The sequence below is a fragment of the Treponema sp. OMZ 805 genome, assembly GCF_050937395.1.
GTDB lineage: Bacteria > Spirochaetota > Spirochaetia > Treponematales > Treponemataceae > Treponema.
The window spans coordinates 1-81,231 of record NZ_JACCLP010000014.1 but is presented as its reverse complement, the minus strand read 5'-3'; the positions used below and the strand labels follow the sequence as shown (position 1 = coordinate 81,231).

62 protein-coding genes and 1 tRNA gene are annotated in these 81,231 nt (G+C 46.8%); 28 read left to right on the top strand and 35 right to left on the bottom strand.

The window, feature by feature from the left end:
• Window positions 1–431 precede the first annotated feature (431 nt).
• On the top strand, window positions 432–2,012 hold the full coding sequence (locus tag HGH47_RS10600) for an ATP-binding protein (RefSeq protein ID WP_230974286.1): 1,581 nt from the start codon (window positions 432–434) through the stop codon (window positions 2,010–2,012).
• On the opposite strand, the gene HGH47_RS10595 is transcribed toward HGH47_RS10600, so the two are convergent.
• From HGH47_RS10595 to HGH47_RS10580, 4 genes are all read right to left on the bottom strand, one after another.
• Window positions 1,911–3,917 carry a hypothetical protein gene (locus HGH47_RS10595; RefSeq protein WP_212564634.1) on the bottom strand — a complete coding sequence of 669 codons (2,007 nt, stop codon included), beginning with the start codon at window positions 3,915–3,917 and terminating at the stop codon, window positions 1,911–1,913. The two genes, HGH47_RS10600 and HGH47_RS10595, sit on opposite strands and share 102 nt — an antisense overlap.
• Window positions 3,918–4,055: 138 nt before the next feature.
• Window positions 4,056–4,499, bottom strand: a complete 444-nt coding sequence (locus tag HGH47_RS10590) for a hypothetical protein (RefSeq protein ID WP_212564635.1) — start codon at window positions 4,497–4,499, stop codon at window positions 4,056–4,058.
• Window positions 4,496–6,193, bottom strand: coding sequence for a WD40 repeat domain-containing protein (locus HGH47_RS10585; RefSeq protein WP_212564636.1), 1,698 nt, complete (start codon window positions 6,191–6,193; stop codon window positions 4,496–4,498). The genes HGH47_RS10590 and HGH47_RS10585 overlap by 4 nt, the downstream gene beginning before the upstream one ends.
• Window positions 6,194–6,888: 695 nt before the next feature.
• Complete coding sequence (locus HGH47_RS10580; protein ID WP_212564637.1) at window positions 6,889–8,973, bottom strand: methyl-accepting chemotaxis protein; 2,085 nt, start codon at window positions 8,971–8,973, stop codon at window positions 6,889–6,891.
• Window positions 8,974–9,708: 735 nt separating this feature from the next.
• Here HGH47_RS10580 and ssnA point away from each other — a divergent pair.
• The gene (gene ssnA / locus HGH47_RS10575) at window positions 9,709–11,034 is read left to right on the top strand and encodes a putative aminohydrolase SsnA (RefSeq protein WP_212564638.1); all 1,326 of its coding nucleotides are present in this window, start codon (window positions 9,709–9,711) and stop codon (window positions 11,032–11,034) included.
• A gap of 288 nt (window positions 11,035–11,322) precedes the next feature.
• Entirely contained in the window at window positions 11,323–14,352 is a 3,030-nt protein-coding gene (gene ygfK, locus HGH47_RS10570; protein ID WP_212564639.1) for a putative selenate reductase subunit YgfK, read from the top strand.
• 108 nt (window positions 14,353–14,460) lie between these two features.
• Here the strand turns inward: ygfK and HGH47_RS10565 are convergent, their stop codons facing one another.
• A complete protein-coding gene (locus HGH47_RS10565) occupies window positions 14,461–15,012 on the bottom strand; it encodes a hypothetical protein (protein WP_212566557.1) in 552 nt (183 codons plus the stop codon).
• 180 nt (window positions 15,013–15,192) lie between these two features.
• Here HGH47_RS10565 and HGH47_RS10560 point away from each other — a divergent pair, with 180 nt between their 5' ends.
• From HGH47_RS10560 to HGH47_RS10545, 4 genes are read left to right on the top strand one after another with little or no spacing between them, the layout of a single operon-like run.
• Window positions 15,193–17,898: a heavy metal translocating P-type ATPase gene (locus HGH47_RS10560; RefSeq protein ID WP_432912269.1), complete on the top strand. Its 2,706-nt coding sequence runs from the start codon at window positions 15,193–15,195 to the stop codon at window positions 17,896–17,898.
• A gap of 57 nt (window positions 17,899–17,955) precedes the next feature.
• Entirely contained in the window at window positions 17,956–18,666 is a 711-nt protein-coding gene (locus tag HGH47_RS10555) for an LptA/OstA family protein (RefSeq protein ID WP_212564641.1), read from the top strand.
• Window positions 18,663–19,427, top strand: coding sequence for an LPS export ABC transporter ATP-binding protein (gene lptB, locus HGH47_RS10550; protein ID WP_212564642.1), 765 nt, complete (start codon window positions 18,663–18,665; stop codon window positions 19,425–19,427). Before HGH47_RS10555 ends, lptB begins: the two co-directional genes overlap by 4 nt.
• 9 nt (window positions 19,428–19,436) lie before the next feature.
• Entirely contained in the window at window positions 19,437–19,850 is a 414-nt protein-coding gene (locus HGH47_RS10545) for a YbaN family protein (protein ID WP_253675273.1), read from the top strand.
• On the opposite strand, the gene HGH47_RS10540 is transcribed toward HGH47_RS10545, so the two are convergent.
• A complete protein-coding gene (locus HGH47_RS10540; protein ID WP_212564643.1) occupies window positions 19,834–20,385 on the bottom strand; it encodes a hypothetical protein in 552 nt (183 codons plus the stop codon). The two genes, HGH47_RS10545 and HGH47_RS10540, sit on opposite strands and share 17 nt — an antisense overlap.
• Before the next feature lie 84 nt (window positions 20,386–20,469).
• Window positions 20,470–21,246, bottom strand: coding sequence for an exodeoxyribonuclease III (locus HGH47_RS10535; RefSeq protein ID WP_212566558.1), 777 nt, complete (start codon window positions 21,244–21,246; stop codon window positions 20,470–20,472).
• 132 nt (window positions 21,247–21,378) lie between these two features.
• On the opposite strand from HGH47_RS10535, the gene HGH47_RS10530 reads away from it, so the two are divergent.
• A complete protein-coding gene (locus tag HGH47_RS10530) occupies window positions 21,379–22,368 on the top strand; it encodes a hypothetical protein (protein WP_212564644.1) in 990 nt (329 codons plus the stop codon).
• A gap of 92 nt (window positions 22,369–22,460) precedes the next feature.
• Here the strand turns inward: HGH47_RS10530 and HGH47_RS10525 are convergent, their stop codons facing one another.
• The 7 genes from HGH47_RS10525 to HGH47_RS10495 all read right to left on the bottom strand — a co-directional run bounded on the left by HGH47_RS10525 (window position 22,461) and on the right by HGH47_RS10495 (window position 32,329).
• On the bottom strand, window positions 22,461–22,958 hold the full coding sequence (locus HGH47_RS10525) for a DNA-deoxyinosine glycosylase (RefSeq protein ID WP_230974289.1): 498 nt from the start codon (window positions 22,956–22,958) through the stop codon (window positions 22,461–22,463).
• Window positions 22,959–23,062: 104 nt separating this feature from the next.
• The gene (locus HGH47_RS10520) at window positions 23,063–25,312 is read right to left on the bottom strand and encodes a vWA domain-containing protein (RefSeq protein WP_212564645.1); all 2,250 of its coding nucleotides are present in this window, start codon (window positions 25,310–25,312) and stop codon (window positions 23,063–23,065) included.
• 167 nt (window positions 25,313–25,479) lie between these two features.
• Entirely contained in the window at window positions 25,480–28,158 is a 2,679-nt protein-coding gene (gene greA / locus HGH47_RS10515) for a transcription elongation factor GreA (protein ID WP_212564646.1), read from the bottom strand.
• A gap of 18 nt (window positions 28,159–28,176) precedes the next feature.
• Complete coding sequence (locus HGH47_RS10510) at window positions 28,177–29,118, bottom strand: tetratricopeptide repeat protein (protein ID WP_212564647.1); 942 nt, start codon at window positions 29,116–29,118, stop codon at window positions 28,177–28,179.
• A gap of 88 nt (window positions 29,119–29,206) precedes the next feature.
• Window positions 29,207–30,151: a tRNA (adenosine(37)-N6)-dimethylallyltransferase MiaA gene (miaA, locus tag HGH47_RS10505; protein WP_432912260.1), complete on the bottom strand. Its 945-nt coding sequence runs from the start codon at window positions 30,149–30,151 to the stop codon at window positions 29,207–29,209.
• Window positions 30,144–31,082 carry a nucleoside triphosphate pyrophosphohydrolase gene (mazG, locus tag HGH47_RS10500; RefSeq protein ID WP_432912257.1) on the bottom strand — a complete coding sequence of 313 codons (939 nt, stop codon included), beginning with the start codon at window positions 31,080–31,082 and terminating at the stop codon, window positions 30,144–30,146. Before mazG ends, miaA begins: the two co-directional genes overlap by 8 nt.
• Entirely contained in the window at window positions 31,079–32,329 is a 1,251-nt protein-coding gene (locus HGH47_RS10495; protein ID WP_432912254.1) for a class I SAM-dependent methyltransferase, read from the bottom strand. The genes mazG and HGH47_RS10495 overlap by 4 nt, the downstream gene beginning before the upstream one ends.
• A gap of 418 nt (window positions 32,330–32,747) precedes the next feature.
• Between HGH47_RS10495 and folP the strand changes: the two genes are divergently transcribed.
• From folP to HGH47_RS10450, 9 genes are all read left to right on the top strand, one after another.
• Window positions 32,748–33,602, top strand: a complete 855-nt coding sequence (folP, locus tag HGH47_RS10490) for a dihydropteroate synthase (protein WP_432912251.1) — start codon at window positions 32,748–32,750, stop codon at window positions 33,600–33,602.
• Window positions 33,589–34,401 (top strand): diadenylate cyclase CdaA, encoded by an 813-nt coding sequence (cdaA, locus tag HGH47_RS10485; protein WP_212564651.1) that lies wholly within the window; start codon window positions 33,589–33,591, stop codon window positions 34,399–34,401. Before folP ends, cdaA begins: the two co-directional genes overlap by 14 nt.
• Window positions 34,398–35,378 (top strand): CdaR family protein, encoded by a 981-nt coding sequence (locus HGH47_RS10480; RefSeq protein WP_432912247.1) that lies wholly within the window; start codon window positions 34,398–34,400, stop codon window positions 35,376–35,378. The genes cdaA and HGH47_RS10480 overlap by 4 nt, the downstream gene beginning before the upstream one ends.
• On the top strand, window positions 35,375–35,746 hold the full coding sequence (gene acpS / locus HGH47_RS10475; RefSeq protein WP_212564653.1) for a holo-ACP synthase: 372 nt from the start codon (window positions 35,375–35,377) through the stop codon (window positions 35,744–35,746). The genes HGH47_RS10480 and acpS overlap by 4 nt, the downstream gene beginning before the upstream one ends.
• Window positions 35,747–35,808: 62 nt before the next feature.
• Entirely contained in the window at window positions 35,809–36,690 is an 882-nt protein-coding gene (locus HGH47_RS10470; protein ID WP_212564654.1) for a DUF2225 domain-containing protein, read from the top strand.
• Window positions 36,677–37,501 carry a tRNA pseudouridine(38-40) synthase TruA gene (truA, locus tag HGH47_RS10465; RefSeq protein WP_432912243.1) on the top strand — a complete coding sequence of 275 codons (825 nt, stop codon included), beginning with the start codon at window positions 36,677–36,679 and terminating at the stop codon, window positions 37,499–37,501. Before HGH47_RS10470 ends, truA begins: the two co-directional genes overlap by 14 nt.
• A gap of 143 nt (window positions 37,502–37,644) precedes the next feature.
• Window positions 37,645–38,916 carry a CobW family GTP-binding protein gene (locus HGH47_RS10460; protein ID WP_212564656.1) on the top strand — a complete coding sequence of 424 codons (1,272 nt, stop codon included), beginning with the start codon at window positions 37,645–37,647 and terminating at the stop codon, window positions 38,914–38,916.
• Window positions 38,917–38,956: 40 nt separating this feature from the next.
• Complete coding sequence (locus HGH47_RS10455; RefSeq protein ID WP_212564657.1) at window positions 38,957–40,336, top strand: MATE family efflux transporter; 1,380 nt, start codon at window positions 38,957–38,959, stop codon at window positions 40,334–40,336.
• Window positions 40,337–40,450: 114 nt separating this feature from the next.
• The gene (locus tag HGH47_RS10450) at window positions 40,451–44,272 is read left to right on the top strand and encodes a DEAD/DEAH box helicase (RefSeq protein ID WP_212564658.1); all 3,822 of its coding nucleotides are present in this window, start codon (window positions 40,451–40,453) and stop codon (window positions 44,270–44,272) included.
• Between the two features lie 22 nt (window positions 44,273–44,294).
• Here HGH47_RS10450 and HGH47_RS10445 read toward each other — a convergent pair whose 3' ends face one another.
• The 7 genes from HGH47_RS10445 to HGH47_RS10415 all read right to left on the bottom strand — a co-directional run bounded on the left by HGH47_RS10445 (window position 44,295) and on the right by HGH47_RS10415 (window position 51,753).
• Window positions 44,295–44,774, bottom strand: coding sequence for a GNAT family N-acetyltransferase (locus tag HGH47_RS10445; protein WP_212564659.1), 480 nt, complete (start codon window positions 44,772–44,774; stop codon window positions 44,295–44,297).
• Window positions 44,775–44,790: 16 nt separating this feature from the next.
• Window positions 44,791–46,356 carry a glycoside hydrolase family 3 protein gene (locus HGH47_RS10440; protein WP_212564660.1) on the bottom strand — a complete coding sequence of 522 codons (1,566 nt, stop codon included), beginning with the start codon at window positions 46,354–46,356 and terminating at the stop codon, window positions 44,791–44,793.
• Window positions 46,357–46,368: 12 nt separating this feature from the next.
• A complete protein-coding gene (locus HGH47_RS10435) occupies window positions 46,369–47,526 on the bottom strand; it encodes an exo-beta-N-acetylmuramidase NamZ family protein (RefSeq protein ID WP_212564661.1) in 1,158 nt (385 codons plus the stop codon).
• A 33-nt stretch (window positions 47,527–47,559) separates the two neighbouring features.
• A complete protein-coding gene (locus HGH47_RS10430) occupies window positions 47,560–47,973 on the bottom strand; it encodes a tetratricopeptide repeat protein (protein WP_212564662.1) in 414 nt (137 codons plus the stop codon).
• 72 nt (window positions 47,974–48,045) lie between these two features.
• Window positions 48,046–49,356 (bottom strand): OmpA family protein, encoded by a 1,311-nt coding sequence (locus HGH47_RS10425; RefSeq protein WP_212564663.1) that lies wholly within the window; start codon window positions 49,354–49,356, stop codon window positions 48,046–48,048.
• 13 nt (window positions 49,357–49,369) lie between these two features.
• Window positions 49,370–50,683, bottom strand: coding sequence for a LysM peptidoglycan-binding domain-containing protein (locus HGH47_RS10420; protein WP_212564664.1), 1,314 nt, complete (start codon window positions 50,681–50,683; stop codon window positions 49,370–49,372).
• A gap of 2 nt (window positions 50,684–50,685) precedes the next feature.
• Window positions 50,686–51,753, bottom strand: coding sequence for a tetratricopeptide repeat protein (locus HGH47_RS10415; protein WP_432912233.1), 1,068 nt, complete (start codon window positions 51,751–51,753; stop codon window positions 50,686–50,688).
• A gap of 77 nt (window positions 51,754–51,830) precedes the next feature.
• On the opposite strand from HGH47_RS10415, the gene HGH47_RS10410 reads away from it, so the two are divergent.
• Entirely contained in the window at window positions 51,831–52,106 is a 276-nt protein-coding gene (locus HGH47_RS10410; RefSeq protein WP_212564665.1) for a Txe/YoeB family addiction module toxin, read from the top strand.
• Window positions 52,107–52,438: 332 nt separating this feature from the next.
• Here the strand turns inward: HGH47_RS10410 and yihA are convergent, their stop codons facing one another.
• The 4 genes from yihA to HGH47_RS10390 form a co-directional block, all read right to left on the bottom strand.
• Window positions 52,439–53,053 (bottom strand): ribosome biogenesis GTP-binding protein YihA/YsxC, encoded by a 615-nt coding sequence (gene yihA / locus HGH47_RS10405; RefSeq protein ID WP_432912230.1) that lies wholly within the window; start codon window positions 53,051–53,053, stop codon window positions 52,439–52,441.
• Window positions 53,054–53,080: 27 nt separating this feature from the next.
• Complete coding sequence (locus HGH47_RS10400; protein WP_414162738.1) at window positions 53,081–54,655, bottom strand: glucose-6-phosphate isomerase; 1,575 nt, start codon at window positions 54,653–54,655, stop codon at window positions 53,081–53,083.
• Between the two features lie 123 nt (window positions 54,656–54,778).
• The gene (locus tag HGH47_RS10395; protein ID WP_432912227.1) at window positions 54,779–55,882 is read right to left on the bottom strand and encodes an MraY family glycosyltransferase; all 1,104 of its coding nucleotides are present in this window, start codon (window positions 55,880–55,882) and stop codon (window positions 54,779–54,781) included.
• A 228-nt stretch (window positions 55,883–56,110) separates the two neighbouring features.
• On the bottom strand, window positions 56,111–56,863 hold the full coding sequence (locus HGH47_RS10390; RefSeq protein WP_212564666.1) for a HEAT repeat domain-containing protein: 753 nt from the start codon (window positions 56,861–56,863) through the stop codon (window positions 56,111–56,113).
• A gap of 189 nt (window positions 56,864–57,052) precedes the next feature.
• Here HGH47_RS10390 and HGH47_RS10385 point away from each other — a divergent pair, with 189 nt between their 5' ends.
• Window positions 57,053–58,105: a pseudouridine synthase gene (locus HGH47_RS10385; protein ID WP_212564667.1), complete on the top strand. Its 1,053-nt coding sequence runs from the start codon at window positions 57,053–57,055 to the stop codon at window positions 58,103–58,105.
• On the opposite strand, the gene HGH47_RS10380 is transcribed toward HGH47_RS10385, so the two are convergent.
• The 6 genes from HGH47_RS10380 to HGH47_RS10355 form a co-directional block, all read right to left on the bottom strand.
• Entirely contained in the window at window positions 58,023–59,600 is a 1,578-nt protein-coding gene (locus HGH47_RS10380) for a bifunctional folylpolyglutamate synthase/dihydrofolate synthase (RefSeq protein WP_432912222.1), read from the bottom strand. The genes HGH47_RS10385 and HGH47_RS10380 overlap by 83 nt on opposite strands.
• Entirely contained in the window at window positions 59,597–61,270 is a 1,674-nt protein-coding gene (locus tag HGH47_RS10375; protein WP_212564668.1) for a diphosphate--fructose-6-phosphate 1-phosphotransferase, read from the bottom strand. The genes HGH47_RS10380 and HGH47_RS10375 overlap by 4 nt, the downstream gene beginning before the upstream one ends.
• Window positions 61,271–61,286: 16 nt before the next feature.
• Window positions 61,287–61,805 carry an O-acetyl-ADP-ribose deacetylase gene (locus tag HGH47_RS10370; RefSeq protein ID WP_212564669.1) on the bottom strand — a complete coding sequence of 173 codons (519 nt, stop codon included), beginning with the start codon at window positions 61,803–61,805 and terminating at the stop codon, window positions 61,287–61,289.
• Window positions 61,806–61,944: 139 nt separating this feature from the next.
• Entirely contained in the window at window positions 61,945–62,712 is a 768-nt protein-coding gene (locus HGH47_RS10365) for a FecR family protein (RefSeq protein WP_212564670.1), read from the bottom strand.
• 25 nt (window positions 62,713–62,737) lie between these two features.
• On the bottom strand, window positions 62,738–63,937 hold the full coding sequence (locus HGH47_RS10360) for a hypothetical protein (RefSeq protein WP_212564671.1): 1,200 nt from the start codon (window positions 63,935–63,937) through the stop codon (window positions 62,738–62,740).
• On the bottom strand, window positions 63,937–64,392 hold the full coding sequence (locus HGH47_RS10355; RefSeq protein ID WP_212564672.1) for a hypothetical protein: 456 nt from the start codon (window positions 64,390–64,392) through the stop codon (window positions 63,937–63,939). Before HGH47_RS10355 ends, HGH47_RS10360 begins: the two co-directional genes overlap by 1 nt.
• A gap of 95 nt (window positions 64,393–64,487) precedes the next feature.
• On the opposite strand from HGH47_RS10355, the gene HGH47_RS10350 reads away from it, so the two are divergent.
• Window positions 64,488–67,196: a CHASE2 domain-containing protein gene (locus HGH47_RS10350; protein WP_212564673.1), complete on the top strand. Its 2,709-nt coding sequence runs from the start codon at window positions 64,488–64,490 to the stop codon at window positions 67,194–67,196.
• A gap of 62 nt (window positions 67,197–67,258) precedes the next feature.
• Here HGH47_RS10350 and HGH47_RS10345 read toward each other — a convergent pair whose 3' ends face one another.
• The 3 genes from HGH47_RS10345 to HGH47_RS10335 form a co-directional block, all read right to left on the bottom strand.
• Window positions 67,259–68,956 carry an amino acid ABC transporter ATP-binding/permease protein gene (locus tag HGH47_RS10345; protein ID WP_212564674.1) on the bottom strand — a complete coding sequence of 566 codons (1,698 nt, stop codon included), beginning with the start codon at window positions 68,954–68,956 and terminating at the stop codon, window positions 67,259–67,261.
• Window positions 68,957–70,711, bottom strand: coding sequence for an ABC transporter ATP-binding protein/permease (locus HGH47_RS10340; RefSeq protein ID WP_432912215.1), 1,755 nt, complete (start codon window positions 70,709–70,711; stop codon window positions 68,957–68,959).
• Between the two features lie 207 nt (window positions 70,712–70,918).
• The gene (locus HGH47_RS10335; RefSeq protein ID WP_212564676.1) at window positions 70,919–72,034 is read right to left on the bottom strand and encodes an ABC transporter ATP-binding protein; all 1,116 of its coding nucleotides are present in this window, start codon (window positions 72,032–72,034) and stop codon (window positions 70,919–70,921) included.
• A 150-nt stretch (window positions 72,035–72,184) separates the two neighbouring features.
• Between HGH47_RS10335 and HGH47_RS10330 the strand changes: the two genes are divergently transcribed.
• The 7 genes from HGH47_RS10330 to HGH47_RS10300 all read left to right on the top strand — a co-directional run bounded on the left by HGH47_RS10330 (window position 72,185) and on the right by HGH47_RS10300 (window position 78,384).
• The gene (locus HGH47_RS10330; RefSeq protein ID WP_212566562.1) at window positions 72,185–72,640 is read left to right on the top strand and encodes a hypothetical protein; all 456 of its coding nucleotides are present in this window, start codon (window positions 72,185–72,187) and stop codon (window positions 72,638–72,640) included.
• A 3-nt stretch (window positions 72,641–72,643) separates the two neighbouring features.
• On the top strand, window positions 72,644–73,591 hold the full coding sequence (locus HGH47_RS10325; RefSeq protein ID WP_253675245.1) for a DMT family transporter: 948 nt from the start codon (window positions 72,644–72,646) through the stop codon (window positions 73,589–73,591).
• Window positions 73,592–73,595: 4 nt separating this feature from the next.
• The gene (locus HGH47_RS10320) at window positions 73,596–74,390 is read left to right on the top strand and encodes a hypothetical protein (RefSeq protein ID WP_212564677.1); all 795 of its coding nucleotides are present in this window, start codon (window positions 73,596–73,598) and stop codon (window positions 74,388–74,390) included.
• A gap of 2 nt (window positions 74,391–74,392) precedes the next feature.
• On the top strand, window positions 74,393–74,929 hold the full coding sequence (locus tag HGH47_RS10315) for a GNAT family N-acetyltransferase (protein ID WP_212564678.1): 537 nt from the start codon (window positions 74,393–74,395) through the stop codon (window positions 74,927–74,929).
• A gap of 119 nt (window positions 74,930–75,048) precedes the next feature.
• Window positions 75,049–75,735 carry a LolA family protein gene (locus HGH47_RS10310; protein ID WP_212564679.1) on the top strand — a complete coding sequence of 229 codons (687 nt, stop codon included), beginning with the start codon at window positions 75,049–75,051 and terminating at the stop codon, window positions 75,733–75,735.
• Window positions 75,736–75,752: 17 nt separating this feature from the next.
• On the top strand, window positions 75,753–76,871 hold the full coding sequence (locus tag HGH47_RS10305) for a helix-turn-helix domain-containing protein (RefSeq protein WP_212564680.1): 1,119 nt from the start codon (window positions 75,753–75,755) through the stop codon (window positions 76,869–76,871).
• Window positions 76,864–78,384, top strand: coding sequence for a MiaB/RimO family radical SAM methylthiotransferase (locus HGH47_RS10300; protein WP_212564681.1), 1,521 nt, complete (start codon window positions 76,864–76,866; stop codon window positions 78,382–78,384). The genes HGH47_RS10305 and HGH47_RS10300 overlap by 8 nt, the downstream gene beginning before the upstream one ends.
• Before the next feature lie 127 nt (window positions 78,385–78,511).
• On the opposite strand, the gene HGH47_RS10295 is transcribed toward HGH47_RS10300, so the two are convergent.
• Window positions 78,512–78,584, bottom strand: a tRNA-Pro gene (locus tag HGH47_RS10295).
• Between the two features lie 284 nt (window positions 78,585–78,868).
• Here HGH47_RS10295 and HGH47_RS10290 point away from each other — a divergent pair.
• Window positions 78,869–81,043, top strand: a complete 2,175-nt coding sequence (locus HGH47_RS10290; RefSeq protein WP_253675240.1) for a hypothetical protein — start codon at window positions 78,869–78,871, stop codon at window positions 81,041–81,043.
• Window positions 81,044–81,231 lie beyond the last annotated feature (188 nt).

The following is an 81,231-nucleotide window of genomic DNA, read 5'->3' as shown; positions in this document are numbered from 1 at the left end:
CACGTTTGCATTGCAAACGTGTAGGTAAACAATGTACAAGGACGTATATTGTTTACCGTGCCTGCGGGTGTTTTTTGTGCGCTCCTAGCATCTACGCCGCCTCTTTTCAAAAGGCTTACGGTAGACTGTTGCCCTGACAAAAGTATCTGCAGTTTGGAAAGAGATTTTTTATACAGTGGTAACTCGGTTCTACAGCTCGACATAGGGATTATTATAGAAGCAAAAACGGGAAAATGCAAGGGATTTACCTTCAGCTAGACCATCTGCAACGTCTTCGTATATACCGCACTTATTCGGTTTAATAATGCAATAAAAATACATTTATTCGGTCGAAAAACGCATATGTGTACCATATATTCAGTCGAAAAACGCAGATATCTATTGAATATTCGGTCGAAAAACGCTATCTTTGACTGAGAGGCGCCGTATTTATGGAACGTACGATATTACATCAACTAATCAACTGGAAGAATAAGAAAAACCGTAAACCCCTGCTGATGACCGGTGTCCGGCAGTGCGGTAAAACGTACCTTATCCGTGAATTCGGTAAAAGGGCATTTGAAGAAACGGCATACTTTAATTTTGATGGAAATATGGGCTTACAGTCAATCTTTGATTTCGATTTTAATGTTGAAAGAATCATCGATGAGCTTGGAACCGCCGTGTACGGACATAAAATTCTCCCCGAAAAAACACTGATCATCTTCGATGAGATTCAAGATTGTCCGCGGGCAATACAGACGCTTAAATACTTTTACGAGGAAAAGCCGGAGCTGCACATTATAGCAGCGGGTTCGCTGCTGGGAGTCGCGCTGCGTAAAGAAGGGATATCGTTTCCGGTAGGTAAGGTCGACCGGCTTGAAATGTATCCGATGAGTTTTGAAGAATTTGTCATTGCAGACGGCGGGTCGAAATATATAGACGGTATCGGAAAATATGAGCTTGACTGTGAGCTGCCTGCACTTTATACGGTTCCGATGGAAAAATATCTGAAAAACTACTACATCGTCGGCGGAATGCCGGAAGCCGTGCAAACGTGGATTGACACGCATGATTACCGTCAAGTAGAAGAAATACAAGAACAAATTTTAAAAGGCTATGCGGAAGATTTCGGCAAGCATACGACCGCAGAAACGGCAACAAAAATACGGCTTATTTGGGAGGCGATTCCTTCGCAAATAGCGCGGGATAACAACAAGTTCATTTTTTCCCGCGTAAAAAAAAGCGCGCGCTCAAAAGACCTTGAAGACGCACTTGAATGGTTGGTAAACGCAGGCATTGCCTATAAACTGAATATGACGCCAACGCCGGAACTCCCCTTATCGGGAATGGCGGATAACACCTATTTTAAGGTATATATGGCCGATGTCGGATTACTCCGTAAAAAATCGAACATCCATTTTAAAACCATTCTTGAAGGAGATTCCGCTTATATACATTTCAAAGGTGCACTGACCGAAAACTACTGCCTTACTCAGCTAAAGTGTCTGGGCATAGAAAGTTATTTTTGGCGGACAAAGGCTGATGCGGAACTTGATTTCTTAACCGATTATGCAGGCGCCGTCGTCCCTATTGAAGTAAAGTCTGCGGATAATACCAAAGCAAAAAGCCTCCAGCTGTTTTGTTCCCGATACGAACCTAAGACAGCGATTAAAACGTCTCTTAAAAATGTGGGTAGTAATGTGATTGGCTCTACCCGTGTGTGGAGCCTTCCGCTGTATACCTTATTCCGTATCAAGGACTATCTAACGCATGAATCGCCGCCGGTACAGCCGCTGGAAACTCTGCAGAAATGTAATCAATATACTCCAACACGGCAGCATCGGGATATTAACCCCTCCGCACGAATAAAAAAGGGGAACCGCCGCATTCGGCAGTTCCCCGTGTACCCTTATCGGAAAAGGGTTAGATTAGTGCAAATTGATATAGAATGTTTTTCCAACAATTTGATGAGCCTTATTTGTCGCTTTTACCTGCAAGGTAATTTTTTGCGGAATATGCTCCTGCGTTGAAAAGATACAGAATTTACCGGTAGGATCGCTGCTAAGGTCTTGCTTATTAATATATAAGCCGTTTCCAAGGTACAGCGTGCACTGCATATTGCTATACTCTTCCGTTGCAGGAATGGCAGGCGTTTTAAACGAAATTTTAACCCATGTGTAATCACTTCCTGTTTTTTTAGGAATATCGACATTAAAACTTGCATCAGGAATTACAGGGGTCAACGGATTCAAAGAGGGACCTCCGTGCTCAAAAATAATATTGCCTGCATCCATCTCTGTCAATGTTTCGAGATCCACGGTGCCGTTAAACGAGTGTCCGTATGATGCTGTAGCAATTATATTCTCGTATCCGTTATACGTTGTAAGCGGTGTCGGATTATATGGCGGAGCACTTGGAATTTTGCCCCATCCGGTGAATGCTACCGCTCCTCTTGTAAGATAATTACCTGTTGCGGTAGGAGGAAGAGGAGAAGGAGTCGAATCAATCGTCATTAACGATACCGCAGCTCCCGTATAGGAATGATACTCTGAATATGTACCCTGTATAGGTTTATTGGTCGGCTGACCGTTAAGAATAAGTTCCCCTCCGTTCAGATTATAGGTAATGCGATATCTGCTGATATGCGGACCCATCGTTCCGTCAAATAAAACACAATTCGGAGGAGTTGTACCGCCACTTGTTTCTCTTGTTACCCATGTCGGAGTTGCAGGGGCTTCTCCCAGATAGTTGTGCGCGCGTATTTCCACATCATATACTTTGCCGAGTTCAAGTTTGAGCGTACATTCTTCGCTCCCATATATGAGGTTTCCGGAATGGTATATATCTGATGTTACAAACTCTTCTAAGTTAGCAGGCGGCGTTGTATATGTTGACTTAAAGCCGTAAATAACGGGGGTACCTGCTGTAAGAGGATCGCCGCTATAGGGAGTAAGCCGCAGCTCATAGTTCGTTTCGTATTTACCTTTATCCCATGTAAGTTTTGTGTAAAAATACCGACCCTCCGTATCTTCGCTGTTATTTACAAGATATGCCCGTAAATTGCTTGGAGGTTCCGGTTTTTTGTTGAGAGGATCGATTTCTCCAACATTTTCCACAAGATCATGTCCCGGATTTACAATAAGCACATCCCCCCATGAACCGATAATGGTATAATTGCCGGGTGTGCCCTTATAGAAAACCATACGATAGTCATAAACGCCGGCATTCAGCGTTACCGCAGGGCTTTTCTCATACGAGAAATCAAAGGTAACCGGAGTACCGCTATGGGTAATGCTCGATTCTGTTTTTACAGTATCAACAGTAGTGGGGGTTGACGCTCCTACCGGGGTATATTCAGTAATCAATTTTCCCGAATATGCATTGTAAATTCCCATCTCATAATAGGTACAAAGAGAATCAGGATCTTTTACCGTCCCGCTTATTTTTACTGTTCCCGGTGTTGTAAGACCTTTGGTCGACATCTTAAAAGTTGCTGTTCCGTTAGTTGTTGTCAAATCTATTGTGCAGTGTCCTACTAATACTTTTATGTTATCGGTGGCAGGGCCTTTATACGTAGTCAGAGTTAAATCCCATACGTATGCGCCAAGCGGCTTGGTAAAGGTGTAGGGACCGCTACCGGTAAGTGTAATGGTTTCGGATAAAGAATCTCCTGCATTTGATGTTCCGGTAAGAATAAACGTAAGCCCCGATGTGCCAAGAGTGTAGGGATTATGCGGATAAATACTGCGGGAAGCAGGATTTTGTGCTTGCTGAATCATTTTAGCATAATTCGGCGGTATATCCGTAACGGAAAAAGTTACAGTGCTTTCAGCGTTGCCGTCTCCCGACATCCGTCCGACTAAATTATGCGAACATCCAACAATGAACAATGTTAAAACTGCCAGTACAGCTACATATCTGTTTTTCAATCTCATACAAACCTCCTTATCAAGATTGAAAATAGGACATCTCAGCACAATGCTATTTTGCGAGATGTTCTTTCCTTATATAGGAATCTCTAAAAACCTCAGCTTTTAGAGGTTTTCCTTAGATTTACATAATCAGACTGCCTTTCAGTCTGCTGCATACAAAACTAAAACGGCGGTATCGGAATAGACCTTTCCTTTATACATTACCGTCAGTGTTACATCATATATACGGCTTTGACCGTCTGTTTTGAGCACTGCTGCATGCAATTTAGTGTCCGGAATATACACATTCAGACGTATGCCCGACTGTGTTATATGTGACGTTTGCTTGCCGACATCGGTAATACTCCATGTATAGCTTTCGCAGCCGAGGGGTGCAGTCAGTACGAGCGTATGCTCAATATCAACTTTATAGAGTTCTTGCAGCATCAGGCGGGCATTACCGGCGTCAAGAATATCTTGCGTAACGGCAGGTGTTTTTTCAAAATGTTTGTTGTAATCGTTGAGCACATCCTGAGGTGTTTTACAAGACAGAACAAAGAGAACAATACCGAGTACTGCTGCAAGAGAAATAGACCGTTGCATCATAGATCGGCTCCTTTGGTCTTAGAACCGCTTTTAAAATCGATTCTGCCGCCTATACTGATTTCCGGAAACAACTTCCAAAGTGAATCATAATTTAACGCCACAGCAAACGTAAAAAATTTTACACTGATACCGGTTGTCAATCTTCCCCCGTATGAAAAAAACGGTTTGGAAGCGGTAACTTTCGGGCGGGCAAGTGCACTTAACCGTGCCATAAGCGCAATTTCTTCAAACAAAACGGCATAGCCGCGGCGGTCTAACACTACTTCTATTCCGACAGGAATATATAACTCCCCCATCCATAAAAACGGAGACGCAATCCTTTTACCGTTAAAATCTTCATACTGAACGGGGAAAGGCCGTTTAGGAAGCGCCATCTGAGCACGTAGCCCTACGCCGACATACACCGGTGCGGTAAAGTGCGTATTTCGATATGCAACATCAGCCCCAAAAAGGAACCGAAAATTTGTCTTTTCCGGTTGTAAAAAGCCCATAAATGTAGAAATAGTAAGGAAATGACTTTTCTCATTTTTAAGCGAAGGTTTAAACGGTTTGTTCGTTTCCGGCTCTTCTTCTGCTGCAGGCTGTGACTTCTGTGCAGGCTTTTCTTGAACCGCTTGACCGTCTTGGTTTTGCGGTACTTCCGGCGCCTTAGGATCACCGGAAGCGGCGCTATGCGACTCACTTCCCTGTGTTTTATCCCCCGATTTTTGTTGTTCTTCAAGTTTCAGTTTGTATACCGCACCGCTTGCACAGCCTACAAATGCCGCGTTTTCGGTATGGCAAAAATCGAAGGCGGTGATATCGGATGTTTCCGTTTCAGGCAGCCGCATAAGTCCGACAGACTTTTGCAACCGAATACTATAGATAACGATTTCATTTTTATCATTTAAAACAGCAACGGTATCGGACTCGGATAACGGGAGAAGGGCTCGGATTGTTTTACCGGTATTGATGCTCGTAACCTTTTGTCCCTGTAAGTCGGAAATTCTTAAAGATGTGCTATCTTCCGGACTGATAACGGATAAACTGTCAGCCGTAAAATAAACCGGTATCTCCGATTTTGTATATATATTATCGATACGCGCTGCTTGCTTGTAATTGGAACAATTCCATATATAGGCTGTTCCGTCTTTATCAATAGAAGCAAGGTATTTTTCATCATTGCTGAATTCGAGTCCGTATATTTCCGATTGATGCCCTTCTACCGTCCTCGTAATCATATCTTGTATAAAACGTAATTTAAAATGAATTTGAATTGAAAAGTCCGTAAACGCAGCTGCACTGTAATTCGTATTTTTGCTGAAAGCATTGCAGCTGATCGTTTTTCCATCCCCGTAGTCGGTTAGCATATATTCTTCGGTTTTGCCGTATACTTTCTTATCGCCGGAGGATGGGCGGTACAGCATAAATTTTCCTGCATGGGTCATGGCGATTAAAAGCTCACCGTTTTGTTCTTGGTAAAAAAGATTCCGGTTAATATCTGCATCGTGCATGCTGGATATCAGCGTATAGCCGGATGTGTTATATGTTGAAATCGAAGCGGCATCAGATACAGCTAAACTAGTGTCATCGGTATTTACAGAAAGTGAAGTAACAGGCTGCTGCAGCGTAACGATCTGCGCCGGTAATGCCGTGTAGCAGAAAAAAAGACAGCAGAAAAATACAAAGTGGAAACGTAAAGCGGCGCATTTCATAGACAACATCGGCAATGAAAACGTGCCGCGCGGAATAACAAAAACTTTATATAATATAATTTACGCTGTGAGCTGTGAGCTGTGAGCTGTGAGCTGTGAGCTGTGAGCTGTGAGCTGTGAGCTGTGAGCTGTGAGCTGTGAGCTGTGAGCTGTGAGCTGTGAGCTGTGAGCTGTGAGCTGTGAGCTGTGAGCTGTGAGCTGTGAAATTTTGCTGTTGGTTATAGGCGTGTCAAGCCCCTTTTGCAAATATGCAGCATATCTGCGTTGTCGCATCGCCAAAACTATACATCCTTGTATAGTTTTGACTGTGAGTTTCGCATACAGACGAAACTCACTACTGGTTAATACAAGCGGCGTCCATGCCGCTACTGCAAACAGTCCTCGACGTATCAGAACCGCCACGGACGGCGGTGGTTCTATGCAGTAGCACGTTTGCATTGCAAACGTGTAGGTAAACAATGTACAAGGACGTATATTGTTTACCGTGCCTGCGGGTGTTTTTTGTGCGCTCCTAGCATCTATACCGTCTATTTGCAAAAGGCTTACGGAGAGTATATTTTGTGCTTTGGTGAGAGGCGGTTTTGACTGTGGATATGCGGTGTGTCGGCTCGGCATATTTATAATTATAGGGCTAAAAATGAGATAATGCAAGAGAAAAAATAATGGGTAATGCCCCTGATATCCCCTACTTGGTTTTAAACTTTGAATTTGGAAACTTCTTCCGCCAACATCTCAATACTTTTCTTATTTTTCTGGCTGATTTCATCCACTTCATGAACGGCATTATTGATTTGTTCGGTACCGGAAGCCATCTCGTTCATACTATTTGTGATAATATGCGTTAAGTTGTCGAGTTTGTGCATTTCTCGCGTAACGCTTTCTCCGCCTTTGAGCATTTCTTCGGAACCGGCCTGTACTTCCATTGTAACCATATTGATATTTTTGATAGCAGTCAGCACTTCTTTGCTGCCCTTTTCCTGTTCGCGCATTGCTTCGGTAAGCCGATTACTCATGTCCTTTACCTGATCCGCCAAATTGAAAATAGCATTAAACTTGCCCTCAACCGTTTTAGAAGAATCCGAAAGCGTTTCAATTTCACCGCTTAACATTTTAAGCGTTGCCGTTATCGTTTTTCCCTGAACGGAAGATTCTTCAGCAAGTTTTCTGATTTCATCGGCAACGACGGCAAAGCCTTTCCCCGCCTCTCCTGCATGGGCTGCCTCAATAGCCGCATTCATTGCAAGTAAATTTGTTTGTGAGGCAATATGTTGAATAACGCTGGACGCTTCCATTAACGAACCTGATTCTTCGGCAAGTTTTTGCGTTACGCCGTTCGATGTTACAATGGTTTCTTTACCGGCGTTCGTAGCTGTTACAAGGTCTTTGATGGAATCGGAAGTTTTATTTAATATCTGTGTGATAGAAGCAATATTTGCGACCATCTGTTCTATCGAAGCGGTAGATTGAGCAACGCTTCCTGCTTGCGCTTCAATACTACCATTGAGCTGTTTGATTGTTTTAACGATTTCTTCAACGGTTGTAGCGGTTTCGGTAACACTTACACTTTGTGTTAACGATTGCTGTTTAACGCCGACGATATTTGCATTGATTTCATGAATTGCACTTGCCGTTTGGGTTACGTTACCGGCAAGCTCGCTACCGACCTGTCTCATACTATCCGTATTCGCTTTTACCGTACTGATGGAAGTTCTTATCTTTTCTATCGTCCGGTTAAAATACGACGACATAGCGCTAAATTCTTTCGAGGTATGGACAGACAAACTGACGGTTAAATCACCTTCACCTTCCGCTATATTTTCCAGAGCCTTATTTATCTGTCTAAACATAGAAGCAACATACGAAAGCGAAATAAAAACAGCGATTGCACATATCAAAAAGACAACCGTACCGAACAAAAATGCTTTAAGCCGCATGGTATATATATCAGCGAAAATACTTTGTTCCGATACGGCGATACAGAATATCCAACCTGTCAGAGAATCATAGTGCGGAATAGAAAGATAATACTCCTTGCCTACGTTAATTCTGAGGAGCTTATCGGTATCGTTTTGCATATCGCCAAGAAAGGCCTTATACCTTTTATCGGTGATACTATCGACTGTGTCATTAAACGAATAGTCGGGATGTACGACAAAATGCCCCGTTTGATCAACAATGAATACGGTACTTTTTCCGCCGCTATCATGCTCCATCAGCAGCGATTGCAGTTTATCAATCTTAATATTCGTCGCAAGAACACCGACCGTAACACCTTTTCGAACAAGCGGCGTACTCATCGTGATCATCGGAATATTCCGCACACTGTCCATATAAACATCAGTAAATGAGGTTTTGTTATTTCGTATCGCAACCGTATACCATGGCCGTTTTTTGGGAATAAAATCCGCGGGCGGCTGCCAGTCGGATGAGTCGATATATACACCGTTTTCAAGCCCTGCGTATATATCGAATAAAATTTCATGAAAATTTTTGTCGATATTAGAGGCTACGTCATACATCGCCTGAGGATCGTCGAGATGCCGCTCAACTTCACGGGCGGTTGTTTCCAATATCCTTGCCCGCTCCGTTACGAACGTATTAAGAAGCGATAAGTAGTAATTTTTCTCCGCAATAAGCGTTTCCTGTGCATTTACGGTGATTATCCGTTTTGCTTGGACAAACCATACCAACGACAGCAAAAACACAATGATTGCAAAGGGAATGGTCAACATAATTAATAATTGTGCTCTTATGGAAAGAGACGAATAACTGTTTTTCATATTAGATATTATTATCTCTATAGGGGAGATAATTGTCAAGAGCAATATTTCCGCGGCACTTATCCTGAACCTATTTGCCTATAAACTAAAAAACAAACATAATTAATCATAAAAAAATTTAGACTCTCCAAAATATTTTTAGTTTTTCCTTGCGTTTTATCCAATTCTATGGGATACTAAAGTATAGTGCAAATATCTTTGTGTTGCGTATCCATGGCAACCGTAGCGGAACTATTTCAAGCGGTTGCCTTCCTTAAACTGCGCGAAATTTAAAAAAAAGAAGATTTCGCGCAGTTTATTCTGGAAGAAGGGTAAACGCATTAGATAGCTAATATCAAAATTCGCAGAATAACTGAGGCAGTGAGACCATTTGAACCATCTTCAACTGTTGTACATCCGTGTACCTCTCAACCGATGTACGTCCATGTACATCGGTTGAGGACAAGTTTTGGAACAAAACTTGTTTCTGACTTATCCCCCGCCCATCCTTGGGCGAATTGACAGCGAGTTTTGTGCGTGCACAAAACATCGCTGTACTGACAGGAAGTCAGTGGTTCCAAACAGTATCGAGTTTTTCATCAGGAAAACTCGAAGCTAAAAAATGTACAAGGATGTACATTTTTTAGCGATGCTATCCTTGGCAGTTCTGGTTGGACGAACTCACTTATTCTGCGGGGATGAAAAAACATAAATCTGATGCGTTTACCCGAACATAAAAAGTGGAGGGATCATTCTATGTTATTAGTTGGAAACGGTATGCTTATCACCCGCGATCCGAACAAGCCTTTTATCGAAAACGGCTGTGTTTGCATTGAGGGAAGTTCAATCAAAGAAGTCGGCGCCGATGCCGAATTGCGGGCAAAGTACCCCGCAGCGGAATATATCGATGCAAAAAAGCGGTGCATCATACCTGCCTTTATTAACACGCATCATCACATCTATAGCGCTTTTGCCCGCGGCGTTGCGTTAAAAAATTACAATCCGAAGAATTTCTTGGATATTTTGGAAGGGCTGTGGTGGCATCTTGATAATAACCTTCTTTTAGAGGATACGAAATACAGCGCGTATACAACGCTGATTGACTGTATTAAAAACGGCGTAACGACGGTTTTTGACCATCACGCAAGCTACGGCGAAACCACGGGGAGCCTTTTTACCCTCGCGGATGTCGCCGAAGAACTCGGTTTACGGGTGAACCTTTGTTATGAAGTTTCAGACCGGAACGGCGAGGCTGAGATGAAAAAAGCGGTTGCCGAAAATGCCGACTTTATCCGCGCCTGTCAAAAAAAGAAAAATCCCAAGCAAGCAGCGATGATGGGACTCCATGCCGCATTCACGCTGTCCGATAAAACACTCGAATACTGCGCTTCTCAGCTTCCGGCGGGAGCAGGGTACCACATCCATGTTGCGGAAGGTATGTCCGATGTATTCGATTCGGTACAAAAACACGGAAAGCGGATTGTGCAGCGCCTCTACGATTTTGATATCCTCGGTAAACATACCTTTGCCGTACACTGTATCCACATCAATCCCTTGGAAATGGATTTACTGAAAGAAACCGATACGATGGTTATACATAACCCCGAATCGAATATGGGTAATGCAGTCGGCTGTCCGCCGGTGTTGGAAATCTTTAAACGCGGCATTTTGATCGGACTCGGTACGGACGGATATACGAGCGATATGCTCGAATCGTACAAGGTTGCAAATATTCTGCACAAGCACAACACCTGCGATGCCACCGCCGCATGGACGGAAATCCCCGAAATGCTGTTTACCAATAATGTAAAGATTGCCGCGCGGTACTTTGATGGCGAACTCGGCGTCTTGAAAGCGGGAGCGAATGCGGACGTAATCGTTACCGACTATAACCCGCTGACACCTCTCCATGCCGGTAACGCGAACGGCCACATTCTGTTCGGTATGAACGGCCGCAGCGTGGTAACCACTATCGCGGCAGGCAAGGTGCTGATGAAGGATCGCGTTGTTACCGTCGCCGACGAAGAAGCCGTCTTTGCCAAAGCGCGGGAAGTCAGCGCTGCCCTGTGGAAGAGGTTGTAAACCTATGATAATTTTTAATTATGAATTATCAATTCATAATTAAAAATGCCGGTATTCACAAGAGTATGCATCTGCCGGATACCTGGGCATATCTAAAAACTCGGTTAGATTTTTAGATATGCCCGGCGAGTTTTAATTTAAGTCCTTATAGTACAGTAACTTAAATTAAAACATCGCAAATAAGCTTAAGGAAAACCTCTAAAAACTGAAGTTTTTAGAGGTAAACGGAGCAGTTATACGGACTGCAATTGTATCGAATTTATGATGATACAAGGGAGAAAATAGGGTATGAGTGATAGAATGAACCCGATACCATTCAAGAATTTGATGGAATGGATTAAAACGGAGTATCAAACCGAGGGGACGATTTTCGGTGTTAAAAAACTGTACCGCGCCGATTCCAAACGCTATCTGGAGCTATTCGGGCAGCGGTTTGAAAATCCGCTCGGGCCGGCTGCGGGGCCACACACACAGTTGGCGCAAAATATCGTTGCTGCGTATGCTGCGGGCTGCCGGTTCTTCGAGCTAAAGACTGTGCAAAAGTTAGACGGAGAAGACCTGCCGGTTGCGAAGCCGTGTATCAATGCGGCGGACGAATGTTACAATGTCGAATGGTCAACCGAGCTGCGCGTACCGCAGGCTTTTGACGAATACGTAAAGGCCTGGTTTGCGCTTAAAGTGATTTCGCAGGAATACGGTCTCGGCAGCCCCGACGGTTTTATCTTTAACATGAGCGTCGGCTACGATCTTGAAGGGATTAAGACCCCGAAAGTTGACGCCTTTATCGAAGGAATGCGAAACGCCTCGAATACGCCGGTGTGGAAGGAATGTACCGACTACCTTTTAAGCCATACCGATTTGTTCCCATCCGTGTCGGAAGCATTTCTCCGCAGCTTGCCGACGCAGGTGTGTACCTCGATTACGCTTTCCACCTTGCACGGCTGTCCGCCTGCCGAAATCGAACGCATCGCGATGTACCTCATCACGGAAAAACATCTCCATACCTATATCAAGTGTAACCCCACGCTGCTCGGCTACGAGTTTGCCCGCGACCGTATGAACAAGATGGGCTATGAGTACGTTCAGTTTGACGATCATCACTTTAAAGATGACTTACAGTTCAGCGATGCGGTACCCATGCTTGAGCGTTTGCTGCAGGAGTCTGATAAGCGCGGACTGATGTTCGGGGTTAAGATTACCAATACCTTCCCCGTAGACATTGCCCGCGGGGAGCTGCCCGGACAGGAAATGTATATGTCGGGGCGGTCGCTGTTCCCGCTGTCCATCGCCGTTGCGCTGAAGCTCTCGGAAGTCTTTAACGGAAAACTCCGTATTTCCTATTCGGGCGGTGCGGATTATTTTAATATTGCCGATATTTATGAAACGGGGATTTGCCCCATTACGATTGCAACAACGATTTTGAAACCGGGCGGATATGCGCGTTGTCAGCAGCTGGTCGGCGAGTTGACAGCAAAGCCGTTTAACAAGGATTTCTCCATCGATGTTGAAAAACTGCGCCGCCTTTCAAATGCCGTCGTTGAAAACCCACGCAATCGCAAATCGGTTAAGCCCGAAGCGTTCCTCAAGATTCCTGCAAAGGTGCCGCTTGCCGACTGCTTTGCCGCTCCCTGTATTTCCGGCTGTCCTATCAATCAGGATATCCCTGCCTATATCAGACTGACCGGCGAGCAAAAATACGAAGAAGCGCTCCGTGTTATCACTGATAAAAACCCTCTGCCGTTCATCACCGGTACGATCTGTAATCACCGCTGTATGACCGGCTGTACGCGCAATTTCTATGAAGATCATGTGCATATCCGTGCCGTTAAACTCGAAGCGGCGCGCCATGCCATCGAAACTTTGAAACAAAACATAAAGGCGCAAAAACCGGCGCAGAAAAACGGAGCAAAGGTTGCCGTTATCGGAGCCGGTCCTGCCGGTCTTGCAGCCGCCTATTTCTTAACCCGCGACGGAGCGGACGTTACCGTGTTTGAAAAGAAAGCGCGCGCCGGCGGTATCGTTCAGTACGTCATCCCTGAGTTCAGAATCCCTGCCGCGTCGATCGGGCAGGATGTTGAACTGGCCTCCTCCTTCGGCGCTTCCTTCATATATAACAGCGAACAGCGTTCCGTTGAAGGGCTGAAAAAACAGGGTTTTACCCATGTTGTGTTTGCTATCGGCGCGTGGAAGCAGAGTGCGCTACTGTTAGAAAAAGGCGCGGCGGCAAATGTTATCGAATTCCTTGAGCAGGCGAAGCAAGCGCCCGAAACGCTCAAGCTGGGGAAAAACGTCGTGATCCTCGGTGCGGGAAACACCGCGATGGATGCAGCCCGCGTTGCAAAGCGCACGAAGGGTGTTGAACATTCCTTTATCGTATACCGCAGAACCAAGCAGTTTATGCCTGCCGATGCGGAAGAATTGGAACTCGCCTTGGAAGACGGGGTTGAATTTAAAGAACTGCTTGCGCCTGTTTCATATGAAAACGGAATTTTGCGCTGCGAAAAGATGAAGCTCGGTGAACGGGGCGCAGACGGTCGGCAAAAACCGGTACCGTCGGGCGAGTTTGTAGACATCCCCGCCGACACCGTAATCGCATCTATCGGTGAAAAAATCGACACCGATCTCTTTGCGGAATCCGGCATTGCGCTGGACGGAAAAGGAAGAGCGCAATACAATCCCGCTACGTTTGAAACGAATGTGAAAAATGTATATGTCATCGGGGATTGCGCCGCAGGGCCTGCCACGGTTGTACAAGCTATTGCCAATGCAACCAAAGCGGCAAAGGCGATTATCGACTCGGTAAAGGCGCAGGCGTGGACGGCTCAGTTTACATCGCTGAACTACAACCCCGTTACCGCATCGGCGTATTCAAAGCGGGCAATTTTAATGCCGATGAACCTTGCCGCCTCCGACGGCGTTGCAAAAGAAAGTGTCCGCTGTTTGGAATGCTCGACTGTTTGCGAATCTTGCGTCGATGTGTGCCCGAACCGTGCGAACCTTGCGCTCACGGTACCCGGTATGCGTATGAAGCAGATTATTCACGTGGACGGTATGTGTAACGAGTGCGGCAACTGCGCGACATTCTGCCCCTACGAGAGCGCCCCGTACAAAGATAAATTCACGCTGTTCCACTCGGAAAAAGATTTCCTTGACAGCACAAATGAAGGCTTCCTCTATCTTGATGATGCGCACAGCCGATGCAGAGTGCGGCTCTCCGGAGAAGTCCGCGACATCACGCTTGCAACGGAAACCGCTCTTCCCAAAGAACTCTTGCAGATTATCAATGCGGTAAAGACGCAGTACGCGTATTTACTGTAGAGTATTTTAAAAAACTGATTGGTTTTTAGAAATACCTCATCAGCACAGCTGATAACGAGGTGAAAAAAATTAAAAGGCAACCGTATCGAAAGATGCGGTTGCCTTTGTTTACGGTTCCGTTATATTCCCCTGTGCATCAAGGTAATATACAGGGATCGCAACAACCTGCTCGCGATCGTTCCGCCATTTTGATTGCAATCCTTTCTGAAGGGGGCTATAATAAAAGGCCTTGCTACTTGCCTCACAGTGAGATGTCCAAAAATCTTTGCTGGTAAATTGAGCTATTTTTTCAGCCTCATCTCGTGAGGGGAGCCAACCACCCCGCTCAATACAGTATATAACTGCAGAATTTTTTGCAGTATGCAGTTTAGAATCGTTCGATTCAAATTCGCGTTTTAAGAAAATGCTGTTTTCTTTTCCGTCTCCCATATTTGAGCCTATGTTCTTTGTGCTTATATGACGTGAGCTGTTCAAATCCCACGGCATCGGCTCGGAAGGGGTTCCCATTGCAAGAAATCGCCACGATCCTCTACCTGTATTTTCCCACACGATCGTTTTGTTGCCCACTCTATCACCTACGGAAAGAGATCTTTCAGGAACCGGTTCTGACGGTACGATCATTCCGTCAAACAAAAAACAGCCGTGCAACGTAAACAACATGACAAGAGCTGTCACTACCGGTGTTGCATAACGGAATACTAATAAACTCTTTAGCTTCAGTTTTTTCATACATAGATCTCCTTTTAGTTGTTTCCTGATTGAAAAAAGTGTACCACGAGGGTAAGAACAAGGTCAAGAATAAGCATTGCCTTTACCACCGTATTCTACTATACTAGCGGTATGCAAACGCACTATTTTACCGTTACCGGTATGAGCTGTGCCGCCTGCTCCGCAAATGTGGAAAAAGCTGTCGGCCGTCTTGTCGGCGTAGAGACGGCGCAGGTAAATCTTCTAACAAAGCGGATGGCTGTCAAGTATAATCCCGATACCGTTAATCCGCATACCATTATACAAACCATAGAAAAAATCGGCTACGGAGCCTTCCCGCTTGCCGAAGACAATACGGCGCGTCCGTCTGCTCCACAGGCTGATTCGGAAATCGCCGATGCCGAAAAAAAACAATTTGTCTTTTCGCTTTTCTTTCTGATTCCGTTGATGTATGTGTCGATGGGGCGGATGCTCAGGTTGCCGCTTCCGTCTTTTTTTGCAGGAACTGAAAATGCCCTCATCTTTGTCTTTACACAATTTCTGCTCACGCTGCCGGTTCTGGTATTAAATCGCCGCTTTTTTACCAACGGGCTTACAAGTCTATTCCACCGTGCACCTAATATGAACAGCCTTATCGCTGTCGGTTCCGGCGCTGCGGTTATCTACGGAGTTTTTGCGCTATACCGGATCGGATACGGCTTAGGGCATGGGCAATTAGATGTTGTGCAGCTCTATATGAAGGATCTCTATTTTGAATCCTCGGCGATGATTTTAACGCTGATTTCTTTGGGAAAATTTTTAGAGGCACGGGCAAAAAAGAAAACTTCAGAAGCGCTGGAAAAATTGATTCAGCTTCGACCCCGAACAGCGCAAGTATTACGGAATGGGATCGAAATTGAAATTCCGGTAGAAAATATTGCGGTTGGCGACGCAATCGTTATCCGCCCGGGACAAACGCTGCCCGTTGACGGCACTATAATAGACGGAAGTACATCGCTTGACGAATCGGCTGTTACCGGGGAAAGTATGCCGGTTGAAAAAACGGTTGGGGATTCGGTGATTAGCGCCTCGCATAATATATCGGGCAGCTTTATCTTCCGTGCCGATAAAGTAGGAAATGATACAACTTTGGCGAGGATTATTGCGCTCGTCGAAGAAGCCGCCTCGTCAAAGGCGCCGGTTGCAAAGCTTGCTGATGTGATCAGCGGTTACTTTGTACCGATTGTTATGCTGATTTCACTTACAGCCTTTATCGGCTGGCTTATCGCAGGCGCTTCTTTTGAGTTCGCTCTTTCGACCGCTATTTCCGTGCTGGTTATTTCCTGTCCCTGTGCACTCGGACTTGCAACGCCGACTGCGATTATGGCGGGTACCGGTAAGGGCGCGCAGCTCGGTATTCTCATCCGTTCAGCGGAAGGGCTGGAGCTTGCTCATCGCGTTACTGCTGTTCTGCTCGATAAGACGGGAACCATTACGGAAGGAAAGCCGACATTGCAGCACATTGAAGTGTTTTCCGACCAGTACACCGACAATGATATTTTGTGGATTGCCTATAGTCTTGAACATTTATCCGAACATCCGCTTGCTCATGCAATTATCAAAGCTGCAGAAGAAAAAAAACTGTCGCCGTTTAAAGTGAGCGGTTTTGTGGCAGTGCATGGAAAAGGAATTTACGGCACTGCTATAGTCGATGAACTTAACGGAATCTCATCGATCAGAAATGTAAGAATCGGCGCCGGAAATATGAAGCTCTGCAGCGAATTAGGCATTCCGGTATCGGAAGCGATTCAGGCGAGGCTTACGGAAGCTGCCGAAAAAGGCGCTTCTCCGTTGCTGGTTACAATAGGGAATGAATGTGTCGGACTCATCGCCGTCGCCGATCCGGTGAAGCAAGGCAGTATTCGAGCCATTCACGATTTCCACGAAATGGGCATCCATACCGTTATGCTCACAGGGGATAATCAACGGACGGCAGAGGCTATTCAAAAGATTGTCGGTATCGGAGATGTCGTAGCGGAACTGTTGCCGCAGGACAAAAAAGCAAAAGTCGAATATTATCGCTCGAAAGGGTTTTCACCGGCTTTTATCGGCGACGGTATTAACGACGCGCCTGCACTGACTGCTGCGGATGTCGGTATCGCAATCGGCGGCGGCACGGATATCGCTATCGAAAGCGCGGATATCGTTCTGATGAATAACAGCCTCGAAACGGCGGTTACTGCAATTCAGCTCAGCAAGGCTGTTATGCGTACCATTAAGCAAAACCTGTTCTGGGCGCTCTTTTACAATTCGCTGTGTATTCCGCTTGCGGCAGGTCTCTTTTATACTCTGTTCGGACTCAAGCTGAGTCCCATGTTCGCCGCCGCCGCAATGAGCTTCAGTTCGGTGACGGTAGTTACCAATGCATTACGGTTGAACAGATTCCGTCCGAAATACATTGCGCAGGATGTCGGCAATATGCAATACTGCTGTGTTGCTTCTGTCGGTGAAAAGCTTGATGATGCAAAGCCTACTGTGTGCAGTGTACGAACCGATAGCTTCATCTGCTCTGTAGCCGAACCGGAAGCTAAAACGGAATCTGAATTGCCGATGAAACAGGAAAATATAACTCATAAGGAGAATACCAATATGAAAAATATTACGTTAACCATTGAAGGGATGTCGTGCGGGCATTGCTCTGCTCGGGTTGAAAAAGCATTGAACGCTATCGAAGGGGTATCGGCAAAAGTCGATTTGGAAACAAAGACTGCCTCTGTTACCTATCCCGATACCGTAACAATCGATGCGCTCAAAGCTGCCGTAACCGATGCAGGCTATTCGGTAACCGGCTCACATTAAAAAAGTATAGCCGAATTATTGATAAGTACGGTGTATATCATTCCTCATCGCTTCGCTATGCATAGATTCCGACCGTTGCTGTGCGCTTTTGTCTATTTCTTCTTGATTGTTTCATTTTTGTCGGCAGCGCCGGTGAAAATTACCTTCTCTGCCGATAAAATGCAGGGATCCGGCGAAAAAGGGAAAAACGCAACCTCGCTGACCGGTAATGCAAAAGTCAGCGTAGATTCCCTCAATATTTACGGTGAGCGTATTGAGCTCTACGGTAAAGATTACCGGTATATCAAAGCGAGCGGGAGTGTAACGGGCGAAGATGCCGAAAAAGGCTTTACGTTTTCAGCCGCATCACTCTCTTATGATCGGGAAACGGAAGTTGCTGAGTTTATGGGGCAAGCAAAGGTCGAGGATACCAAAAATAAGGTTGAAACAGCCGCCGAACGTATCGAATATAATCAAAAAACCGAAATTATCCTTTTACAAATGGCTGTAAAATTAAAGAGTAAGGATATTGCCTGTGATTCGCTTTTTGCCGTTTATAACAGGAACACCTCTATGCTTGAATTAACAGGAAAGCCTACGGTTAAAAAGGGCAAAGATGAATTTAAGGCTGCTCGGATTTCAGTCAATCTTGATACTGAGGATATTAAGCTTGAGGGCAAGGTGAGCGGTTCGGTTACCGAAGAAAAAGAAGAAAAAAAAGAAACAAAAAAAACGGAAACTCCTCCAGAGGGAGATATTGCTGCAAAGGAAGAAACAAAAACGCCATGAGTGACTTTCAGTATTCTGTGAATTCCGGCATTTCTAAAAGTATCTTGCGCGCGGAAGGTTTGAACAAATCATTTCGTAAAAAACGAGCTGTTCGTGATGTTAGTTTTTCTATGGCGCAGGGAGAAGTTGTCGGATTGCTCGGTCCGAATGGCGCGGGAAAAACGACGAGTTTTTATATGATTGTCGGTTTTTATACGCCGAATTCCGGCGGTATTTACCTTGATGACCGGTGCATTACCGATCTTCCGATGTATAAGCGCGCCCGTATCGGTATATCGTATTTGCCGCAGGAAGCTTCGGTATTCCGTAAACTTTCCGTCGAGCAAAATATCGATGCTATTTTGGAAACACGAAAAGATTTAAGCCGTGCGGAACGGAAGCAAAAACTTGATTCGTTATTAGAAGAATTCGGAATCACTGCCAATCGGAAACAACCTGCCTACACCTTGTCGGGAGGAGAGCGGCGACGTACCGAAATTGCACGGGCGCTAGCTATCGAGCCGAAGTTTTTATTGCTCGACGAACCCTTTGCCGGTATTGATCCGATTGCCGTACACGACATTAAGCTGATTATCAGACTGCTTGCCCGTCAAAATATCGGAGTGCTTATTACCGATCACAATGTCCGCGATACCTTGGAAATTACCGATCGCGCTTATATTATCAATAAGGGCGAAATTGTCGAACAAGGATCGCGTGATATCATTTTGGAATCCGAGATTGCACGAAAGGTCTATCTCGGTGAAGAATTTAGGATGTAGGGAGATACTATGAAATATATTTGGATTATAGCCGGTTTCCTTTTTTTAGGACTCGGTGTACTTGGTGTGGCTTTGCCTATTTTGCCGACGACCCCCTTTGTAATTGTGTCGGTCTTTTGTTTTGCAAAAGGTTCAGAGCGTCTGCATCAATGGCTGCTTTCTACTAAGCTCTATCGAAATCATGTTCAAAGATTTAATGAAACCCGCTCGATGACGCTCAAAAGCAAAATAGTTATTTTAAGCTTCGCTTCTTCAATGCTGATTGCAGGGTTTTATTTTTCAAATAATATCTATGCTCGTATTATCATCATATTGCTGATATGCATAAAATATTATGTATTTATTTTTAAAATAAAAACCGCTTCCGACCCGACGAAAAAAAAGGCACCGGAAGGAGTAGCGGCTATTAGTTCTGAGCAGTAGAAGAATCGGATGTATTCTCCTCATTTTGTGAGATTTTGTCTTCTTTATTGCCATTATCGGAATTATCGAACGCTTGGCCCCTTACGGAAGAGAGTTGCATGGAGAGCTTTTTCCCCATACCGTCTACCGCCAAGGTAAGGTCACAGTATTCGTGACTGAGTGTTCCCGTCAAGAATGCCTGAGGTTTTGACATCGCAACCTTATAAATTCCGGTAAGACCGTCAATAATGTATGCGCCGTCTGCATTTTGTATTATTTCCTCATGAGGAATAATAAATTGAAAAAATGAAGAGAACGGCATTTTTCCCAGTTTGAACTTATCGGATCGTATTTCAATGTCCCCTGACGGAAGGGCGGTTACAATCAGCATTACTCGGTTTTCAGCTGTTTCTTTGTCTATGGTGCTATAGATTGTTTTTTCTGCACCGTTGGAAAGAGCCTTAACATTGACTATTTGGCGATATAACACAGTGCTTTCACCACCGAATAGAAGAGTAGCGGCACTCAGATAAAAAAAAGTTAATAAAATTTTCATGTGTTGTATCATAATAATGACACAAAAAATGTCAAGGTATGGTTACAGTGGTTTATACGGAAAGCTTTCCCCAAAACGAGCGATTTATTCTTTATACACCAACTTAATAGGGCAATGGTCGGAACCGAGTACATCCGCTTTAATTGATGATTCGCAGATGTTCGGTAAAAAGGCGTTGTCTACACAGTGATAGTCTATTCTCCATCCGATATTTTTCTCGCGGGCGTGGAAACGATAGCTCCACCACGTATATTGGTGAGGTTCCGCGCAAAAATGTCGGAAGGTATCGGTATATCCCGCCTGCGTAAAGGTATCCATCCATGCCCGCTCTTCGGGCAGATAACCGGGGTTTTGCTCGTTTGCCTTTGGGTTGGCAAGATCTATAGGGGTATGAGCGATATTGTAGTCTCCGCACAGTACAATATGCCGCCCTTCCTTTTTCAGTGCATTACAAAACTCAAGCATTGCGGCGCAGAAGTCGAGCTTATAGCCGAGCCGCGCTCCTCCTTCTTGAGAATTGGGAAAATAGGCGGAAATAACCGATACCGTTTCGAAATCGGCTACAAGCACTCGTCCTTCATCGTCAAAAGCAGAAATGTTCATCGTACGGATATTGAGCGGTTCTTTTTTGCAGAATACGGCAGTTCCCGAATAGCCCGGTTTTTTGGCTGCCTGCCAGTATGTTTTATAAACTCCCTCTTTCCAAACAGGGTTGATCAGTTCCGAAGTCAGCTGCTCTTTACGAGCTTTTGTTTCCTGTAAACACAGTATGTCAGGATTTTCGGTATAAAGCCATTCCAAAAAACCTTTTTTTTGTGCGGCGCGAATGCCATTTACGTTCCATGAAATAATTGAAGTCATAATCGGTATATGCCATAAAATCGTAAAATATGCAATGCGGTACGTCAATTCGACATAAAGAGAATGGATTAAACTGCCGATATAAGCGTAAGAGGGCATCGTAGATATGCAATGCCGTTAAGGAAGAGGAATATGTCAGCAAAGAAAATAGTCTCAATAGTAGTCGCCGCCGTTTTATTCGGAGTATGGTGTTTTGCCGCCGAAACGGACACTGAAAGCAAATCTTTTGATGCGGATGTTGCAATCCGATTTTACGATCGTCGCGTATATTATCCCGGAAACGATGGAACGGAACCTATTTTTGTAAAGGTTTCCATTACCAATAAAGGGAGCAAACCGTTGCGGTTTAAACTGGCAAATGATCGTATGTTTAGCATTGATTTTTCGGTATTAAATACCAAAAACAAAAGCCTTGCCCATACTGAGCCGTGGATTCGGAAACGGAATACCAATCAGCAGATTTATTTCCGAGAAATTACGATAGAGACCGGGGAAACGTATGCCTTTGTTGAGAATGTAAAAGATTATATTACGATTGAAAGTCCGGGCGCATATATGCTCTCTGCCGATTTTTATCCCGAATTAAAACGTTTAAGCGATACCTCCGAAGCTCATGTATCTTCCAATAGGCTCGGACTTGAAATAAAGCCTTCTCCTTCGGCTGCTGCCCTTGGAGCAGTTCCGATCGCCTCTGTTTCACGGGAAGTGCTTCAGCCTCAGCCGATCTCCCCCGACAAGGTTATCAGCTATATGCTGACTGCCCGCCAAAAATCGCAGTGGGATCAATTCTTCCTATATCTTGATATTGAACGCATGATTGCCCGCGATCCGATACGGAGCCGCAGATATAAAGCGGAAGCAGAAGCTGGACGTATCAGTATGATCGACACTTATAAGCACGATCTTATGCAGTCGCGTACCGATAAAGACATCGCAATGATTCCGGTAGAGTTTACTGTTGAGCGGACAACTTACAGCACGACTGAAGCGGAGGTTACGGTTATCGAATGGTTCGATTACACCAGCTTTCGCGAAAAGAAGCGCTTTACCTATAACCTTGCCTCCCGCGATGACATTTGGACGGTGTACGATTACAGCGTAGACAACCTTGGAACCGAGTAAGCAGAATAATATAGGCTGGTAATTTTGCGAATGTGTTATCTCTGTTGATAGGGCATTCGTGCCGTGGCGGTGCAGAAGTGTTAAAAAACGACCTAATGTATTCGCCCTGCTTCCGGCAGTATTTGTTTCCATGCGGCTAAAAGCTCTGCAAAGCTGAACCGTGCATTTGCAGGGCTTGTAGACGGGAGCTTAATAGCCGAAATTCCAATGTGTTTGATACATACTTCGTACGCTTTCGTACCGTTTGCAAAGACTGCTTGGATCGGTGCTTCTTGGAAAATACTGCTTAAATCCGCCGGTATGATGGACTGTATACTTGCATCGGCAGATCCGGTAATTGTACAGGCGGTAACGGCATCGTACAGCGCAATATGATGCTGCAACAGCATCTCTCTTTTTTCTTCTATCGAATGTGGTGGTTCCGCCACGCCCAGTAAAGCGGCAAGAAGCGGCCAAAATCTGTTCCGCGGATGACCATAGTAGAATTCCTGCGCACGGGATGCGGCGGAGGGAAAAGAACCTAAAATAAGAATACGCGATTCGGAGCTATACACCGGCGGAAAGGGATGGACAATTCTTTCAGACATCATTTTAGAAACAGATATAGGTTACTCTAAATACGACAAGCTGTATCCGGCTTGTTCTGTGCTGTTGTATGGCTATAGACCTGATGCAGGGCTATGCGCCCCGCTTTTTAGCGCTCCTCAGTGTAGTTGATCGACGTAAGAAGCGTATTTAATCTAATCATCGGGTCTTCATAGCCTCTAAACGTGAACGTAACATGATAGCCTTTCTTAGACACAGCTGTTATATCCCGTCCGATGCAGGGATAGATCGTATTCGATGCTTCGTAGGGGAAGTATTCCGGTTTTAAAATCGAAACACGGTAATCGTTTCCATCATACTGTACCTGTGCGAGATTGGCAGGGAAGGGTACAAGGAAGATTAAAAAATCATCACTCTTGCTGCCGCCGATACTCAGGCGAGTTCCCTGTTTCATCACGTGAATATTCCGTTTTCCAATTAGTGTGGTTTGGTTATAGACGAATAGCTCCGTCATGCCCGACTGCGAAGGCTTTGTACTAACGCGACCGCTATAATAGCCGTGATTCAACCCCGGTCGGCGGTTGAGATGGCTCTCTGCGCTGTTTAACAGAGCAAAACGTCCTTCGGCGGCACGGGATCGTTCTTGTGCAAGGTGATCAAATTGAGCTGCCGTTTCACTCTGGGCTGCCGAGGCGGCGGCAGCTGTTTGGGAACCGAAGGTATTCAGGGTGTCGCGCGGATCGGCTTTGTTTCCCAGCTGTTCGGGATAATATTTTGTTTGGGAAGCTGTAAGCGCTTCTTGCCGGTTTCTATTAAAATCGGTTTGCCGAGCAGTGTTGCTTTGCTGTCTTGAATCGGACTGTTGTCCGACCATCCGCGCGGCGTATTTAACCGGTTCGGAAGCCCTGCGGCGAAGCATAAAGATAATTAACAGCAGAATAAGGGTAAATACCAGCGCAGCGATCAATATCCATAGAAGATTGCCCTGCAGCAGTGATTGAACGAATGTCGGTTTAACGGTGAGCATTACGGCTGCCGCTTGGGAAAATGTTTTATCTTGCTGTGTAAGGTCAAGCCGTACATCGGTACGGTGTTGGCCTTCTTTACGTAAGCTGTTGGGTAGCGTAATCCGTATGGTAAGTTCGCTTTTTCCTTCAGGGGGAATACGAACAATGATATTTTCCAGTTGTTGCTTTTGGCTTTCACTGTCGGCTGTCAAAGAAACGCTTTGCAATTGTATTTCAACGGACTCTGCCACTTCATTGATAATAGTGAGCGGCAGTGCGGCAGTATTACCGGAAGTTTCTATACGTTCGGGAAAGATAATGTGCGGAAGAGGAAACGTCGTATCGTTGAATTCTACTCCGCCTTCGTCCGGCAAGTTGCTCGGCTCAATACCGAGGTTTTCCGTAAAGGCTTGAGAAACATCGGTGTACTCTTTCAGCCCTTGTCCGGAAGAATCGGCGCCTGTGCTGCTGTCCTGTCCACCGTTTGCCGATACGTCAGCATTTTCAGCCGTTTTCCCTGCCGTACTTGAACTATCCGGTGTACCCGCTCGGTTTTGAGCGATGGTATCACCGGTATTGGAACCCGCTGGTGCAAAATCGGTTATCCCTTGCCCTGTGCTTGAACCGGCAGGCTGTCCTGCGGTTCCTGTTGACGCTCTATTTTGTGCATTCGTGCCGGTATCGGATGCGTATCCTTTCTGCCCGCTCGAAGCATTACCTGTACTGCTCGACGCCGTACCCGAAGAAGCTACTGCACTATCGACGCCTGATTGATCAAGCGAACCTGCCGCATCCAGCTTACCTGCATAAAAGGCTCCGTCCAAGTCCTTAATAACCGCATCGGAAGGGAAGGGGAGTTTTACATAGTATACCTTCCAGCCTTTTGCACGGATGGAAGCGGAAACTTTTGCTAATTCAGTCTTTACCTGTTCACCGGTATAATTCCGGTACGGGCTTGATGCGGGCGGATTAAAAATACCGTCCGAAATAACAATAAGGATCTTTTCCTGCTGAGATGGTAGTTGCGTCATATATTGACCGGCAAAATTGATACCGGATAAAAAATCGGCGCTTTGACCAAGCTGATATAGAAGCATAAAACGGGAAACTACACGGGATAAATCCGCTTCGGTATTGATTTTCTGTGACATTTCATACTGGGGAACCGCATTAAATGAGATAAGATGAAAGGAGTCCCCTATGCGTACAAATTTTGAAATGATGGATTGTAGTACACGCTTATTGATAACCTCGTAATAGGGTAACACGGTACCGGAAGTATCCATAAGGACGATTACATCAGCAGTCTCTTGTCGAGTTGTCTGAGCACTCAATGTAAATGCAATTAAACAGAAGATCGCTGCAACGGCAAAAATCCTTATTTTTTTCATTATTACTCCCCTTTACAGTTATCTAAAAAGAACGCCTCCAAACACGGGCATTTCCAATTTTTGCAGAGGCTCTTTTTATATTAAACCTGTTCGAAAACGCAGTTATCGAACAGGTTTATTATCGGACATCTTTAAAAATGTGGTTAGTTTTAAGATGTCCTTTCATATCAATTAGCTGCCGCAGAAATATCAAGGATTTTGTATGTCTTTTCTTCTTCATTTACTGTAAACGAAAGTGTTTCCCCTACCTTGTGGTTTAACAGGTTCGTACCGAGCGGCGACATATATGAGATTACGCCGTTTTCAGGATCCGACTCCCACGGACCGAGGATGGTATAGGTCTCTTTTTCGCTGTTGCCGGGTTTCTCCAATACAACAATGGTGCCGAAACCGACCCGTGTTGTGGTAATGGTTGTAGGATCAAACACTTGAGCACGTTCAAGCTCTTCCTGCAAGCGGCTTACCGTATTGTTAAGTCTATTCTGCTCCTCTTTTGCAGCCTTGTATTCGGAGTTTTCACGCAAGTCGCCCAAGGAGAGTGCAAACCCGACTTCTTTCGAGTTACGCGGTATTTCAACTTCAATAAGCCGCTGGAGTTCTTTTTTCTTTTCCTCAAGCATTTTGGATGTTACGATTAAACCGCGTCCCGTAACCGTTTTTTCCACTTCGTCGAAGAACTTAAAGTTCTTGTATTTTTCAAGGATACGGTTACGCAGCTGCATTTTAATCGGCGGATCCAAGTCCTTAATATCGCTGACGAGTGTATAGAGTCTTGTAACGGCATCTTCATCGTGGTCGAGGATAAAGTTTTCGAGCAAGGCATCTTTACCAAAGAGAATCGTATGTACCTGCTTGTTGATTTTCCGATTTTCAGTTGTATTCCGTCGGCTTGCAATCTCCCGATACGTTATGTCGAGGATGTGAATAAGAACAATAATCTCGTGTTCATAGTCGATATTCAAGTCTTTAAACCATTGTTCTTCCTGAGCATTTTTGAAGAACCAAATAACCGCTTCACGGTATTCTTTATAGTCTTTGAAGCACGTCAGAACCAACTCTTTTACCTTTTCGGGGTATTCTTCAAGGAGCGGATTGAGTACTTCTGCAGAAAGTACCACGGGAAATAGGCGGACATATTGATCGCTCCAATCCGGAACAAGGTTCTTGATGTTGCGGAGATATGCACTTCGGAGTTCTTTATTTTCTATGCCGCGATATATGGCAGCAGGGTTCTCTATCTGCGCGAATAATTCCGCGAAATTATGATGTTGTGTTACGCTCAGGTGCGGCAGCGCTGCAGTGAGTTTTGACATAACTAAATAGGCTGCAATCACTTGTTCATTCACTTGACTAAAGGCTTTGAGGAAGGCATCAAAGTAATTGATCATATCCTGAAAGCTGTCTGAGTCCGTATCACCGCTTTCCATAACATTAAAGATGATTTCAACCCGCTCAAAGAAGTTTTTCTGCGCTTTAAATTCGTTCGAAAGCTTTTCTTCAAGCGAAATCGGACGAGTGTGTACAGTGTAGAAATCGATATTGGTAGGATTTATACCGAATTCGGGATTTTCTTTAACGACTTTTCGTGCCTTGGTGCTCCACGTTGTCCATTCTTTGTCGGTTAGCAGCGAGGGAACCAGCTCATGCTTAATCCGCTTAAAATCACAGTTGTTATCAAAACTGCGGATAATGGTCTTTAGCGCCCATTCGGGATTTGTTTTCACCTTCGCAGCGAGTTCATTGCGCTTCATAATCGATTTTAATACCCAGATATGATCTTTATCCAGTGTTTGAAGAGCGGTGATGCCCATTTTAAGGCTCATTGTGTGTCCGCGCTTCTTTGCAAAGTCTATAACCAATTCATCGTTATTAACTTTTGCAATACGTCCGACACCCCATGTCCGGTGGAATACAAAACAGCCTTCATCAAAAGAAATATGCTTTTCAAAATCATCGATAGCTTCAAAAACATTCCGCCAACTCTGTGTTAGATTTGACACTTTTATATATTCTTCAAGCTGACTGTGCGATGCATATTTTTCTCTAAAGCATTCGACAATTTCCTTTCGAGCCCAGTTATCTTTATCGTCGCTGGTGAGCACCAGTTTTAAAATATCGATAGCGGTATTCCAATCTTTTTCTTTTTTATAATAATCATACAAATCCTGCATGAGCGCAGCGCCCCGTTCCGCACCGAGATGATCCGCTATTTTCCGTTGTACATGATAGAAAAAGTCGATTTCTTGCGGTACCAACTCCACCAAACGTGCCCATACTTCTTTTACGGCAGTGTATGAATGCCGGTTGATATAGCGGTACAGGGCTTTTTTATAATATTCAACGGCTTTTTCCGTATCGCCCATTTGCTGATACCGCTCGGCAAGTTGTTTCGGAATATCCGCTTCTTCATAGTCGATACGGACAAGCCGCTCCCAAATATCATAGATATCTTCATTGCCGGATTCTTTGTAGCAGTTTGCCAACGTTCGAAGCGCAAATTTTGAGTCCCCAAATTCAAGTACCCGCCGGCAAAGGTATTCAACGATCTGCATCCGATGGTTGTCGATAAAAATGGTTACCAGCGTTATGAGCGAAGAGTCATCGAGCAACTGCTTGGAAAGTGCAATAATACTCGAAATATACAATGCTGTAATACTTGTTTTGTTATGAGAGAGATGCTCATCGGATAGTTCTTTTAGTTCATCCAAATGATGATTTCGTTTTGCGTCTTCAATCAGCGTGTCAAGTTCTTTAAAATTGTTAATGGAATAATTTGTAATGGCAGCACGTGTCCATTTTTCCTCATTAAATATATCGCGGACATTCTTTTCTAATACATCTGACATATTCACCTCACTGTGTCATTACCGTATATAGCGGTCATAGATTTTCTCGTCGAGCAGTTTAATTCTTAGAAGAATCTCATCTATTTTGGTCTTTTCGACAGTGCCATTCATATAATGGTCTATAAGCCAAAAATAGTAATTAATTAAACGAGGGACTAGAAGTTTTTTGTTTTTTACGTCTTTCTGCCTCAGCTCATTTTCAAGCATATAGATAGACTGCTTCAGCTTCCCCAGTTCCAAGGCTTTCAGTTCACGTTTTACATTGAGTACGCCATCAAGCGTACCGTAAACAGGAAGCCATTCCAACAACTCCTCTCCTGTAAAACCAATGGTTGCGACTTTAGTAACGAGCGCGTTGATAATTTCAGATTCAAGAAAGCATAACTCTATTTCTGAAGCATTTTTAAAGAGTGCTTCCCGGAAAAAAATCTTCGCAAGCCGTACTTCGCCGCTTAAAGCATAAGCATCAGCAAGTTCCGCCGGAATAGCTGATGAATTGGTGTTCAGATCGGCTGCATATCGTAAACAGCTGATCGCCGTTTCATAATCTCCAAGGGCTTTATAACAAAGTCCTGTTTTCCGATATATTTCTGCCGTATTATGTACCGGTTCAGTTCCGTTTAGGAGCGAGCGGTACAACCGTAACGCAATTGTAAACACACTGCACTTGAGCGCATAGATAATCGGCTCGTTAAAGTCTCCCTTATCCTTTATGTAATCGAGAAAGGGTTTCCATTGAGAAATAATATACTCACCACGCAAGAAATCATCGGCTAATGCTTGTGAATAACGCACCCGATCAAGCCAGAAACTAACCCCTTTTAGTGTGTACATCACTTGAGGGTTTTCTAAGTCCTGTTCAAGCAGCCGTCCAAGACTGATATGCGCTTGCTCAAGGTCTCCTTGCTTAAGAAAGACAAGAGCGGGCTGCAATATGGTTTGAACAGAACGATCTATCATAGTTCCATATCATTATACTGATAACCGTGCTTTAGTCAATTGACCTGTTTTAAGAAATTTGTTATTATCTGCCTTCATTTTTGGTGATTTATAAGAAATGTCCCATTTCTGAAATAACCGCTGCTGTCAGCTGAGCCGCCTTATTGCCGTCAATCCATTCTATTTCGATGCCGTTCCGTGCCATGCGCCGGAACCATGTTTCCTGCCGCTTTGCAAATTGCCCGATTGCCCGATAGAGCTGCTCGATATAGGCTTCTTTACTTTCGATTTTTCCCTGTAGATACTGCGCGGTAAAGCGATATTCCAGTCCGAGGCTTTCGAGCCGCTCCCATGAATAGCCCTGCGCATGTATTTGTTCGGTTTCTTCTATCATACCGGCATCGATGCGGGCAATGAGGCGGCGGCGGATTCGTTCGCGTAGCACACTGCGCTCAAGCGAGATACCGTAGATTTTCGGCTTGATGGACGGCGCCGCATGCAGATGCGCGGCGGCGGATTCGGGATGCTCCTGCCGGTAACGGGCAATTTCGATAGCGCGGACAAGGCGGTCGGGCTGCTCGAGGTCGGTTTTATTGTGGATATCCGGCTTGAGCGCTATGAGTATATCTTGCAGTTCCTGCAGTGTCTTTGTTGCCAACACTTCGCGCAATGCGGGGTCTTCGGGCACGGGGATCAGCTCATAGCCGCGGAGGATAGCATCAAGGTACAGTCCGGTGCCGCCTGCGATAATCGGCAAGCTGCCTTTTTCAACAAGCTGCGGAAAGATGCGGTATACTTCCTGCTGAAAGTGAAAGACCGTAAATTCGCGGTTTAAATCGCAGACGTCGATAAGGTGATAGGGGATGCTGCCGTATTCGTGCAAATCCTTCCCCGTGCCCAAATCGAGCCCGCGGTATACTTGCCGGGAATCGGCAGAGATGATTTCGCCGCCTTTTGCTTGCGCAAGTTTTACGGCAAGCGCCGTTTTTCCCGTTGCCGTAGCGCCTAATACGACGGCGCAATTATAGTGCGGCATTAGCGTTATCTTATTCATTATTACGCAGGGCGGATGAGTTTTGCGCTTCCATGCGCTTGGCTTCTTCCCAAAAGCCGTCCATCAGGGCTAGGGTGTCGTGGGAGCAGGGAATACCGGATTCCGCCATGCGTTTTTCGACAAAGCGGAAGCGGCGCTCAAACTTTGCATTGGTACGGCTGAGCGCAACTGCGGGGTCGATATGCAAATGCCGCGCGGTGTTCACCAAGCTGAAAAGGAGATCGCCGAATTCCGCTTCCGCTTCTTCATGCGTGCCGTGTGCAAGCGCGTTCGTAAATTCCGCAAGTTCTTCTTCTGTTTTTTTCTGCGGTCCGTCTGCCGTATCCCAGTCAAAGCCTTTCTTTGCCGCCCGTTTTTGTAGTTTGTACGCACGGGTGAGCGGCGGAAAGGTTTTCGGAATAGAATCCAATGCGGAGGCGCTTGCACGGCCTTCTACGGTATCTTTGATGGTATCCCATTGCGCAAGCACTTTTTCCGCCGTAACCGGCTTTTTTGCATCGTCGGGATCGGGAAAGCCTGCGGTTTGCCCGAATACGTGGGGATGCCGCCTTATCAGTTTTTCGTTCAGCTCGCCGATTATCTTTGCGACGGAAAAAGCTCCCTCCTGCTCAAACATATACGCAATCATCACAATGTTTAAAAGTACATCGCCGAGTTCTTCCGCCGCATGGACGGACTTTGAGCTGTCCGCCGAGGCTTCTTCCAGTGCTTCAATCGTTTCATACGTTTCTTCAAGGAGCGTTGCCCGCAGCGTCATCGGAGTTTGCTCGATATCCCACGGACAGCCGCCCGGCGCCCGTAGCCGTTTAATGGTAGTAAAAAGCGCTGCAAAAGCTTCGGCTGCTGCTGCTGTTTCCGGCTGTGCCGCTATCGCCGCAGTATGAATGGCTGAGTCTTGTTCGTTTTTGTCGGTATTGTTGTGTGAGGTCATAAGTTCTCCTGTTGTTTTGCCGGAATCATATCCTTCAATAGCTGTTCCAATGTCGGTTTGATACAAAAGCTCTCTTTGATGCGGCGGTATTGCCGGAGCGCTGTTTCTTTCAGCCGTTCCGCTTGGCCGACGCTTTGTGTTTTTTTTACCGCATGGATCAGGATATTTTTAGGGGTATGTTCCGTTTCGATAAATTCCATAATCTGCACGGTGTACCCGCAGGCTTGTAGAAGGAGCGCCCGCACGGTGTCGGTTAAAAGCGACGCAAACCGCTCGGTAATAATACCGTGCTCCATAAAGGGGAGCAGCAAGTGATCTTCCGTGCGGAAGGCTTCTTTTCGGGTTTTAAGCTGGGCATACAGTTCATGCTGGCAGCACGGAACGGCAAAGATGATCGGTACCTGTGCGCGGACAGCTTGAGCAAGCGCCAAATCGGTTGCCGTATCGCAGGCATGGAGGCATACCATCATTCCGGTACCGTCCGGCAACGGATGGTCGCCGATGTTCCCTTCGGCAAAGTCCAAATCCATGTAGCCGCACCGTTCCGCCAGCGCGGAGCAGTGTTCGATAACTTCGGTCTTTAAATCCAACCCGTGAATCCGTACCGGAAGCTCTTGCCGTTCATGCAGATAATAGTAGAGCGCAAAGCTCAAATAGGCCTTACCGCAGCCGAAATCGGTAATGGAAAAAGGCTTGCCGGAACGGGTAACCGTATCCCGTATAAAGGGTTCGACCCCGGCGATAAATTCGAGGAATTTATTGATCTGCCGAAACTTATGGTATTTTTGCTTTAAGACGACGCCTTCCGCATTCATCACCCCCTGTTCAATTAAGAATGTGAGCGGTGTTCCTTCGGGAATAAGATACTTCTTTATCTTATTGTGCCCGCCGCAGTTGTTTTCCGTTAGCGGAGCGGAGTAAGGAAGCCGCTTGGTAAGGGCGATGATTCCCTTGTTGTTTTGCAAAAAAAAGAGCTGTTCTTTTTGCCCGCGGCATTCCACAGCCTTAAAGCGGGTAAAACATTCCGCGATTGCGCCGGATACCGCCTCCGGTTCAATCGTTTTCTGAAATGCTTGCTTGTTTTTGACGGTTTCCAGCTGATACACGGCTTTCCCTTTTACCGTGATAAGCCGAATGCGCGCCTTTGTTTCGTCGATTCCCTTGCACGGGCGGGAAAATGAAAGCTGTATAATAGAAGTATTCAGGCATTCTTGCGCCGCCTGATCGGGGGTATAGATGGTACTCATAGATGGTGAGGCATTGTATCAAAAAGTATGGACTAAAACAACAAATCGAGCAACGGACACACACATTGATGCGTTTACCATACCCTTTTGTGCGAAATTTTGGATAAATTTTCGCACATTTTTTTTGGCAGACGGGTAAACGCATCAGGCAGAGTAGATAAAAAGCGCAGAAGCATTGAGGCTGTGAGACCATTTGAACCGCGAAGTGGTTCAACTCTGGTTGAACAGCCGCTATTATTCTGCGGGAAACACGAACATTGTACTTCCTTGTACAATGTTCGTATCAAGTTTTTCTAACAAAAAACTTGCTGCTGATTAGTGTCACCGCCGTCCGTGGCGGATATGAAAAAACGGCCTAATGCGTTTACCCTGTGTGCGAAGTCTAGGACAAGAGCCGGAAAATCTGTTATAATCTGCTATGCGGTTGCATCTTGATTGCGGAAAAGGGCAGATAATAAAAACCGATTTACCGGCTTTTATCATGGGAATTGTTAACGCAACGCCCGATTCGTTTTATGAACCGAGCCGTTCGGTAAGCGTGGAAAAAGGCTTGGAGCGGGTATTGGCATTGGAAGCAGAAGGCGCCGATATTATCGATATCGGCGGGGAATCGACCCGTCCCGGTTCTTCCTATATCAGCGAGGAAGAAGAACTCGAGCGGGTTATCCCCTTAATCGAGGCTGTCCGGAGGCACAGCGCTATTCCCATATCCGTAGATACACGGAAAGCGGCGGTTATGAAGGCTGCTTTTAAGGCAGGCGCAACGCTGTGTAACGATATTTCTGCTTTAACCGACGATCCTGCACTCGGTACGCTGATTGCAGGCGAAGGCGGTGCGGTGGTTCTTATGCATAAACAAGGAACGCCGCCGACAATGCAGCAGCGTATTCCGCAGTATGGAAATGTAGTAACGGAAGTACGGGATTATCTTGAAGAACGGATTGAGTATGCTCTAAACTGCGGCATAGCGCGAGAGCGTATCATTATCGACTACGGTATCGGCTTTGGGAAGACGGTTGAAGATAATTACCGGCTGGTTGCGGCCAGCGCCCGCTTTACCGGCTTGGGCTATCCGCTGTTAGCAGGTCTTTCGCGGAAGTCGTTTATCGGAGCCGTTACCGGCGGTTCTCCCGAACAACGGCTTTCCGGAACGCTTGCCGCAACGATGTATGCAGTACAGCAAGGCGCATCGATCGTACGGGTTCACGATGTTGCGGAAACGCGGGAACTATTATTGGTGTTAAAGGAATTGCAAAAATATGGAACTACTTAGGGATATGCTGTCGTTCTACCTCACCTATATCGGGCCGGTTTTGGACATACTTCTCCTTGCGTTTCTGATGTATAAATCATATCAGATACTGATTAAAACGCAGGCAGCGCAGCTTGGTAAGGGTGCATTGTTGATGCTTCTCATCTATGCGGTTGCATTCTTACTACACCTGACGACACTGCTTTGGATATTGAATACGCTTGCGACCGGGGTTGTCATCGGCGCTGCGATTATCTTTCAGCCTGAACTGCGGAGAATGTTCTTGACGATGGGGCAGAACGATTGGTTCAGACGCTCCCGCTCCCAACACAGCCATATCGATTATGTATTAACTGCTGCCGAGCGCCTTTCTGCAGAGCGCCGCGGGATGCTGGTTATCTTCTTGAGGCAGAATAACTTAAAAGAGATTATCGAAAATCCGTCCGCAACCCGAATCAATGCGGAAATCAGCTCGAATCTTCTCGTTACTATTTTTGAATTTGATACTCCACTGCATGACGGCGCGGTTGTTATCGATAACGGGCGGGTTATCGCGGCGGGCTGTTATCTACCACTCACCAAACAGGAAGATATCAACAAGAGCTTCGGGACACGGCACCGTGCAGCGCTCGGTATTGCCGAAGAAACTGATGCGGTTGTGCTTATCGTGTCCGAAGAATCGGGAGCGATCAGCCTCGCGTACGATTCAAAACTGTATTACGACCTTACAACGGACAATATTGAATCGGAGCTGACTTATCTGCTCAAGGTCAAGTCAAAAACTCAAACTACCGAGAAATCCGAAGGAAGCGCTTCATGAACATAAAACAAATACTGCTCCGGCTTACCGAAAATTGGCCGGTTAAAATTATCTGTCTTGTCTTTGCTGTTTTCCTGTCGGAGTTTTATCGCGGAGCTTTATTGGATAAGCGATACCTCATTGTACCGCTTACAGTTGAAAATAGCGGCCCCCTTACACCGGCAGAACAATATCCCGCAAAGATAAAGGTTACCGTTTGGGGGGATGCGACCGGAATCGGTTCCATCAACGAGAAGGATATTTCTGCCTTTATCAATATATCGGATTTTCAAACCGAAGGAACATACCGAATACCTATCGAGACTCGGCTGCTTGGTACGGTAACGCCGCTTGGTAATGTGGAAATCAGCACAGAACCGTCAATTTTAACGCTTCGATTGGCGACAAGTATACGCAAACAGGTGCCTGTTATGCTTTCTTTAAAAGGGATTCCCGCCGATGGATATGAAGTAACCGAAAGTTCGCTGGAACCGGCGGCTGTTGAAATTGAAGGCCCTGCCGAACTCGTTGAAAAAATCAACGAACTCGTGACTGAGCCGCTTTCGATAGAAGCGCGTACAAACGGCTTTTCGGGAACCGCTTCCATCATCAATAACAATCCTCTGATTTCTATTGTCGGCAAGGCTCAAGTGCAGTCCACCGTTAAAATCAATGAAACAACTATCCAAAAAAAGTTTGATAATATTCCCATTTATTTTGAAAAGCAGCATAAGGAGCTGTCGATAACCTCCGATACAAAAACCGGCAGCTTGGAAGTACAAGGGCCAAAAAAACTGCTGGAAACATGGAGTCCTTCCGAAAATATATTAACGGTATCATGCGAAAGCATTACCGAGGGAGGGGTGTATACGCTGCCCGTTGTGCCGGTGTTATCGGCAGAGTATTCAAAGTTGCAGATACTGCAAGTGAATCCTAAATCGGTGCAGGTAACGGTGGAGTTTACAGAAGTATCGGAAGATGATGAGATGCACAGATGATTGTCGGGTTCGGAATAGATGCTGTTGATATAAGCCGGATACGGCGGTGGATGGAGTATGAGGGACTGCTTGCTCGCTTTTTTCATCCGCAAGAATTGATGGAGACCAAAAGCAGAGGCTCGGCTGCCGCATATTCTTTGGCAGCCCGCTTTGCTGCAAAAGAAGCGTATGGAAAAGCGCTTGGCAGCGGATTGAAGGGGATAACATTGAAAAATATCCTTGTTACTAATAATCCGAACGGGAAACCGGAGTTAATGCTCTTTGACGATGCAGCTATACCATTTGAGCGTATCCATGGTACTCATATTCATCTTTCGCTGACCCATGAAAGTAATATGGCTATTGCAGGTGTTATATTGGAAAGTTAATCGGATGCGGTAAAAAGTGAGGTTTTACCGGTAGCCGGTAGGGTTAAAAGGAGATCCATAGTATGAAACGTGAAGAAGATCAGCAAAGCAAAAAAGAAGTAGCTATTTCTTATTATTCCAAGGATCAGGTTGAATGCCCTGTATGCGGGGCAAAGTTTAAACGAGAAGAAATGTATTCCGGGGGTGGCCGCGTTATTGCCGGTGATTTAACGGAAGAATTACGCCGCTTATATGAACCGTCGGCAAAATACGGAGAGGTCTATCCGCTTATCTACAGCATGACTGTTTGCCCGCAGTGTTTGTACACGGGCTTTACACAAGATTTTAGAGTTATCGAAAAGCCGATTGCCGAAAAGCTGCTGGAAGCTATGAACGAACGCTATAGTGCGGTAAAAGGTCTTTTCGGGCACGTTGATTTTAATACTGCTAGAACGCTTCACGAAGGAGCCGCCTCCTATTATCTTGCTTTGCTCTGCTACGATCATTTCACTGCAAAGTATTCTCCTACTATTAAACAGGCAATATGTGCGATCCGTGCGGCATGGCTTTTTTCGACGCTCGGCGAAAAAGAACCGGAAGAGAACTACACGTATATTTCCAACCTTTTTTATCAAAAGGCATTGTTCTTGTATCGGCGTGCGCTTGAATTGGAGACCACCGGCAAAGAGATGATTGCAGGCTTAAAATCCTTCGGTCCCGATGTAGATAAAAACTACGGGTATGACGGTGTTATTTATTTGTGCGCCTTATTGGAATATCGGTACGGGCAGAGAAAAGATACCAAAACTCGGTTGAAACGGCTGGAAATGCATAAAATTGCGTTGGCAAAGATGTTCGGGCTCGGAAAATCTTCCAAAAGTAAGCCCGGCCCGATTTTGGAACATGCCCGCACCCTTTATGATACGCTGAAACGTGAATTAAACGAAACCGATGACGACGACTGATGCTGAGCCGACTGTTCTCCGGCGGAATATTCTGCTCCGTATTTCATACGACGGAACACGTTTCCATGGATGGCAAAAACAGTTGCAGCACGGAAAAGAATCATTCCGCACCGTACAGGGCGAAATTGAGCGGGCGCTGGCGCTGCTGCATAAACACCCCGTCGAGCTTTTCGGTTCGGGGAGAACCGATGCGGGAGTGCACGCCTGCGGGCAAGCTGCGCACTTTTTTACCGATATAGCGCGGATTAAACCGGATAGCTTTATTCCGGCGCTCAATTCCGCGTTGCCTAAGGATATACGGATTATGGAAGCGTTTCATGTTTCAGATAACCTGCACGCCCGTTTTAGCGCCCGATCCCGCACGTACCGGTACTTTATTCACTGCGGGAAAACAGCCTTTGCACATCAATTACCCTATTGCTGGCATATACGGCGCGAACCGGATATTAACCTACTCAATCGGATGGCAAGCGTTTTGTCGGGAGAATTGGATTGCACGACTTTTTCCGCTGCAGGGGATCAAAGTAAAAGCAAATTGCGCTATATTTATACGGCGCGGTTTTTTACCGATCGGGAATTTCTCGTGTTTGAAATTTCAGCAAATGCCTTTTTGTGGCGCATGGTACGCTCGATAACCGGAACTTTGCTGCATTATGAACAGCAGAACGGTACGAAAGAGGATTTTGAGGCTGTTCTCCGCTCAAAAGACCGCCGAAATGCAGGAGAAACCGCCCCTCCGCAGGGGCTTTTTTTATGGTCAATTGAGTATCCGCAGCAGTTACTCAGGGTAAACGAATCAGACGGCTTTTGAAATAGACGACGCATCTACTGCGCCGTAAGGATGCTCCTGTTCAACAGGCTATTTTCAAAAGTTCTTCCATTTTATATTATTTTATAGTATATTCATGTTTTATTGTTTTTAGATAGGAGAAATTAATTAGATAGGAGAAATATATGAAAAAACCATTAGTACCGATTACCTTGCTCTGCGGATACTTGGGCGCGGGCAAAACGACCTTGATGAATATGATCCTTGCGAACCAAAAGGGTTACAAGGTAGCAGTCATTGTCAACGATATCGGCGAAATCAACGTCGATGCCAGTCTGATAGAGAAGGACGCCAATATCACGGATAAAAGCAGCCTTGTGCCGCTTACCAACGGCTGTATCTGCTGTACGCTTAAAACCGACCTTGTAATGCAGATTGAAAACCTCATTGCGTCGGGAAAGTACGACTACCTTCTGATTGAATCGAGCGGCGTATGCGAGCCGATGCCGATTGCGCAGGCTATTGAAACAATCGAAAACGGCTACTTGGATAATGTCGTCAGCGTTGTCGATGCAAAGCGGCTGGTGGATGAGTTTTCCGACGGAGCGCAGCTGTTAAAAAAGGATATGGGAGAAGAAGATATAGAATCACTCCTCGTTCAGCAGATTGAGTTTTGCTCTACACTCATTATCAACAAAAAAGATTTGGTAACGGAAGATCAGATGAAAAAAGTGCGAGCGGTTGTTACTAAGCTCCAGCCCCATGTTAAGGTGATAGAGACAACGCGGTGTCAGGTGCCGCTCGAGGATTTGCTTGCGACAAAGCGGTTTGACTTTGAAAAAGTCTTTGAAAGTGCGGGCTGGGTCGCCGAACTGGAAAAACGTGCGGAAGAGTACGATGATGACGATGAAGAGTGCGATCATGACCACCATGATGACCATGAGCACTGCGACCACGACCATGACGAACACTGTGATCATGAGCATGAACATCACGAACATGGTCATCACGGACATGATGAGCATGGAGAACACGGACACGGGCATCACCACCACCATCATCACGAACATAAACATGAAGGCGCGGATGAGGATGAGTACGGTATCGGCTCTTTTGTGTACTACCGCCGCCGTCCGTTTAGCAGGGAAAAGCTTGAAAAATATGCAGGAGTATGGCCGCGTAATATAATCCGCTCCAAGGGCGTCGTCTGGTTCAGCGATGAGCAGGATATGGCATACGTCTTTGAAACTTCGGGACGGCAAATTCAAGCGGGGGCTTCCGGCAGATGGCTCGCAACCGCCTCTAAGCGCGAACAGGAAAAAATTCTCGCCCGAGAACCTCGGATGAGGGAAGAATGGGACGAAAAAGTCGGCGACCGGATGATTAAACTCTGCATTATCGGGCAAAAGCTTGATAAAAAGAAGATTTGTGCAGACTTGGATGCCCTACTCGATTAACAAAATGCTGGACAAAAACCGTTTTAAATAGGTGATATGAATGGAAGAACTAAAGGCAAGAGTTATCGGTCCTGCTGAAAACAAGATGGGCGTTATGCCGATTATGAAGCTCATCCTCAATATGTCGCTGCCGATGATGTTTTCGATGTTCATTATGGCGTTGTATAATATCGTCGACAGTATCTTTGTGGCAAAAATCAACGAGGATGCGTTGACAGCCGTATCGCTTGCCTTTCCCATCCAAAACCTGATGATTTCCTTTGCCGTAGGGACGGGTGTCGGCGTTAATGCGCTGCTGTCCAAACGGCTCGGTCAGCGGAATCAAGAGGATGTCAATAAAACCGCAATGAACGCCGTTTTTTTGGCGGCCTGTAACTTTATCGTCTTTTTTATTGCGGGGATTGTACTGGTACGCCCCTACCTTGCTTCTCAAGGAGTAGACGCCGGAATTGTTTCCTACGGGGAAGCGTATTTGGACATTGTGCTCCGTATGTCGTTTGCGCTCTTTTTCGGTATTACGTTCGACCGGCTGCTCCAATCAACGGGGCTTACGCTGTATACGATGTATTCACAGCTTTCCGGCGCCGTATTCAATGTGGTATTCGACCCGCTGCTGATATTCGGGATTGGGCCGTTCCCTAAAATGGGTATCCGGGGCGCGGCGCTCGCAACCGTATTGGGGCAGATACTCGGTCTTTGTGTTTCGGTTTTCTTTAACGTAACAAAAAACCGTGAAATTCAGTTTAAGCTTAAAAACCTGCTTCCCGAGCCGCGCATCGTTGCGGAAATTTATAAAGTCGGCGTGCCGTCTATCCTTCTCAGCTCTATAACATCGATTACCACCTACTTTCTCAACATCATCTTGAGCGCCTTTTCGAGCACTGCGATTGCGGTGTACGGCGTGTACTTTAAGCTGAACAGCTTTATCTTTATGCCGGTGTTCGGGTTGAACAACGGCATGGTGCCGATTATCGCGTACAATTACGGGGCACGGAACAGAAAGCGGATTACGGCGACGATACGGAACGGTCTTTTGCTTGCGATGGTGGTTATGCTATTCGGGCTGGTGCTTTTTGAATTGTTCCCTGCACAGCTTTTGGGGCTGTTCGATGCATCCCCCGCGATGCTCGCGATCGGTGTTCCTGCAATCCGCATCATCGCATGCAGCTTTCTCGGCGCAGCGCTCGGTATCACCTTTTCTTCGGTATTTCAAGCATTCGGCAACGCAGTCTACAGCATGATTGCGACCTTTGTACGCCAAATCGTCGCACTCCTTCCGGCGGCATATTTGCTTTCGCTGTCCGGCGATATCAATGCCATCTGGTGGTCGTACCTTATTGCCGAAGTTGTTTCCATCATCGCGTGCATCTTTTTTATGCATCGTATTTACAAAGAGAAGATCGAGCCGCTGCCGGTGTAAGTTCTATGTTAGTTTGTTGAGATATATCAGAGTAATTTTGAGAGATTCTCAGTTCTCTTAGATTGCGTGCAGCCGCAGCTGGCATCTTAGGCTAAAATCCTATAAAATCGTCCTATGGCACGCAGTAAGTACGGAACAACGCCGTGGGGCGCATGGTTTTTACGGATGATCGAAAGTTATGACGGCGACGGGCGGGTGTCGCGGGGGAAAAGTTACGCGAATACCGGTAAGGTAGATTCCCTCGTTATTACCGGCAATAAAGTTGCAGCCCGCGTCGCGGGGCATTACGACCCGTGGTACTATATTTCGCTCACCTTTCCCCCTATTTCCGAACCGAACCGTAAAAAATTGGAAAAAATCTTAACGGAGCATCCCGCCGACTTCATCGCATTGGGAAGCGGTACGATGACGGAACGCCTTGTAACGCTCTTTGAGGCAAAAGATATACGGTTTATTCCCCGCCGCTGGAGCCTTATCGAAAGCGATTGCTCCTGTCCCGACTCAGCCTCTCTGTGTAAACACATTGCCGCGGTGCTGTATATACTCGCAAAAGAAATCGACCACGATCCGCGGCTCCTCTTTCAGCTTGCGGGAATTGATCTTGCCGAACTGCGGAAAAAGATATTGCCCGTCGCACGGGAGATGTCCGCCGAACCGGCTCTAACCGTCGTACCGGAGCAGTGCGTAGCATCGGCGGATGATACTGCCCCTGTAGCGAATACGGCAATGGGTGTTACACCGACGGCAAGTACTGCAGCGTGTGAAACACCGAATGCTGATACGGTTGCCGTCGGTGGAATAACAGCCGGTCAAGTATCCGATACCGCGCTTGAAACACCGGCAACCGGTAATGCCTCAACTGCCGGAGCGCAAAGGAAAGCGAGGCAATCCGGCGCGGCGGGTACGGCGGCTAAAGCATCGTCTCTTCCGGTGCCGTCGGAATCTGAGTGCGAACATCCGGTGCCGTTATCCCTGCGCTGTGCGGATGAGCCTGCGCCGGACGTACCGGCGGAGCTTCCCCGCTTTCCGCTTGAAGAATCGTTTTTATCGCTGATTTCCGCGCTGCTTCCGCCGCTTACACCGTTTTATGATGATGACTTGGTGGCAGCCTTTAAAGAGCTATACCATAAACTGATTGTCCGGCAGAACAAAGAATTCGAGTTGACGCTTGAACAGCGGATTGCCGTTTTAATGAAATCCGGTACGGGCTGCGCCTCGGCGGCAGCGCTGTGCGGTTCAAGCCGCCTTTTGTACACGCCGGTTCGGCTCGATACGGCAAAATTGCCGAAGCAAAAAACGGCAGGTATTCCGGCTTTCCCCTTGCAGAAAGAAGCAGCGTTGCAGCTCCGCGTGCGGCTTCCGAACGGTACGGAGGCGGCGCTGACGCTCGTGCAAGCACTTCACCTCCTGCGCGGTGTTACGCCTGCCGCGGATTCTCCTGACGGCATGAAAGTAGTATATACGGTACTGACGCTCGGAGAGCGGCTCGTTGCCGAATCCGCACTGCTGCCGGCGGTATACCTCGATCCGGTAACGCGGAAACTGGCGATATTTTGGAAGCCGCTGACTTCGGCGCAGGCTGTTTCCGCTGCAATCGACCGCTGCGCTCTCTTTATTACCGAAGCATTTTTTCCGCAAGTTAAGAGCTGGGGCAGGCGGTACTGCGCCGAACTACTGCTGACGGCGTTCCTCACCGAATATGTACATACTGCCGGTTTTATGCCCGCCGGTATCCGCCAAGCGGAACAGGAAATTGCGGCTCTCTTTTTCCAAGGCGCGACTATCAACACGAAGGCGCCGGGTATGCGCCGTCTTCCCGCATCGATTACCCGCTGGCTTGCCGCGCTCTACTACGACAGCAACAGCCTCCGTTTTCGGCTCATTTTAGAGGAAGCGAAAAAATCCGACTTTCAAATTTCCGCCGAGGTTTGCCACAGCGAAGAAACGAACAACCGGTTCGTACCGTTTTCCCGTATCGCCGACTCCGTACAGCTGGAAAGCAAAACGGTGGAGTTCGCGATTGCGCTTTCCGCATATCTGCCGAAATTAACGGAGATGATCGGGCAAAAGTCGGTTCCGCTTACGCAGGAAGAGACGGCGGTGTTTTTACGGACGGCGGCGCCGCTCCTCTCCCGTTTTGGGATAGAGGTTGTACTGCCTAAGACGCTGCAGCGGGCGCTGAAACCGCGGGCGGTGTTCCAGCTGAAACGACAAAAAGGAGCCGGCGCCGTACAGTCGTACCTCAGCCTTGATAACCTGATGGATTATGACCGCAGCATTATGCTCGGCGATACCGTCATCAGCGCCAAGAAATTCCGCGCATTGATGAAGCAAAGCAGCGGTTTGGTGAAATTCAACGACCGCTACATCCTTGTCGATCCCGAACACACGGCGCGCCTTCTCGAAACCATGCAGCACGAAAGACCCGACATCAACGAGGTCATTCAAGGGACGCTGACCGGAGATACCGTCATGGCGGACGGCGCGCCGTTTTCCTATTCGCTCTTTCAGGAAACAAACGCCGCAGTGCCCCGCACATTGCAGGCGAGGCTCCGGCCGTATCAGGAAAAAGGGTTTCAGTGGCTCTATTCTACCATTAAAAGCGGTTTCGGCTGTCTGTTGGGTGATGATATGGGACTCGGTAAAACGCTGCAAGTTATCGCCCTCATTCTCAAATTAAAAGAACAGGGCTTTGAGCATAGCGGCATCCTTATCACGGCTCCGGCGAGTCTTTTACCGAACTGGGAACATGAGCTGCACACCTTTGCTCCGTCGCTTCGTTGTACAATCTTGCACGGACAGGGGCGGCGGTTTTCCGCGAAGTCTGACATTCACATTACGACATACCAGACCCTCCAGCGGGATGTAAAAAAACTTTCCGAAAAGACCTTTGACTGCCTGATTATCGATGAAGCGCAGGCGGTTAAAAATACACAGACCAAAAACGCCCAAGCGCTCAGGCTTGTGCAGGCACAGTCCCGCATCGCGATGACCGGTACGCCGGTTGAAAACAGCCTTGAGGATATGCGCGCCTTGTTCGATTTTATCATTCCGGGCTATCTCGGCTCTGCGGAAACCTTCCGTAAAAAATGGCGCATACCCATCGAGCTGCACGGCGATGCGGAGACTGCGGAATCATTCCAAAAGATTACCGCGCCGTTTTTACTCCGCCGCCTTAAAACCGACCCTGTCGTTATTTCCGACTTACCCGAAAAAGTGATTACGCCGCAATACTGTCGCCTGACACCGGAGCAAATCGCGCTGTACGAAAGCCTTGTTGAAACGCAGCTGAAAAGCGTGTTGAAGACCGAAGACGGGATTAAGCGGAATGCGTTGGTACTGAAACTGCTGACCGCCTTAAAGCAGGTGTGCAACCATCCCCATGTCTACGACGAAAGCTTTCAGACCGATGTAGGGCTTTCCGGAAAAACTGCGGCGCTGATGCAGCTGCTCGGCGAAATATTGGACGCCGGCGAAAAGACGCTGATTTTCAGCCAATACACGCAAACGCTCTTTTTATTGCGGAAGCTGATACAGGAGCAATTCGGAGATGAGCCGTTGCTGCTGCATGGACAGATGCCGCTTACCGCACGAAAGGCCGCAGTCGAATCGTTCCAAACCGATCCGGCGCAGCGCATCTTTCTTATTTCGCTCAAGGCAGGCGGCACCGGCTTAAACCTTACCGCCGCGACCCGCGTTATCCACTTTGACCTCTGGTACAACCCTGCGATAGAAGATCAGGCGACCGACCGCGCATTCCGAATCGGGCAGCACAACACCGTGTTTGTGTCCCGTTTTATCTGCGCCGGTACCTTTGAAGAAAAAATCGACGAGATGATTCAGAAGAAGCGGCATATCTCACAGATGACCTTGAGCGGCGGCGAATCGTGGATCGGCAAGATGAGCAACGCAGAACTTGCCGAGTTGTTTGAGTAACTTTGAGGCAGGGGACTAAGCCCTAGAGTTTCGGTAGAAAGTCTTTGTAAATACCGGGCGTAGAGCCGTCAATTAAAACGGCGCCGACGGTTTTTTGATAGAAGGCTTCGGGGCCTACTCCTCCGATAATGGCATACGCATACCCTTCGTTGCGTAAGGCATGGAGCGATGCGAGCAGCAGCGCTTTGCCGATTCCTTTCCCCTGTTCATCTTCCAATACCTTTGTAGGGCCGAAAAAGTCGGGCGCGGTTGCGTTATAGCACGCATATCCGAGTATGTTCTGCCCGCGGGTAGCGATAAAGCAACTCACCGGTATGCGGGAAAAGCAGGTATCGCATTCGCCTGCTGCGCTTAAAGTGGAATGTTCTTTTACCCATTCAACGATTCGGAACTTATCAGGCGTCATCGCGCGCCGGATATGCACATCGTATTTCCGCTGCAATTCTGCGTAAAGCTCTTCTGCCGGAGACAGCCGGAGCAAGTTTACCAACATATCAGCCATAGTTTTTACCTTTTACTTATTCAAGCACAACCTTTGGGATAGTAACGCTGAAATGCCCTTCCGGTTTGGCATTCGTTTTGAGCATCTCGGTGATACAGGATAGCACTGCGTTGCTGTATTCATAGGCAGCGAGGCCGCAGACGGTATCGGGCAGGCAGCCGAGGTCGTAGGGATTGCGTAGGGCAACGGCGATCATCGGTTTATGCAGACGTGCAAGGGCTTGGATCAATTTGAGCTGTCCCTGTTTTACGTGTCCATTGTAGCTCGCTGCGGCGATACCGGTAGCCGATTCCGCCTGCGCAACGATTCGCGCGATTTCCGCTTCGTCAGGGTCGATCGACGTATCAATACCGGTGCCGCCGAATGCGATTTGCATGGAGCGTGCAAAGCTGATTGAATTATCGACATCGTTCGACACATTGGTAACAATGAACGGCTGCGGACCGGCAAAAAACGGCTTATCCCCGAGGTTAGGAAATCCGCTTTCGGGGAGATGATAGCCCGTCAGCGTTTTGCGCCGAAGACTTGCAATGGTTTTCCGATATTCTTCCATCGTTTTTTCCGGCAGCGGCTGTGCGGGTTTGAATTGCTTTTTTAAGCCGATAATCTTTTCGGCTGCCTGTTCGATGGTCGTGAAGGAAATCTGCTTTTCTGCACAGGCGCGCGTTACCGTTTCGATGGCGGCGCAGGCAGTCGGTATGGTGTGGGAGATAAAAATCAGTTCGATACCTGCGTTGATTGCCGCCGCAGCGCTTTCCGCGGTGCCGAAGTACGTTTGCATCGCTTTCATTTCCATACAGTCGCTGATAACCAACCCGTTAAATCCGAGTTCTTCTTTTAATAAACCGGTTACGATTTTTTTTGAGATGGTCGCAGGGAATTGTTCATCGATGGCGGGAAAGAGAATATGCGAGATGGTAACTGCGGGAAGCTGCCCCGTTTTGATGACCTGCGCAAAAGGTGCTATTTCCGTTTGTTCCAGTTCAGCTCTTGATTTACGGACGGTCGGTAACGTGAGGTGCGAATCGACCGATGTATCGCCGTGCCCGGGAAAATGCTTTGCCGCACTGAGTACGCCGCCTGCGGTGAGTCCCCGTACCATCTGCAGCCCGTAGCGGCCGACAAGGGTAGGGTCATCTCCGTAGCTGCGTACCCCGATAACCGGATTATGCGGATTGGAATTGACGTCCAGCACAGGGCTTAAGTCAAAGTTTACGCCATGGGCATGGAGAATTTCCCCGGTGATTTTACCGGCGGTGTAGGCGTTCAGTTCATCGCCGGTTGCCGCCAGCGCCATTGCGCCGGGTACGTTATAGTAGTCTTCAGCAAGCCGTGAAACCGCTCCTCCTTCTTGGTCAATTGTGATAAAGGCAGGGTGTCCGGTTTCAGCGGTAATCAAGGTTTGTATGTCCGTGCAGAGCCTTTTCAGTTGTGCAAGGCTTGTAATATTATGCTTAAAGAGGATGACATTGCCGACCTTATATTTTTTTACCAATGCGATAAAGTCTTCCGGCATTTCCGTTCCCGGAAAACCGCAGGCAAACATCTGTCCGATATACTCGGTTAATATTGTGCTGTTCATAGCTGTTCTCTCCTACGAGTAGATAAAAAACGGCCTGATACGCCGGTAAAAAGCTTCCGCTTCTTTTTCAAATATGCTGCACACTTCGGCTGAGGAAGAGGCTGTCCGCAATAGGTTGTCTCCGCCGAGCCGGTCTATCGACGCTGAAATGTTCCCCTCCGCGGCGGTTGCTTCCGCAGGGGGTAAAAATCGGAAATCATCGGGATAGGCGGTTTTAACGGCAAATAAGAGCGTTACGCCCGTTTTAACCGGCTCGAAGGCTTTGTGGTCGGTGATAAAAAGCTGTATGCCGCGGCATGGCGCGCCTACATATTTGGAGGCGGAAGGGGTAAAACGGGCGGGTAAAAAATGTACGCCGCGTAACCCTGCCGCATTCATCGTATCGGCAAGTTTTTCCCCCTCTATGTACGGAGCGCCGATAAGGGTAAACGGATTTGCCGTACCTCTGCCTTCCGATACATCGGTTCCTTCAAACAGCGCGGTACCCGGATAGGCGAGCGTATTGTCAAAGTGCGGTAGGTTGGGGGATGGCGGTATCCACACGCGATCGGTTTCGGTAAAAAGCATATCGCGGCGCCAGTGTTCCATCGGCACAATGTGCAGTGAGCACCTCAGCTGTTCCTCGGTATGTACCATTCGTGCAAGTTCGGCGGCGGTTAAACCGTACCGGATACACAGCGGGTACATACCGACAAAACTTTCAAAGTCTTTTTTTACGATGTTACCTTCCGTTTTAACGCCGCCGAGCGGATTAGGCCGGTCGAGAACGATAAAATCCTTACCGTGAGCCGATGCTGCCCGTATTGCGAGTATCAATGTAGAGATGTAGGTATAAAACCGGACGCCGACATCTTGAATGTCGTACACTAAGGTATCGATATTGACCAGCATGTCGGGTTTAAAATCTTGCCCGTCTCGCCGATAGAGGCTGTAGAGCGGAATACCGGAAACAGATTTGTTCTCGCCTTCCCATACCGTGCCGGCATCTTCGCAGCCGTAAAGCCCGTGCTCCGGTGCAAAGAGGGCGCGTACCCTATACCGTTCAGCAAGTATTTTCCACGAAGGGATAAAATCTTTAGAAAGACCGGACAGCGATGTGATAACGCCGAGCTTTCTCCCCTTAAAAAGAGAATCGAAATTATGTATCCGGTCTATTCCGTTCAATACCATAAAATATTAACACAGCGCAAAAACCGGCGGATCCTACTGCTTTGTTTTAATGCCGAGTTTTTCTGCAGCGCGGGTATGGTCGATTTTTGCAAGTTTATAATAATCGGGCGGCAAATGCATCGCCATCGGTCCTTCATATTGAGCAATGATCTTTTCGAGTATGGTATATGCATCCTTCCATTGATGCCGTTTGATATGCAAGTGTGCAATTTCATATTGAGCGGCGATGCAAGCGCTTTCATCGTCGGCAAAACGTTTCAGTATAGTTTCATAATAGACACGTGCAGCGCGGTAGTTACCGGAATCGAAGGCTTCTTGCGCTTTTTGTGTTAAATCCGCTGCGCTTGCCTCTTCCGGTATTTCGGATTCTTTAGGGACAGTCATGCACGAAGCAAGACAGAGCGCCATAATCGCACAGCATAAATATATAGTATGTTTTATCTTCATATTACACACTCCTTGTATTGATAAATAATGCTTTGGGAATCTCCAAAGTATGAGTTTTTAGATGCCCGATTGTTAGTCGCGCATGATGGTAATTTCGACGCGGCGGTTTTTTGCCCTGTTTTCGGCGGTATCGCTTGGTGCAATAGGACGGGTTGCTCCGTATCCGGCAGTTTGCATTCTATTTGCTTCGATGCTCCGTTTTGCAAGTTCTTCTGCAATTTTGTCGGCTCGTTGAAGGGAAAGAATACGCTCACCTTCAGGGCGGTTAAGATCTGCCGTATGACCTTCGATTAAGAAGTGCGTATTCGGGCCGACTTTTTTAAGCGCTTCTGCAATTACATCAATACGGCCTGTTTCGTCGGGAAGAATTTCAGGCGAATCCGCCACAAACCGGATATCATACATGGTAATTTTGATAATATTTTTAGGCGCTTTGACGGCGATGTTTTCCGGTTCGCGGTCGAGGAAGAATTTTTCTATATCACGGTACATAAAATAGAACTGTTCATCGACGAGCGGATATGTCGGAGAAACCTGTAACGTGTCTTTATCACACACAATAACAATCTTTCCTTGGCGCAGCAGCTCGATATTTTCTTTTTTGGCTAGAATTCGCTCCGCATCCTCGTTGCTGATGATAGGATCAGTTCGGTTATCGCCGAAAACGCCGCGTGCAATAATTCTTAAAGGTTCCGTGCCGATCCTGTCCCGGTACTCGCTTTCATCCAATGTACCGGTATACAAAACAATGCCTTGTTTTTTTGCCTGAGCGGGATTAACGATGTTTTTCTCGTAAATCAGATTCATATTTTTATTCCAGATTTTCGGAAACAGACAAGGATTGAGTTGCTCACTGGAATACTCGCCATGTACGGGCAGCTGACCGCGGGCATCGATTAAAATGCCGGTGTATACCTTACTCGCTGTACCGAGGGGAAAAAACGAAGGGGTATACGGCGCATTGTGTTTTACAAAGAGATTGGCAAGTTCCTGTAAAGGATTTTGATGATAAACAATAGCCGTCTGTAATTCTTGAGAGAGAATAGGCGCTGTGCTTTTACCGTTGTTAATAACAGTATTTATATCGGTGAATGAAATTTTTTCTTCTGCCAGATAGTTGCCGACCCTGTGGGAAGAATCCACTAATATGGAAAGATAGGCATTCTTTAAGAGAGAAGAGCGGTTCTGCTGGATAAGCCGTATTGCCGCATTTCTATCGGTCGGCAGGTACAACCCGCTTTTATTTAAATCTAGTGTGATTTTTGAATCTACTTGAGCTGTTTCCCAGTTTTGTACTGTTTGGGATTCCATCCCCGACGGATAGCCGTAGCAGAAAACTGAAGCAAATAAAACGAAAACGGTAAGGGAAAATGAATGTTTCATAGATACGTCCTCGTTACAGTATCGGCACTTTTAGGGTATTCCCTAACTTGAGGACACTGTTTACCGTCAGATTATTCTTTTGAGCTAAAAGTTCGACTGAAACCGAATATTTTAATGCGAGCGACCACAGGGTATCGCCCTGCCGGATGGTATGCGTGCCGTCAAAATTTCCCGCCTGTGCAACACTCTTGCCCGTATACGCCCCGACTGATTTTAATGCAGGAATCAAAATAGTCTTTCCGATTTTCAGCGTTTCCGGTTTAAGGCCGGTGTTATAATTCAAGATACTTTGAACGCTGACCCCATAGTGTTTTGCGAGCGCATAGAGCGTGTCGCCCGATTTTACACGGTACTGATAGTATTTTATCAGCAACTTATCCGATTGGCTGAGCACCGTTTGCGCCGCTTCGGTATAAGCCGAAGGGAGACGCAGCTGATATTTGATACTCGGCGGTGTGATAAAGTAACGGAGCGAGGGGTTGAGTTTTCTAATCGCTTCGGATTCAAGGCCGAGTTCCTCTGCAAGTAGCCGCACATCGATTGCCCGTTTGATTTCAATTGTGGAAGTAGGTTGATGCTCTTCTGTCTTTCCCCAATCGATGTTCAGCTCATCGCTGCGGGAAAGTATTTCTGCAATGGCAAGGAATTTGGGCACATAGTAGAGTGTTTCTTTTTTTAAGTAACCGTGTTCTGCAAGGTACCAATAGTCTGCCTTGCCTCCTTTTTTGATCGCTGCTCGTATTGTTCCCACTCCGCTGTTATAGGCAGCGAGTGCAAGCGGCCAGTCATTGAATTGACTGTAATTCCACTTCAGCTTTTTGACCGCAGCGACACTCGTTTTCCATGGATCCCGCCGCTCATCAACCCAATCGTCGATATGGATGTTAAAGCCGCCGACACTGTTCCTCATAAATTGCCAAATTCCGACGGCGCCCGATTTTGAAGTTGCCGTTTCAAAAAAACCCGATTCGATGACAGGCAGGAACAAAAGTTCTGCGGGCATATTTTCGGATTCGAGCAACCCAATGATAAAATCGCGGTACGGAGCAGAACGCTTCATGATTTTTGAAAGGTAGTTGTAGCCGTCGGCACACATATACTGCTTACGGAATTTTTCGATTAACGGATGATCATGAGGAACAAGGGTACTGTGTAAAAACGTGTTGCTTTGAAAACTCTGCAAAAGGGGTTTATTTATATACGTCTCTGTGTCCGCCCCTATCGGCTTTGGTTGGATATTCGCATAGATAGGGAGAATACACAATGTCCCCGCTATGATGCCGACGCAGAAGTGTTTTATATGTAGTTTTTTACCGGTTAAATGCATCCTTAAACTTTTTCTCCATAGTAGATACCTGCCCACTCCCAGCGGCCGTGGATTGCCGGATCGGCAGGGAAGTTTATTTTCCTAAAGTAGAGGTACCATGTACGGACATATTGGTTCCAACCGGAAGTCCTTAAATAAGCTTCGTAAGGAGTGGAGGATGGATCCAGCTCGGAGGCAATACTGATCGCGCTGCCGTACATAAAATCCTTTAGATTCGTATCGGGCTGTTGTTGCGTATCGGATAACTCCTGCTTCCACGACATTGCAAAGAAGTTAACCTTTGAGCGGCATCGTTCCAATGTCGCATAGTCCCTTGCACGAATCGCCGTTTTAATAGTCTTTACAAGATCATCAAGAGTATTGAACGTCCAGCTTTTTGTCGAAGCGCTGTAGTCGACAATCTTACGTGCATAGCCGTAAGTGTCGGGAATACCCGGAATAATAACATCAAACCGGTGCAGATCTAAAAATTGCGTATAAGCTTGGATTGCAAGCTGCCATTCCCCTTGTTTTTCATAAGCCTGCGCGAGCATAAAATATGCTTGCGCAGGATCGAACTCATTATAAAAATCGGTTAAAAGCCGAGAATAATAAACAATCGATTTTCTGCCGGTTCCTGCAAGCTCTATCAGATTTTTTAGGCAGAGTAAGTGGATTGACTGTCCGTTCACCGTCATATCGGAATAATTTTGAACGGCATATTCAAAATAATACGCGGCAATAGCGTCCTCTTGGGCTTCCCGATACGCTGCCGCGAGCCGTAAAAGAAAGTAGGCATTATAGGGATTGTCCGGTTCCGCGTCAATAACGGACTGCAGGAACACTGCCAGTGATTTTATTTTATGCTCAGCTTGCAAATGAGAAGTAATTTTGTCGATAAGGGCGAACCGTATTTGAGCATCCTGCTCTTTTTCTAATAAAGCGACCAACGTTTTTTGTTCTTTGCGGTGTTCACGTAAGCCGGTATAGAGATAACCGAACCGATCGTGAGAGCAGGAACAGCATAAAGCGCCGACACAAACTGCGAACCAGCTAAGCAGGTACTTTTTAAACCGTATCACGGTGGGCATACTATCACAGCCATTGTATATTGGCAAGACTGCAGCGCAAGCACAGCATTCAATACGCGAACTTGTTCAGGCATAAAATGCATAAAGATTTTTCAGATGATGCTTGGTTGGATTATACATATTGGATAATGCAAGACAAAAAGACGCTGAAGAAAATTAATAAACTTCTTGCTGATATTGAACGAAACGGTAATGATGGGATAGGACATCATGAGCCATTAAAAGAAAATTTAAGCGGATATTGGTCAAGGACAATAGATGAGAAAAATAGGCTTGTGCATAAAATAGAGGATGGACTTATAAAAATTATTCAATGCAAAAATCATTATGATGTAGAAGAAAACCTAACATAGTTTCCAAAGCCGACAAACGGCCAAGCCGTTTGCGGTTTAAAACAATGTTGAACGGACATGCGCGTCCGTTCAACGGGCGGCGGAACATCCGCCTGTCGTCCGGCGCACAGCGCCGTTCAACACGCGAATTAAGCTGACGGCAAAGCTCACTACATATAATTTTTCCTTTTTTGGGGGATGATAATGAAAGCTAAAATTGGAAATAATGGAGCGCTTAAGTGAATTATCGGTCGATGATTCCTTGATAGTATCTTTTTTTGACGATTATATTGAAGAAACCAACATGGATACAAAATATGTGTATCTGAAGCAAAAAGAATATGCATTGAATCTTACACAAGAAGACAGGCGGAGAGATGCTGTAAGAGCTTTTCTCTGCCCGTTTTTTTTGCAGCAGAGGTTACGATTATTTCATCCTTGCTGCATTCAAAGAAAGATGCAAGGGCAAGGATCTGCTTTGCCTGTTCATTTTTACTGAGCTTATCGGCTTTGGTTACCGTCAAGACAGCGGGTATGTTGTATTCCCTGAAAAACTGCAAGGTTTGCAGTTCTATTTCAGCAGGATCCCGCCGGATATCCATCAATAAAAATACCGTTTTAAGTGTGGAGCGGGTTGTGCAGTAATCATACAGCATAGCGTCAATCCGTTTCCGTTCCGCTTGGGATACTTGCGCAAAGCCGTAGCCGGGTAAGTCGGCAACGCAAAAGGATTCCGCACTTGGCTGCTTTCCTGCCGGAGCATTCACCGCAAAAAAATTGATTTCTCGTGTCATGCCCGGCTTTGAGCCTGTTTTTACGAGGTTCTTTCTATTAAGGAGCATGTTTATCAGCGAAGACTTTCCCGCATTGGAGCGTCCGAAAAAAGCAAACTCGGGAACGCCTATCTGCGGGAACTGTTTACTGTTAATTGCCCCTTTGATGAACTCGGCGGATACGATCTTGAGCATACCGGTTGTGATAATTCCCTCAGCCTATTATAGTCCGAAGAGGCGGGCGTAGGCGGCGAGTTCGGGCGGCATATCGTGCGATAAAACTTTTTTGGCAAGTACCTTACCGAGCTGGACACCTTCTTGATCGAAACTGTTGACATTCCAGATAAAGCCTTGGAACATTACCTTGTTTTCGTAATGAGCAAGCAGCGCACCGAGCGCTTCCGGTGTAAGCGCCTTTCCGTGGATAAGACTCGACGGGCGCCCTCCGGCAAAGCTCTTATTCGCATTATCATCCTGTTTGCCGCATGCAAAGGCGGTAATCTGCGCGACAACATTGGCAAGCAGCTTTTGCTGGCTGGTAGAGCCTTCCACGGTAATGTCTTTCCCGTATTGACTTTCTTCAAACCCGATAAACTGGAGCGGCACGATATCGGTGCCTTGGTGCAGCAGCTGATAGAACGAGTGCTGCCCGTTGGTGCCCGGTTCCCCAAAGATAACCGGTCCTGTTTTATAGTGAACCGGTTTGCCGAAGCGGTTCACCGATTTTCCGTTGGATTCCATATCCAGCTGCTGCAGATGAGCTGGAAAGCGGGAAAGCGCTTGGCTGTAGGGCAGAATGGCGGTGCTGCCGTAGCCGAGAATATTCCGTTCATAGACACCGATGAGCGCATCCATAAGCGCGGCATTTCCGGTATGGCTCGGTTCGAGGGCTTGCTTATCCGCAGCGGCGGCTCCGGCAAGGAGGGCGTCAAAGGTATCCGCCCCGAATGCCAGCGAAAGCACCGCACCTCCGCATGCAGAGGTGGAAGAGTACCGCCCGCCGATAAAGTCATCCATATAGAAGGATGCAAGGTAGGATGGATTATTGGCAAGCGGACTGCTTTCGCTTGTTACGGCAACCATTTGCTTTGCAGGGTTTAGTCCCGCCTCCTGCAAAAATTGCCCGACGAAGCGTTCGTTGGTAAGCGTTTCGAGCGTGGTGCCGCTCTTTGAAACCAAGATAAACAGCGTCGTTGACAAGTCTAAAGCGGAAAGTACCGCCGCCGCATCGTCAGGGTCTACATTCGATATAAAGTGAGCGCGAAGCTTGAGCTTATTATGCCGCTCTCCCCATGCTTTAAGCGCAAGGTACAACGCGCGCGGCCCAAGGTCTGAACCGCCGATACCGATCTGCACGACATCGGTGAAGGGCTTACCGGATGGAGCGGTGATGGAACCGTTCCTGACCGCTTCTGAAAACTCACGCACCTTTTCCTGCTGCTCAAGATAAAAGGTTCGCATATTTTTACCGTTGTAGATAACATCGTCCCCAAGCTGTCCGCGCGTAAGATGATGCAGGACTTTCCGGTGTTCTCCGGTGTTGACTTCTTCGCCTGAAAGGAGCATCTCATACTTCAACTTTACTTGCTGTTCGTTCGCAAGCACGCCAAGCATGGTAAGGATCGTTTCGTCCACTTGTTTTGCAGCATAATTGTAGTGCATACCGGCCGCCATCGGTATGGAATATTGTTCGATTCGGTATGCGCCGCTGTCTCCTTTCATCAATTGCGTGATGTTCGGTATTGCTGCTTCCTGCAAATCGCGAAACAGGGAACATGCATCTAAGTTTTTCCACATAATCGTCTCCTTTATAGCCGTTTCCTACAGGTGGTAATCTCTAAAAACTACAGCTTGTAGAGATGTCTCAATAAAACGCCGGTGCACGGAAGATTGATTTTCAGCGATATAGTAGGAAGAAATTTACTGCGTATTCTTCGGTATCGATGTACCGTCATGGGCAAGGTGCTTTTCTTTTTCAAAATGAATGAGCGTAAAGAATAATATCCCCACCAGTGAAAGTCCGATGAGCGTTACCAGCGCCATAAGTCCTTGTGAAATAACCGCAAGCGTTACGAATATATCTATAATGATCTGTAAAATCATCACAGTAACCAATGCCCCTCGCGGCGAATAACCGATAAGCATCAGCTTATGATGAAGGTGCAGCCTATCACCTTCCCGTATCGGTTTTTTATCCCGTATCCGTCGCCAAATTGCAGCGATCATATCGAAAATAGGCAGCATCATAAAAATAATTGCAAAAGGGAGTGCTGCAGTTTCATATCCGTCGTTTCTGGGTACCAGCGGGAGTATTGCAAGCACAAAGCCGAGGAATTGAGACCCCGCATCGCCCATAAATATCTTCGCTTTAGGACGGGAAAGATTAAAAAATAAAAAACCTATAATCGCAGCGGCCAATATGATGCAGGTATAAATCATAGAAAAATGGGGAGATGAGTCTTTGAAAAATAGGATAATATAGCTGATCAGCAATGAAACGCTCAAACAACCTACCTGTCCGTCGATGCCGTCCATCAAGTTTACGGCATTAGTAACCCCTGCAATCCAGAGTATCGTTATCGGATAAGCAAAAATACCGAAGGGGATGAAAAGGCCGAGAGGGCCAAAACTGATGCGGGTAAAGCGGAAGTCGGCATACGCGACGATACCGGCGGCAATTAATTGAACAATAAGTTTATAGATAGCCCGCCAATTTTTTAAGTCATCCCAAAGCCCCATGAAGAAAATTAAGCAGCCCCCGACGATAATGGCCGTGAATTGGCGGGTTATAACGATATTGCTTGGAAATTTGAAGTAGACGATAAAGACGCTCAATGCAAAGGCAGAAAAGAAACCGACACCGCCTAGTCGCGGAATTTTCCCTGTGTGTATTTTTCTACCGCCGACGTCATCGTATAAATTGTGTCGTTTTGCAAAAAGAATCACAAGATATACAAAAAAGGCTGATATGGTACAGGGTATTAGCATTGTGAAAAGGATAAACTGCATATTTGTCAGTTGCATTAAAACCTCAACAGGAACATTATTAACTTTTTACCTGTGTTCAGAGAAGCTGCAAATCATTGGATACGCAAAACTCTGTAGCTGCTATGATAGCCGATTAAGCAGGAACATACAAGGTATCGGGAAAAGCTCAATCGGCTTGTGGCTTGCAGCAGGGTTTAATCTCCTTTGTTCGGTGTAAAGAACAGGGGATTAAACCCTCCAGCTGAATAAACAGCCCAACAGGAATTATTTATTCTTTTTTTGATCCGTATTGGAGTTGGAATTTGAAATGCCGCGCATTACTTCGTAGGCTCTGGTTCTTACCGGCGTTACATAGCTATAGTTATTTGCAATGCGCATTACCGTTTCAAACATATCCTTTTTGTTTATAATTGAGCCGGACATCTTTTCAAAGGTATTGAGTATTTCAAGTGCGAGAGAACTCGTCGGATTAACCGTATCGAATTTACGAGCAATCCAGTTAATCATATTGAATACTTCATCATTGTCATTTTTTCCGATTTCGCCGAGCGATTTTACTGCGGCTGTGATAACGGATGGTTCGTTGTCGGTGTACATGACAGTGACCAATGTATCCTTAGCTTTATCGGTTCCCATTTGCCCAAGCAACTCACATGCGCGGCGTCTTATATCCGGATAGTTATTTACGATTCTGCCATCTTCTCTTACAACGGTTGAAAGACCTTCGGTTGCTAACGTACTTAAAGCCACCTGAATGTCTTCCGATTGACGCCCCTGATTTAATGCATCTTCAATGTATTGTAAGGCAACACTCTTCGAATCGCGTCCTTCAGCGGCAACCATTTCCTTAATCATAACGCCTTCAATTGAATTGAGGTATGCCTGTTCGACGGTAATCATACTGTCGGACTCACTGCCCTTATCATTTTTCTTTGCAGCGTCTTTATTTTGTGCGCAGATAAACGGAGCTGTAAGCAGTCCTAAAGCCAGTGATAGTATCAATAATTTGTGCCGCATGGTAACGACCCCCTTCCTTTGTTCAAAGTTGGTATTTACTGGAATACCGGCTTATTGTCAGTTATTTTTTTGCAAGTGTCAAGAGGTCGATAGTTTTAGATTTTTCAAAATACGTTTGACCTGATCGTAGTGTAAGCTTTGCTTGACAGGTGCATAACCGCAGGATATAGTTTTTAGAGATGCCCTGATATGTGTGCCGAGGAGTCAGCTCTGCAAAATTCTACAGATATATGTTCTATATGTTCCGTAACGGCGGCGTTCGATTATACTCGAACGGCCCCCTGTATTGTACGGGAAACCGCTCATTGGGCGGTTGTGTATAAGCCCCCGCATCTTCCCACCGCGCCGCTTCGAGCAGATGAACGCAATACGCTGGTGTACTGGTTTTTGCATAGCGCTGAGGCAAAGGGGAATGCCCCGTCCGATGATAACCAAACCGATGCACTCGTTAATGCTGCGCAGAACGATGTGCAGGTTCCGCTTGCCGAGGTGCAGGTACGCGGTAAAAAGGCGATCGAGGCAGGACTGCTGCACCGGCTCGACACGGATACGCGGGGTCTTGTGCTTTTTGCAAAGGATCAGGCGGTATATGATTTTCTTGCTGCCCGGCAGGAAGCGGGGCGGATGATCAAAACTTATTGCGCGTTCGTAGAGCCGACTTTATCCCCTGAAATAGATAACGGGCATGGTTTCGATGTAACGGAGTTGTCTAGGCTGAAAAAGCTGTCTGTCGCACAGAGGAGAATGGCTGTACAGGAGCAGATAGCTGCGCAGGAACGGATAGCCGCAAAGTTACCGCTTACGCTGGAAAGTCAATTTAGGAATTTCGGCCCCGGCGCAAAAAGGGTTGCTCCTGTTTTTTCTGCTTCACGGCATTACAAGAAAGACGGGCGGCTGTACACGACGGTCATCGAAGCGGTCGATATGCTGCCGTCCTCGATCGGTGGAAACGATACGGTAGCTCAAATTGCCTGTGAATCTTGCCCGTCTCAAACCGGTGCAGAACGTCGCCTGATTCGCGTGCGCTGCCGCCTTTCCCGCGGATATCGGCACCAAGTGCGCGCTCATCTGGCTGCAGCAGGGCTTCCGATTGTAGGCGACCCTCTGTATGCGCCGCAGGGAGCGGAAGCTCCACCGGTGAGTTTGCAGCTTTACGCGGTCAGCCTTGAGTTTCCCGATCCTGAAAACCCTCAGCGGAATATACTCGTTGCGCTTCCGCCGCCAGATAGAATGAACCCGTAATCAACAGCGGCCGATTTTCGGTAATGCTTTGGGTAAAGGCCTTCTTTAATATCGCGTTAAAATCCTCGCTCGCTTCCATTACAACACTGTTCTCATTTTCGAAAACCTGCGTAAATGCGCCGACGGTTTTTTCTAAATTGCCCTTTTTAAACGAGCCCGGCACGGTGAGGTAGAGGTGCGCAATGTTGCCGTAGAATATCGGCGCAAAACCGGCGGGGTGTTTGTCTGCGGCGCAGGCAAACACCAGTATCGGCTTGGTCTTCGGTGGTGCGTCGGGTATGGACTGAGTATCAGAGTATGCGGGTATAGTGCCGGATACGGGCAGGGTACCGGAGTATGCGATTGAAGGGGCAGCATGAATTGCTGAGCGGCCGGAATGTACGGATGTACTGTCGTTATAGGGAATCGAAGCGCCGGATCCGTTGTTGAGGAGAGAAAAAAACGTGTCTGCGCAAGTCCGTATGCTGTTATGCGTATGTGCGCCATCGAGGACAATTAAAGGCTTGGTACTTAAAAGCTGGAATCGCGCGGGGAGCCATGCCTTTGAAAGCCCGCTTTCGATTAAGTCTTCCGGTGCGTCGGGAAAGCGGTATTTAAAAGCGGCGGCAGCGAGGGCAGCGTTCTCCGCCTGTACGGGCGTAAAAAGCGGGAGTATGGTGTGCAGCGGACGCTTAAAGAGCGCCCCTACCGGATGCGCGGCGGAAAAGCGGATGGTAACTTCGCGGCCATGCGGTGTGAGCCGGTGTTCAATCGTTTCGATAAAATCGGGTAGATAAAAAAACGGAGCATTGAGTGCCGCCGCCCGTTCTTTGAATACTTCAAGCGCGGAAGGTTGCTGACGTGAGCAAAAAACGGGACACCATGCTTTAATGATGCCCGCTTTTTCCGCCGCAATGAGCGGAATGGTATGACCGAGATATTCGCAGTGCTCAAGCTCGATCGGTGTCAGCACGGTTAGTTCCGGCTGTACGATATTGGTAGCGTCAAGCCTGCCCCCCATGCCGGTTTCAAACACCGCCCAGTCGAGTTTCTCTTGTCGGAACAGCACAAAGGCAGTCAGCGTTACCAGCTCGAACCAGCTCGGTTGCGGCTCGCTCTCCTTCCCGATATAAGGTTGTATGCCCTCTCGTACGGTACGAAACGCTTTAAGATAGGCGGAATTATCGAAAAAACGGCCGTTTTCCGTTATCCGCTCGCGGAAGTCGTTTACATGGGGAGACGTGTAGAGGCCTGTCCTATAACCGGCTTCGGTGAGCAAGGCTGAAAACATCGCCGCAACGGAACCCTTTCCCTTTGAACCGGCAATGTGTACAGTTTTATACGCTGTTTGCGGGTTGGAAAAAAGCGCTGCATAGTAGCCGATAACCTCAAGCGAAAAGGTCTTTTTATGCGGCCGTTTTTCAAAGTTAATGAAGCCGTCAAGCCATCGATAAAAATCGTTGAAATTTTTTTGATGCACTATGGGTGTTGAATTCGTATCACCTGTTTTGTTCATGAGGAGTGCTGCCGGTTTTCATGCTCCAAAAGTAAGGTTTTAGAGAGAACATCGCATAGTTCAGACGGTCCGAAATATTGAATAGGACCGGGGAAAATATAGGCAGTTTCTACCGCCCACCGTTCCCGCTGCGCCGCAAAGGTTTTAAACGGCTTACCGTTCAAATCGATAACCGTCTTTTTGATAACCGGCTTCTTCTCTCCCGAGCGCAATTCCATATCCATCAGTTTGGTTAACGGAATGCCACAGGGTTTCCATTCGATGGGCGGCGCTGTGAGGTTGTATACCGATGCTATATAGCCGGTCAGTCCGTTCGCAATCAGCAAAAAGATTGTTCTGCCAAGGGCATAGCAATAATCCGCATCAAAGTTTGAAGGGAATTCCGCCCGCCCTTCATATCCAAAGAAGTGAGCCTGTGCACTGAACTTCCCTGTATAGGTTCCTTCTTTTTTCAACTCGGCAAGCCGGTTTTTTACTAAGCCGATCAGCAGGTGCTCTGTTTCTATCCGCGACACTTGCAGATTGCCGTGCGGGTCTCGATCCGTTAAAAATTCCGCGGCAATGTCCTCCGGCATCGAGGCAAACAAGGCGGCTGATTCGGGATTAATGTGTTGCTCTACCCACGCTTTTTGTTGTTTAAAAGTTTCAAGCGTGTTAAATGCATCGGGATACTGCGCCATCGCTGCGTTGAGTTCTTTGATGAGCTGTTTCATCTCGGGGATAAATTCGATAACACCTTCGGGAATAAGCACGACACCGAAGTTCTCCTTACGGTTTGCGCGCTTTATCACTGCATCGGCGATTATATCGGTGATCTGCTTGAGGGTCATTTTTTTTTCGGCAACTTCTTCGGAAATCAGGCAGATATTCGGCTGGGTACGGAGCGCACATTCCAGAGCGATGTGGCTGGCAAATCGACCCATCAGTTTGATAAAGTGCCAGTATTTCTTTGCCGAATTTGCGTCGCGGGCGATGTTGCCGATAAGATCGGAATATATCTTGGTTGCCGTGTCAAACCCGAAAGAAGTTTCCAGCATATCGTACTTTAAGTCGCCATCGATGGTTTTAGGAACGCCGATAATCTGCGTTGCAATGCCGTGTTGCAAAAAATATTCTGATAATATGGCTGCATTTGTGTTTGAATCATCGCCGCCGATAATGACCACTGCATCAAGCTCCATCCGCTTTACCGTTGCTATCACTCCGGCAACTTGCTCGGGTGTTTCGATTTTTGCACGCCCCGAACCGATCATATCAAAGCCGCCTGTGTTCCGGTATCGATCGACAATCTCTCCGGATATTTCGATAGCGTTTCCGATAATCAATCCTTCCGGCCCACCTAAAAAACCGAATAACTTGGAGCCGGGGTTTGCCTTTTTTAGACCGTCGTATAAGCCTGCTATGACATTATGTCCGCCCGGCGCTTGTCCGCCCGATAAAATTGTTCCGACCCTGAGCGGTTTTTTGTCAATATGTGCTGTTCCCTTGACAAAATGAATAACCGGTTTGCCATACGTGTGCGGAAACAGCGGTTTTATCTCCTCTGCATGTGCCATGGATGTTGTCGCTTGTCCTTTTTGCATTGCAATCGATTCAATCGGTTCCTCGAGAATAGCGGGGAAACGCGGCGTATATGTATACCGCGCTTTGTGTAACTGAGATACGGTCATAATAAGCCTCCCTGTCTTAGCAATTTTTATCTAATTTTGACAATAGCAGCCGATAAATGTTTTCCGCTTGCTTATTAAAACAAACATGGTAGACAGTCATATTACTTTTTGTTTCCATTAAGTAGGCATAAACGGTAGAAAGAGCAATTGCTGCTGCTTCCTCCATAGGATAGCCGTATACGCCTGCACTAATACAGGGAAACGCAATTGTTTTACAGTGAAAGTCTGCGGCTAGGATGAGCGAGTTGCGGTAGCAGCTTGCAAGCAGCTCCGGCTCCCCGTGCTTACCGTCTTGATATATCGGCCCGGGGGTATGGATAACGTATTCTGCAGGGAGCTGATACCCGCGCGTAATTTTTGCCTGTCCTGTTTTACACCCTTTGAGCGCACGGCATTCTTCCAATAATTCGGATCCGGCAGCACGGTGGATAGCTCCGTCAACGCCCCCACCGCCGAGCAGGGATGTATTTGCCGCATTGACGATTACATCTACTTTAAGTGTAGTTATATCGGCGCAGATGATTTTGATATCCATAACTTCCTATATTTTTATTTATACCATCGATTACCGAATCCGGTATATTTTTTGAATTAAAAAACCGGCAGCCTATACCTCATCGTTTGTATGATAAGAAAAGCTGAGGGGGCGGCTGCCGGTAAAATATTTTAATGAATCATTCCCATTCTATATCGACTGTTACGTCACCGGTCGGCTTAGGATCATCAGGTTTAGGATCATCGGGCTTAGGATCATCAGGTTTAGGATTATCGGGCTTAGGATTATCAGGCAACGGGGTATTGCTTACCGATGTATTTGATTCATTAGTGTTCGAAGGATCCGAACCGACATTTGCTTCACTCGTACTCAAACTTGAACTTCTTGTTGCAACCGCGACAGGTACGGATACCGTACCGGTATTGCTGATTGACGTCCATTCCCCGCCTGCTACAATCTGCGGGATACCAACGCCGGATTCCGCTTCAAGCAGTACAGCGCCGTGATCTACAAGTAAGTTTTGCCCATCAAATTCAAATCCGGTACCGCGGACGGAAGCGGTCGCAGTCGGACTTTTGACCTTAAATTCCGCTTTTTCACCTTCACGCGGTGTAACCTCAGCCTTAACACGTCCTGCCATCAAAAACATCTGAGTCTTTGTTGTTCCTTCGGATTTTACCAGCTCTTCAATGGTTAAGCGGGTAACGGGCTTTACTGTTAGTGTTGCCGATTCAGTTTTAAGAATGGCGGTACTCTTAAAACCGGTAGAGATAAAAGAACCTGCGGGTAAAACATCACCTGTTTTTGCGGTTTTCCAATCTTTTCCGGGGAGTTTACATTCAACCTTCCCCGCAACTTCCGTGATTGTTGCTGTCAGAGTAGCTGCTGCCGAGAGCGAGAAAATCCCCGCTATGCAGAGTATTAAAATTCCTAAAGATTTTTTCATGGTAACCCTCCTAAAAAATTATCTTTTATAGATGAACTGTAAATGCGAATTTCGTTAACCATTGTAAATTATATCCCATAATGATCTTTTTATTGGGTACGAATATACCGCCGACGAATGATGCATCAAAATCATCATAAAACTGATAGGCGAGTTTCGCCGATAATTCGGAACCGACATAAGCCGACGTTTTCTTGATATTCGGAGAAGTCAGCGCTATGTATGATACTTCCGTTAAAAGCCCCCGAACAGGACGAACGCTTGCCGTAAGTCCTGCCGTAAGTATATCGCTGAATCGACCTACCGTCGTATCGGCAATGACGGTTTGCTTTATGTCTGTAATCGGTATAAATGATCGCATTGCTCCCGTACCGTCATAGTCGCCTGCTGCCCAGTCGAGCTTACCGGTTATCGTAAAATAGCGCCAATCGGGGTTGAAGTATTGCACGGAAAGACCTGATGCGAGAGAGTAAAATAATTGCGTATCTTCACCGAATTGAACTGCTGCCCAGTATCTCCAGCTGACATTCCGACCTATCCGTCCGTGAATATACGGTATAAAATACTGCGTATGAGTCCTTCCGGTTTGCTTGAGTAAATCGAATTGCGCCAACATATCGAAACCGAATGTATGCGAAGGAATGAGTCCTTGGAAAGCGGTTGAAAGAAGCAAGAACAACCGCTGCGGAGCAAGTGCCTTTTCCTTATTGCTCAAACGTTCAATATCATCTTTATCTATCCTTATTTTCGCATCGGTTTTATAGGTTAAGCCCGTATAGCCGAGTGCGAAAGCAATATCAGCGTTCTTGATTGTAAGACCGACTTTTGCCCCGTCAAATAAACCGCGCAGAATTTTATTTGAATACTCGTTGAATGAGGTCCGTCCGAGCGCCCATTGGATGCCAATCGTATTGAAAGCCGTATTGCCCGACCAATCCGTTCTTTTCAGTCTAAATGCTTGGGTAAGCGGAAGTAACTGAACCGCTCCCTTAGGCTTAATCGGGAAAGTACCTGAAAACCGTGCCTCGCCGGAAATATATATCGATGAAAAATCTCCCGTAGGGAATTCAATGAATGCTTCCGTGGCATTCGCCTGCGATATGTTAAAAGCTTTATTGGTACCGTTTAAGTCGGTACTATTTGAAAGGTTGAATCCGAAGTCCAATGCAGCGGCATACATTGTCATACCGCCCGCGATAATGAGAAAGGTTAGTATACGTTTCATTATTCACCGCCTTGTACCATACCGACGCGGCCGAGTATTTGCAGCATTGATGCTCCTGTCATAGAAGCGTCGGGATTGTTTTTGCCTTGGATAACTGCGAGGTACCGCAGATCACGATATGCATATCGAGGGCAGGGGTAGATACGGTACATCATACCGCCTTTTACATCGAAGGCCTTCATCAATAAAAAGGCATAGGTCTTGACCGGTATCACATCTTCCGCCGTAACCGAATCCCGTATCAAATTTTGATTTTCGCTTTTGAATCGCTCAAAAGCTGTTTCAAAATCAAGCCCGTCGGAACCGTCATCCAAAGCTGTCTGTATCAGATAGGCAGCCTGTCCAAAGGTCGCGGCTTCGGTTTCTAAAATTTTATCGATCTTTTCAGCTGCTTGACCGAATGTTGCTGCCGCGATAAGTAACATCGCAACGGCAATATATAAAGTACGTTTCATGCTGTCCCCCCTTTTATAAAAAACAAAGTTTTTAACATCTTCCCATTGTATAACTCACGTACATATCATACTATAGATTTAATAGGGAGTAAAGAGTGAAGAAAAAAACTCATTTGTCTTCGGTGGTTATACCGTGTATTGTCGGACTGCTGTGTGCAGGATTATATTTTTTTCCGTTTTGGATAGGTGTTGAAAATCGGCTGTATGATTTCTTTTTGGGATTAAAGTCCGCTGTTAAAGAAGATTCTTCGATTGTGCTGCTGGATATCGATGATGTGTCTATCGAAAAAGTCGGCTTATATCCGTGGCCGCGCAATACGATTGCAAAAGGCTTGGAAGCGTTGACGCAACTCGGCGCCGAATTTGCGGTCTTCGATATTGAGTATATCGATAAAAGTCCGATGAGTGTGGATTTTACCTATTTAAACGGTACGTTAAAGTCCGAGTTTGCCGCTTCTTTTGAAGAGATTGGCGCAAATGTACAGGATATTTTTGCAGCGCTTGCCAATAACCAAATTACACTGCCGGAGGCGGGCATATACGGGAGCGAATTGGTAGATTTAATCGATCAATCGCGCGACACTCTCTACCGGCATACAAAGCAGGTTGCGATAGAGAACGACAGCTATTTGGGACAGGCAATGCGGCTGTTCGGTTCGTCGTTTATTACGGTTAATATGCAGGATGATCCTCCAAGCGAGGGTACGGAAGATTTATATGCGATTGCGAAGGAGCGCTTTACCTATCCTAAGCTCAAAGTGAACGCTCCCCTCACGGAAGGTCGGCACAGCGCTTTGGTACCGATACCGGAAATCAGCCGAATGGCGGCGGGAGCGGGCTTTACCAATGTGCATATCGATAGCGATGGCGTGAGGCGGCGTATCCGGTTGACGGATAATATCGGCGGTACGGTGTTTATGCAGCTTGCCTTTTCTCCGCTGTTGCGGAAACTGGGTTCTCCCGAAGTTGTCATCGATAAAAACCTCGTTACGTTGATCGGCGCCGTGTATGACGGTAAAGAAGAAAATATTTCAATACCGCTTGATTCAAGCGGTATGATGTTGATTCGATGGCCGAAAAAAAACTATCAAAACAGCTTTACTCATGTTCCTTTCTATTTATTGATTGATTATGCCGAAAGCGGAGAAAAAACGGCAAGCAGTTTACGCCTGTTACGGGCAAATCAAGGATGGAACCTCGGCCCCGGCTACGCGCCGATCGATACATGTATGCAGCTATGGGATGAAAGCGAAGAACTACGCCGTACTGCCTTGGAATCGGGGTCTGTGCAGGATAAGGAAGCTTGGCTTACTGCTGTGCAGACCTATTGGGATACGGTAAAAAGCTTTTTTGAAATGGACTACGGTACGTCGGTAGCGCTTTTGTTCGACGAGGCAAAACAGGCAGGGAATCCTGAAGATGCGGAACTTTACGATCAGGTAAAAGCCGATTTTGGAACGCTCTATGCAAACGCCGCCACATCGTATAACCGGCATACGGAGCTTGAAACGGCGCTTGCCGGTAAACTTAAAGATGCTTTTTGTATTATTGGGTGGTCAAGTACCGGTACAACCGATATCGGTGTTAACCCGTTTCACAGCGAATATGTGAATGTCGGTACGCACGCTGCGGTCGCCAATACTATTTTGCAGCGTGATTTCTTACAGCAAGCGCCGGTTTGGGTGTCGGCTCTGCTCGCGATTGCGTTTTCTTTCGGTATTATTGTGGTTATCCGCCGGTTCAGCACCCTTGTTCAGATTATTGCAGGAGTTGTGCTGTCCCTCGTCGTGCTGATGGTGAATCAACTCATATTCCACTTTACCGGTATTTATATCTTTATTATCTCACCGGTACTGGCACTCTTCGTATCGTTCTTAACCTATTCGATGGTGTCGTTCATCATCAGTGAGCGCGAAAAGAGCTTTCTCCGCAAAGCATTCGGCACATACCTTTCCGGCGATGTTATCAATGAGATGATAGAAGATCCTTCTATGCTGAAGCTCGGCGGGCAGAAAAAATGGATTACCGCAATGTTTACCGATGTTAAGGGCTTTTCTACAATAAGTGAAGCGCTCGATGCCGAACAACTGGTTAAGCTGCTGAATATCTACCTTTCCGGTATGAGTGATATTATCTTAGAGCAGCGCGGCACTATCGATAAATACGAAGGGGACGCCATTATATCGTTCTTCGGCGCTCCGGTAGATTATAAAGAACATGCCCGCCTCGCCTGTCATGCCGCAGTGCTGATGCACCGTAAAGAGGTTGAACTGAACGAGCTTTTTATGCGCGAGGGGATGAGCCCTAATCCGCTTTTAACCCGCATCGGGATTAACACCGGTGATATGGTTGTCGGGAACATGGGTACCGAACGGAAGATGGACTATACGATTATGGGTAACGCCGTCAACCTTGCCGCCCGTTTGGAAGGCGTAAACAAGCAGTACGGTTCATGGCTTTTGATTTCCGATATGACGAAAAACGAAATCGGCGACGAATTTATTACCCGCCGGTTCGACCGTGTGCGCGTTGTCGGTATCAATACACCGGTGCAGTTATGGGAGCTGGTTGAATTGAAGGAGGCTGTCGATTCGGCAACGCTCGACTTTTTGCGCCGTTTTGAAGAGGCTCATTGCGTGTTCGACCGGCGGGATTGGAAGGAAGCAGCTCGCCTTTTTAAAGCGCTCCGCGAAGAGCGGCCGGATGATGGTCCCTCTGATGCCTATCTGCGTAAATGCGAGGCCTTTATCCAAAAGCCTCCTGCGGACAACTGGGACGGTGTATTCAGCCTTACGCAAAAATAGGATAGAAAGGTAACCGTATCAGCGAGTAAATCAAATATCGCAGAATAAAGAGGCGGGGCTGTTTAAAAACCGTCTGATGCGGTTGCCGCGATATTAATAACCGTGGCGGCGATATTCAGCGTTGACTTACGGTGCGAAACGAGGACAACTGTCTTTCCGGCGCCGGATTCCTTGAGCGATTTAAGGATGATACGCTCGTTAAGGGCATCCAGATTGCTGGTAGGTTCGTCGAGAAGGAGTAGGGGAGCGTCGTGCAAAAATGCACGGGCAAGTCCGATACGCTGTTTTTCTCCGCCCGATAGGGTGTCGCCGAGTTCCCCGACCGGCGTATTATAGCCGTCTGGAAGGGTGGTAATAAAGTCGTGAATCGATGCTTTTTGTGCCGCCGCGATAACTTCTTCTTCCGACGCATCCAACTTACCGATTTTGATATTGTCGGCAATCGTGCCTTTGAAGAGCTGACTTTCCTGTGTAACGCAGGATTCCATCGCCCGCAACGCTCCGGTCGGAACGGTTTTTATGTCCTCGCCGGAGATGCGTATCGCGCCTTTTTGCACTTCCCAAAACCGCATCAGCAGTTTAAGTAGGGTAGACTTGCCCGAACCGCTTGCGCCGTGTATGCCGGTAATGCTATCTTTTTGAATGACGGCGCTGTAATCGTGCAATATCTGTTCGTTGCCGTAGCTGAAATCAATATGATCGGCTGCTGCTCCTTCAAATGAGCGCGGTTTGCCGTCAGCAGGGATTTCTTCTACGAGCGGCTGTTCTTCCAATAGGCTCAAGATACGGTCGCCGCTTGCGAGCGTTTGATGTAAATTATTGGAAAGCTGCGCAAGAGCAAGCACGGGGCCGAAAGAGGCGGTCATGCCGAGTGTTATTCCTACGGCGGCGGCAAAGTCGATGCTTCCCTGCCGGAAGAGTACAATAGAAAGAAAAAGTTGAGCAAAAGTAAAGAACAAAATGACCGTGTTCGTTTCAATACGCTGCCGTGCTTCCTGTGTACTTAGATATTCCCCGCCTTTCCCGAGATTATCCGAGCGCTGCCGCAGCTCGGTTCGAATACGTTCCCCTGCCCCGTATTGGATAATTTCTTCCAAGCCGCGCAGGGACTCAAGGACAAAGCTATTCAAATTTCCGAACTCGGTCCTAAAGGCAAGTCCCTGTTCGCTTGTCCGCTTGCCGTTGCGCAGCGGAATAATCACACCGATTGTAATATATCCTGCGAGTGCGACCGGTACTGCGATGAGGCTGCGGCTGCCGAGAAAGATCAGCATACAAAGGGATGTTACTGCTGCAATAATGATGGGGGAGATGGTATGTGCATAGAACACCTCCAACAGCTCGATGTCGGTAGTAATCAGGGAAATCAAATTCCCCTTGTCTTTGCCTTCAAGTTTCGCAGGCGCGAGTTTCCGTAATACGCTGAATACCTTATGCCGGATAATGGCCAAAAGCTTAAACGCAATATAGTGATTGCAGTATTGCTCTCCGTAGCGGAGCGCTCCCCGCAGAATCGCAAGGATGATCAATATCATCACGATGTGCTTCAGATTGAGTCCCAAGAGGGGCGTTCCGGCTGATATATGGGTAGGGAGCGCCGCGATAATTGCTTCGCCGCCGAGGATCGTGATAAAGATCGCGCATAAAAATCCGAGCACTCCTGCGGTAATTGCCAGCAGCATAACGGGAAGGAGTGGACGGACAAGGGTAATCAGCGAGTCCATTATGGTAAGGGCGCTTCTGCGTTTTGATGTATTCATTTATCGCTCCTTCTGCACTGCTTGAGTATGGGCGGTGCCGCCATACCGTTCCAGCTCCGACTGGCTTTTGTACAACGCGCAATAGCGGCCGTTTAAGGACATCAATTCGCTGTGGGTACCTTTTTCCGTAATCCGCCCGTGTTCCATAAAGTAGATGCAGTCGGTGTCTACGCTGTTTGCTAACCGGTGCGAAATAAGCAGCACCGTCTTGGTCTGTTTCAGTTCATGGATAATCTGTAATATCCGCTCTTCGCTTTCGATATCGATATTGGAAGTTGCTTCGTCAAAAATATAGACGGGGCTGTCGAAAAGGAGGGCGCGTGCCAATGCAAGCCTCTGCCGTTGCCCGCCGGAAAAATTCATACCGCCTTCCTGCAGCTCGGTATCTAAGCCTTTTTGCGTATCTAAGAAATCAGCGAGGTTTACTTTTTTGAGCGCGGCGGTCATCTCTTCAGCCGAGGCGTTCGGCTTTGCAATCCGCAAATTATCCCTGACGGTTCCCTTAAAAAGATACGCATTGTGTTTTACGACTGTAATATGCTGCATGATATGGCGTTCATCGATGGTTTTCAGTTCGTCTTGGCCGAATAAGATGCGCCCCGTATAGTTTTTATGTTTACCGGAAAGGAGCGCCGCAATCGTGCTCTTGCCGCATCCGGATTCCCCTGCAAGGGCAATAAAGGAACCGTGCGGAATGGTAAGGTTGATGTCTGTAAGGATTGCCCGTTGTCCGGTATAAGAGAACGAGATGTCTTGGACGCTGATGCCGACGGCGCTGTCGATGGCGCCGTGCGCTTCCGCAGGTTCGGGTAAATCGAGAATATAAAAAAGTTTATCAGAGGCGGCCATTCCGTTCATCGCAATATGGAAAAAAGAGCCGAGCAATCTGAGGGGAATAAAAAACTCCGCCGACAAGAGGATAATGCTGAATGCCGCCGCAATCGAAATATCCCCTGCGGCAAATTGATATGCTGCGGTGATGATACCGGCAGCAGCTCCCCCGTAGGCAATTACATCCATCACGGTAATGGAGTTAAGCTGCATACTGAGCACCTTCATTGTGATACGCCGGAAATGTTCCGCTTCTCTGTCCATCTCCTCGGCTTTTGCCTCATCCGCCTGATATATTTTCAGCGTTGTCAGTCCCTGAAGGTTTTCCAAAAACCTGTCGCCGAGTCCCGCATACGCGCCCCAGTATTTACTGAGCAGCCGCTTGGCGATTTTTTGCACGGCGACAATGGAAATGGGTATCAGGGGAACACAGCCGAGGAGAATGACCGCCGCCTTAAAACTGACCGGCGCCAACACCGCAAAAAGGGTGAGCGGCGCAAGGAGACTGTAAAAAAACTGAGGCAGGTATCTACCGAAATATATTTCAAGCTGTTCGATCCCGTCAGAGGCGAGCTGTACTACTTCCGAAGTAGCGATGCTATCCCGATAGGCGGCGCCGAGTTTCAGCAGTTTCGCGTAAAGGGCATCCCGCAAGGTTGTTTTAACATCTCGTCCGGCAAGAAAGGCGTAGCGGGTTGCATATTTTGTTGCAACAGCCCGCACTGCAAGCGCCGCAACAAAAACAGCGCCAGCCGTTATCATCTCTTTTGAGGTAATCGTACCATTGAATAAGGATTCCAAAAGACGCCCGATAAAAAATACCGCCGCAATCTGTGAAACAAGGGCGATCCACTGCCACAAAACATTTAAATAAACGTAGCGCTTCGAGTGTGCTAAAAACGTAATTAATCTTTTCTTTATCATAAATGGATGGGAAATATATTATCACGCTGGGGAAAAATCGGCAAGCTTCGGGTAACAACTCAGGGTAACAACTCAGGGTAACAACTCCGGCTTGTTGATTAAAAAAGGAGCTGTCCAAAAAGCAGCTCACTTTTCAGACATCCCCTTTATCTCAAAAAACTGTGTAAGAGTATTCAGCAAGCCGGGTAGACCGGCGGATGCGGCATTTTATTGCTTTTGAACGTCCTCGCAGATATTTGCTTCCGTTTCGTTATCGAAGAAGCGCGCTTTTTCCATATTCGGAACAAAGTGAAGCGATTCACCGATTCCCGCTTCGACCGCGTTGAATGTACGAGCGATAATCTGCTGGTTATTTGAAGCCAGATAGAGGTGTGTTTCCGCCCCGAGCGGTTCTTTAACGGTTATCTTGAGTGTCATGCTGTTTTTAGCAGTGTCACTTTCGGCAACAAGTTGTAAATCTTCCGGCCGAATACCAAAGAATACATTTTTGCCGACGTACTTCTTTAAGTATTTTTGCTGATCTTCGGTAGGTGTCAATACAAAGGTGCCTTCGTCGATAGCGATGCCGCCGTCTTTTTCTATGACTTTAACGTTTAAGAAGTTCATGGGCGGCGAGCCGATAAAGCCTGCTACGAATTTATTCACGGGATGGTTGTAGAGATAGAGCGGCGAGCCGATTTGCTGTACCTTTCCGTCTTTCATAACAACGATTTTGTCACCCATGGTCATCGCTTCAACCTGATCGTGTGTAACGTAAATCATCGTGGCTTTTAAGCGGTTATGCAAGTCGGAAATCTCGGCGCGCATCTGAACACGGAGCTTTGCATCGAGGTTGGACAACGGTTCGTCAAATAAGAATACCTTGGGGTTACGGACAATAGCGCGTCCTACTGCGACACGCTGACGCTGTCCGCCTGAAAGTGCCTTGGGTTTACGGTCGAGCAGTTTTTCAATGTCGAGAATGCGGGCGGCTTCGTGTACGCGGCGTTCAATTTCCTGTTTATCGACTTTGCGTATCTTTAATCCGAATGCCATGTTGTCATAGACAGTCATGTGCGGATACAGCGCATAGTTTTGGAAAACCATTGCGATGTTACGATCTTTCGGAGGGACGTCGTTCATGCGTTCGCCGTCTATGTACAAATCGCCTTCGCTGATTTCTTCAAGTCCGGCTACCATACGGAGTGTCGTCGATTTACCGCAGCCGGACGGTCCGACGAATACAACAAATTCCTGATCTTCGATAACGATATTGGCATTCTCTACTGCACGGACGTTTCCATCGTAAATTTTGCCGATACCTTTCAGTTCAACTTTTGCCATTACGGCCTCCTAAAAATTATCCTATAAAGAAAAGTATACCGTCAAATTCCGCATCTGTCAAACAAAAACATTAGGCTGTCAAGGACTAAAAGTAGACGGTGTGCGGCATATTTTCAAAAGGAGCGGAGTATGCTATACTCCTCTAAGAGTATGCTTGAATTAAAACCGATTATCATAAAAGAAGAAGACGACAAGAATGATGTCTATTATACGCTGACATGGACGGCCTTAACACGTGCGGATAAATATAAGATAACGACGTCCGTTCCTGCAATTGCCGGTATGTACGAGTTGTATTATATGGATACTCACAAACGGCTTAATCTATTGGCGATTACGCATGCGTGGTATGGAGGCTTGCGGAGTAATTTGCGACAAGCAATCGATCCGTACCATACGCATGACCTTGCGATGCGTGCGCTGCTTGAAGAATCCCCACTGTATTACCGATATTCCTGCTCCGATTCGTTTGGAGATCTTTTGGATACCGTATGGTTTTTGCATAATGTGTATTTTCCTGATGATGTACGGGTGGAGCATTCGCAGCGGTATCGAAAAATTTTTTTACGAGAACAAGCTCCCGATAAAATATATTGGTTGGATTAACCTATGAGTAAGCTTACAAAAAAAGAGATTGGCGCACATATTGCGCTCTTTGTTGCGGCGCTGTTTTGGGGAACGACCTTTGTCGCAATCAGCAGTACGAATGACTATTTTCCTCCCGCCTTTTTGGTCTTTATGCGGTGCGCTATCGGAGTAGGAGTGTTGATGCTGGTTTTTATCAAACGATTAAAAAACTTGTCCCGTTCCTACGTTGTCGTATGCGCCGTTCTCGGTTTCCTTATGACAATCGGTTATCTGATGCAAAATCTTTCGATTGCCGTAGGATGCCCTCCGGGGCGTTGCGGTTTTTTGGTTGCGACTTATTGCGTTATCACTCCGTTTATTGCATGGTTCGTATGGAAGAGAAAGCCGAATATCTATCACGTTATTGCAGCAGTGCTCTGTTTGGTAGGCATCGGCTTTATTTCGATGCCGGATCTTTTAAAAGCTTCCAATGTCGGCTTAAATCTCGGCGATTTTCTTGCACTGATAGGCAGTGTGGTTTTTGCTGCTTATCTCGTGTACCTTGGCCGGTATGTCGACACCATGGATCCGATTTTGCTTACGATTGGAAATCTTTTTTTCGGCGCTGTGTATGCAGGTTTATATACCTATTTTTTTGAAGACAGTACTAAAATCGTCTGGAATGGGCATTCCATCTTTGCAGCTCTTTATTTAGGTATCATTTGTATGTCTCTTACTAATATATTGCAGGCGATCGGTCAACGAGAGGTTGTTGCATCGACGGCGGCGCTCATCTTCTCCCTCGAATCGGTATTCGGTATTATCCTTGCTATTGTGTTCTGGCATGAGAAGGTTACAGTCTCGCTTTTAATCGGTTGTGTTCTCATTTTTATTGCGATTGTCATTTCCGAAACAAAGCTCGGCTTCCTCAAGAAAAAATTAAGCAGTAATGTGTTCAGGAAAATTTTCTCTCAGATAAAAGCTAAGTAATCCGATGACCGATAGAGAATGGCAGGCTTTTGCCGCCTTTAGAACCGACTTTAAAGCGTCATGTCGGCAATGGCTGAATCGTTGCGGCTATGAATATGCTGCACCGGATGAAGCTGTGTCATCTGTGCAAAAATCGGCGGGACAGGGGAGACTTCACCTGTTACAGCAGGCAGCTGCGGCAGAAAATAAAACCCCTGCCTACCCGCAAGAAACGCCCATCGTGTATAATCATAGCTTGGACGAAGTACAAGCGTCAGATAGGATAAAACTGATTATTATCAGCGATAATCCGGGAAAGAATGAGCAGCTGCATAAAAATCAACGCTATCTGGTGGGGCAGGCAGGGAAGGTTGCGGAAGGCTTTTTTCGCCGCAATCCCGAACTCAACATCGATTTTAGGCGAGATGTTATCATCCTCAATAAAACCCCCGTTCATACGGCAAAGACAAAGGAGCTTAATTACCTCCTCAAGCACGGCGGCGAACAATTCCGCAGCCTTTTTGAAGAAACGCAAATATGGCTTGCCGCTCATACTGCTGCCCTGCAACGTGTACTGGGGTGTCCGCTCTGGCTAGTGGGATACGGTGAATTACGAAAAAAATCTCTTTTTACCGCTTATGCGGAAGAACTGCGGCAGCAATACGGCGGCAAGCCCGATGCGCCGGTCTATGTGTTTCAGCATTTTTCAATGAATTGCTTTGCTATCGATTTTAAAAAATTGAGTGATGTGCATCGCTCTACAGAAGAAAATCTTAGGGCAATAGGTCTGCTGCACCGTAAAGAGATACTAGGTTGGTGATAATGGTAGCGAAAGGGTATAGTGTAAGAAAAGCGGAGTCGGGGGATTTGGCGGCGGTGATGCAGGTTGAACGGCAGAGCTTTGAAGAAAATATCGTTGAGGACGAAAGTGTATTTGCCGACCGCATCGTGTATGCTGTAGATTGCAATTATGTCCTTGTTAAAACCGCTACACAGTCGGTATGCGGGTACTTTACGGCTGAACTATGGGATTCGGAAAAGATTGGAACGGACGCATTTGCCTTAGGTCATTCGGTACGCGAGCGCCATCAGCCTGCAGGGACTGCGCTGTATATCTCTTCCTTTGCGTTATTGCCGGAGGTGCGCGGACAAAGCATTGCCGAAAGTTTTTTCGCAGCTTCTATAGAACGTATTGCTGCCGTTTTTCCGCAGTTGGAACGGATTATCCTGCTTGTGCATGAAGATTGGCATAAGGCTATTAGGATTTACGAAAAACAAGGCTTTATCCGTACACAGGTTTTAGACCGGTTTGCATGGTTCGGAAACAAGCTGGCTTTTATCTACGAAAAAACGATATAAGCGGATATGTCCTTTTGTAGCGTTTTGTCGCTTTTGTATTTATCGGATACTCCAAGCCGAGGTTCGAGAGAAAATTCGCAAATATTGACTTTATCGTTCATTTCTGCTTTACTAATCGGATGAAAAAAACAATCGTTTTTACTGTCGTTATATTCGGCTTTTATATAACAGCATTTTGTCAATCCATTACGACCGCGAGCGTATTTTTTGCCGGAATGTCTGAACAATACGCTGCGCTCTCCGATTACACAGCAAATCTCACCGTTTCAACCGGCTCCGGTTCAAAAGTTCAGACAATGGAAGCCACCGTCTACTTCAAACGGCCGAATCGGCTGCGCATTGATTTCACCAAACCGAACGAGCAGGTCATTCTATTCACCGGCGACACATTGACCATCTATGTTCCCTCCTATCGGATGGTTTTAAACCAGACGATAGAAAAAGATTCTTCTGCGGGTACAGCCAACCTTGCAACTCCCCAAGGCCTATCGCTGCTGAAACGCTCATACACAATTGCTTATGAAACAGGAGCAGAACCTCAGCCGTTGGAAGAAGGCTCCTCTCAGCAAGTCGTGGTACTTGCACTTAATCGCCGTTCTGCTTCGGAAACTTTTAGGAATATCCGGCTCCTTGTTTCGCCTGAAACAAAGCTGATTAGGCGAATTGAAGCATGGCCTATTTCGGGCAGCAAGATCACATTTGATTTTTCATACTATCGATTGAATACGGGCATTCCGGATTCCCGCTTTTTATATGATATACCGCCGAATGCGGATATGATGAATAATTTTTTATTTGAAGAATAACATAAGGAAAGAAATAGATGCAGGATATAGGCAATGTATTAGAAAAAGCACGCAATGAAAAACAGATAAGCCTTGAACAGGCTTCGCGGGAAACGAATATTGCCCGCCGCTATTTAGAGGCGCTTGAAACCGGTATGTATGAAGTCTTTCCCGGGGAGCCTTATGTTGTCGGGTTTTTACGGAACTATGCAGAATACTTAGGCTTAAATCCAAATGAATGTGTTACACTGTATAAACAGGCACGAATACAAGAAACAGCGGTTCCGCCTGAAACGCTGATCCCTCAAAAGTCATTCACCGTTCCACGCAGCGTATTTATCGGGATAGGAGTAGTCCTTCTTTTAATAGCAGTATTTTTTGTCGGTAGAATATTGATTACGAAAATCGATACCACGATAAAAAACAAACCGGTACAACCGGCTAAACAAACGGAGATTATAGAAAAAAAAGAGAAGGCTTCATACACCCTTTCTCAAGAAGTCTTTGAAAAACGAGTCTTTCAAGGCGATACCATTACAGTCCCTATCAATGGAAAAGATTATCAAATACAAGTTGAGAAAACAGCGCCTGAACTGTATCTTGCAACGGATATCGGAACACAAATCATTGCATTAGGTCAGAGCCTTGTGTTGGATCTGAACGGCGATGTTACCGCCGATGTGAAAATTTCAGTTGAAGATATTGATACGTCTGATGAATCGAAGGGCGCATTGGTGGAGATACTTACCACAGGTTTTTCCGAACCGGTTTCTGCAGAAGCATCCACAATAAAAATCTCCGATCAGGCAGCTCCGCCCGAATCTGCAAAGTACAAGGTACTGTTCGACGCCGGCTCAGCATATCCGGTAACTCTGAATGCAACATTCCGAAGCTATTGCCTCTTCCGCTACGAACAGGATAAAACCAATCGAGACGAACGGTACTATCAAAAATCGGAACAGCTGACCGTTCAGGCAAATAACGGTATCCGTATCTGGGCATCAAATGGAAACGCCGTTAAAATGCAAATTATTGCAGGTGGAAAAACCATCGATATAGAAGTCAGCCGTCCGGGCGAAGTCATCGTTAAGGATTTAAAATGGATCAAGGATGATGAAGCGGGACGCTATAAATTTGTGGTAATGGAAGTTGACTAAGTGGTTCTTTCTTGATCAGCATGGATGCGCTAAAAATCAAGTAGACGGAGAGCTGCTTATCGGTATCTTAACCGATAAAGGTTGGCAAAAAACTACCGAACCGGAAAACGCCGATCTCATCATTGTCAATTCGTGCGGCTTTATCGAGCCTGCAAAGCGGGAATCGATTGAAGCTGTTATCACTGCCCGCACGGCCTACCCTCAGGCAAAAATTCTACTGGCAGGCTGCTTGGCGGAACGGTATGGCGACATCTTTAAAACCGACTTTGAAGAAGCTGATGCCTTTTTTGGCAACGGCGACCTATCGCAGCTTCCCATACTTATCGACCGGCTTTTTCCGGTTCAACCCGAACTCCAGTGTGAACAGCCATTACCGGCCAAAGATCAACCGGCACAGTCTACCGAACACAGCCGCCCATTTCTTAAACCGGCGCAAGAAGGCGTATGCTGCGGTTCGCGCCCCGAACTACTCAACTTTCCCCGCTCTGCCTTTATCAAAATTACCGAAGGCTGTAATAATTGCTGCTCATTTTGCGCGATACCGCTGATACGCGGTTCAGTGAGAAGTCGCCCGCTTGACAGTATCATCAATGAAATACAGGGGTTTGTGCAGCAAGGATATAAAGAATTCAACCTCATCGGGCAAGACCTTGCAGTGTATGACGCCGCACCGCCTCTAGATAAGCTCAGCAACCGGCTTAATAGCGGATTACCCACATTGCCGACTCAACCAAAGCAGGGGCTTTCGGGATTGGCGCAGCTTTTACAGGCCATTTCCGGTATTGAAGGAAAATTCAGCATCCGGCTGCTTTACATCCACCCCGATCATTTCCCGCCGGATATACTGCCGATTATGACTGCCGATACTCGCTTTCTCCCCTACTTTGACATACCCTTTCAGTCCGGCTCCGAGCCGATTATCCGCGCGATGAACCGTTGCGGTTCTGCCGAAATCTATCTCAAGTTGATAGAAAATATCCGCGCAGCTTTCCGCACCGCGGAAAGCCCCTACGGGGAGGCGGTTATCCGTACTACTTTTTTAACCGGCTTTCCGGGAGAAACGCAAGCCGATTTTGAGCGGACGGCAGCCTTTTTGCAGGCAGCCCAGAGCCTATGGTCGGGAGCATTCGCCTATTCACAGGAAGAAGGAACCAAGGCTGCCGATATGAAAAAACAGGTACCGGCAAAAATTGCCGAACAGCGCAAGACTGCCCTTAACGAACTGCAATTAAAGATTACCGAACAAAAACTCTCTGCTTTTTGCGGGCTGGAAACGGACGTCCTTATCGAAGAGATTATCCCGCAGGAACAAAACAGCGAAGAAGAGAACACACAGGGCTGTATTGCGCTCGGACGGGCATGGTTCCAAGCGCCGGAAGTAGACGGCGCAGTGGTCGTCAATTTTTCCGAAACGCAAAAAGACAGCGAAGGGCAGCCGATAACTGCCGGCAGTCTGGTTCGGGTACGGATTACCGCCCTGCGCGGGATTGACCTCGAAGCGGACGCACTCTAAGTTTTGACCGGCTTTTTAAAGACATGATAATCCATATATAAACCTCCGACTTGACCTTTACTTGACCCATTAAAAATCAAGCAAAATTATCAGTTTTATAAGTCTATATATAGCAAGGAATAAACTATCGGGATGGAGGGATTTGAACCCCCGATCTTCTGGTCCCAAACCAGACGCCTTAGCCCCTAGGCTACATCCCGTTATGCGCATTGCCGGTAACTGAAATACGTCACGCAGTTGCTAGTAAGAATTGTAACTTTACTTAAAATAAAGTATCCTGTCAAGCGGAATGTCGCAGGATACACGCATCAGGTAAGGCAATGATTTATCATGTGGCTGTCCAAAAACTAAAAGCCTATCGGCTTTTTCTGTAGAGAAATGATTTATCATATCCGCTAACGCGGATTGCGTAACAGTTTTTGGACAGTTTCCTTCTACATTGACATTTCAAACGGAATCATCGAAAATATCTTCACGAGGTACTATGTTACTACAAAAAAATGCTGACCAACACCGGTGGAATTTTTCACGATTCGGCGGTGTTACACAGGTTCTCTTGAAGGATGCAGACGATATTACGCATCTGCGTGAACTCGACTTGAAATTATGGACGGTGCTGGCGATGCCGACACACGGGATATTTCTCGATTCTAAGACGGTTGCATTACTTGACAGTGATACGGACGGCTTTATCCGTCCGCCTGAAATTCTGGCAGCTGCCGATTGGATCGCCGCGCAACTTTCCGATCTTTCTTTATTGCTGGAAGAAGGAGATACGGTACCGCTTGTTTCAATTAAAGATGATATGCTTCGCTCCAGTGCCCGTTGGTTACTGGATCACATCAAAAAGAATGATGCGCAGGAAATTTCGATAGCAGATATAGAAACGCAAAAAAAATTTTTTGATGCCCATACACCGGATTGCAATGCACCGATACCGGTCGATGCTTCCGATGATGACAAACTAAAACAGATCATCAATAGTGCGGTGGCCTCCTCTATTGCAAACGGTGCGCTTGAGGACGGGTTGCAGCAACGCATCCAACAAGATCTGATAACCGATGCGCAACTCTTTTTAGCATGGCAAACGTCTTTAGAAGAAGAAGGTATCTTGCCCCTCGATTTGGAGCGTACGCAAAAAGCAGCGGCAGCGCTTACCGCTATAAAAGAAAAGGCAGAGGATTATTTTCTTCGCTGTAAATTAACCGAATATGATCCCGATAAAGCAGCGGCCTTATCCGCCGATGAACAGGCATTCCAACAACTTGCAGCGGAGGTTATCCGTTGCACTAATGAAACGCTCAATTCCCTGCCGCTTGCTTCCGCTGTTGCCGATAAGCCGCTGCCGCTGTTGAAAGGTGTAAATCCCGCATGGAAGAAACAGCTTCAATCTTTTGCAGACAATGCTGTCATCCCGCTGCTCGGCCAAAAGGAATGTATTACGCAGGATGAATTCGCCCTTATCGTACAGAAACTGACACCGTATCAAGAACGCTTAAACAGCAAACCGACATCTTCGGTAGCATTGCTCGATCGTTCATTCTTGCAAGCGCTCGTAAACGGTGAAAAGCAAGGAGAGGTTTCTTCATTTATTCGGTATGCACTAACCATCGAAAAAGAACGAGGAAACTTATCCAATTTGGAAAAGCTGATACTTCTCCGCCGTGATTTTGTTACAGTGCTGAAAAACTATATCAGCTTCAGCGATTTTTATGAGGGCAAAGGCTCCGTCTTTCAAGCCGGTGCATTGTATTTTGATGCACGCGCAGCAGATTTATGCTTTGAGCTTAACAGCGATGCTCGTCATGCAACGTTGGATACGCTTTCCGGCGCCTATTTGGTATACTGCGACATAAGTCGAAAAGGAGAATCAGGCAAAAAGATTGTTGCCTTGTTTACAAACGGAGATAGCGAAAATATTGTAGTCGGAAGAAACGGTATCTTCTACGATCGCGCCGGAAAAGACTGGAATGCGGTTGTTACAAAGGTTATTGCTAACCCGATTAGTGTCAGGCAAGCATTTTTTATGCCGTACAAGCAACTCGCTGCAATGATTGAGACCCAAATTGCAGCGCGGGCTGCAGCGGGCGAAGCAAAATCTGCCGATTTACTTTCCAAGGCAGCAGCCACCGTTACGACCGCCGACAAGCAAGCTGCCGCAAGTACCTCTCCAGCACCTGTCGCACCGATAGGTGTAAAAAAACTCGACTTAGGAACCATTGCCTTGATCGGTACTGCGTTAGGCGGTATATCAGCCTTAATCGGCAGCATTCTGCAAGCCTTATTCGGCTTAGGTTTTTGGGTTCCGCTCGGTCTTATCGGAATTTTGCTCTGTATTTCCGGCCCGTCGATGATTTTAGCCTCGATGAAATTGCGAAAACGCAGTATCGCGCCGATTCTTGAAGCAAACGGATGGGCGGTAAATATCCGCACGCGAATCAACATTCCGTTCGGAACTCAACTTACCAAACTCGCTACTATTCCGTTCGGCAGCATCGTTGTTCCCGTCGATCCCTTTGCCGATAAGAAAAACGGACGGAAAGCTTTGTTTATCATACTCGGTATTCTGATCGTAGGAGGCGCAGCTTTCTGCTTTATAAAATTCGGTCTACACCTTAATTTTTCGGACATACCGACTTATTTGAAAAATCTTCACTAGGTAAACCTCTAAAAGCTGATTCGCAATCCGCGTTAGCGGATATGATAAATCATTTCCTTACAGAACAAGCCATTAGGCTTGATTCGCAATCCGCGTTAGCGGATATGATAAATCATTTCCTTACAGAACAAGCCATTAGGCTTGATTCGCAATCCGCGTTAGCGGATATGATAAACCATTTCCTTACA

Bases quoted from the DNA above. Each gene is read 5' to 3' on its own strand.
- acpS (WP_212564653.1), top strand. From the start codon at position 35,375: ATGATTGTCGGGTTCGGAATAGATGCTGTTGATATAAGCCGGATACGG.
- HGH47_RS10345 (WP_212564674.1), bottom strand. From the start codon at position 68,956: ATGAATACATCAAAACGCAGAAGCGCCCTTACCATAATGGACTCGCTG.
- HGH47_RS10380 (WP_432912222.1), bottom strand. From the start codon at position 59,600: ATGAACAAAACAGGTGATACGAATTCAACACCCATAGTGCATCAAAAA.
- HGH47_RS10400 (WP_414162738.1), bottom strand. From the start codon at position 54,655: ATGTGGAAAAACTTAGATGCATGTTCCCTGTTTCGCGATTTGCAGGAA.
- HGH47_RS10545 (WP_253675273.1), top strand. From the start codon at position 19,437: ATGAAATATATTTGGATTATAGCCGGTTTCCTTTTTTTAGGACTCGGT.
- ssnA (WP_212564638.1), top strand. From the start codon at position 9,709: ATGTTATTAGTTGGAAACGGTATGCTTATCACCCGCGATCCGAACAAG.
- mazG (WP_432912257.1), bottom strand. From the start codon at position 31,082: ATGACCTCACACAACAATACCGACAAAAACGAACAAGACTCAGCCATT.
- HGH47_RS10520 (WP_212564645.1), bottom strand. From the start codon at position 25,312: ATGAAAAAAATAAGGATTTTTGCCGTTGCAGCGATCTTCTGTTTAATT.
- HGH47_RS10395 (WP_432912227.1), bottom strand. From the start codon at position 55,882: ATGCAACTGACAAATATGCAGTTTATCCTTTTCACAATGCTAATACCC.
- HGH47_RS10290 (WP_253675240.1), top strand. From the start codon at position 78,869: ATGTTACTACAAAAAAATGCTGACCAACACCGGTGGAATTTTTCACGA.
- HGH47_RS10525 (WP_230974289.1), bottom strand. From the start codon at position 22,958: ATGATGTCTGAAAGAATTGTCCATCCCTTTCCGCCGGTGTATAGCTCC.
- HGH47_RS10530 (WP_212564644.1), top strand. From the start codon at position 21,379: ATGTCAGCAAAGAAAATAGTCTCAATAGTAGTCGCCGCCGTTTTATTC.
- HGH47_RS10415 (WP_432912233.1), bottom strand. From the start codon at position 51,753: ATGCCCACCGTGATACGGTTTAAAAAGTACCTGCTTAGCTGGTTCGCA.
- HGH47_RS10305 (WP_212564680.1), top strand. From the start codon at position 75,753: ATGCAGGATATAGGCAATGTATTAGAAAAAGCACGCAATGAAAAACAG.
- HGH47_RS10310 (WP_212564679.1), top strand. From the start codon at position 75,049: ATGAAAAAAACAATCGTTTTTACTGTCGTTATATTCGGCTTTTATATA.
- HGH47_RS10560 (WP_432912269.1), top strand. From the start codon at position 15,193: ATGCAAACGCACTATTTTACCGTTACCGGTATGAGCTGTGCCGCCTGC.
- HGH47_RS10325 (WP_253675245.1), top strand. From the start codon at position 72,644: ATGAGTAAGCTTACAAAAAAAGAGATTGGCGCACATATTGCGCTCTTT.
- HGH47_RS10585 (WP_212564636.1), bottom strand. From the start codon at position 6,193: ATGAAATGCGCCGCTTTACGTTTCCACTTTGTATTTTTCTGCTGTCTT.
- greA (WP_212564646.1), bottom strand. From the start codon at position 28,158: ATGTCAGATGTATTAGAAAAGAATGTCCGCGATATATTTAATGAGGAA.
- HGH47_RS10385 (WP_212564667.1), top strand. From the start codon at position 57,053: ATGTGTGCCGAGGAGTCAGCTCTGCAAAATTCTACAGATATATGTTCT.
- HGH47_RS10580 (WP_212564637.1), bottom strand. From the start codon at position 8,973: ATGAAAAACAGTTATTCGTCTCTTTCCATAAGAGCACAATTATTAATT.
- HGH47_RS10370 (WP_212564669.1), bottom strand. From the start codon at position 61,805: ATGGATATCAAAATCATCTGCGCCGATATAACTACACTTAAAGTAGAT.
- ygfK (WP_212564639.1), top strand. From the start codon at position 11,323: ATGAGTGATAGAATGAACCCGATACCATTCAAGAATTTGATGGAATGG.
- HGH47_RS10330 (WP_212566562.1), top strand. From the start codon at position 72,185: ATGCTTGAATTAAAACCGATTATCATAAAAGAAGAAGACGACAAGAAT.
- HGH47_RS10480 (WP_432912247.1), top strand. From the start codon at position 34,398: ATGAACATAAAACAAATACTGCTCCGGCTTACCGAAAATTGGCCGGTT.
- lptB (WP_212564642.1), top strand. From the start codon at position 18,663: ATGAGTGACTTTCAGTATTCTGTGAATTCCGGCATTTCTAAAAGTATC.
- HGH47_RS10320 (WP_212564677.1), top strand. From the start codon at position 73,596: ATGACCGATAGAGAATGGCAGGCTTTTGCCGCCTTTAGAACCGACTTT.
- HGH47_RS10425 (WP_212564663.1), bottom strand. From the start codon at position 49,356: ATGAAACATTCATTTTCCCTTACCGTTTTCGTTTTATTTGCTTCAGTT.
- HGH47_RS10595 (WP_212564634.1), bottom strand. From the start codon at position 3,917: ATGAGATTGAAAAACAGATATGTAGCTGTACTGGCAGTTTTAACATTG.
- truA (WP_432912243.1), top strand. From the start codon at position 36,677: ATGACGACGACTGATGCTGAGCCGACTGTTCTCCGGCGGAATATTCTG.
- HGH47_RS10470 (WP_212564654.1), top strand. From the start codon at position 35,809: ATGAAACGTGAAGAAGATCAGCAAAGCAAAAAAGAAGTAGCTATTTCT.
- HGH47_RS10390 (WP_212564666.1), bottom strand. From the start codon at position 56,863: ATGCGGCACAAATTATTGATACTATCACTGGCTTTAGGACTGCTTACA.
- HGH47_RS10315 (WP_212564678.1), top strand. From the start codon at position 74,393: ATGGTAGCGAAAGGGTATAGTGTAAGAAAAGCGGAGTCGGGGGATTTG.
- HGH47_RS10410 (WP_212564665.1), top strand. From the start codon at position 51,831: ATGCATAAAGATTTTTCAGATGATGCTTGGTTGGATTATACATATTGG.
- HGH47_RS10365 (WP_212564670.1), bottom strand. From the start codon at position 62,712: ATGAAAAAATCTTTAGGAATTTTAATACTCTGCATAGCGGGGATTTTC.
- HGH47_RS10375 (WP_212564668.1), bottom strand. From the start codon at position 61,270: ATGACCGTATCTCAGTTACACAAAGCGCGGTATACATATACGCCGCGT.
- HGH47_RS10565 (WP_212566557.1), bottom strand. From the start codon at position 15,012: ATGTTGTTTACGTTGCACGGCTGTTTTTTGTTTGACGGAATGATCGTA.
- HGH47_RS10445 (WP_212564659.1), bottom strand. From the start codon at position 44,774: ATGGCTGATATGTTGGTAAACTTGCTCCGGCTGTCTCCGGCAGAAGAG.
- HGH47_RS10535 (WP_212566558.1), bottom strand. From the start codon at position 21,246: ATGACTTCAATTATTTCATGGAACGTAAATGGCATTCGCGCCGCACAA.
- HGH47_RS10540 (WP_212564643.1), bottom strand. From the start codon at position 20,385: ATGAAAATTTTATTAACTTTTTTTTATCTGAGTGCCGCTACTCTTCTA.
- HGH47_RS10430 (WP_212564662.1), bottom strand. From the start codon at position 47,973: ATGAAGATAAAACATACTATATATTTATGCTGTGCGATTATGGCGCTC.
- folP (WP_432912251.1), top strand. From the start codon at position 32,748: ATGCGGTTGCATCTTGATTGCGGAAAAGGGCAGATAATAAAAACCGAT.
- HGH47_RS10600 (WP_230974286.1), top strand. From the start codon at position 432: ATGGAACGTACGATATTACATCAACTAATCAACTGGAAGAATAAGAAA.
- HGH47_RS10355 (WP_212564672.1), bottom strand. From the start codon at position 64,392: ATGAAACGTACTTTATATATTGCCGTTGCGATGTTACTTATCGCGGCA.
- cdaA (WP_212564651.1), top strand. From the start codon at position 33,589: ATGGAACTACTTAGGGATATGCTGTCGTTCTACCTCACCTATATCGGG.
- HGH47_RS10420 (WP_212564664.1), bottom strand. From the start codon at position 50,683: ATGCATTTAACCGGTAAAAAACTACATATAAAACACTTCTGCGTCGGC.
- HGH47_RS10555 (WP_212564641.1), top strand. From the start codon at position 17,956: ATGCATAGATTCCGACCGTTGCTGTGCGCTTTTGTCTATTTCTTCTTG.
- HGH47_RS10335 (WP_212564676.1), bottom strand. From the start codon at position 72,034: ATGGCAAAAGTTGAACTGAAAGGTATCGGCAAAATTTACGATGGAAAC.
- HGH47_RS10495 (WP_432912254.1), bottom strand. From the start codon at position 32,329: ATGAGTACCATCTATACCCCCGATCAGGCGGCGCAAGAATGCCTGAAT.
- HGH47_RS10440 (WP_212564660.1), bottom strand. From the start codon at position 46,356: ATGAACAGCACAATATTAACCGAGTATATCGGACAGATGTTTGCCTGC.
- yihA (WP_432912230.1), bottom strand. From the start codon at position 53,053: ATGCTCAAGATCGTATCCGCCGAGTTCATCAAAGGGGCAATTAACAGT.
- HGH47_RS10360 (WP_212564671.1), bottom strand. From the start codon at position 63,937: ATGAAACGTATACTAACCTTTCTCATTATCGCGGGCGGTATGACAATG.
- HGH47_RS10340 (WP_432912215.1), bottom strand. From the start codon at position 70,711: ATGATAAAGAAAAGATTAATTACGTTTTTAGCACACTCGAAGCGCTAC.
- HGH47_RS10460 (WP_212564656.1), top strand. From the start codon at position 37,645: ATGAAAAAACCATTAGTACCGATTACCTTGCTCTGCGGATACTTGGGC.
- HGH47_RS10435 (WP_212564661.1), bottom strand. From the start codon at position 47,526: ATGGTATTGAACGGAATAGACCGGATACATAATTTCGATTCTCTTTTT.
- HGH47_RS10450 (WP_212564658.1), top strand. From the start codon at position 40,451: ATGGCACGCAGTAAGTACGGAACAACGCCGTGGGGCGCATGGTTTTTA.
- HGH47_RS10455 (WP_212564657.1), top strand. From the start codon at position 38,957: ATGGAAGAACTAAAGGCAAGAGTTATCGGTCCTGCTGAAAACAAGATG.
- HGH47_RS10590 (WP_212564635.1), bottom strand. From the start codon at position 4,499: ATGATGCAACGGTCTATTTCTCTTGCAGCAGTACTCGGTATTGTTCTC.
- miaA (WP_432912260.1), bottom strand. From the start codon at position 30,151: ATGAATAAGATAACGCTAATGCCGCACTATAATTGCGCCGTCGTATTA.
- HGH47_RS10510 (WP_212564647.1), bottom strand. From the start codon at position 29,118: ATGATAGATCGTTCTGTTCAAACCATATTGCAGCCCGCTCTTGTCTTT.